The organism is Ponticaulis sp., assembly GCF_029210165.1.
Taxonomy (GTDB): domain Bacteria; phylum Pseudomonadota; class Alphaproteobacteria; order Caulobacterales; family Hyphomonadaceae; genus Ponticaulis.
The window spans coordinates 596,401-706,822 of record NZ_JARGNT010000001.1; the positions used below are offsets into that span (position 1 = coordinate 596,401).

General features: G+C 55.4%; 120 protein-coding genes and 1 tRNA gene (2 of these 121 running past the window's edge). 67 read left to right on the forward strand and 54 right to left on the reverse strand.

The annotated features are described in order from the left end of the window. Window positions 1–524, forward strand: the 3' portion of a protein-coding gene (locus tag P1U45_RS02960) for an outer membrane lipoprotein carrier protein LolA (RefSeq protein ID WP_293616109.1). It extends 175 nt beyond the left edge of the window; only the last 524 of its 699 coding nucleotides appear in the window; its start codon lies beyond the left edge, outside the window; its stop codon occupies window positions 522–524. A 60-nt stretch (window positions 525–584) separates the two neighbouring features. On the opposite strand, the gene phaR is transcribed toward P1U45_RS02960, so the two are convergent. Next, window positions 585–1,193 carry a polyhydroxyalkanoate synthesis repressor PhaR gene (gene phaR, locus P1U45_RS02965; protein ID WP_293607635.1) on the reverse strand — a complete coding sequence of 203 codons (609 nt, stop codon included), beginning with the start codon at window positions 1,191–1,193 and terminating at the stop codon, window positions 585–587. A gap of 353 nt (window positions 1,194–1,546) precedes the next feature. Here phaR and phbB point away from each other — a divergent pair, with 353 nt between their 5' ends. Next, window positions 1,547–2,272 carry an acetoacetyl-CoA reductase gene (gene phbB / locus P1U45_RS02970; protein ID WP_293607634.1) on the forward strand — a complete coding sequence of 242 codons (726 nt, stop codon included), beginning with the start codon at window positions 1,547–1,549 and terminating at the stop codon, window positions 2,270–2,272. Window positions 2,273–2,369: 97 nt separating this feature from the next. Next, on the forward strand, window positions 2,370–3,116 hold the full coding sequence (locus tag P1U45_RS02975; protein ID WP_301057428.1) for a DUF4908 domain-containing protein: 747 nt from the start codon (window positions 2,370–2,372) through the stop codon (window positions 3,114–3,116). A gap of 3 nt (window positions 3,117–3,119) precedes the next feature. Here the strand turns inward: P1U45_RS02975 and P1U45_RS02980 are convergent, their stop codons facing one another. From P1U45_RS02980 to trxA, 4 genes are read right to left on the reverse strand one after another with little or no spacing between them, the layout of a single operon-like run. After that, window positions 3,120–3,461 carry a gamma-butyrobetaine hydroxylase-like domain-containing protein gene (locus P1U45_RS02980; protein ID WP_301057429.1) on the reverse strand — a complete coding sequence of 114 codons (342 nt, stop codon included), beginning with the start codon at window positions 3,459–3,461 and terminating at the stop codon, window positions 3,120–3,122. After that, complete coding sequence (locus tag P1U45_RS02985) at window positions 3,461–3,667, reverse strand: Trm112 family protein (RefSeq protein ID WP_022693453.1); 207 nt, start codon at window positions 3,665–3,667, stop codon at window positions 3,461–3,463. The genes P1U45_RS02980 and P1U45_RS02985 overlap by 1 nt, the downstream gene beginning before the upstream one ends. Next, window positions 3,655–4,311: an LON peptidase substrate-binding domain-containing protein gene (locus P1U45_RS02990; protein ID WP_301057430.1), complete on the reverse strand. Its 657-nt coding sequence runs from the start codon at window positions 4,309–4,311 to the stop codon at window positions 3,655–3,657. The genes P1U45_RS02985 and P1U45_RS02990 overlap by 13 nt, the downstream gene beginning before the upstream one ends. Window positions 4,312–4,366: 55 nt before the next feature. Next, window positions 4,367–5,266 (reverse strand): thioredoxin, encoded by a 900-nt coding sequence (trxA, locus tag P1U45_RS02995; RefSeq protein WP_301057431.1) that lies wholly within the window; start codon window positions 5,264–5,266, stop codon window positions 4,367–4,369. A 193-nt stretch (window positions 5,267–5,459) separates the two neighbouring features. On the opposite strand from trxA, the gene P1U45_RS03000 reads away from it, so the two are divergent. Next, window positions 5,460–5,771, forward strand: a complete 312-nt coding sequence (locus tag P1U45_RS03000; RefSeq protein WP_301057432.1) for a DUF1272 domain-containing protein — start codon at window positions 5,460–5,462, stop codon at window positions 5,769–5,771. On the opposite strand, the gene P1U45_RS03005 is transcribed toward P1U45_RS03000, so the two are convergent. Beyond that, window positions 5,768–6,268 carry a prolyl-tRNA synthetase associated domain-containing protein gene (locus P1U45_RS03005; RefSeq protein WP_301057433.1) on the reverse strand — a complete coding sequence of 167 codons (501 nt, stop codon included), beginning with the start codon at window positions 6,266–6,268 and terminating at the stop codon, window positions 5,768–5,770. The two genes, P1U45_RS03000 and P1U45_RS03005, sit on opposite strands and share 4 nt — an antisense overlap. Window positions 6,269–6,342: 74 nt before the next feature. On the opposite strand from P1U45_RS03005, the gene P1U45_RS03010 reads away from it, so the two are divergent. Next, on the forward strand, window positions 6,343–7,089 hold the full coding sequence (locus P1U45_RS03010) for a DUF6065 family protein (RefSeq protein WP_363258440.1): 747 nt from the start codon (window positions 6,343–6,345) through the stop codon (window positions 7,087–7,089). Beyond that, window positions 7,086–7,829 (forward strand): thermonuclease family protein, encoded by a 744-nt coding sequence (locus P1U45_RS03015; protein ID WP_301057434.1) that lies wholly within the window; start codon window positions 7,086–7,088, stop codon window positions 7,827–7,829. Before P1U45_RS03010 ends, P1U45_RS03015 begins: the two co-directional genes overlap by 4 nt. On the opposite strand, the gene P1U45_RS03020 is transcribed toward P1U45_RS03015, so the two are convergent. The 6 genes from P1U45_RS03020 to P1U45_RS03045 form a co-directional block, all read right to left on the reverse strand. Next, window positions 7,826–8,716 carry an RNA polymerase factor sigma-32 gene (locus tag P1U45_RS03020; RefSeq protein ID WP_301057435.1) on the reverse strand — a complete coding sequence of 297 codons (891 nt, stop codon included), beginning with the start codon at window positions 8,714–8,716 and terminating at the stop codon, window positions 7,826–7,828. The two genes, P1U45_RS03015 and P1U45_RS03020, sit on opposite strands and share 4 nt — an antisense overlap. 65 nt (window positions 8,717–8,781) lie before the next feature. Further along, window positions 8,782–9,300 (reverse strand): CarD family transcriptional regulator, encoded by a 519-nt coding sequence (locus P1U45_RS03025; protein WP_293607624.1) that lies wholly within the window; start codon window positions 9,298–9,300, stop codon window positions 8,782–8,784. A gap of 208 nt (window positions 9,301–9,508) precedes the next feature. After that, complete coding sequence (gene fdxA, locus P1U45_RS03030; RefSeq protein ID WP_301057436.1) at window positions 9,509–9,850, reverse strand: ferredoxin FdxA; 342 nt, start codon at window positions 9,848–9,850, stop codon at window positions 9,509–9,511. A gap of 63 nt (window positions 9,851–9,913) precedes the next feature. Next, on the reverse strand, window positions 9,914–10,366 hold the full coding sequence (locus tag P1U45_RS03035; protein WP_301057437.1) for a TerB family tellurite resistance protein: 453 nt from the start codon (window positions 10,364–10,366) through the stop codon (window positions 9,914–9,916). Window positions 10,367–10,424: 58 nt separating this feature from the next. Beyond that, window positions 10,425–10,715, reverse strand: coding sequence for a S4 domain-containing protein (locus P1U45_RS03040; RefSeq protein WP_022693464.1), 291 nt, complete (start codon window positions 10,713–10,715; stop codon window positions 10,425–10,427). An 8-nt stretch (window positions 10,716–10,723) separates the two neighbouring features. Beyond that, window positions 10,724–13,564 carry a helicase-related protein gene (locus P1U45_RS03045; RefSeq protein ID WP_301057438.1) on the reverse strand — a complete coding sequence of 947 codons (2,841 nt, stop codon included), beginning with the start codon at window positions 13,562–13,564 and terminating at the stop codon, window positions 10,724–10,726. 218 nt (window positions 13,565–13,782) lie between these two features. Here P1U45_RS03045 and P1U45_RS03050 point away from each other — a divergent pair, with 218 nt between their 5' ends. After that, the gene (locus tag P1U45_RS03050; RefSeq protein ID WP_301057439.1) at window positions 13,783–14,829 is read left to right on the forward strand and encodes a type I restriction endonuclease; all 1,047 of its coding nucleotides are present in this window, start codon (window positions 13,783–13,785) and stop codon (window positions 14,827–14,829) included. A gap of 26 nt (window positions 14,830–14,855) precedes the next feature. Here the strand turns inward: P1U45_RS03050 and P1U45_RS03055 are convergent, their stop codons facing one another. Then, window positions 14,856–15,302, reverse strand: a complete 447-nt coding sequence (locus tag P1U45_RS03055; protein WP_301057440.1) for a PH domain-containing protein — start codon at window positions 15,300–15,302, stop codon at window positions 14,856–14,858. Window positions 15,303–15,469: 167 nt separating this feature from the next. Between P1U45_RS03055 and P1U45_RS03060 the strand changes: the two genes are divergently transcribed. Beyond that, window positions 15,470–16,189 (forward strand): dienelactone hydrolase family protein, encoded by a 720-nt coding sequence (locus P1U45_RS03060; RefSeq protein WP_301057441.1) that lies wholly within the window; start codon window positions 15,470–15,472, stop codon window positions 16,187–16,189. A 175-nt stretch (window positions 16,190–16,364) separates the two neighbouring features. After that, window positions 16,365–18,179: a translational GTPase TypA gene (gene typA, locus P1U45_RS03065; protein WP_293607617.1), complete on the forward strand. Its 1,815-nt coding sequence runs from the start codon at window positions 16,365–16,367 to the stop codon at window positions 18,177–18,179. Between the two features lie 55 nt (window positions 18,180–18,234). Here the strand turns inward: typA and P1U45_RS03070 are convergent, their stop codons facing one another. Continuing rightward, window positions 18,235–19,158, reverse strand: a complete 924-nt coding sequence (locus P1U45_RS03070; protein ID WP_301057442.1) for an HNH endonuclease — start codon at window positions 19,156–19,158, stop codon at window positions 18,235–18,237. 117 nt (window positions 19,159–19,275) lie between these two features. On the opposite strand from P1U45_RS03070, the gene P1U45_RS03075 reads away from it, so the two are divergent. Further along, window positions 19,276–19,992, forward strand: a complete 717-nt coding sequence (locus tag P1U45_RS03075; RefSeq protein ID WP_301057443.1) for a hypothetical protein — start codon at window positions 19,276–19,278, stop codon at window positions 19,990–19,992. Here the strand turns inward: P1U45_RS03075 and P1U45_RS03080 are convergent. Next, window positions 19,989–20,321, reverse strand: a complete 333-nt coding sequence (locus P1U45_RS03080) for a hypothetical protein (protein WP_301057444.1) — start codon at window positions 20,319–20,321, stop codon at window positions 19,989–19,991. The two genes, P1U45_RS03075 and P1U45_RS03080, sit on opposite strands and share 4 nt — an antisense overlap. A gap of 107 nt (window positions 20,322–20,428) precedes the next feature. On the opposite strand from P1U45_RS03080, the gene P1U45_RS03085 reads away from it, so the two are divergent. Together P1U45_RS03085 and P1U45_RS03090 are read left to right on the forward strand one after the other, a co-directional pair. After that, window positions 20,429–20,878: a GNAT family N-acetyltransferase gene (locus P1U45_RS03085; RefSeq protein ID WP_301057445.1), complete on the forward strand. Its 450-nt coding sequence runs from the start codon at window positions 20,429–20,431 to the stop codon at window positions 20,876–20,878. Between the two features lie 106 nt (window positions 20,879–20,984). Then, on the forward strand, window positions 20,985–21,266 hold the full coding sequence (locus P1U45_RS03090) for a hypothetical protein (protein WP_301057446.1): 282 nt from the start codon (window positions 20,985–20,987) through the stop codon (window positions 21,264–21,266). A gap of 3 nt (window positions 21,267–21,269) precedes the next feature. Here the strand turns inward: P1U45_RS03090 and P1U45_RS03095 are convergent, their stop codons facing one another. Then, entirely contained in the window at window positions 21,270–21,932 is a 663-nt protein-coding gene (locus P1U45_RS03095) for a YggS family pyridoxal phosphate-dependent enzyme (RefSeq protein ID WP_301057447.1), read from the reverse strand. A gap of 41 nt (window positions 21,933–21,973) precedes the next feature. Here P1U45_RS03095 and P1U45_RS03100 point away from each other — a divergent pair, with 41 nt between their 5' ends. Together P1U45_RS03100 and P1U45_RS03105 are read left to right on the forward strand one after the other, a co-directional pair. After that, the gene (locus P1U45_RS03100) at window positions 21,974–22,543 is read left to right on the forward strand and encodes a thiamine phosphate synthase (RefSeq protein ID WP_301057448.1); all 570 of its coding nucleotides are present in this window, start codon (window positions 21,974–21,976) and stop codon (window positions 22,541–22,543) included. 61 nt (window positions 22,544–22,604) lie between these two features. Continuing rightward, window positions 22,605–22,790 (forward strand): hypothetical protein, encoded by a 186-nt coding sequence (locus P1U45_RS03105; protein WP_022693480.1) that lies wholly within the window; start codon window positions 22,605–22,607, stop codon window positions 22,788–22,790. 9 nt (window positions 22,791–22,799) lie between these two features. Here P1U45_RS03105 and P1U45_RS03110 read toward each other — a convergent pair whose 3' ends face one another. The 6 genes from P1U45_RS03110 to P1U45_RS03135 all read right to left on the reverse strand — a co-directional run bounded on the left by P1U45_RS03110 (window position 22,800) and on the right by P1U45_RS03135 (window position 26,561). Then, complete coding sequence (locus P1U45_RS03110) at window positions 22,800–23,213, reverse strand: GFA family protein (protein ID WP_301057449.1); 414 nt, start codon at window positions 23,211–23,213, stop codon at window positions 22,800–22,802. A 2-nt stretch (window positions 23,214–23,215) separates the two neighbouring features. Then, window positions 23,216–24,028, reverse strand: a complete 813-nt coding sequence (locus tag P1U45_RS03115; RefSeq protein ID WP_301057450.1) for an enoyl-ACP reductase — start codon at window positions 24,026–24,028, stop codon at window positions 23,216–23,218. 77 nt (window positions 24,029–24,105) lie between these two features. Further along, on the reverse strand, window positions 24,106–24,576 hold the full coding sequence (locus P1U45_RS03120) for a GNAT family N-acetyltransferase (protein ID WP_301057451.1): 471 nt from the start codon (window positions 24,574–24,576) through the stop codon (window positions 24,106–24,108). After that, complete coding sequence (locus P1U45_RS03125; RefSeq protein ID WP_301057452.1) at window positions 24,566–25,321, reverse strand: 7-carboxy-7-deazaguanine synthase QueE; 756 nt, start codon at window positions 25,319–25,321, stop codon at window positions 24,566–24,568. The genes P1U45_RS03120 and P1U45_RS03125 overlap by 11 nt, the downstream gene beginning before the upstream one ends. 8 nt (window positions 25,322–25,329) lie before the next feature. Further along, window positions 25,330–25,854, reverse strand: a complete 525-nt coding sequence (gene fabA, locus P1U45_RS03130; RefSeq protein ID WP_293607604.1) for a bifunctional 3-hydroxydecanoyl-ACP dehydratase/trans-2-decenoyl-ACP isomerase — start codon at window positions 25,852–25,854, stop codon at window positions 25,330–25,332. A gap of 101 nt (window positions 25,855–25,955) precedes the next feature. Then, window positions 25,956–26,561 carry an SH3 domain-containing protein gene (locus P1U45_RS03135; RefSeq protein ID WP_301057453.1) on the reverse strand — a complete coding sequence of 202 codons (606 nt, stop codon included), beginning with the start codon at window positions 26,559–26,561 and terminating at the stop codon, window positions 25,956–25,958. A gap of 156 nt (window positions 26,562–26,717) precedes the next feature. Between P1U45_RS03135 and P1U45_RS03140 the strand changes: the two genes are divergently transcribed. Next, window positions 26,718–27,704, forward strand: a complete 987-nt coding sequence (locus P1U45_RS03140) for a D-glycerate dehydrogenase (RefSeq protein WP_366144961.1) — start codon at window positions 26,718–26,720, stop codon at window positions 27,702–27,704. Here the strand turns inward: P1U45_RS03140 and P1U45_RS03145 are convergent, their stop codons facing one another. Further along, complete coding sequence (locus tag P1U45_RS03145) at window positions 27,705–28,730, reverse strand: alpha/beta hydrolase (RefSeq protein WP_301057455.1); 1,026 nt, start codon at window positions 28,728–28,730, stop codon at window positions 27,705–27,707. Then, window positions 28,727–29,467, reverse strand: coding sequence for a HesA/MoeB/ThiF family protein (locus P1U45_RS03150; protein WP_301057456.1), 741 nt, complete (start codon window positions 29,465–29,467; stop codon window positions 28,727–28,729). The genes P1U45_RS03145 and P1U45_RS03150 overlap by 4 nt, the downstream gene beginning before the upstream one ends. 70 nt (window positions 29,468–29,537) lie before the next feature. Between P1U45_RS03150 and P1U45_RS03155 the strand changes: the two genes are divergently transcribed. Then, entirely contained in the window at window positions 29,538–30,866 is a 1,329-nt protein-coding gene (locus tag P1U45_RS03155; protein WP_301057457.1) for an AAA family ATPase, read from the forward strand. A gap of 318 nt (window positions 30,867–31,184) precedes the next feature. Here P1U45_RS03155 and P1U45_RS03160 read toward each other — a convergent pair whose 3' ends face one another. Next, window positions 31,185–31,769, reverse strand: coding sequence for a TetR/AcrR family transcriptional regulator (locus tag P1U45_RS03160; protein ID WP_301057458.1), 585 nt, complete (start codon window positions 31,767–31,769; stop codon window positions 31,185–31,187). 61 nt (window positions 31,770–31,830) lie between these two features. On the opposite strand from P1U45_RS03160, the gene P1U45_RS03165 reads away from it, so the two are divergent. The 5 genes from P1U45_RS03165 to P1U45_RS03185 all read left to right on the forward strand — a co-directional run bounded on the left by P1U45_RS03165 (window position 31,831) and on the right by P1U45_RS03185 (window position 35,371). Beyond that, entirely contained in the window at window positions 31,831–32,829 is a 999-nt protein-coding gene (locus tag P1U45_RS03165; protein ID WP_293607598.1) for an NAD(P)H-dependent glycerol-3-phosphate dehydrogenase, read from the forward strand. Next, window positions 32,826–33,272: an MmcB family DNA repair protein gene (locus P1U45_RS03170; protein WP_301057459.1), complete on the forward strand. Its 447-nt coding sequence runs from the start codon at window positions 32,826–32,828 to the stop codon at window positions 33,270–33,272. Before P1U45_RS03165 ends, P1U45_RS03170 begins: the two co-directional genes overlap by 4 nt. 60 nt (window positions 33,273–33,332) lie before the next feature. Further along, the gene (locus tag P1U45_RS03175) at window positions 33,333–34,547 is read left to right on the forward strand and encodes a DUF418 domain-containing protein (RefSeq protein WP_301057460.1); all 1,215 of its coding nucleotides are present in this window, start codon (window positions 33,333–33,335) and stop codon (window positions 34,545–34,547) included. Then, window positions 34,544–34,729 carry a hypothetical protein gene (locus tag P1U45_RS03180; RefSeq protein WP_301057461.1) on the forward strand — a complete coding sequence of 62 codons (186 nt, stop codon included), beginning with the start codon at window positions 34,544–34,546 and terminating at the stop codon, window positions 34,727–34,729. The genes P1U45_RS03175 and P1U45_RS03180 overlap by 4 nt, the downstream gene beginning before the upstream one ends. 90 nt (window positions 34,730–34,819) lie before the next feature. Beyond that, the gene (locus tag P1U45_RS03185) at window positions 34,820–35,371 is read left to right on the forward strand and encodes a hypothetical protein (RefSeq protein ID WP_301057462.1); all 552 of its coding nucleotides are present in this window, start codon (window positions 34,820–34,822) and stop codon (window positions 35,369–35,371) included. A gap of 22 nt (window positions 35,372–35,393) precedes the next feature. Here P1U45_RS03185 and P1U45_RS03190 read toward each other — a convergent pair whose 3' ends face one another. Further along, entirely contained in the window at window positions 35,394–36,521 is a 1,128-nt protein-coding gene (locus P1U45_RS03190; RefSeq protein ID WP_301057463.1) for an iron-containing alcohol dehydrogenase, read from the reverse strand. Between the two features lie 121 nt (window positions 36,522–36,642). On the opposite strand from P1U45_RS03190, the gene P1U45_RS03195 reads away from it, so the two are divergent. Then, a complete protein-coding gene (locus P1U45_RS03195; protein ID WP_301057464.1) occupies window positions 36,643–38,496 on the forward strand; it encodes an ABC transporter ATP-binding protein in 1,854 nt (617 codons plus the stop codon). A gap of 4 nt (window positions 38,497–38,500) precedes the next feature. Here P1U45_RS03195 and P1U45_RS03200 read toward each other — a convergent pair whose 3' ends face one another. Then, the gene (locus tag P1U45_RS03200; RefSeq protein ID WP_301057465.1) at window positions 38,501–39,310 is read right to left on the reverse strand and encodes a class I SAM-dependent methyltransferase; all 810 of its coding nucleotides are present in this window, start codon (window positions 39,308–39,310) and stop codon (window positions 38,501–38,503) included. A gap of 101 nt (window positions 39,311–39,411) precedes the next feature. Here P1U45_RS03200 and P1U45_RS03205 point away from each other — a divergent pair, with 101 nt between their 5' ends. Genes P1U45_RS03205 through P1U45_RS03215 form a run of 3 tightly spaced genes read left to right on the forward strand, consistent with a single transcriptional unit; the run spans window position 39,412 to window position 41,629 of the window. Further along, window positions 39,412–39,807 (forward strand): nuclear transport factor 2 family protein, encoded by a 396-nt coding sequence (locus tag P1U45_RS03205; RefSeq protein ID WP_293607591.1) that lies wholly within the window; start codon window positions 39,412–39,414, stop codon window positions 39,805–39,807. A 6-nt stretch (window positions 39,808–39,813) separates the two neighbouring features. Further along, on the forward strand, window positions 39,814–41,037 hold the full coding sequence (locus tag P1U45_RS03210) for a threonine ammonia-lyase (protein ID WP_301057466.1): 1,224 nt from the start codon (window positions 39,814–39,816) through the stop codon (window positions 41,035–41,037). Window positions 41,038–41,059: 22 nt separating this feature from the next. Continuing rightward, window positions 41,060–41,629, forward strand: coding sequence for an FKBP-type peptidyl-prolyl cis-trans isomerase (locus P1U45_RS03215; protein WP_301057467.1), 570 nt, complete (start codon window positions 41,060–41,062; stop codon window positions 41,627–41,629). Between the two features lie 25 nt (window positions 41,630–41,654). Here the strand turns inward: P1U45_RS03215 and P1U45_RS03220 are convergent, their stop codons facing one another. Together P1U45_RS03220 and P1U45_RS03225 are read right to left on the reverse strand one after the other, a co-directional pair. Next, the gene (locus tag P1U45_RS03220; RefSeq protein ID WP_301057468.1) at window positions 41,655–42,410 is read right to left on the reverse strand and encodes a hypothetical protein; all 756 of its coding nucleotides are present in this window, start codon (window positions 42,408–42,410) and stop codon (window positions 41,655–41,657) included. Window positions 42,411–42,476: 66 nt separating this feature from the next. Next, window positions 42,477–43,247 carry a hypothetical protein gene (locus P1U45_RS03225; protein WP_301057469.1) on the reverse strand — a complete coding sequence of 257 codons (771 nt, stop codon included), beginning with the start codon at window positions 43,245–43,247 and terminating at the stop codon, window positions 42,477–42,479. A 161-nt stretch (window positions 43,248–43,408) separates the two neighbouring features. Here P1U45_RS03225 and P1U45_RS03230 point away from each other — a divergent pair, with 161 nt between their 5' ends. Continuing rightward, complete coding sequence (locus P1U45_RS03230; protein ID WP_301057470.1) at window positions 43,409–44,719, forward strand: cytochrome P450; 1,311 nt, start codon at window positions 43,409–43,411, stop codon at window positions 44,717–44,719. Between the two features lie 191 nt (window positions 44,720–44,910). Further along, window positions 44,911–46,224: a cell envelope integrity protein CreD gene (creD, locus tag P1U45_RS03235; protein ID WP_301057471.1), complete on the forward strand. Its 1,314-nt coding sequence runs from the start codon at window positions 44,911–44,913 to the stop codon at window positions 46,222–46,224. 7 nt (window positions 46,225–46,231) lie between these two features. Here creD and P1U45_RS03240 read toward each other — a convergent pair whose 3' ends face one another. Beyond that, window positions 46,232–47,155: a 1-acyl-sn-glycerol-3-phosphate acyltransferase gene (locus P1U45_RS03240; protein WP_301057472.1), complete on the reverse strand. Its 924-nt coding sequence runs from the start codon at window positions 47,153–47,155 to the stop codon at window positions 46,232–46,234. A 456-nt stretch (window positions 47,156–47,611) separates the two neighbouring features. Here P1U45_RS03240 and P1U45_RS03245 point away from each other — a divergent pair, with 456 nt between their 5' ends. From P1U45_RS03245 to zapE, 3 genes are all read left to right on the forward strand, one after another. Then, on the forward strand, window positions 47,612–48,037 hold the full coding sequence (locus P1U45_RS03245; RefSeq protein WP_293607584.1) for a response regulator: 426 nt from the start codon (window positions 47,612–47,614) through the stop codon (window positions 48,035–48,037). Between the two features lie 203 nt (window positions 48,038–48,240). Then, window positions 48,241–48,858 (forward strand): rhomboid family intramembrane serine protease, encoded by a 618-nt coding sequence (locus P1U45_RS03250; RefSeq protein ID WP_301057473.1) that lies wholly within the window; start codon window positions 48,241–48,243, stop codon window positions 48,856–48,858. Beyond that, complete coding sequence (gene zapE, locus P1U45_RS03255) at window positions 48,858–49,988, forward strand: cell division protein ZapE (protein ID WP_301057474.1); 1,131 nt, start codon at window positions 48,858–48,860, stop codon at window positions 49,986–49,988. Before P1U45_RS03250 ends, zapE begins: the two co-directional genes overlap by 1 nt. On the opposite strand, the gene P1U45_RS03260 is transcribed toward zapE, so the two are convergent. Further along, on the reverse strand, window positions 49,985–50,671 hold the full coding sequence (locus P1U45_RS03260) for an arylesterase (protein WP_301057475.1): 687 nt from the start codon (window positions 50,669–50,671) through the stop codon (window positions 49,985–49,987). The two genes, zapE and P1U45_RS03260, sit on opposite strands and share 4 nt — an antisense overlap. An 84-nt stretch (window positions 50,672–50,755) precedes the next feature. Here P1U45_RS03260 and P1U45_RS03265 point away from each other — a divergent pair, with 84 nt between their 5' ends. The 5 genes from P1U45_RS03265 (at window position 50,756) to P1U45_RS03285 (ending at window position 56,825) form a co-directional block, all read left to right on the forward strand. Continuing rightward, complete coding sequence (locus P1U45_RS03265; protein WP_301057476.1) at window positions 50,756–51,424, forward strand: ABC transporter ATP-binding protein; 669 nt, start codon at window positions 50,756–50,758, stop codon at window positions 51,422–51,424. Further along, complete coding sequence (locus P1U45_RS03270; RefSeq protein WP_301057477.1) at window positions 51,421–53,940, forward strand: FtsX-like permease family protein; 2,520 nt, start codon at window positions 51,421–51,423, stop codon at window positions 53,938–53,940. The genes P1U45_RS03265 and P1U45_RS03270 overlap by 4 nt, the downstream gene beginning before the upstream one ends. Before the next feature lie 143 nt (window positions 53,941–54,083). Further along, on the forward strand, window positions 54,084–54,734 hold the full coding sequence (locus tag P1U45_RS03275; protein WP_301057478.1) for a hypothetical protein: 651 nt from the start codon (window positions 54,084–54,086) through the stop codon (window positions 54,732–54,734). Between the two features lie 148 nt (window positions 54,735–54,882). After that, window positions 54,883–55,227 (forward strand): metalloregulator ArsR/SmtB family transcription factor, encoded by a 345-nt coding sequence (locus P1U45_RS03280; protein WP_301057479.1) that lies wholly within the window; start codon window positions 54,883–54,885, stop codon window positions 55,225–55,227. 311 nt (window positions 55,228–55,538) lie between these two features. Further along, window positions 55,539–56,825, forward strand: coding sequence for a TAXI family TRAP transporter solute-binding subunit (locus P1U45_RS03285; RefSeq protein ID WP_301057480.1), 1,287 nt, complete (start codon window positions 55,539–55,541; stop codon window positions 56,823–56,825). 187 nt (window positions 56,826–57,012) lie between these two features. Here P1U45_RS03285 and P1U45_RS03290 read toward each other — a convergent pair whose 3' ends face one another. Then, on the reverse strand, window positions 57,013–57,774 hold the full coding sequence (locus P1U45_RS03290) for a LytTR family DNA-binding domain-containing protein (protein WP_301057481.1): 762 nt from the start codon (window positions 57,772–57,774) through the stop codon (window positions 57,013–57,015). A gap of 179 nt (window positions 57,775–57,953) precedes the next feature. Between P1U45_RS03290 and P1U45_RS03295 the strand changes: the two genes are divergently transcribed. The 14 genes from P1U45_RS03295 to sucD all read left to right on the forward strand — a co-directional run bounded on the left by P1U45_RS03295 (window position 57,954) and on the right by sucD (window position 69,915). Continuing rightward, window positions 57,954–58,508, forward strand: a complete 555-nt coding sequence (locus P1U45_RS03295) for a DUF2306 domain-containing protein (RefSeq protein ID WP_301057482.1) — start codon at window positions 57,954–57,956, stop codon at window positions 58,506–58,508. A 141-nt stretch (window positions 58,509–58,649) separates the two neighbouring features. Next, on the forward strand, window positions 58,650–59,267 hold the full coding sequence (locus tag P1U45_RS03300) for an outer membrane beta-barrel protein (protein WP_301057483.1): 618 nt from the start codon (window positions 58,650–58,652) through the stop codon (window positions 59,265–59,267). A 78-nt stretch (window positions 59,268–59,345) separates the two neighbouring features. Continuing rightward, complete coding sequence (locus P1U45_RS03305; RefSeq protein WP_301057484.1) at window positions 59,346–60,524, forward strand: alkaline phosphatase D family protein; 1,179 nt, start codon at window positions 59,346–59,348, stop codon at window positions 60,522–60,524. 3 nt (window positions 60,525–60,527) lie between these two features. After that, entirely contained in the window at window positions 60,528–61,778 is a 1,251-nt protein-coding gene (locus P1U45_RS03310) for an MFS transporter (RefSeq protein WP_301057485.1), read from the forward strand. Between the two features lie 214 nt (window positions 61,779–61,992). Continuing rightward, window positions 61,993–63,186, forward strand: a complete 1,194-nt coding sequence (gene sucC, locus P1U45_RS03315; RefSeq protein WP_301057486.1) for an ADP-forming succinate--CoA ligase subunit beta — start codon at window positions 61,993–61,995, stop codon at window positions 63,184–63,186. Between the two features lie 69 nt (window positions 63,187–63,255). Further along, window positions 63,256–63,588, forward strand: a complete 333-nt coding sequence (locus P1U45_RS03320; protein ID WP_301057487.1) for a DUF952 domain-containing protein — start codon at window positions 63,256–63,258, stop codon at window positions 63,586–63,588. Window positions 63,589–63,719: 131 nt separating this feature from the next. Then, on the forward strand, window positions 63,720–64,073 hold the full coding sequence (locus P1U45_RS03325) for a hypothetical protein (protein WP_301057488.1): 354 nt from the start codon (window positions 63,720–63,722) through the stop codon (window positions 64,071–64,073). 99 nt (window positions 64,074–64,172) lie between these two features. After that, window positions 64,173–64,739 carry a hypothetical protein gene (locus P1U45_RS03330; RefSeq protein ID WP_301057489.1) on the forward strand — a complete coding sequence of 189 codons (567 nt, stop codon included), beginning with the start codon at window positions 64,173–64,175 and terminating at the stop codon, window positions 64,737–64,739. Beyond that, entirely contained in the window at window positions 64,740–65,303 is a 564-nt protein-coding gene (locus tag P1U45_RS03335) for a hypothetical protein (protein WP_301057490.1), read from the forward strand. It abuts the gene before it with no gap. Window positions 65,304–65,494: 191 nt separating this feature from the next. Further along, entirely contained in the window at window positions 65,495–67,570 is a 2,076-nt protein-coding gene (locus tag P1U45_RS03340) for a redoxin domain-containing protein (protein WP_301057491.1), read from the forward strand. A gap of 104 nt (window positions 67,571–67,674) precedes the next feature. After that, a complete protein-coding gene (locus P1U45_RS03345; RefSeq protein WP_301057492.1) occupies window positions 67,675–68,274 on the forward strand; it encodes a hypothetical protein in 600 nt (199 codons plus the stop codon). A gap of 63 nt (window positions 68,275–68,337) precedes the next feature. Continuing rightward, window positions 68,338–68,565 carry a ribbon-helix-helix protein, CopG family gene (locus tag P1U45_RS03350; RefSeq protein WP_301057493.1) on the forward strand — a complete coding sequence of 76 codons (228 nt, stop codon included), beginning with the start codon at window positions 68,338–68,340 and terminating at the stop codon, window positions 68,563–68,565. Continuing rightward, window positions 68,562–68,981, forward strand: a complete 420-nt coding sequence (locus P1U45_RS03355; protein ID WP_301057494.1) for a PIN domain-containing protein — start codon at window positions 68,562–68,564, stop codon at window positions 68,979–68,981. Before P1U45_RS03350 ends, P1U45_RS03355 begins: the two co-directional genes overlap by 4 nt. A gap of 31 nt (window positions 68,982–69,012) precedes the next feature. After that, window positions 69,013–69,915, forward strand: a complete 903-nt coding sequence (gene sucD, locus P1U45_RS03360; RefSeq protein WP_301057496.1) for a succinate--CoA ligase subunit alpha — start codon at window positions 69,013–69,015, stop codon at window positions 69,913–69,915. Between the two features lie 60 nt (window positions 69,916–69,975). On the opposite strand, the gene P1U45_RS03365 is transcribed toward sucD, so the two are convergent. Further along, on the reverse strand, window positions 69,976–70,293 hold the full coding sequence (locus tag P1U45_RS03365; protein WP_301057497.1) for a hypothetical protein: 318 nt from the start codon (window positions 70,291–70,293) through the stop codon (window positions 69,976–69,978). A 432-nt stretch (window positions 70,294–70,725) separates the two neighbouring features. On the opposite strand from P1U45_RS03365, the gene P1U45_RS03370 reads away from it, so the two are divergent. From P1U45_RS03370 to odhB, 3 genes are all read left to right on the forward strand, one after another. Continuing rightward, entirely contained in the window at window positions 70,726–71,139 is a 414-nt protein-coding gene (locus tag P1U45_RS03370; RefSeq protein ID WP_301057498.1) for a globin, read from the forward strand. A gap of 366 nt (window positions 71,140–71,505) precedes the next feature. Continuing rightward, the gene (locus tag P1U45_RS03375) at window positions 71,506–74,517 is read left to right on the forward strand and encodes a 2-oxoglutarate dehydrogenase E1 component (protein ID WP_293607092.1); all 3,012 of its coding nucleotides are present in this window, start codon (window positions 71,506–71,508) and stop codon (window positions 74,515–74,517) included. 32 nt (window positions 74,518–74,549) lie between these two features. Beyond that, window positions 74,550–76,082 (forward strand): 2-oxoglutarate dehydrogenase complex dihydrolipoyllysine-residue succinyltransferase, encoded by a 1,533-nt coding sequence (gene odhB / locus P1U45_RS03380; RefSeq protein ID WP_293607199.1) that lies wholly within the window; start codon window positions 74,550–74,552, stop codon window positions 76,080–76,082. Between the two features lie 42 nt (window positions 76,083–76,124). Here the strand turns inward: odhB and P1U45_RS03385 are convergent, their stop codons facing one another. Then, window positions 76,125–76,799, reverse strand: coding sequence for a Fe2+-dependent dioxygenase (locus P1U45_RS03385; protein ID WP_301057499.1), 675 nt, complete (start codon window positions 76,797–76,799; stop codon window positions 76,125–76,127). Between the two features lie 98 nt (window positions 76,800–76,897). On the opposite strand from P1U45_RS03385, the gene P1U45_RS03390 reads away from it, so the two are divergent. Both P1U45_RS03390 and P1U45_RS03395 read left to right on the forward strand, forming a co-directional pair. Next, window positions 76,898–77,812, forward strand: coding sequence for a hypothetical protein (locus P1U45_RS03390; protein ID WP_301057500.1), 915 nt, complete (start codon window positions 76,898–76,900; stop codon window positions 77,810–77,812). A 93-nt stretch (window positions 77,813–77,905) separates the two neighbouring features. Next, the gene (locus tag P1U45_RS03395; RefSeq protein ID WP_301057501.1) at window positions 77,906–78,502 is read left to right on the forward strand and encodes a VTT domain-containing protein; all 597 of its coding nucleotides are present in this window, start codon (window positions 77,906–77,908) and stop codon (window positions 78,500–78,502) included. Here P1U45_RS03395 and P1U45_RS03400 read toward each other — a convergent pair. The 9 genes from P1U45_RS03400 to P1U45_RS03440 all read right to left on the reverse strand — a co-directional run bounded on the left by P1U45_RS03400 (window position 78,459) and on the right by P1U45_RS03440 (window position 87,867). Then, on the reverse strand, window positions 78,459–79,730 hold the full coding sequence (locus P1U45_RS03400) for a glycosyltransferase (RefSeq protein ID WP_301057502.1): 1,272 nt from the start codon (window positions 79,728–79,730) through the stop codon (window positions 78,459–78,461). The two genes, P1U45_RS03395 and P1U45_RS03400, sit on opposite strands and share 44 nt — an antisense overlap. Then, the gene (locus tag P1U45_RS03405; protein WP_301057503.1) at window positions 79,727–81,004 is read right to left on the reverse strand and encodes a F390 synthetase-related protein; all 1,278 of its coding nucleotides are present in this window, start codon (window positions 81,002–81,004) and stop codon (window positions 79,727–79,729) included. Before P1U45_RS03405 ends, P1U45_RS03400 begins: the two co-directional genes overlap by 4 nt. Beyond that, window positions 81,004–81,777, reverse strand: a complete 774-nt coding sequence (locus tag P1U45_RS03410; RefSeq protein WP_301057504.1) for an MBL fold metallo-hydrolase — start codon at window positions 81,775–81,777, stop codon at window positions 81,004–81,006. The genes P1U45_RS03405 and P1U45_RS03410 overlap by 1 nt, the downstream gene beginning before the upstream one ends. Continuing rightward, window positions 81,774–82,748 carry an NAD(P)-dependent oxidoreductase gene (locus tag P1U45_RS03415; RefSeq protein WP_301057505.1) on the reverse strand — a complete coding sequence of 325 codons (975 nt, stop codon included), beginning with the start codon at window positions 82,746–82,748 and terminating at the stop codon, window positions 81,774–81,776. Before P1U45_RS03415 ends, P1U45_RS03410 begins: the two co-directional genes overlap by 4 nt. Continuing rightward, window positions 82,745–83,737, reverse strand: a complete 993-nt coding sequence (locus P1U45_RS03420) for a ketoacyl-ACP synthase III (RefSeq protein WP_301057506.1) — start codon at window positions 83,735–83,737, stop codon at window positions 82,745–82,747. The genes P1U45_RS03415 and P1U45_RS03420 overlap by 4 nt, the downstream gene beginning before the upstream one ends. A 209-nt stretch (window positions 83,738–83,946) precedes the next feature. After that, window positions 83,947–85,242: a dihydrolipoamide acetyltransferase family protein gene (locus P1U45_RS03425; protein WP_301057507.1), complete on the reverse strand. Its 1,296-nt coding sequence runs from the start codon at window positions 85,240–85,242 to the stop codon at window positions 83,947–83,949. A gap of 1 nt (window position 85,243) precedes the next feature. After that, window positions 85,244–86,257: an alpha-ketoacid dehydrogenase subunit beta gene (locus tag P1U45_RS03430; RefSeq protein ID WP_301057508.1), complete on the reverse strand. Its 1,014-nt coding sequence runs from the start codon at window positions 86,255–86,257 to the stop codon at window positions 85,244–85,246. A gap of 1 nt (window position 86,258) precedes the next feature. Further along, window positions 86,259–87,506 carry a thiamine pyrophosphate-dependent enzyme gene (locus P1U45_RS03435; RefSeq protein ID WP_301057509.1) on the reverse strand — a complete coding sequence of 416 codons (1,248 nt, stop codon included), beginning with the start codon at window positions 87,504–87,506 and terminating at the stop codon, window positions 86,259–86,261. A 284-nt stretch (window positions 87,507–87,790) separates the two neighbouring features. Next, window positions 87,791–87,867 (reverse strand) — tRNA-Arg (locus tag P1U45_RS03440). A 64-nt stretch (window positions 87,868–87,931) separates the two neighbouring features. Here P1U45_RS03440 and P1U45_RS03445 point away from each other — a divergent pair. Continuing rightward, window positions 87,932–88,864, forward strand: coding sequence for a TraB/GumN family protein (locus P1U45_RS03445; protein ID WP_301057510.1), 933 nt, complete (start codon window positions 87,932–87,934; stop codon window positions 88,862–88,864). A gap of 9 nt (window positions 88,865–88,873) precedes the next feature. Here P1U45_RS03445 and P1U45_RS03450 read toward each other — a convergent pair whose 3' ends face one another. Further along, complete coding sequence (locus P1U45_RS03450) at window positions 88,874–89,836, reverse strand: ABC transporter ATP-binding protein (protein ID WP_293609307.1); 963 nt, start codon at window positions 89,834–89,836, stop codon at window positions 88,874–88,876. Window positions 89,837–89,925: 89 nt separating this feature from the next. Between P1U45_RS03450 and P1U45_RS03455 the strand changes: the two genes are divergently transcribed. Further along, on the forward strand, window positions 89,926–90,123 hold the full coding sequence (locus P1U45_RS03455; RefSeq protein ID WP_022693550.1) for a zinc-finger domain-containing protein: 198 nt from the start codon (window positions 89,926–89,928) through the stop codon (window positions 90,121–90,123). Between the two features lie 23 nt (window positions 90,124–90,146). Continuing rightward, window positions 90,147–91,604 (forward strand): SLC13 family permease, encoded by a 1,458-nt coding sequence (locus P1U45_RS03460; RefSeq protein ID WP_293609308.1) that lies wholly within the window; start codon window positions 90,147–90,149, stop codon window positions 91,602–91,604. Here P1U45_RS03460 and P1U45_RS03465 read toward each other — a convergent pair. Together P1U45_RS03465 and P1U45_RS03470 are read right to left on the reverse strand one after the other, a co-directional pair. Continuing rightward, window positions 91,601–92,011 carry a hypothetical protein gene (locus P1U45_RS03465; RefSeq protein WP_301057511.1) on the reverse strand — a complete coding sequence of 137 codons (411 nt, stop codon included), beginning with the start codon at window positions 92,009–92,011 and terminating at the stop codon, window positions 91,601–91,603. The two genes, P1U45_RS03460 and P1U45_RS03465, sit on opposite strands and share 4 nt — an antisense overlap. Before the next feature lie 138 nt (window positions 92,012–92,149). Beyond that, the gene (locus tag P1U45_RS03470) at window positions 92,150–92,425 is read right to left on the reverse strand and encodes a hypothetical protein (RefSeq protein WP_293609310.1); all 276 of its coding nucleotides are present in this window, start codon (window positions 92,423–92,425) and stop codon (window positions 92,150–92,152) included. A gap of 159 nt (window positions 92,426–92,584) precedes the next feature. Between P1U45_RS03470 and polA the strand changes: the two genes are divergently transcribed. Both polA and P1U45_RS03480 read left to right on the forward strand, forming a co-directional pair. After that, window positions 92,585–95,377: a DNA polymerase I gene (polA, locus tag P1U45_RS03475; protein WP_301057512.1), complete on the forward strand. Its 2,793-nt coding sequence runs from the start codon at window positions 92,585–92,587 to the stop codon at window positions 95,375–95,377. Window positions 95,378–95,465: 88 nt separating this feature from the next. Further along, window positions 95,466–96,896, forward strand: a complete 1,431-nt coding sequence (locus tag P1U45_RS03480; protein WP_301057513.1) for a PAS domain S-box protein — start codon at window positions 95,466–95,468, stop codon at window positions 96,894–96,896. Here the strand turns inward: P1U45_RS03480 and P1U45_RS03485 are convergent. Both P1U45_RS03485 and P1U45_RS03490 read right to left on the reverse strand, forming a co-directional pair. Further along, a complete protein-coding gene (locus P1U45_RS03485) occupies window positions 96,893–97,366 on the reverse strand; it encodes a GNAT family N-acetyltransferase (protein WP_301057514.1) in 474 nt (157 codons plus the stop codon). The genes P1U45_RS03480 and P1U45_RS03485 overlap by 4 nt on opposite strands. Beyond that, the gene (locus P1U45_RS03490; RefSeq protein ID WP_301057515.1) at window positions 97,363–98,166 is read right to left on the reverse strand and encodes an SDR family oxidoreductase; all 804 of its coding nucleotides are present in this window, start codon (window positions 98,164–98,166) and stop codon (window positions 97,363–97,365) included. Before P1U45_RS03490 ends, P1U45_RS03485 begins: the two co-directional genes overlap by 4 nt. Window positions 98,167–98,248: 82 nt before the next feature. Here P1U45_RS03490 and P1U45_RS03495 point away from each other — a divergent pair, with 82 nt between their 5' ends. After that, window positions 98,249–98,695 (forward strand): iron-sulfur cluster assembly scaffold protein, encoded by a 447-nt coding sequence (locus P1U45_RS03495; RefSeq protein WP_301057516.1) that lies wholly within the window; start codon window positions 98,249–98,251, stop codon window positions 98,693–98,695. On the opposite strand, the gene P1U45_RS03500 is transcribed toward P1U45_RS03495, so the two are convergent. Further along, a complete protein-coding gene (locus P1U45_RS03500) occupies window positions 98,692–99,600 on the reverse strand; it encodes a hypothetical protein (RefSeq protein WP_301057517.1) in 909 nt (302 codons plus the stop codon). The two genes, P1U45_RS03495 and P1U45_RS03500, sit on opposite strands and share 4 nt — an antisense overlap. 73 nt (window positions 99,601–99,673) lie before the next feature. Here P1U45_RS03500 and yidD point away from each other — a divergent pair, with 73 nt between their 5' ends. From yidD to P1U45_RS03520, 4 genes are all read left to right on the forward strand, one after another. Continuing rightward, a complete protein-coding gene (yidD, locus tag P1U45_RS03505; RefSeq protein WP_051134738.1) occupies window positions 99,674–99,967 on the forward strand; it encodes a membrane protein insertion efficiency factor YidD in 294 nt (97 codons plus the stop codon). 138 nt (window positions 99,968–100,105) lie between these two features. Then, complete coding sequence (gene thrS, locus P1U45_RS03510) at window positions 100,106–102,034, forward strand: threonine--tRNA ligase (RefSeq protein WP_301057518.1); 1,929 nt, start codon at window positions 100,106–100,108, stop codon at window positions 102,032–102,034. Window positions 102,035–102,112: 78 nt separating this feature from the next. Continuing rightward, window positions 102,113–103,354, forward strand: coding sequence for an O-antigen ligase family protein (locus P1U45_RS03515; RefSeq protein ID WP_301057519.1), 1,242 nt, complete (start codon window positions 102,113–102,115; stop codon window positions 103,352–103,354). After that, window positions 103,354–104,277, forward strand: a complete 924-nt coding sequence (locus P1U45_RS03520; RefSeq protein WP_301057520.1) for a glycosyltransferase family 2 protein — start codon at window positions 103,354–103,356, stop codon at window positions 104,275–104,277. The genes P1U45_RS03515 and P1U45_RS03520 overlap by 1 nt, the downstream gene beginning before the upstream one ends. On the opposite strand, the gene P1U45_RS03525 is transcribed toward P1U45_RS03520, so the two are convergent. Continuing rightward, window positions 104,267–105,166 (reverse strand): hydroxymethylglutaryl-CoA lyase, encoded by a 900-nt coding sequence (locus P1U45_RS03525; protein WP_301057521.1) that lies wholly within the window; start codon window positions 105,164–105,166, stop codon window positions 104,267–104,269. The two genes, P1U45_RS03520 and P1U45_RS03525, sit on opposite strands and share 11 nt — an antisense overlap. Beyond that, complete coding sequence (locus tag P1U45_RS03530) at window positions 105,163–107,109, reverse strand: glycosyltransferase family 39 protein (protein ID WP_301057522.1); 1,947 nt, start codon at window positions 107,107–107,109, stop codon at window positions 105,163–105,165. The genes P1U45_RS03525 and P1U45_RS03530 overlap by 4 nt, the downstream gene beginning before the upstream one ends. 120 nt (window positions 107,110–107,229) lie before the next feature. Here P1U45_RS03530 and P1U45_RS03535 point away from each other — a divergent pair, with 120 nt between their 5' ends. Together P1U45_RS03535 and P1U45_RS03540 are read left to right on the forward strand one after the other, a co-directional pair. Next, the gene (locus P1U45_RS03535; protein WP_301057523.1) at window positions 107,230–107,961 is read left to right on the forward strand and encodes a glycosyltransferase family 2 protein; all 732 of its coding nucleotides are present in this window, start codon (window positions 107,230–107,232) and stop codon (window positions 107,959–107,961) included. Between the two features lie 136 nt (window positions 107,962–108,097). After that, window positions 108,098–108,553 carry a hypothetical protein gene (locus tag P1U45_RS03540; protein WP_293616281.1) on the forward strand — a complete coding sequence of 152 codons (456 nt, stop codon included), beginning with the start codon at window positions 108,098–108,100 and terminating at the stop codon, window positions 108,551–108,553. A 54-nt stretch (window positions 108,554–108,607) separates the two neighbouring features. Here P1U45_RS03540 and P1U45_RS03545 read toward each other — a convergent pair whose 3' ends face one another. Both P1U45_RS03545 and P1U45_RS03550 read right to left on the reverse strand, forming a co-directional pair. After that, window positions 108,608–108,745, reverse strand: coding sequence for a hypothetical protein (locus P1U45_RS03545; RefSeq protein WP_022693567.1), 138 nt, complete (start codon window positions 108,743–108,745; stop codon window positions 108,608–108,610). Further along, window positions 108,745–109,089, reverse strand: coding sequence for a hypothetical protein (locus P1U45_RS03550; protein WP_301057524.1), 345 nt, complete (start codon window positions 109,087–109,089; stop codon window positions 108,745–108,747). The genes P1U45_RS03545 and P1U45_RS03550 overlap by 1 nt, the downstream gene beginning before the upstream one ends. A 291-nt stretch (window positions 109,090–109,380) precedes the next feature. On the opposite strand from P1U45_RS03550, the gene xth reads away from it, so the two are divergent. Then, window positions 109,381–110,181 (forward strand): exodeoxyribonuclease III, encoded by an 801-nt coding sequence (gene xth, locus P1U45_RS03555; protein ID WP_301057525.1) that lies wholly within the window; start codon window positions 109,381–109,383, stop codon window positions 110,179–110,181. Here the strand turns inward: xth and P1U45_RS03560 are convergent, their stop codons facing one another. Further along, window positions 110,182–110,422, reverse strand: the final stretch of a protein-coding gene (locus P1U45_RS03560) for a DUF4287 domain-containing protein (RefSeq protein ID WP_301057526.1). Its footprint extends 320 nt past the window's final position; 241 of the gene's 561 nt are visible here — the last part of the coding sequence; its start codon lies off the right edge, out of view; the stop codon is at window positions 110,182–110,184. It lies immediately after the preceding gene.

Genomic DNA, 110,422 nt, shown 5'->3' on the forward strand with positions numbered 1-110,422 from the left:
CGCGCGCGAACGCCTCTCTCAACGCGATTGATACCGCGCGTGGGCAGTTCTCTCAGCTCGACCCGAACAATCATTTCTCGACCGGTACATTCTATCTGAACCGTCCAGGCCGTCTGCGCTTTGAATACGATGCGCCTGTGCCTCTGCTTATCGTGTCAGATGGTACAACGCTCGCGATTGAAGACACCGATCTGGAAACAGTAGACCGCGTGCCGCTGGTCTCTACCCCGCTGAACCTCATTCTGCGCCGGAATACAGATCTCGCAGAGCACGCTGATATCATTTCGATCGAGCGCAAAGCCGGTTATGTCGCCATCCGTGTCGCGGATAAATCCGGCGAAGCCGAAGGCGAGCTGGAGCTGTTCTTCGACCCTGAAGACTATACGCTGGCCCGTTGGGAAGCGATCGACATGATGGGCGGCATCACAACTGTTCAGCTGAATGACATTGAGCTGGGTGTATCCGTTGACCCGCGCCTCTTCCGGATTGAAGACCCTGAAGACGAGGATGACCGTCGCCGCTAACTCCGGAAGATGGCTCAACCACCAGAATCAAAAAAGCCGCTCTGATCGAGCGGCTTTTCTTTATTTCTTGGAGAGCTTGGAAAGCTGGGCCTGCATTTCCGCCATCTGGCGCTGCAGGGCATCAATCGTATCCGCCTCTTCATCCTTGTCCGCGCGCTGCGCCTTTTTCGGCGGCGCTTCATCCTCGGCCTCTGGCCGCGAACGGGCCGGCGTTCCAGCCGTGAACAGGTTCATAGAGCGCTCGAACATTTCGAAATTGCGACGCGCCTGCTCTTCAAACAAACCCATCGGGTTTGGGCCGACAGACCCACCGGCCATCATATCGCGCCAGCGTTCCTGATTCTTCGTGAAGTTGTTCATCGCCATGTCGAGATAGGTCGGCAGCGCAGAAGACACGCTGTCACCATAGAAGCGGATGACCTGGCGCAGGAAGTTTAGCGGCAGCGCATTGCCGCCCTTATTTTCCTGTTCGAAAATGATCTGCGCCAGAACCGATCGTGTCAGGTCTTCGCCTGACTTCGCGTCCTGAACGACAAAATCCTTACCTTCGCGAACCAGCGTGCTCAGATGTTCCAGCGTCACATAAGAGCTGGACGATGTGTCATAGAGACGACGGTTCGCATATTTTTTGATGATGATCACGTCGTTGAGACCTGATGTATCAGCCATCGATTTACCTTCCCTCACCTTGGGGCGGAATAAATTCCGTTGGGCAATGCACGCCCATTATACGTTTCCTACCACAGACTCTTTAAACCAGAGTTTCGCGTTTGCAGCAAAAAACCACTCAAACGGGGCGTATGGCAAGGATAAATATCGCATTATACATATTAGGAATAGCTGAAATTCGCACATGCCACACCGTTGACAACCCCGACTTTCCTCGGTCTTTGCTTACTTAGGCGAGACATTTAGTCCTAATTCTAAAACCAGTCTGGTCGGTCTAAGAATATGCTGCAGCCGCTTACAGACCCGAAAAGGGCATAGGGGTTCAGGATATAGTTCAGCTCGGGGAGAATAGCATGAGCAAAGTAGCAGTCGTAACGGGTGGCACCCGTGGTATTGGTCGTTCAATCAGCGAACGCCTCGTCAAAGACGGATACAAGGTCGCTGCGACCTATGCCGGTAATGACGAAGCAGCGCAGGCCTGCGCAAAGGAAATCGGCGTTTCCGTTTTCAAGTTTGACGTTGGCGATTTTGATGCCTGTGCAGAAGGCATCGCAAAAATCGAAGCAGAAGTCGGCCCTGTCGAAGTTCTGGTCAACAATGCCGGCATCACGTGGGATGCGCCATTCCATAAAATGTCCAAGGAAGCCTGGCAGAAAGTCATCAATGTTGACCTCGATTCCGCGTTCAACATGACGCGCAATGTTTGGGAAGGCATGCGTGACCGCGGCTTTGGTCGCGTGATCAACATTTCTTCCATCAACGGTCAGAAAGGCCAGTTCACGCAGGCAAACTATTCTGCCGCAAAAGCAGGTCTGATCGGCTTCACCAAAGCTCTGGCGTATGAAGGCGCGAAAAAAGGCATCACGTCTAACGTCGTCGCACCGGGCTATATCGACACGGAAATGCTGCAGGCTGTGAAGCCTGAGATTCTGCAGGGTATTATTGCGACAATTCCAAACGGCCGCCTCGGCAAGCCGGAAGAGATTGCAAGCATGGTCGCATACCTTGCGAGCGAAGAAGCAGCCTTCATCAATGGCGCGACCATGACGGTCAACGGCGCGCAATACATTGCCGGTTAAGCCCTCTTAAAGGGAAAACACGGTTTTATTACAGGCGGTAATGGGATGGTCAGATAGACGCCCCATTGCCGCCTTTTTTGTTAGTCATAACATCAGCATGAACACATCCCTCACCAGCAAACTCAAAACAGGACTTTTTTGTCTCGCCGCTGCCACAAGCAGCGCGATGGCGATGCCGGCGTTTGCGCAGGATGCGTCAGACGAGGTGAGCTTCCCGCATCTGTTTGCAGGTAACCCGATCTTCCGGGATGGCCTGACCGGGTTTCAGACGCTGGACGGGCGTGGCTTCAGCATGGAACGTCAGGGAAATGTCACCCTATTTCATATGAGCGGACAGACAGAGGTCTGGGCCTTGGAATCCGTTCCCGGCCCGCGCGGTGATGAGTTCCTGAAAAATGATAATGGCCGCGTGTTTGTACGCCTCACCGATCTGGGCGGCGTGATTCTGTATCTGCCATCGAATCCGCATGGCATGCCCGTGGACCCGATTGTGGAGCCAGAGCCAATCCCCGAGCCGCAATACATCGATAATCTGGAAGACAGCCTTCTTCTGTATCTGTCGCTGCGTGCCGGGCACCGGATGAATGTTTCCATCGAAGATATCGACGATAGCCGTGAACGCTGGCTGCATGATGCTGCGCGTATCGCAGCCGAAACACTGGTCGGCACACCAGAAGAAACCAGCGCGCTCAGCACGCTACGCATTGTCAGCGGTGAACGCGCCGACGTGAACATGACGGGTGATGGTGAGCTGACTGTTTTCGTGAACCCTGACGACGAGTTTCAAGGTCGTCCGTCCTCGGACAGCCTGACCGTTTTCATCAAACAGCGGATTGCGAGCTAAGGCTTAGCGCCCTTCAAAATCGGCGACGCGTGCGCGGTATTCGGCCATACGCTCGTCGAGGTTTTCACCCAGCTCTTTTAAAAACTCCCAGGTAAACAAGCCGGAATCATGGCCATCATCGAAGATGATACGGATTGCGTAATGGCCCACAGGTTCTGCACGAACGACACCGACATTCTGCTTGCGGCGCACAGGCGGTGGACGCTCGCCGCCATGGCCCTGCACCTCGGCAGACGGGCTTTCTACGCGCAATAGCTCGAACGGAATGGCGAGCGGCTCACCGCTCTCATATTCTAGTACCAGCTGTTTGGATTCTTTCTGAAAACGTAGCTTTTTCGGCGCCATTAGTCTGTGACTTCAGACGGGTCCAGCTCGCGGGCTTCATCTGCCAGCATGATCGGTACACCGTCACGGATCGGGTAAGCCACGCCCGCCTTTTGAGATACCAGCTCAGACGCTTCCGGGTCATAAATCAGCGGACCGCGCGAAATCGGGCACACCAGAACTTCAAGAAGTTTCGGGTCGAGACCATCAGTGTTCAGTTCTGCCATTTCGGGGCTCCATTACCGGATGCGTCGGTTCTGAATAATGCTATCAGACATTCCATCCGGGCTTTCAAGTCTCGCGCTTCAAGCAACGCCTGCTTCTCGATCGGCGCAAACGGGCAGCCCATAGCCAGCGCATTCACCAGCGCATCGAGCGGGGCATCTTCTACCGATGTGCGGTCAACAGAGAGATCATTACGCGCGAGATATTCATCCATCTCCGCGATGAAAAGCTCGAGCGGCTCAACTGCCAAAGAGCGATCCGGCTGCAGGTCTTTTTCGTAGACGTCCCAGCTCACTTCCGCAGTCCGGTAAGGCAGCTCCAGAGGCGGCTCCTGAACCACTTCAAAACGAGACACACCGCGAAGCGTAATGAGATAGCGCCCATCTTCGGTTTCCGAGTGAGAGACAATCTCGCCGAGCGTGCCGACAGCCGCGATTTCGGGGTGATGCTTTGGACCGCCACCCAGCGCCTGAACCATGCCGATCAAACGGTCACCCGCCATAACGTCATCAATCATATTGAGATAGCGTGGCTCGAAAATGTTCAGCGGCAGCAGGCCGCCGGGGAACAGTAATGCCCCCGGCAGCGGGAACACCGCTATCGTGTCTGGCAGATCACCTATGGTTTCAAACCGGCGCCGGGTCATATCGCCCCCTCATTCAAGGCATTGCTCTTCATGAGGGGCGACAGATAGGTCATGATTATGAGAAGACCAGCGCTGAGAGGCGACGACGGCCTTTCTTGGTGACGTCAGCCTTCGGACCGGCAGCCTCGAATAGCTTGAGGAGCAATTCCTTGGCTTTGCCATCTTCCCAGGCGAGATCCTTCTCCAGAATCATGAAGATCGTATCGCTGGCCTGCTCATGGCGGTTAGCTGCAATTTCAGCTTCTGCAAGCTCATAGCGAAGCTGGAAGTTGTCCGGCTCGGCGTCAGCCTTACCGCGCAACTCCGCAAGCTCTTCGCTCTTGGTTGGCGTCGACATGAGGTCGAGCGCCGTCTGAACGCCTTTTACATCGGGATGCGAACGCTCGTCCTCTGTCACCATTTCCAGTACCTGACGCGCTCGGTCATAGTCTTCGTTTGCGAGGTAACAGCGCGCCAGACCTGCAATCGCAGGAATGTGAGACTGATCAGCCTGCAAGATTTGAGAATAAAGCTGCGCTGCACCACCGACGTCGCCGTTCTGGAACATTTGCGCTGCCTGCTCAGCCGCTTCTTCAAGCTGCTGTGCGCCCGAGGTATTCGACATGAGGCGGTCAACAAACTGCTGCACCTGTGCTTCAGGCTGCGCACCCATGAACGCATCAACCGGACGGCCATCAACAAAACCGAAAACAGCAGGGATAGACCGCACACCCAGTTGGGTAGCGACGCCCTGGTTCTCATCCATATTGATTTTAACGAGCTTTACCTTGCCGCCCGCACCGTTCACTACGCGCTCGATAGTCGGGGTCAGCTGTTTACAAGGTCCGCACCATGGCGCCCAGAAGTCTACCAGAACGACCGCATCCTTGGATGCTTCGACAACGTCCTGCATGAAGGTCTGGTCTGTGCCTTCCTTGATCACGTCAGGGGTAGCCCCTTGAGTGCTGAAATCCATATTTCTCTCCGTCGGTCCGCGTGGCAGACAATGTTTCCTCTCAGATGGGATGTCTCATGCGCAGTGCAAGCATGTCATCAGCCCCTTCTGTGCTGAATTTTGCGTCAGCTAACAGCCGAAAGACACTATCGGCAATACCTGACCCCCAATACATGATAAACACTCTGCGGCGTCTGACAGGGGGATATACGAAATGGCACTTGAGCTGCGCCCTAACTGCGAAGGTTGCGACAAGGATCTACCGCCGGATGCGATAGATGCCTGCATCTGCACTTACGAATGCACGTTCTGCGCGGACTGCGTGGAAAACCTTCTTCACAATGTGTGCCCGAATTGCGGCGGCGGCTTCATGCCTCGTCCGATACGGCCTAAAACAGCGTGGCGCGAACGTGTGTCCCTGTCTCATCAGCCTGCATCGACCAAACGCCGTGCACTAAAATATGACATGTCAGATATTAAGGCGCACATTGACCGGATCAAAAACATTCCGCCGGAAGAGCGCTAGTCGAGACCGGAGAAGTCCACCACGTCGCAGCTATGCCCCGTATGGGCGAGGAAACGATCAAAGTCCGCGCGCGAGATTGCCGTTGTCATGTCATTCCGCAGCGGATGGAGGTTCATCGGATCGCTGTCTGAGAGCGTTTTCTCAAGGATGAAACGCACGTGATGGCCCGTATCGTTTGCGAGCGCGAACGCCGTCACACTCCCCGGCTGAACGCCAAGATGTTCCACCATCAGTTCAGGCGACGCAAATGAAAGGCGCCCCGTTCCGATAACGTTATGAAGGCGGTTCAGCTTTAATTTCGTCTGGGCTTCGGCAGAGATCAGCACCAGCTGGCGAGCCTTGTCTTTCATGAACAAATTCTTCGAGTGTCCTCCCGGCATGCTCGCCTTCAGTTCGCGCCCCTCTTCGACCGTAAAGGTCGGTTCATGCTGGTAGGTGCGAACCGGAATATCCAGCGTTTCGAACAATCGAAACAAGTCATCAGACGTCATTGCCATGGGAGCCCCTTGCGTCGCTACGCACCTTCCTGTTCAACTCATCAGGATATGTAATGGCAAGTCCAGAGGGCCTGATGCAACTCGATTGTTACCGGATTTATGACACAGCACCGAAAATCATTCCCGGCCGTTCGCGCCGCGAATGGATGGACGCTTTTGTAGACCGTCACCCGTATCGCTGCCTGCCTCTGACAATGGCGAATTCTACGGGCTGGGAAATCCTCTGCCCGATTGATCTGGAGATTGAGTGGAATGGCGGCGAGATGGAAGATGCCATCACCTTCCGCAGCTCTGCCGGTCCGCAAGCCATCGCCTCGTTCGCAGCAAGTCACTTCCGTCGCGGCATCGTGACCATGCACACGGGCCATTTATTCCGGACGCCTCCGGGCTGGGGGCTGTGGTGCAATGGTGCGCCGAACTGGCCGAAAGACGGCATAATGCCTCTGTCCGGCCTCGTTGAAACCGACTGGCTGCCTTTCCCATTCACGATGAACTGGCAGATGACGCGCCCGGGCGTAGTGCGTTTTGAAAAGGATGAACCGTTCTGCTTCTTCACGCTGATGGAGCATGAAAAGCTGGAAGAGATTACGCCGCAGCTGCGCCAGCTTGATGATAATGAAGAGCTGAAAGCCGAATTCAAGGCATGGTCTGAAAGCCGCGCTGACTTCAACAAACGCCTTGAAGAAGGCGAAGAAGGCGCTCTGCGCGATAAATGGCAACGCCATTATATGCGCGGAACGAAAACGAGCGGCCAGAAGGTGGAAAGCCACAAAACCAAGCGCCAGCTTCAGGCCCCGGTTGAGGCAAAAGACAAGGCTTGATCCGTGCTGCGGCCTTCCTTCTCATCGTTTTAAGCCTTGCGTCGTGCTCGGCTGACGACCCGTCATCGAATTGGGCACATGGACAAACAGGAACCGTCTCACGCGTTATCGACGGCGACTCTTTCGTATTAGATGACGGGCTCGTCGTGCGCCTCGTCAGCATAGAGGCGCCATCCTTCGGCTATCGCGGCGACGAGGACGATCCGCATGCGGAAGAGTCAAAACGTGCTTTGGAAAGACTGGTTCTGGGACGACGGGTTGAGTTGTTCTATCCAGGCCTCACGCAGGATCGATATGAACGCGCACTGGCGCAGGTCTATGGCTTCAATGAAGCCGGCAGTCGGTTCTGGGTCAACGAGGAAATGGCGAGTTCGGGCAATGCCTGGGTCAGGCTCTATCCGGACACTTCGGCAGGGAGTGATGTGCTCTGGAATTCAGAAGCCGATGCGCGCGCAAACAGCATTGGCCTTTGGGGTGATGCCTCACCAGAAAGCTCGGTGATCGATGCAGAAAGCGCCGATGGCGACTTTGTAATCCTGACAGGCCGTTTACTGGACGGCACGGAATATGAAACCGACTGCGTGCACCGGCTCGTCGGGTCAGACATCTCAGTGCGTTACCGCGCGCTCGCCGGATGCGACGTCATTCCGGAAGGCGAAGTAGAGATCCGAGGTTGGGCCAGAAACGGAACAGTCAGCGCTGGATATCACGCCAACATCCGCCCCCTGCCCGAGACTTAAATCTGATCTGGCAGAAGCCCTGACTCTTCTGGATTGCCCGCGATATCGATCAGGATTTTCTTCAGCTTACCCATCGCCGCCTGTTCGATCTGGCGAACGCGCTCCTTAGAGACACCAAGCTCGTGACCCAGCGCTTCGAGCGTGACGTTCTCTTCCGTGAGCCGGCGACGCATGATGATGAATTTCTCACGCTCATTCAGATGCTCAAGCGCCTGGCTGATCCAGCCCGACCGTTTCGCATCATCATGTTGACTCATATAAGATTGCTCAGGCGTAGCGCCCTCATCTGGCAGAAGATCCTGAAACTCCGCGCCAGTGTCATCAGCTACAGGCACATTGAGCGACCGGTCCGACGAGAAAAGCCGCGCTGACATTCGTTCGACGTCGCGCTCCGGCACGCCGAGCTCTTTAGCGATATAGGCTTTGACCTCCGGAGACGGGCTCGCATCCTGCACATCATCGATCTTCGCGCGCAGGCGCTTCAGATTAAAGAAGAGAGATTTCTGTGCGGCAGTTGTCCCGGTACGGACGATCGACCAGTTGCGCAGAACATAGTCCTGGATCGCAGCGCGGATCCACCATGTCGCGTAGGTCGAAAAACGAACATCACGCTCAGGGTCAAAACGGGCAGCAGCCTGCATCAGGCCGATATTCCCTTCCTGAATGAGATCATTCAGTGGAAGGCCGTAATTTCGGAATCGATTCGCAATGGAGATTACGAGGCGCACATAAGCCATAGTCAGCTCATGCAGTGCTTCTTCATCTTCCTCTTCACGCCAACGGCGTGCGAGTTCTCGTTCGTGCCCCTGCTCAAGCAGCGGCGCATCCATTGCGGTTTTGACAAACTTCCGGTCAGCACCCGGGTTTGACACGTCGCTAACGGCCATGCGTATCTCCTGTGCTACAAAGAGATACGCAGCGTGGCCGTTATCGGATCAAAAACTTGAGAAAGTTAGGCTGCTTTTTTAGCAAGAGAAGAGGTGAGACGCTCAATCGCTTCGTCACGTTCAATGTTTTCTACAGCAGCAAGCTCGCGAGCCATACGGTCCAGAGCGGATTCGTAAAGCTGACGTTCTGAGTAAGATTGCTCAGGCTGGTCTTCAGCGCGGTGAAGGTCACGGACGACTTCCGCGATAGAGATCAGATCACCAGAGTTGATCTTCGCTTCGTATTCCTGAGCGCGGCGGCTCCACATGGTGCGCTTGATGCGTGCACGACCTGTAAGCGTGTGCAGCGCATCGTCAACGAGTTTAGAACCCGCAAGAGCGCGCATGCCGGACGCAACTGCACGCGCAGTTGGAACGCGAAGGATCATTTTGTCCTGGTCGAAAGCAACGACATAAACTTCAAGATCGATTCCAGCGACAGACTCTTTTTCGACGCCGGTGATGATGCCTACACCGTGAGCTGGATACACGACGTGCTGGCCGACTTCGAAACCTGATTTTTTATCTTGAGCCCGTTTTGCCATTTTTTGTTTTACCTCTCAACGCAAACAAATCGACGCTCAATAACTCTCCGTGCTAATCAAAAACACAGGATTAGCAGAAATTAACCATTGGTTAAGAATTATGAGCGCGGGAACGCCTTATAACACACTATTGCTTATAAGAATAGTGCCCTGTCACACTTGTTTCACGTAAGGCATAACTAGGCTTAAGAAGTTATCAGCGGTCTGCCTAACTTCCAGCCCCTGGCTTTTCAGAGAAATACTTCTCAAATTTACCTTTTTCTTCGGCAAACTGGTCACGATCCACAGGTGGCGTGCCCATGACTGTAATATTCGGCCAGACTTCAGCGAATTTAGAGTTGACCTTCAGCCACTTGCCATCCGGCTCGTCTTCCGTATCCGGAACAATAGCTTCTACCGGGCACTCAGGCTCGCAGACGCCGCAATCGATACACTCGTCCGGATGAATTACGAGGAAGTTTTCACCCTCGTAAAAACAGTCCACCGGACACACTTCGACACAATCCATGTATTTGCATTTAATACAGGCATCCGTGACGATATAAGTCATTCAATCATTCTCCGACCAGTTTCGGCGATCACATGCGGCGCGAATAGCAGAAAGTCAATTAAGCTAAGCTAAAGACTGCTGTTCAGCGCGTTTTCTGGCCTCTGCCCGATCACGATCTTCAATGTGAAGCAAGGAGGCGACATGACGCACAAACGCGTCTTCAAACGGGCATTTCTCGCCATCGGCCAGCGTCACATAGTAGAGCCCTTCAATGAAGGCGATGCGATTGGCTTCCGGCAGGGTTTTGACCAGCGTCGTATACTGGTGCGCGCCCGTCGCATGTTCAGCAACATCCTCAGCTTCGTTCAGAATGGTCGAAGCCTCATCCGTTGAGATGTCGAAAGTCTTCGTCAGAACCTCAACAATGCGCGTGCTTTCAATGTCAGCATAAATGCCGTCAGAGAGCGCTGTCTCGACGAGAAGCGCTGCAGCCGCAACTTTCGGATCGTCTGTACGACCCGCTTCGATTTCCTGAGGCTCTTCAGAGCCGAAGATAGATTTCAACCAGTTCATCATGGCAGTATTCCTGAGTTCCCCGTGAGACCGGACCGTGTTTGCCCGGCGACGTCAAGCCTTAACCCTCACTCTCCTCGCTCACGCTTTCATAAAAGCCCTGAGCTTCGGCAGCAGGCCCACGCCGGAGCGGCAGACCAAGCACACGTACAGTCAGCACCTGACCGCGCGCCCTGAATGTGAGGATATCGCCTTCACACACGGTTGCGCCGGGTTTCTGTGATTTGCGGATCATACCCGTACGATCGATCCGAACACCCTTTTGCGACACAGCTTTGGCGGCATCGGCGCGCATTTTGAAAAAGCGCGCCCGCCACAGCCATATATCAAGGCGTTGTTCGGTTTCAGCCAAGGGCTTGCCTATTCAGCAGGTTTATCGGCCGACTCGCTGGATTGAGCGCTCTCAGCGGCTTTATCGGCAGCCTCTTGCGGCACAACTTCCGGAGACGGGTTTTCGGTCACCTCAGGCTGAACGCTCTGCGTCTGATCCTTAGCCTCCTCAGAAACAGCCTCAGGCTTTTCAGCCTTCGGTTTTTTCTTCTTTTTTGGCTTAGGCTTTGGCGCCGGAGGAGGCGGCAGAAGCGATGCAAGCGCTGCGAACGGGTTATCCGGATCCTGCTTACGCGCTTCGGCGCGTTCCTGCGCACGAGCCTTAGCCTGACCCCGGTTGTCGCCGCCACGTTGCGGACGATTACCGCCCTTGCCTTCAGCACCTTTCGCACGCGCCGGACGCTTACCACCACCCTGTTGCGGCGGACCATTACGACGACCCTGCGGACGATCAGTTCGCGCACGAGCCATAAAGCGCCAGTTTTTCACTGCGCCGGTTTCAGCGTCATGCTCAGCTGGTGAGAGGCCATACGCCTTCAGGACTTCAACAAAGGCATCACCCGGCGAAGAGACCACAGAGGCAAGCTCTGGCGGAATTTCAAACTGGTTCTTGCCCGCTTCCTTGCGGCGCTTGTCGATTTCCCATGCAAGGCGTTCTGCAAGGTCTGCACGGATCGCGCGCGGACCAAACCGCAGATAGCCTTGGGAGAGTAGCGCTTCATCGCTCCAGCCCTCATCGACCGGGAACGAGCCTGCACCGGTCGGCGCGATCATAACGTCAGTGTCGTTAAAGACAGAGAAGAGACGCGCAATCAGCGCCTGTTGAGCGGGCTTAGTTGTTTCTGGTGCGTAAGCTGCGACACGGCCGGCACGAATGCCCCAGCCTTTCAGCGCTTCACGTTCTTCAGCGGACAGGCGCAGCGGTGGATCATCCTTGCGCACATCAATCGCAGCGCCGGATTCCAGAACGCGGTACGCAATACCGCGCGCCATGCCTGGCATTTCAGCTTCGTTGAGCTGGGCTTTCAGCGCCATCAGAGCCGGAAGCAGTTTCTGCGCATAATCTGTGACATAGCGTTCTGCGCGGGCACGGGTCAGCTCACGTTCCTCAGGGGCAGCATCTTCTGCGCCAATGAGTTCAGCACGCGGGCTCAGCCAGTCATTACCCTTCGTGAGGCGCGCAATCGGTTTGTCCGCATACAGCACCTGACCATAATCATTGATAGAGAACGCGATCTGCTCAGCCTTAGCGATCTCGCCGAGACGCTGTGAAAGGATCGGTTTCAACGCTTGAATGGCCGCGCTTCGAATGGCTTTGCCTTCCAGCTTGGACGCATCATCCACCGGACGGAACACAAGCCCCTCCAGATGACCGACCACATGGCCTTCAATCGTAATTTCACCGTTATCGCCAAATCCGGCTTCCATTGCACCCTCACGGCTTAGTCCACGCATTAATGCGGTGGTTCTCTTGTCTACAAAGCGAAGAGTCAAACACTCATGCAAAGCATCTGACAGAAGATCCTCAATTTCGCGCGTTTCATTGCGCCAGATTTCAGCCTTCTCGACCCAATCAGATCGGTTTGCTGCATACGTCCAAGTACGGATGGCAGCAAGTCGTGTCTGCAAAACGCCCAGATCGCCTTCTGTAGAACGCAAACGTGAAAGAGCGGTTTCCATAAAACTGCATGACAGACGGGCATCCGGATCGGCCAGATTATTCCAGAGCGTCTGAACGACGCGATGATGCCCGTCCACGCCTGTCCGGCGAAAATCCGGCAGGCAGCACAAATCCCAGAGCCGCTTCACATATTTGCCGGATGTGCAGCGCTCTTTGACGTCATGATCCATCGCCATACGGCGGAGCGTTGCCTCGTCCAGCGCGTCAGGCGTCTGACGCAGGATCGGATCGCCACTATTTTTCGTCAGCGTACGGAGAAGGTCATCAATCGTGCGATAGCTGAGATCATAGTTTCGCCATTGCAGGAACGGGACCGGTTCGAAATGGTGTTCCTCAATACGGGCCACCATGTCCTCTTCAAACGGCATGCAATCGCCCGTCTCACCGAATGTACCATCGGTACGAAAGCGCCCTGCCCGCCCGGCGATCTGCCCGGCTTCGGCGGCGTTCAGTTCCCTGCGGCGTCGACCGTCAAACTTAGACCGCGAGGCAAAGGCGATATGCTCCACATCAAGGTTGAGGCCCATGCCGATGGCATCCGTTGCGACGAGATAATCCACCTCGCCCGACTGATACATATCTACCTGCGCGTTACGCGTACGCGGGCTGAGCGCGCCCATCACGACAGCAGACCCGCCGCGCTGGCGCTTTAACAGCTCGGCAATGGCGTAGACCTCATCAGCCGAGAAAGCGACAATCGCAGAACGCTTCGGCAGCTTGGTGATCTTACGCGGGCCAATATAGGTGAGCTCTGAAAACCGCTCTCTATGCGTCGTATCCACATCAAGACCGAGCCTGCGCAGCGGTTCGCGCATGATCTCAGAGCCAAGCAGAACCGTCTCATGATTACCGCGCGCATTCAGAATGCGATGGGTAAACACGTGCCCGCGATCAGGATCAGAAGCGAGCTGGATCTCATCTATGGCCATGAAGTCGACGCGCTGTGACAGCGGCATCGCCTCAACCGTACAGATGAAATAACGCGCATTTTCCGGCCAGATACGCTCTTCGCCTGTCACCAGAGCCACCGAGCCATAGCCCTTTTGAGCGACAACCTTGTCGTAGATCTCACGCGCAAGCAGGCGCAAAGGCAGGCCGATCATGCCAGAGCCATAGGCCAGCATGCGTTCCAGTGCGTAGTGAGTTTTGCCGGTATTGGTAGGGCCAAGGACGGCCACGAGCTTGCTCATGGTCGAGAGCGCTTTTCTGCTTTTACGTTACGCTATCAGCCCTAGTGGCATGGAGGTTTGAGAGCAAGAGGGGAGTAATTAGTCAGGAGGCTCACAGGCCTTCTACAAGAGTGGCACAAACTGCCACTAAATTGATATGATTTAGAATAATTCAAATATTAGTTGATTTAAAACTCAACCTGCGGGAACGTCTGCATACCAACTTTAAGGGGAATGCGATGAGTTTTGAAGCCAAAGTCGAAGAGCTCTCAAAGCTGTCAGTAGAACAGCGCGGACACTTGAAGACCGAAGAGGCGGTTAAAACAGCGATCATTCTTCGGATGTTTCACGCTTTAGAATTCGACCCCTTCAATCCCCTGGAAATTATTCCGGAGTTCACTGCTGACCACGGAATAAAAAAGGGAGAAAAAGTAGACTACGCGATCAAGCTGAATGGCCAAGTGGCTATCCTTATTGAGTGTAAGTCACCAGACCAAAAACTCGACCTCAAACACGCATCACAACTTTATCGCTATTTCTCAGTAACAAATGCTCGGTTTGCGGTGCTTACCAATGGTTTCGACTGGCAGTTTTACACCGACTTAGACGAACCGAACAAAATGGACGGAAAGCCGTTTCTTTCGTTCAAATTAAATGACTTGGAAGCAAACTCGGTCTCAGAACTGTCGAAATTTCGAAAGAGCGTGTTCGATGTCGATAAAATCCTTAGCACCGCCTCGGACCTAAAATACATATCTGCCTTAAAATCACAGATTAGAAACGAATTCGAACAACCGAGTGACGAACTCGTTTCTTTGATCGGACGGCGAGTTTACGAAGGGCGCTTTACTGCGCAAGTCCATGAACAATTCTCCAGCCTGATAAAGCGCAGCATAACCGAAGTAATCCGAGATCGCGTCAACGCACGCCTCTCCAGCGCAATACAGCATAGCTTCGACGACACTGAGAGCGATGAACCAACACGCGAGTCAGAAATTGAAACCACCGAAGACGAGTGGGATGGCTTCAGAATCGTCACAGCAATTGTCGCACAGGATGTAGATCCTTCCCGAGTTCATATTCGAGATACGAAAACATATTGCGGTGTTTTGCTGGATAACAACAACCGCAAGCCGCTGGCACGTTTATGGTTCAACAGCAAAACCACCAGATACCTCGGCTTATTCGACGGCGAGAACGAAGAACGAGTCCAAATTTCGAATGTGAGCGATATATACAAATATTCCGACCGCATTCGCGCGGCGGCTGCTAAGTACTCCAATTAAATTAGGCAGCGACGCATTTCGCGCTTTTAAGACTTCATCTCTTCTGCCAGATGTTCCACCGGTGCGGCCTGTGCATTCATGCGGGCTTCCTCAATAGCGGCAACAAACGCGCCGGGCTTTGACATTGTCGGAAAATCAATATCGCTCTCGCCGCGGCCCCGCACCTCAACCGTGCCATAGCCGAAGATACGCCCGAAGAAGGTCTGGCGCACATGCGCACCCTCAATCGCATCGAGCTCGAGCTCATACATATTGGCGGTGAAGAAGCCTTTCTTGAGCACGATGCGCCGCGAGGTGACGCAGAATTCGGTCGTGCGGAAATGCACCATCATGCCAATGAAGATGAAAATACCGATGACAATGATGCCGAGAAACAGAAGCGCGACCCAGGCCCAGAATTTATGAATGCCGGGAAAGTCGCCGCAATAGACGATCTCTTCTCCGTCGAACAAACGCTTCTCAATATATGTCATGGGTCATCATCCTTCCCACTACCAACACATTATATCACCAAGCGTTCCGCAAAGCCCTGCGGCATAACCGGCGACAAGCTTGCGAACTCGCCTTAGCCCATTGCGCCACCCCGCCTCACGGCCTACCTGTTTCTGCGTGAGGAAACATCAATTTAGGAGAGTGGGTCATGGTCACCAAAACTGTCGATTATTCTGATGCAGAGCTAACCTATGAAGGCTATCTGGCGCTTCCGGGTGATGCTTCACCAATCGGCCTAGTGGTTGTTGGCCATGCCTGGGGCGGCCAGTCCGATCATGAGCGCGACGTTTGCGACCGTCTCTCTCAGATGGGCTATGCGGCATTTGCCTATGACATTTACGGCAAGGGCAATCGCGCCTCTGAACCGGCAGAGTGCGAAGCGCTGATGAACCCGCTGGTGGGCGACCGCGCCAAGCTGCAATCTCGCCTCGCGCTTTCAATTGCGACCGCGCAGAAAGAAACCGGTCTCGGCGCGGATAAAACTGTCGGCATCGGCTATTGCTTCGGCGGCCTGTGCGCACTGGATGAAGCGCGCGCAGGCATGGATGTCGCGGGCGTTGTCTCGTTCCACGGTCTGTTCTTCCCAGCGGATAATCTGGCCGCTGACAAAGCCATCTCCGCTAAAGTGCTGATCCTGCACGGATATGATGACCCGATGGCAACGCCGGATCAGATGAAGGGCGTTCTGGACGAGATGACGGCCAAAGGCGCAGACACCCAGCTGATTGCCTACACAGACACGGGCCATGCTTTCACGAACAAAGCGGCAAACGACAAAGAAGGCGGCATGTTCTACCGCGCTGATGTTGATGCGCGTTCATGGACAGCGATGACCAACTTCCTGGAAGAAGTCATCGCAGAGGCATAACGCTCTCTCACCGACAACGAGAAAGGCGCCTCACCGGGCGCCTTTTTTAATTTCAGCCCGATCTGCTGAGCGGGCATAAACGCACAATCCCGCCATTCGCATCACAGCTATAGCCATATGCGGCATTTTCGCTTATGTGCGGCGCAACACTTCCTCCCTTCCAAGGCTCTATTCTATGTCCATGCGAAATATCGCAATCATTGCGCACGTCGACCACGGTAAGACGACCCTCGTCGACGAACTCCTGAAACAGTCCGGTACGTTCCGTGAAAACGAGAGCACATCCGACCGGATGATGGACTCCAATGACCTGGAAAAAGAGCGCGGCATTACCATTCTTGCGAAGGCGACATCTATTGAGTGGAACGGTCACCGCATCAACATCGTAGACACCCCGGGCCACGCCGACTTCGGTGGCGAGGTTGAGCGTATTCTGCACATGGTGGACGGCTGTATCGTTCTCGTTGACGCGGCTGAAGGCCCGATGCCACAAACCAAATTCGTGGTTTCCAAAGCCCTGAAAGTCGGCCTGCGCCCGATCGTTGCTGTCAACAAAATCGATAAGCCGGAGCGCCGTCCGGACGAAGTCATCAACGAAGTTTTCGACCTGTTCGCAAACCTCGACGCGGACGACGACCAGCTGGACTTCCCGATCCTCTACGGGTCTGCAAAGAATGGCTGGATGTCTACGGACTACGAAAATCCGACAGACAATATGGACGCCCTGTTTGAACTCGTCATGAGCCACGTGCCTGAGCCACGCGTGTCTGAAGGCTCGTTCAAGCTGCTGGCAACCACTCTCGCATCTGACAACTTCCTCGGCCGCATTCTGACAGGCCGCGTTGAAGCTGGCACAGTGAAGCCGAACATGGCTGTTAAAGCGCTGAACCGTAACGGCGAAATCGTCGAGCAGGGCCGCGTTTCTAAAGTTCTCGCATTCCGCGGTCTTGAGCGCTCTCCGATCGACGAAGGCGTTGCAGGCGACATTGTATCTATCGCGGGCCTTACCAAAGCGACGGTTGCGGACACAATCTGCGCGCTCGACGTGACAGAGCCGATGCAGGCACAGCCGATTGACCCGCCGACTATCGCCATGACCTTCCGCGTGAACGATTCACCGCTGGCCGGTACCGAAGGCTCCAAAGTGACCTCCCGAATGATCTGGGACCGTCTCCTGAAAGAAGCTGAAGGTAACGTCGCGCTGAAAGTGACCCGCTCTACCGAAGCCGAGGCGTTCGAAGTTGCAGGCCGAGGCGAGCTTCAACTTTCCGTTCTCATCGAGACGATGCGCCGAGAAGGCTTTGAGCTTGGCGTGTCCCGTCCGAAAGTTGTCTTCAAAGAAGATGATAACGGCGACAAGCTGGAACCAATCGAAGAAGTCGTGATCGACGTTGATGACGAGCACTCCGGTGCGGTCGTTCAGAAACTCTCTGAACGCAAAGCTGAAATGGTTGAGATGAAGCCATCCGGCGTTGGCCGTACACGTCTTGTTTTCCACGCGCCAACACGTGGCCTGATCGGCTATCAGGGAGAGCTCCTCTCTGATACGCGCGGCACAGCCATCATGAACCGCGTCTTCCTTGAATACCAACCGCATAAAGGTAAGATTCAGGGCCGTCACACAGGCGTTCTCATCGCTATGGAAAAAGGCGAGGCGGTTGCGTTCGCCCTATGGAACCTGGAAGACCGCGGCAAGATCATGATCGAACCGCAGGAAAAGGTTTATGGCGGCATGATTGTCGGCGAGCACTCTCGCGATAACGACCTTGAAGTGAACGTCCTCAAAGGCAAGAAACTCACTAACGTCCGCGCATCCGGTACGGATGAAGCCGTACGCCTGACGCCTCCTATGAAGCTCACACTCGAGCGTGCACTGGCCTATATTCAGGATGACGAGCTGGTGGAAGTGACACCGGAATCCATCCGCCTGCGTAAGGTCTATCTCGACCCGCACGAGCGCAAGCGCATGAAAAAGGTTGAGGCTGTCTAACGACCGCGCCTCTAATCAAAACGCAAAAGGCGGGCCTCACGGTCCGCCTTTTTTGTTAGGCCGCAAAATCAAAATGCTGCCTGTGCCACTCTATGAATGCCGGATGTGGCTGGTGCTCAGGACGTCTCGGACGAATGAGTTTGCCGGTTGGGTTGATAATCCGCTTGATCTCATCCGGATTATTCACCTTGCGCGAGATCAGAATGTCATCGTTCGCCGCAATGGAAATGAGTCCCCGATCAAACATCCAATGAACCGTACCGGATAGCGCCAGACCGTTATCAATTGTGTCAGGGCCTTTGTGGGCCACGGGCTTGATGTGCGCGCCTTCAACCTCAGCGCGGCCACCACCATTGATAAACTGCCAGCCAGTTACTGCGCAGCGTTTCTCATAAGCCATCAACACGGAACCGCGGAAACGTGTGTCTCTAATCGTTCGGTTTTTAAGCTCAGCGACGACCTGCCGATCAAAATCAAACTCAAACGGCTCAGCGCTCTCGGCGACACCGCGCTTTTCCATCTCAACATTATCGACTCGAGGTAGTTCGACCTCAATCTGCTTCCAACCAAGCGCAACGATCTCTTGGAAGGCTTCGAAAGGAAGGTGACGCACCGCTTGCAATGCGACGCCTACGTTGGCTTTGCCATCTTTTCCCTGCATAGCGGGCTCTAAGAATCGACCGGTAAGGTCTCTCGGCACTGGGCTTGCGAAGCTTGCATATGTGTTCGGCACATACACCGCATAGAAATGATCCTCTATGCTGGGATCGGGCACAATTTGCTCAATCTGAGCCACTGCGAAATATGCCCCACGCGCCTCTTTGCTGACGCCTGTGTCTTTGACCGGAGAAAAGAAAGTCACCCAATCGCCGACACATTCCTCCATACGTTTCAAATACCGCTTTGGGAAATGATACGAGATGCCGGGCTGATCATCGTATTCTGAGTGCGAACCTTGCACCAATACCGCGTTGACCATGTCCCCTCACTACGTCTGCAACTTGGAAGACACTACTGCTTTGAACTCGCCGGTAAACAAAAACTTATCCCGCTCGCCAGAGACCACGCCATACTGGCTGGCATGTACGAAGCGCCGATGAATCTGTCTGAAAATACGCCCAGCGACCTGCTGGCGCGGATCATGACGTATATTGGCGCGGCCTTTCGTTTTCAGAGCAGCTGGGCCCTGCCCGCGTCCGCCGGTGAACCGCCTCGCCTTCTGGCATTTGAACGCCGCGCACTCTCGCGAATGGTGAGCCGGGCCGAGCATATGATCCGGTGCTGGATTATTCTTCTTGCCTTTGCGCACATTCGTGACGACACAGCACCCACGCGCCAATGGACGCTGCCCTTGTCTATTCAGGCCGGCAAACGTCGGCCGATCAGCTTTGCGGAGCGCGAAATTCTCGCAAGACGCAAACCTGAACCACCTGCATTCCGCGTCTCACTTCCGCCGATCAATGAAACGAGCAGATGGGCTTTCGAGCGACAACGCACGGGCCACCCGAAACGCCGGTCAGAGCAGATTGAAGCGGCTCTCGATATGCGGCTGAAACGCTTGTTCACCCTGCTTGATGAGGCAGACGACAGAGCCCGCAACATCGCCTCGATCTGGAAAGGACGCATACGGAGCATTCGGAAAGCTCCACCCATTCGCAGGCCTCACTTTGATCCACTCAGAGGAGCTGGAGCGCCGGGCACGCTGTTAGAGACCGCCGAGGAGGATGAGGCCCGAACCGTCAGACAGTTCCACCTGATCGCACACACTGCCGTGCAGGGCGTTTATGCCCTGTGCGGGCGCCAGTGCAGCTAAGGCGACAGCGTGACCGTGAATTCATGGTCCGCGTGCTCAAGAACATAGTCCCGCAGCAGCTTTAGAGATGTGAGCACCTTGTCTACATCTCCCTCGCCCAGCTCTTCTGGCGGCAAGGTTGGAAGATCTCTTATGGCATCGCTCACCAGTTTTAAGAGTTCAGCCCCCGCTATTTTCGGCGCGACATCATCGCTGTCCATACAGAGAAACGGCTCGGTCAGATCATCGCGCCAGCCAAGCGTTTCACGAAGCGCATGCAGAAAGCGTTTGCCGCCAGACATAACCTCGCAGCCTGCCGTTTCGTCCGTCACCGAATAATATAAACCCATGCCTCACCTCTGCGTTTCAGGCTGGCCTCTCGTAGCGAGTTGCGCAAGTTCGAACCCGGCTCACACGTGATTTTGGAATTTCAAAAAACTGAGCTAGATTATCGGGTATGGCACTTAAGACCCATCACGCTGCCGGATGGGAAATCCGGCCTCACGCGCGCGAAGATCGCGACGCCATCAAAGCTGTTTTGCAAACTTGCCTGCAAGAATTCCCGTGGCATGTCACAACCCGGTTTGACCCTGACGCACTGGAGCACGCACTCAGCTACACCACAGCAATTGTCGCGACGGAGAAGAAAGCCGGCATTGTCGGCTTCATGATCGTGAACACAGAGAGCGGATATGTGAGCCATATTTTCGTGCTGCCCGAATGGCGTCTCTGCGGCATTGGATCCGGCCTGTTAGAGGTCGGCCGCGTTCTGAGCGGCAAACGCCTGTTTCAGGAGCTGGACGTGCGGAACAAGTATGGCCGCGCCGCCTGCGCTGCGATGGGCTGGTCCGAAATGGTGCCGGAAGGAAACACCGGCAGCTGGCAGGTCCGCCTGATTTCAGAATAGGCCCAGCCGCCTTCTGCGCAAAATCTGGTCGCCGGCTGGTTTCGCGGCCCGTCACGCTTGTCGTCTCACATAGTTTGCGTTTCATTGCCGTTCGGGAGGTGCCCTCATGGCATTTTATGAAGTTGATCTTCGCGGCGAGTTTTTCCCTCTGCATGACAGGGGACGATGGAAACTATTCGGTTTCGAGACGACCTGCCATGTCGAGGCTGAAAGTGCACAGGACGCTGAGATGGAAGCGGTCAAACTCATCCATATCGACCCGGTCTGGCAACATATTCGTCCGCGTCCAGGCTTCCCGACGCCGCGCCTCTATCCTGAAGGCACAGTGAGCGCCGATCCGGCAGAGTTCTCTCTGCCAGAGTATGATCTCTATCGGATGGTGAAATAAAGCTTAGCTGTCTCGTTCGCCGAAGAGGGCCGAGCCAACCCGGATATGGGTCGCGCCGTAAAGAATAGCGGTTTCGAAATCACCGCTCATGCCCATGGAGAGCTCTTTCAGGTCATAACGGTTTGCGAGCTTGGCCAGCAGCGCAAAGTGAGGACCAGCCGGTTCGTCCGCAGGCGGAATACACATCAGGCCCTTTGGGGTGATCCCGAATTCCGGGCAGGTTTTCGTGATAAAGGCTTCAAGGTCTGCTGGTAGAACACCTGCTTTTTGCGGCTCCTCGCCTGTGTTCACCTGCACCAGAATGTCTGGCGTTTTACCGAGCTTCTGGATCGCTTCTGCCAGAGTGCGCGCGAGCTTTGGCCGGTCCAGCACGTCAATCGCGTCAAACAGGGCGACAGCATCTTCTGACTTGTTCGACTGGAGAGGCCCGATAAGGCGAAGCTTCAGATCAGGGTATTGAGAGCGGCGCTCACCCCAGCGCTCCTGCGCCTCCTGAACGCGGTTCTCACCGAATACGCGCACGCCCGCCGCGAGCGCTGCTTCAATACGGTCATCCGTCTGACGCTTAGAGACGGCAACCAGTTCCGGCGCGGTTTCACGCTCCGCCTTTTGACAGGCTTTGGAAATGCGGGCTTCTATCTCGGCAAGGTTTTCTGAAAAGCTCATAAGGCGGTTTTCCGGGCATGATGCATCGAACAGGACGAAGAATGGTGTCTGCCGTGCGAGAGGCAAGCCGTCAAATACCTTATCCCCTGCCCGGCGCATTTTTCCTGACCGATCCGCAACGTACACCGGACCCGGTCAGCGTTGTGAACACACTGCCAAACGGTACAGGCGTCATCTACCGCCACTTCGGCGCCGCCGATCGGAATGAAGTCGCCAAAGCACTAAGGGCGGCTACGTGTCGCAAAGGGATCGCCCTGCTCATTGCGAATGACCCAGACCTTGCCATCGCCACAAAAGCCGATGGCGTCCACTGGCCAGAAGCCCGCGCGCAGCTTGCCCGCAAATGGCAGGGACGCTTTCTGATCCAGACACAATCTGCACATTCCAGACGCGCCATCGTCGCCGCTGTTTGCGATGCCGTTCTGGTCTCCACCGTATTTCCATCCAACAGCGCGAGCGCGGGGGCTAGTATGGGGCCAGTGAAGTTTCGGAGACTGGTTATGAGAACGGAGAAGACGGTTTACGCACTGGGCGGCGTCAACGCTGAGACGGCAGGACGCGTGAGCGGGTTCGCAGGACTCGCCGCGATTGAGGGGTTCACCTGCACGTAAAACTTGTCTTGCGAGCGCCCCACGCTTAGAAATTATGGCAGTCAACTCAAGGGGACGTAGTATGAAAAAGAAAGCCAGCCCGATTAAATCCGACTTCGAAGCGATGAAGCTCAGCGATGAGAAATGGGCAGAATACAAAGCCGGCAAGAAGCAGATGGCGAAGAAGCGCATGGGCGCAAAAGGCGCTAAGAACTTCTCCCGCAAACTGGAAGCCAAGCGCAAAAAGTTTCTGGGCGGCGGCGCGTAAGCGCTTTGATTATCTGATCTGTTCAGAGTCCCGGCCTTTTCTGAAGGTCGGGATTTTTAATGGCTCAACCCAGGCGCAGCGATCGTCATCAAAGACGGAACGTACCGGCGCCATATCCGGTAGGTGATCGAACGCTCCCACGGCAATACCGATACCGGACGGATGGCGCTCTGTCGTCCAGTAGAGGGTCGTTGCACAATTGGGGCAAAAGAACTGGATAAAGTCAGCCCCTGATGCCGCCTTGCGGATATAGCGCTGGGATACGCCGGTTATGGTGACGGCTTCACCCTGATAATAGGCACCAAGGCCGAACGCACTGCCCGACCGTTTTTTACAGTCGGCGCAGTGACATTGAACAATACTGTCAGGCGCCCTGTCGCAGCGGGCTTTCAACTGGCCACAGCCGCAGGACGCCTGAAACATGTCTATTCCTCGGAAGGTTCAGGCACGCCTACAACGTGGAAGCCTGCATCAACGTGCAGAACTTCGCCCGTGATAGACTGGCCGATGTCAGACAGAAGATAAAGCGCGCAGCCGGCTACGCCTTCCATCTTCGTGTCTTCTTTCAGGAGCGACCATTCACGGCCTGTACCCATGAGGGATTTGCCGCCGCGAATACCAGCCAGAGACAGCGTACGCATTGCGCCTGCAGAGATCGCGTTGACGCGAATGCCCTGATTACCAAGGTCACGTGCGGCGTAACGCGTAGACGCCTCAAGCGCAGCTTTGGCAACGCCCATCACGTTGTAAGATGGCACAACGCGCTCGGCACCAAGATAGGTCATGCAGATGATAGAGCCGCCCGGATCCATCATTTCAGACGCACGGCGGGAGCAATCAATGAAGGAATAAACCGAGATATCCATAGCGCGGCGGAACCCCTCACGAGAGGTGTTTGCAACCATGGAGCCCATCAGCTCGTCTTTGCCAGCAAATGCGATGGAGTGAACGAGGAAGTCGATCTTGCCCCATTTTTCTTTCACTGCCGCAAAGGCCGCATCCATGCTTTCGTCGTCAGTCACGTCTGCCGGAATCATGAAATCCATGCCGATAGATTCGACGAGCGGACGCACGCGGCGCTCAAGGCCCTCGCCCTGATAAGTGAAGGCGATTTCAGCGCCCTGTGCAGCGAGCTGCTTTGAGATACCCCAGGCGATGGAGTTCTGGTTTGCGACACCCATAACGATGCCGCGCTTGCCAGCCATCAGATTGCCTTCCGGCATGTTCCAGTCAGACATGTGTCCTCCAAGACGAAATGTTGAACTCGTTGGCTATGCGCGGACGCCCATCACGTCAAGTAAGGCGAGGCCTGCACTCAGGCGAATTCAAGGTGATAATAGCTGTTAAAGTCGGAGACGACATAATCGCCGAACACATCGCCCGGCTGGAAACCAAAACTTCGATAGAGGGCATTAGCTGGCGCGTAGACCTCAGTTCTACCAGTCTCGAGGCTTACGGTCTGATAGCCGCGCTCTTTCGCCATAGAGATGAGCGTTTCAAGCACAATGCGAGCCACGCCTTTGCGCAAATGGTCTGGATGAGTGCGCATGGATTTGATCTCGCACCGGGCATCTGACAAATGCTTCAGCGCGCCCATACCGACCAGCTGTTCGCCCTGCCAGACCGTGATCAAATCAATTTCCGGCACTTTAAGCTTTGAAAGGTCCAGCACAAACGCAAGCTCTGGCGGAGAATTGGCAAAAGCCTCACGGACGTGAAACTCCAGAAGTGAGACCACTTGCGGATCATCAAAATCACCGGCGCGGATTTCAAACTCAGGTGCCACGCGTATCCCCGTAAAGATGGATATGCAGACGGTCCGTAAAGTTCATGCCGTATCGCAGGCATTCTTCGGTGAGCCATTTGCTACGCGTGCGCACTTCATCCGACAACCGGCCGAGCGGCATAAGATAGACGCGCTCATGCGGGATACAGAATTTCCGGGTCAGCGCGAGAACCTCTTCAAGGTCTTCAGGTGAGCCGATAACGAACTTAAACCAGCTTTGCGGCAGCGCGGCATAGGCAGAAAGCGAGGCCTCATTCAGCGCAATCGCTGCGTCATTGCCAGAATGGGCGAGCTTTGGAGAGACGTTGAACTGATTGACTAGCGGGATAAGACCTGCGGGAGGCGCGATAGAACCATTGGTTTCAATCTCAACCCAAACCGGTCCGCACGCGTTCTTGATTGCGGTGATCAGCCCTTCAAGCTTGCCCTTCTGGAGCATAGGCTCGCCGCCTGTAATCACGATGCCCGATGGTTCTGATTTTACGACTTCAGCCGCCACGGCATCAAAGCTGCGCGAAAGCCGTTCCGCATCCGGAACGAACTTTACATTGTCTTCGTGAGAGAAAGGTGTGCCTTCGAAATTCCAGGTGTAGGCGGTATCGCACCATTTACAGTGCAGGTTACACCCTGAAAGGCGGATAAAGGTGCGGGGCGCGCCAAGGCTCGCCCCTTCACCCTGGATAGAAGAGAAGATTTCCGGATTGCCGTGATCGTCAACCGCAAGCCAGAGCGTTTCCTGGCTCATGGCTTTGATCAGCTTTTTTCCGGTTGGAACAGTCCAACGCGCATGTCGTCAGCTGTATAAATCAGCTTGTCATCAGCATACAGACGGCCGTCCGCAATACCCAGAACAAGGCGACCACGCTTCACGCGCTTCAGTTCCATTTCGTAACGGACGAGTTTCACATCAGGTGTGACCTGACCGGTAAATTTCACATTGCCAACGCCAAGCGCGCGGCCTTTGCCCGGAGAGCCGCTCCAGCCAAGCCAGAAGCCGACATTCTGCCAGAGCGCATCAAGACCAAGACAGCCTGGCATAACCGGGTCGCCGATAAAGTGACACTGGAAGAACCAGAGTGACGGATCGATATCCAGCTCGGCAACCATATTGCCCTTGCCGTGCGGACCACCATCCATAGTGATCTCAGTGATGCGGTCCATCATCAGCATTGGCGGCGCCGGCAGCTGAGCATTACCTTCACCGAACAGGCTGCTCTTGCCGCTCTCGATCAGCTCTTCCTTCGTGTAGGAAGATTTTCTTTCAAATAACTCAGACAATTGGGAATCCTTACCGTCGTGCTGTCCGCTGAAAGTCTGCCAGAAACGGTATGTTTCCCTTGAGGTCAACCCACACACGCATAGCGAGTACGGGCTTTGCCCTAATTTACGGCAGCAACCTGCAGAGCCATGTCAGCGTTTGTATCGCCGAGGTCGTCCTCGTCATCAAAAGCGACAACAGATGGCGCGGTACCCGGCGCGCCCCAGAGATAGGTTTTGTCAGCCCAGCCACGACGATGATTGATATAGACCTCGCACATGGTCTCTTCACAGCCGATGAGCGTGGCGATCGCGCCGGACTCCATACGCGCCACAACGCGGGATTCAGAGTTGGAAGACCGATGAAGATCAACGAGGTCTGAACCATGGATCATAACGCTTGGCTGGCCACCGAGTGTACGCTCATGCATCCAGACTTCATCACCGGACGGGTCGCGCACCATGCGCCAGTCGCGTGTTTCGCGAACAACCATAACGGGCAGGCCGCGACGCTCGTATCGCCATGCTACGGGATATTCGAGGCTCGGGCCTGTGCGACCATGCACAGCGGAATACTTCAGCGATTCAAATCGCGGCACCGGCAATCCGGAGAAGGCGCTGATTCGCACAGCCTGACCGGTCACGGGGCCCTGGCTCGCGGATTGCGCGACCGATGGCAGTGAAATCATGAGGCTGGCGAGAAAAAGGCTTTTCAGCTTCGCAAACATGCTTAATTTCCCGAGGTCTGTTCCATGGGAAATTTTTGCCTGTTATGGTGAATAAGGCGTAAACAGGTTCTGAAAATTTATCTGGGACTTCTGAACGCATTGGCCACGCCGCACTTGTTTGCTATGGCACGATAAAAGAAGCAGGATAGGGACGCGATGTCTTCGCAAAAATTGAAAGTTATAGTGACCCGTCGACTTCCGAGCGTGGTGGAACTTCGCCTCAAGGAATTGTTCGACACGACACTGAATGAATCTGACCACCCTATGTCACAGGGCGAGCTGTCAGACGCAGTGGCGGAGGCAGATGTACTTGTCCCGACCGTGACAGATAAAATCGACGGACGTGTTCTGGCGCATGCTGGCGAAAATCTTCGCCTTATTGCGCAGTTCGGCGCGGGCGTAGACAATATTGACGTACAGAGCGCAACTCAGCGTGGCATCACCGTCACGAACACGCCGGGTGTTCTGACTGAAGACACAGCTGACATGACTATGGCGCTGCTGCTGTCCGTGCCGCGCCGCATGATCGAAGGCGTCAAAGCCATCGAGAATGACGAGTTTAAAGGCTGGACACCAACCTGGATGATGGGCCGCCGGATTTCTGGCAAGCGGCTTGGTATTATCGGCATGGGCCGTATCGGTCAGGCTGTTGCACGCCGCGCAAAAGCCTTCGGCATGCAGATCCACTACCATAATCGCACTCAGGTCAGCCCGCAGATCGAAGAATCTCTCGGCGCGACTTATTGGGATAGCCTCGATCAGATGCTGGCGCGTATGGACTATGTGTCCATCAACTGCCCGCACACGCCGGCCACCTACCACCTTCTGAACTCACGCCGTCTTGAGCTGATGCAGCCTCACGCCTTCATCGTGAACACATCCCGCGGTGAAGTGATTGACGAAGCCGCACTCGCACGTGCGCTTGAAGAAGGCAAAATCGCAGGCGCTGGGCTCGACGTGTTTGAGCACGAACCAGCGGTGAACCCAAAGCTCAAAGAAATGCCGAATGTCGTGCTTCTGCCTCACCTTGGCTCTGCGACAGAAGAAGGCCGCACAGAAATGGGCGAGAAGGTTCTGATCAACATCAAAACCTTTGCTGACGGTCACAAGCCACCGGATCGCATAATTCCGGCTATGCTGTAATCAGTTTTCCGATACTGGAATTTCAGGCCCCGCAGTCTCTGGCTGCGGGGTCTCTTCATCTGGCACCAATCTATCCAAAAACGCACGCAGATCAGTCAGGGTGGCATCCGGTATCTGCTCATGCGGCAGGTGGCCGACATCGGGATATATAACGAGCTCTGCCTGCGGGACCGCTTCAACAAAATGCCTCGCATGATCGGCACGCACGATTTCATCGCCATCGCCCTGCAAAACGAGTATGGGCAGGCTCAGGCTTTGAAGTCGGTCCAGAGCGTCGTCTGACACTCCATCGGTCCGCGCAGACACACGCAGTAATGCCTCACGATGCCCAGGCGCACGGGCAAAGTCAGCATACAGACGAACGGTTTGGTAAGGCGCAGTCTCTCCGCTTGCGGCGACAAAACCGCGCCGGATCGCTATGGCCGGATCAAGCGTCACCGCGAGAGCGCTTACAACCGGATTATTCACGATGTCAGACGCAAAGGCAGCATGCTCGCGCGCTTCATCGGGAGACGACAAACCGGCTGGCGCAATAAGCACCAGCCCGCTCAGATTATCAGAATGACGGAGCGCATATTCCCAACCAATATGTCCACCGAGCGAGGCCCCCACTAATACAAACTCATCAAGATTCAGGCGCGTAGCGAAGCGGGACAGAAAGTCTACGAGGCCTGTAGTGGTGAGATCAGTCGTCTCAAGCACGCGAGTGAGACCATGCCCCGGCAGATCGACACTGATGACGCGATAATCCTCTTTCAGGTCCTCCCGCCAGGCCATCCAGCTCTGACTGGCTGAGGCAAGGCCATGCACCAGCAAAAGCACTGGCGCATCGCGCGGGCCTTCGTCAGTATAATGCACCAGAAGCCCGTTCGGCAGGCGCGCATATTCAGACACTGGCTGCTCATAGAGCGCCTCAAGGTCTTCATAGGGAATGTCCGCGCGATGAAAGGATAACCAGGTTGCGCCGGTCAGCGCGAAGACGGCGCAAAGGCCGACAGTAAGCCATTTCAGCGGCCCGCGCATCATTTAGCGCCACATGCCGGACAGGCCGGATCTTTAGGAAGCTTCACAGTGCGGAATGCGCCGGTCAGCCCTTCAATCAAAAGCAATCGGCCGAACAGGTTTTCTGTTTCGCCAATGAGATAACGCGTTGCGAGAAGCGCCTGCTGACTGGCGACCAGATGAGTGATCGCACCCACAACGCCAAGGTCTTTACAATTGCCTGCATCCGGCGGCTCAGCTGGCACAAAGCACTGATAACATGGGCAGTTTTCATCATGCAGCGCATTCACCGCCATGACCTGCCCCGTCCAGCCGGCAACAGCGCCAGAAATAAGCGGCACGCCCTCTGCGAGGCTCGAGGCGTTAAGTGCAAAGCGGGTTTCAAAATTATCAGAGCCATCCAGAACAAGGTCAGCCTCGGCCAGCGTCGCATCCGGTGTCCAGCGCTCCTGAACGACATCAATCCGGATATCCGGATTGAGCGCAGACAGGCCGCGAAACAGCGCCGCGACCTTCCAGTCGCCCACATCGCGCGATGAAAACTGGGTCTGGCGCTGCAGGTTGGACACATCAACCTTGTCATCATCGAAGATAGTCAGCCGCCCAACACCGCTCGCCGCGAGTATCCGTGCCGCAACACCGCCAAGCGCACCTGCACCAACGATCAGAACATGCGCATCCAGAAGTTTTTTCTGGCCATGTCCGCCGATTTCTTTCACGAGGAAATGGCGCTTATATCGTTCAATCTGTTCAGGTGTCATATCTGGCCCGGCAATTAGCTGGTTTCGTTTTGCGCCCTCGCGGCGCTAGCTTCAAGTGGAGGAATGAGAATTGTCGGACACTGAGAGCTCAGCTCCACTGAAATGGGTTAGCGGCGAAGAACGCTCCCCGACCGGCAATGTGTTTCTGACCGGTCGCGCGGGAACGGGGAAAACCACGCTGATCCGCAAATTCCTCGCTGATGCAGGCGAACAAGCCATCGTACTCGCGCCGACGGGTATTGCTGCCATGAATGTGGGTGGCCAGACCATCCATTCTTTCTTCAAATTTCCGCCAAGACTGCTTGATGCAACCGATATCAAACGCTTGCGAAATGCGCGCCTGATCAAGAAGCTCGATACAATTATCATCGACGAGATCTCTATGGTCCGCGCAGACATGCTGGATGCGATCGATAAGTCACTTCAGCTCAATCGCGGATCTCGCAAGCCGTTCGGCGGTGTACGGATGGTTTTGTGCGGAGACCTTCATCAGCTGCCTCCTGTCGTCTCCCGGGACGAAGAAGAAATCCTGATGGAGCGCTATGGCAATCCATATTTCTTCCGCGCTGAAGCCTTCCAGACCGGCGCGTTTGCTCTGGTCGCGCTCAAACACGTCTATCGCCAGAATGATCCCGAATTCCTGAAGCTTCTGAACGGAGTGCGGCAGGCGCGTCTGGATGAAGATGATGTAGAGGTTCTGAATAATCGCGTTACAGGTCGCCGCGCCATTGAAGCGAGCGAGACCCATATCGTCCTCACGCCGAACAATGCTGCGGCCTTCCGCATCAATCAGGCACGCCTGAAAGCGCTTGATGGCGCAACCTATGCCTTTCAGGCAAAAGTCGAAGGTCAGTTCGACGATAAAGCCGCACCGACAGAAAACATTCTGGAGCTAAAGCGCGGCGCGCGCATCATGCTGATCAAGAATGATCCTCAGGGCCGGTATGTGAACGGTTCAATCGGAACGGTTGAAGGCTTCGATGAAGACGAAGTGATTGTCAAAATTGACGGTGAAACCTGCCGGATCGAGCCTGCCGTCTGGGAAAAGTACCGCTATGAGATGGACAAGGAGAATGACAAGGTCGACCGGTCTGTCGTCGGCTCGTTCAAACAGCTGCCTATCCGCCTCGCCTATGCGGTTACGATCCATAAGTCCCAGGGCCTGACCCTGAAGAAAGTCTATATCGACTTCGACAATGGCATGTTCGCACATGGTCAGGCCTATGTTGCCTTTTCAAGGGCGACCACACTTGAAGGGCTGGAGCTTTCTCGCCCGCTTCGCCCGTCCGATCTGTCGTTTGACCGACGCGCCTTTGAATTCGGCCAGCTGGAAATCGTCGAAGATACAGACACCCACCTGATCGCAGGTTTCCAGCCGCGCGAAGACGAGCTGCTTTAGCCTCTTCCAGAAATAAAAAACCCTCCCGGCGAACCGGGAGGGCATATAGTTTACTACGTGACTGCAGGTCAGATCACGTAACCAAAACCCGCAACTGTCATCGCAATTACAGCCGACGCGAGCGGCACTGCTGCGAACATGCTGATCAGATTGCGTTGAAACTCCGTGCTCATTGTTTTTCTCCGTTCCCTTAGAGCGGCACCATGCCGTGTTCATGGGTTGTATATAGAACTAGTCTGAACCAAAAACAATGAACGAAATTAATTTTATTCAGTATTTAGGCATAAAAATTCACTGCGCCTTGTTTTTTAAGCCGTTTCAGATGAGCGATTTTTCGAGAAGTTTCATGACGCCGTCGAATTCACGGGTCAGCTCTTCGTAGGACTCGTCAGCCCAGAAGCGTGGTGACTCAAATTTCATGAGTGCTATCTGCAGCATTTCCGCCGTAAAATTCAGATTATCCAGTGGCTTGATCTCACCGGATTTCAGCCCTTGCTCCAGGATCTGAACGATATAGATCCGCTCCTGAGCCAGCTCTTCGACGTAATAAATCGGGCGCTCACGCGCCAGAACATCCGCCATTTCCAAGGCTTTCGTCTTGTTCTGCATCATATGATAGGTGCGCTCCAGCCGCGCTTTGAAGAGCTCGGTCAGGCGTGGCAAAGCCGGCTCGTCGCTCCGGCGGGCGATTTCAGCGAACAACTGGTAAAAGGCCTGATTAAAGCCGCGCACAATCGCTTCGGCGATATCCAGCTTAGATTTGAAAAACCTGTAAATATTGCCCGCAGACATATCGCAGTCTTTTGCAATCTCGGCCATTGTGGTCTTTGCATATCCATAGTGTAGGATACGGGTCATGGCCGCTCGGAGGATCTGTTCGCGGGTGTCTGTAGTCTCGGTCATGGTTTGAGCATAGATGATAAGAATGAATCATCAATGATTTATTCAGCCGATAGGACATTTAATGAGTTTTGATCGAATTGGCGTTCTTGGCGCTGGCGCATGGGGCACAGCACTGGCGTATTCCACGCAGGCAGCCGGACGAGATGTGCTTATCTGGTCACGAGAAACCGAGGTCGCTGAGGCCCTCTCTTCCGGTCAGGGCAATCCGCTATTCCTGCCCGGTGTCGACCTTCCCGCTATCCCTTCCACGTCATCCCTTTCCGATCTTGCAAACGTCGATGCGATCCTCGCGGTCGTGCCTGCGCAATTTGCACGCTCCGTCTTCGAACAGCTGAATGGCCTGATACCAGACGACACACCGTTCGCGCTCTGCGCCAAGGGGGTTGAGCACGGCTCACTGAAACTTATGGCTGATGTTCTGCATGAAACGCGACCGTCTGCTCCGGTTGCTGTTCTCTCCGGCCCCTCTTTTGCCATCGACGTCGCCAAGGGTCTTCCCACAGCCGTCACGCTGGCCTGCGAAGATCAGGCTCTTGGCGCGCGCTGGATGGAAAGCATTGGACGCCCGGAGTTTCGCCCGTACTGGAGCAACGATATTGTCGGCGCCGAGATTGGCGGCGCGGTTAAGAACGTACTCGCCATCGCCTGCGGCGCGGTTGAGGGGCTTCAGCTTGGCAAGTCTGCGCATGCTGCGCTCATCTCCCGCGGGTTCGCTGAAATGGTGCGCCTTGGCAGCGCTATGGGTGCCCAGCCGGAAACACTGGCCGGTCTTTGCGGGCTTGGTGATCTGGTGCTCACCTGCTCGTCACCGCAATCGCGCAATATGAGCTTTGGCAAAGCGCTGGGCGAAGGCCGCTCCCCGGCTGACATTCTGGCAGAACGCAAAGCCGTCACCGAAGGCGTCGCCACCGCACCCGGTGTCGTTGCGCTTGCGAAACGGTATGATATCGAAATGCCGATCTGTGAGGCCGTCGCCAATATTCTGGCTGGCAACATTACACTGCGTGAGGCCATGAAGGGTCTGATCGAACGCCCGTTTAAGGCCGAAAACGTTCTATGAGCTTTACCACGCCGGACATAACCCGCGCGGTGACGCAGGGCGCAGTCCGGCTGCTCGAACAAATGTCTCTTGCCTGCGTGACAGAGCTGGTGCTCGCCAATGGCAGACGCGCCGATATCATGGCGCTAAGCGAGAAGGGCGAGATTTGGATCGTCGAAGTCAAATCCGGAAAGCCGGATTTTGAGTCAGACGGCAAATGGCATGAGTATCGCCCCTATTGCGATAAGTTCTTCTTTGCCGTGCATGAGAGCTTCCCGACCGAGCTTCTGCCGCTTGATACCGGGCTAATTATTGCCGACCAGTTTGGCGGCGCGCTTATTCGCCCAGCGCCGGAACACAAACTGCCCGCGGCACGCCGCAAAGCCGTCACTCTGAAGCTGGCACGCACAGCCGCCCAACGCTTTTCCGCGCAACAATTCGCGGCCGGTTTCACTCCAGAATAAAACCTTCACTGACAAACCGAAACAATTCTGTATATCCTGCCCTCAACTGGGAGGGACACCATGCTGAAAACAACCGTCGGACACCGCGACCTGATGCCGGACCTGATACGCGCCTGGGCGATTATCGGGATTGTGCTTGTAAACGTCGAAATGTTTTCAGCCGGACTGAATATCGGCTACCCATCCACCGGAGAGGCAGGCGATCACTGGGCCAAACTACTGGTGAACGGGCTTTTCACCCTGAAATCCTATTCTCTCTTTTCTATGATGTTCGGCGCTGGTCTGGGCTATCAGCTCGCATCGGCTGCACGCACGGAAACCAATGCCACCGGGCGTTATTATCGCCGTATGATAGGCCTGCTGGCCTTGGGCCTTATCCATGTCGTCTTCCTGTTTCTGGGCGATATTCTGGTGACCTACGCCATTCTGGGCAGCCTCCTTTATTTCTGCCGGAACGGGAAACCCAAAACGCTCATAATCTGGGGCCTCGTGCTGATAGGCATTCAGACTGCCCTAATGATGATTGGCGCGGGCGCTATGGCGATGATGGAAGGCATTACCGACCCTGCAGCCCGCCGCATGATGGACGATCAGATGGCTGAACAGCGTGAAGCCTTTCTGGCCATTGATGCCATCTTCGCAGACGGCAGCTTCCTGCAGATCGCTGCTGCCAGAGCGTCTCTGATCCCAACGCTGATCCCCACAGTCATCATGGTACAGGGCATCAGCGCATTTGGGTTTTTCCTGATCGGCCTCGGGTTTTTCAAATTGGGTCTGCTCAGTCAGCCAGACCATAAATTCTGGAAGACGTCGCTCTTCGTCCTTCTGCCAATCGGGCTCATTTTGAGCTTTTACGGCTCAAATGTTTATGTTGAAGCGCCGCAGCGTGAAAGCGCGCAGGGCCTGTTTGGCATGGCCATCATGATCTTAGGCTCGCCCTTCTCCACATTTGGCTATATCGGCGTGATCGCCCTCATCGCACGCATGGGAACAGGGCCGGTTCTTCAATTTCTGGCGCGAGGCGGCTCAGCTACGCTGTCAGCTTATCTGCTGCAATCAGTCATAATGTGCATCGTAACCCTGCCGATCGGCTTTGGCCTCTTTGGACAGCTAGGCGCGTTGCCAGCCGTTCTGATTGCGCTGGCGACCGGCATCTTCACGCTTTGCTTTGTGAGCCTCTGGCTGACCAAGTTTAAACGGGGACCGATGGAAATTCTCCTTCGCCGCTGGACCTATCTCGGTTACCGCCAGCCACTACAGAGAAACAACGCATGACACATTTATGCGCAGCGCTGGTGATGCCCGCGCTCCTTCTATTGGCTGCGTGTGACCAACAGGAAGAACGCCTCGCACGTGCTGAAACACTGGCGAGCGCAGTTCAGGATCAGGTTGTAGAGACTGTGACGGGCGAAACAGAACCTGCCGATCCATTCCCCGAGGCCGCGAACGACGACTAGACCTCGCCCCGATGGTGAAACCCGTTTCGTAAACCACTGTCGGGCGCTTAGTTTGTATTATGAAGCGCGACATCGGATTGGGGCAAAGCCGTGCGTAAACCCGTAACGCCAGCAAACGTATTTATTCTGGAGATTGGCATCGCCTCGGCGATCGCCATGGTCGGCGCTATGGCTGTGCTTCTGACCATGGTTCCGCCCGCAGACCGCCAAAGTGCGCCTATAATTATGGATGCGGCTGAACGCTTTGATGGCCTGTCGCGGCCTGCCGAAATCATTCGGGCCAGCACCCGCGCAGGCATCATCAGCGAGACAGAAGCAACGCGCACATCAGGTGCCGCGCAGCCACCCCGCTTCATTGTCAGCCTTAGCTCGCACTCCGAAGCGGCACACTTTCTTAGAACCTTCCGCGAAAATCGCGGCGCCGCCCGCGCGCAATTTGCTGATTGGACTAAAGCCAATCCGACATTCCGGGGTTTCTATCTGGAAGGGATTACAACGTCAGGCGAGGCAATCCTCACCTATCGTCTGGCGGGAGACCCGCGTCCCGCAGGTGAGCTGGAAGTTGCACTCACACGCCAGCTGAATGCGTCGGGTGATGTTCGCCACATCACTTCAGTGGCAGGCAGACGGGCGGCGCGATAGCCGCCCGGCAAGATCATCAAACTTAGAGCGCGAGCTCGAAGATTTTCTCATAGTCAGCCTGCGTAACAGGCTTAGCATTGCCGTAGTGCGCAAGGTCTTTCAGCGCGTACTCGACGATTGACGGGCCGTGATCGGCTGTAACGCCGATATCTGAAAGCTTAGCCGGAATACCGATATCTTCGTTCAGCCTGGCAATCGCATCGCCTACACATGCACCTTCTTTGAGGTTCATCATCTGACGGATGCGCTGGAATTTACGCTCGTCAGCATCTGCGTGGAAGCGCATGAAGTGCGGCAGGAAGATCGCGTTCAGCGTACCGTGGTGAAGCTTGAGGTCATGCAGGCGACCCGCAGCGTGAGACATAGCGTGTACGCCGCCAAGACCTTTCACGAAGGCGAGCGCGCCTTCAAATGACGCGACCATCATGTTCCAGCGGGCATCTGTGTCTGAACCATCCTGAACAGCGCGCTTCAGCCAGCCATCACCAACCGCGCGGCCAAGGCCTTCATAGCCAATGCCTTCAGCTGGCGGGTTCACTGTCGGTGTCAGGATCGCTTCGATACAGTGCGTAACAGCGTCCATACCTGTGGCAGCCGTCAGCAGCGGCGGCAGGCCGAGTGTCAGATCAGGGTCACAGATTGCAGTCGCTGGAACGAGGTGCGGAGACGCATAAGTCTGCTTGTGACCGTCATTCTGGATGATGATCATGCCGACACTGACTTCAGACCCGGTACCAGCCGTTGTCGGGATCGCGATCAGCGGCGGGATTTTGCCAATTTTCTTGCTGCCGCCGACAGTCGCGCCATAATCAGCGAGATTTCCGCCATGGCTCGCCATGAGGCCAACAGCCTTTGCAAGGTCCATGGAAGACCCGCCACCAAGCGCGATAATACCGTCACAGCCGGACTCTTTGTACATCTCAGTGACTTCCGTCACCTGCTTTTCGGTTGGGTTCGGCTCGGTTCCGGCGAACACTTCGTGCGCACCGCTGATATTTTCTGTGACTTTGTCCAGCAGACCGACTTGTTTAATGCCCGGGTCAGTGACTACAAATCCCTTTGTGATATTAAGACCGGCCATGGTCTTGCCAAGCTTTGTGATGGCGCCATGATCGAGAATGCACGGTGTTACGAAATTGATGACAGGCATTATGTTTCTCTCCCCTGAGATGCTAGTTGCAAAAAAGCCTAAGGCGCGCCTGTAAGCAATGAAAAATCGGCAGAAAGTGATAGTTAGCTATCTCTTTTTGACGTAGGTCCGGAGTAAAGAGTTGGAAAATCAGGCTAAAACCCCACTTCTCAGCATAGAAAATCTCGCTGTGGAATTCGATACGCCGGATGGCGTTGTGAACGCAGTGAAGGGGGTCAGCTTTGAAGTCTTCCCGGGCGAATGCGTCGGCGTTGTCGGCGAATCGGGATCAGGCAAAAGCCAGTCCGCCCTCGCGGCGATGGGCCTTCTTGCAGCAAACGGGCGCACTAAAGGTCAGGTGAAGTTTGAGGGCAAAAGCCTGCTCGGCATGAGCCAGAGCGAACGGCGCATGATGCGCGGCTCCCAAATGTCCATGATCTTTCAGGACCCGCTGACATCTCTCACCCCGCATATGACGGTCGGTGCACAGCTTCGCGAAGTGCTCGCTATTCACCGCAAGCTGCGCGGCAAGGAAGCCGATAAAGAATGTATTGAATGGCTGGAGCGTGTTCGCATTCCAGACCCTGCCCGCCGTATGGACCAGTTCCCGCACGAGCTTTCAGGCGGTATGCGCCAGCGCGTCATGATTGCGATTGCCATGCTATGTGGCCCGAAGCTTCTGTTCGCAGACGAACCGACAACCGCACTCGACGTAACCGTTCAGGCGCAGGTTCTGGCGCTGATGAACGACCTGAAATCAACGACCGACACCGGCATCGTTCTCATTACCCACGATATGGGCGTTGTTGCACGTATGTGCGACCGCGTCGTGGTGATGAAGCAAGGCGAGATCGTAGAGACTGGTACGGTTGACCAGATTTTCTACGAGGCGCGCCATGACTATACAAAAAAGTTGTTGGAGGCAGTGCCGAGAATTGACCAGCCGGATCGTCCGGGTCGCACTAGCCTCACGCCGCCGCCCCCTGCAGACGTAAAGCCGGTTCTGGTGGCTGACGATGTACGCGTCAGCTTCCCGATCAAAACCGAAGGCGGCTTTTTTGGTACGACCAAACAGCTTCGCGCCGTTGATGGCGTAAGCTTTGATCTGCGTCCGGGCGAAACGCTTGGCGTGGTTGGCGAGTCCGGTTGCGGCAAGTCTACGCTTGCCCGCGCTGTTCTGCAGCTTGTCGAGCCAACAGGTGGATCTGTCTCATGGATCGGCAAGGATATCACCAAAGCCGGCCAGGACGGGCTGAAAGAAGTCCGCCGCGATCTGCAAATCGTTTTCCAGGACCCGTTTGCGAGCCTCGATCCGCGCATGACTGTCGGCCAGTCGATGGCAGAGCCGCTGACCGTGTTCGAGCCTTCGCTCTCGCGTAAAGACCGTGAACTCCGCGTTCGGGAAATCATGCCGCGCGTTGGCCTCGATCCGGCACTGATCAACCGGTATCCGCACGAACTGTCAGGCGGCCAGAACCAGCGTGTCGGTATTGCCCGCGCGATGATCATGAAGCCGAAACTGGTCATCTGCGACGAGGCCGTTTCCGCCCTCGACGTTTCGGTTCAGGCGCAGATTATCGACCTGCTGATCGAGCTGCAGGCGGAATTTGATCTGGCGATGATCTTTATCAGCCACGACCTTGCTGTTGTGCGTGAAATCTCACATCGCATCATGGTGCTATATCTTGGCCGCGTGGTTGAGATTGCAGGGCGTGACGCAATCTACGAAGACCCGCGTCACCCGTACACCAAGTCTCTCATTGCGGCCGTCCCTAATCCGGACCCACGCGCTGAGAAGGACCGTGATATTGTGAAGCTTCAGGGCGACCTGCCGTCACCTCTGGATCGCCGCGCAACGCTGCGATTCATGAAGTCCAAGCTGGTTGATGATGCCGATACCGAACAGTATCGACCGCAACTTATCGAAGTTGGCCCGGGTCACGTCGTGGCTGAGCATGACCCATCAGAGCTGAGCAACGGTCTGCTGGCGAGCTAAGCTCTCAGACCTTGCGGGCGATGATTGTGTCCTGATAGCCAAACTGGCTGTGGGGGTTAGCCCAGTTTCCATACTCAATGGCCTCGATAGCGAGGCCATTTTTCAGATACGCCTCACGTACCCAATTCTCCGAAAATGCAATTGCCGCTTCGGGGTTATCTTCAAGCGTCGTCTTTGAAACCTCATCCACCGGAAACCTGAACGTTAGGCGCGGGGCTTTGCAGGCTTCCGTCTGCGGGTTCAGCAAAAACCACGTAATCAGGCAACGACCGCCCGGCTTCAGCGAGCGCGTAATCTCAGACAGGTAACGCTCCACATCCTTCTGGAACATGTGCGTAAAGACAGATGTCAGGAACGCAAAATCATAGGCATCGCTGTCGGATGGAAACGTGTAGGCAGATGCTTCGGTCTTGCCGTCCGCGTTATAGCGGGCGTTGAACACATCGGCGTGGACGAATGTGAAATTCGGCAGATCATCATAGTGCGTCTGGCACCATTCGACGCCTGCTTTCACTATATCGAACCCAAGATAGCGCCCTTCCGGCGACAGAAACTCCGTAAGCGGACGCGCCATACGTCCCTGCCCGCACCCCACATCAAGAATGGCCATATCCGGCGTCACACCATGGCGCTTGAGCGTCTTCAGGAAGTCGTCGCCAACGGCCACAAAATCACCGCCACCCACAAACGTGTCACGACGGTTTGGCACACGCGGATCCTTCACCGGATCAATAATGTCTTTCACCGCATAGCCCGCCCATTTCAGGCGTGTGCGGACATTTACCGGCAGGATGGATTTGATCGCGTCTTTCATGATCGCCGCGCTCCGATAGCAGATTTACTCGACACATAGTTGCCGGATGCGAAGTTAAGGCTACACATGTGGGATAACTATACGGGAAAGGAAGCACAATAATGGCAAGTCCAAATCTTCAACGCTGGTATGACCATATGCAGAGCCATGATCATCAGGAGCTGCGCGATATGCTGGCAGATGATGTGGTTTTCCACTCGCCGGTCGTTCACACACCCCAGCGTGGCAAAGAGATTACCTTCCAATACCTTGCTTCTGCAGAGAAAGTTCTGGGCGGCGAAGATTTTGTCTATGTGCGCGAATTCGATCTGGGCGACCGCGCCGTTCTTGAGTTCGAGACCAAAATCGACGGCATCTATATCGATGGTATCGACATGATTTCATGGAATGAGGCTGGACAAATTACTGATTTCAAAGTGATGGTCCGCCCGTTGCAGGCTATCAATATGCTGCACGCCAAAATGAAAGAAATGCTCGAAAGGCTGAAAGCTCAGTAAGGACTGATGTTAAACGTGACCGAAAACACCCTAAAGCTCGAAGATGTTCAGGCCGCTGCGGACGTAATCGCAGGACAGGTGGAGCATACCCCTATGCGTCATTCGCGGACGCTATCGGAGATTACGGGTGCGGAAGTCTGGATTAAGTTCGAGAACTTCCAGTTCACAGCGGCCTTCAAAGAACGCGGTGCGCTGAACCGCCTTATGGGTCTGACCGATGAGGAGAAACAGCGCGGCGTGATCGCTATGTCTGCGGGCAACCACGCCCAGGGTGTCGCTTATCACGGACAGCGCCTTGGTATTCCGGTGACCATCGTCATGCCGGAAAATACGCCTTTCGTGAAAGTGCAGCATACGCGCAACTATGGCGCGCGCGTGATCCTGAAAGGCAGCACGCTGATCGAAGCCAATGAGCATGCCCAGATGTTGTGCGAGAAGGAAAATCTCGTCTTCCTTCATCCGTTCGACGACAAGCTCGTCATGGCCGGTCAGGGCACGATCGCGCTTGAAATGCTTGATGACGTCTCAAAGCCGCTGGATTGCCTTGTCATTCCGGTCGGTGGCGGCGGCCTGATCAGTGGCATCGCGACGGCGGCCAAAGCGCTGCAGCCTGACATTGAAATCATTGGTGTTGAAGTCGAACAATTCCCTGCACTCTTCAACGAACTTAAAGGCGAACCACCGAAAGCGGGCGGTACAACGATTGCTGAAGGCATTGCGGTTAAGACCGTAGGGCGCCGCAATTTTGAAATCTGCCAACGCCTTGTCGATGACGTGGTGCTTGTCGATGAAGACACGATTGAGCGCGCCATCACGCTCTATGCAACGGTCGAGAAAACCATTTCGGAGGGCGCAGGTGCAGCTGGCCTAGCCGCGCTTCTGGCTCACCCGACGAGATTTTCTGGCAAACGTGTCGGGCTCGTCCTGTGCGGCGGCAATATCGACACGCGCCTGCTGGCGTCAGTTCTGACACGCAGCCTTGTGCGGGACCAACGCCTCGTGAACATCCGAATTCTCGGCGATGACCGTCCGGGCCTGCTGGCCCTCGTCTCTAAAGTGATCGGCGATTCCGGCGCGAACATTATCGAAGTCGCCCATAACCGTCTTGCGCTGGACGTTCCGGCCAAAGGCGCAGAATTTGATATCCTCGTAGAAACACGCGATGCGCAGCACACTCAGGAAGTGATCGAAGCCCTGACGGCTGCCGGCTATCCGCCACGCAAGCTCTGATCTCAGATACAAGGAAACAGTAATGCTGAAACCTACTCTCCTCGCGCTTTCCATGAGCGCTGCTTTCGGACTGGCTGCCTGCGAACAGGGCGCGTCCACAACGAGCCCAGCGCCGCGCATGGAAGCCACACCCGCGGCCGATCCATCCGATCCGTGGGCGACTTACGCGAATGACGGCTGGGACCATGAAGGTGAAGCCGTCAATGTCATGGAATCAGGCCTCGAATACATCGTTCTCACAGCTGGCCCGGAATGCGAATCCAACGTCAACAATGACGACATTGCGCTCGCTCACTATGAAGGTCGCCTCGTAGACGGCACGGTGTTTGACTCGTCTTTCGCGCGCAACCAGCCGTCTCAGTTTCCAGCAAACCGCGTCATTCGTGGCTGGACTGAAGCTCTCGGCATGATGTGTCCGGGCGATGACTGGCTTCTTTATATTCCGTCCGAGATGGCATACGGCCAGAACCCGCGCCCAGGCGGCCCGATCAGCCCGGGTGACGACCTGATCTTCCGCATCGTGCTGCTCGACGAAATGAACATGACCTCCAGCTATGAAGCTGACATCTGGTCAGGCGAAGCGTTCAACTAAATTGCTATCATTCGCCGGCAGCGCCTTACCGGACGGCGAATGAATTACCCCCATAATAACTCAAAGCGGGTGGTTGTCTGTCCCAACAGGCTTCCACCCGATTTGCATTCAGGCGGCGCGAGTCGCTCTCCAGCTGGTCATCCCGCTCTAGCATGTAGAGTATATAGACCTGCTCGCGATACTCACTGACCGCAGGTGCGGGCGTAAAATCGCGTCGGCGTTCGGGGAAACGCTCAATGCCCGGCACCACCTCAGGGAAGCCCGCAACCGAGCCAGCATTGCGCTGATCCAGTTCCGCAAATGCGGTGTAGAGCCAGTATTTGGAATTATACGTCGACTCATATGGCGAGATGATTTCGCGGCGCCCCTGAACATCAATACCGGCAGCGCAGGTCATTGAATAGAGAAGTGATGGCAGAGTGAGCGACAGGCCCAACCCCTCCAGGCTTTCCTGCGTCAATGCTTCATAGCGTTCGCGAACGCCCGGCTCGTCGCGAACCGCCTCATAAATTTCATCATAGGCCGCGCGCTGTTCGGGCAGATACAGGCCACGAAACGGGGAAATGCTTTCGCGGGACGTATCCTGTTGCGACATATCAAGTTCACGCGGCTCATCGGAACTTGCCATGGCGCGGATGGAAGACAAAGACGACACGGCTGCACTTGGTTCGGCAGGCTCGCTTGTCGCAGTTTCAACAGGCGCTGGCGCAGGCTCTTCAGCTGCGCATGAAACCATACCGGCGCAGATTGCAGCCGCACATAAAGCTCTAAAACCTGACACTCCAGCCCTCCCCGATTAGGCTGGAACTTTATGTGTGATTTTGCGCAGGTGCAATCTAAACGGGCGCTATCCGTTTTCTTCGGCTTCAGCCTGCTCACGGGCAATAATCAGGGCCGCAATGTCAGCTTCATAGGTTTCAAGGCAGCTGTTCAGCTCTTCCTGAAGGGCGTCACGGTCAGCGCTTTCAAGCAATGCGTCGCGCATGAGGAAATAGTTCAGATAATGCCGTGTCCGCAGACGGTTTTCTTCAGCTTCAAGCGCGCGGCGATGGTTGAAACGGTCAAGCGCTGTTCCGTTCTCCTGCAAACCGACCATCTGCGCTTCGAACGCCTGAAAGCCTTCGCTTTCCATATCGTCTGCGGTGATAGTGATCGAAAGCTCTGTAAAATCAATCGCATGATCAAGCGCCACATGCGGGACAAGCACGCCCAGACGTCCCAGAACGTCAGCCGATACCGCGCATGACATCATCGTCTGATAAGACTCAAAGCTTTTGCCCGGGCGCACAACCGGCAGGCTCTCGCGCGTCGCAGCAAGCGAACGGGAAAGATAATCATCCTCAGCACGCGCATCAGCCAGCAAGCCGTTCAACAGGTCGCGCTCATATATCGTGTAATCGAGCCCATATTTGAACGGGTCGATATTTTGCGCTGCGGCTTCTACAGCATTCGGATCAACAACATCCACGCGCTCTTCATTCAGACTGTCCCGCAGCCCTGATAAAGTGCGGATATTTTCGACGCCCGCACCTTCGGCTTCGGTTGGAACATCCGAACCACCACAGGCGTTCAGCACCAGAAGGGAAGCAATAAAAAGAGGGATGGCGGTACGCGTCATTCTGAATTCCTGATTTGATACTTAGTTACATAATGCCGGGCGTGGATTTCTTCCAGAAAGAACTACACATCGCCCAAATCAAAAAAATGACGCCTGCGTCATAGTTTTTAGCATAGAGCTGTGATATAACCCTCTCAAAGACCTATTCGGGGAGAAGAAAAATGGCAGATACCGCCTCTGAAGTTGCTGATACTCAGGAAGAACGCGATTGGCGTCTGGATCGTAAATACGTGATCCCTGGCGGCCCTGTCCGCCCTGCAAGCTCGCTCGACCTTTCTGATCTTGATATCTCGGATCCTGAACTCTGGCGCCGCGAATCCTACTGGGACCGTTTCGCCCGTCTTCGCGATGAAGAGCCGGTCCACTACTGCTCAGAGAGCGCGGTTGGCCCATACTGGTCCGTTACACGCTATGAAGACATTATGGCTGTCGACACAGACCATAAGCGTTTCTCTTCTGCGGGCGGCATTACGCTGGTTGACCTGGACGAAGACTTTTCGCTTCCGATGTTCATCGCGATGGACCAGCCAAAGCACGACGTTCAGCGTAAGACAGTTCAGCCAATCGTGGCACCGGACAATCTGCGCAACTTCGAAAGCCTGATCCGCGAGCGCACAGCTAAAGTGCTCGACAGCCTGCCAGTTGGCGAGCCGTTCGACTGGGTCGACACCGTTTCTATCGAGCTGACAACTATGATGCTCGCGACACTGTTCAACTTCCCGTTCGAAGATCGTCGCAAGCTCACACGCTGGTCTGACGTTGCGACTGGCCGTGAGAACCCTGAGATTTGCCCAGGCGGCGAAGAGCAATGGCGAGCAGAGCTGATGGAATGCCTCGGCTATTTCACAGAGCTCTGGAACCAGCGCGTCAACGCGAACGAGCCAGGCAATGACCTGATCTCCATGCTGGCAACCGGTGAGCACACCAAAAACATGGAGCCGATGGAATATCTCGGTAACGTCATTCTGCTCATCGTGGGCGGTAACGACACGACCCGTAACTCCATGACGGCGTCTGTGCTTGGCATGAACCTGTTCCCGAAGGAATTCGACAAACTGAAAGCCAATCACGATCTGATCCCGAGTATGGTCTCTGAGATCATTCGCTGGCAGACACCGCTTGCGCACATGCGTCGTACGGCTCTTGAAGACGTCGAGCTTGGCGGCAAGACGATCAAAGCCGGTGAGAAAGTTCTCATGTGGTATGTGTCCGGCAACCGTGACGAGCGTCATTTCGAGCGCCCGAACGATATCTGGATTGATCGTCCAAAAGTTCGCAGCCACCTGTCCTTCGGCTTCGGCATTCACCGCTGCGTGGGTAACCGCCTCGGCGAAATGCAGCTGAAAATTCTCTGGGAAGAGTTCTTCAAGCGCTTCGAAGACATCATCGTTGTTAAAGATGCTGTCCGCACACCAAGCTGCTTCGTGAAGGGCTATACGGAAATGATGGTTGAACTGGTGCCGAAGAAATAGTCGCCAGATAACCTTCAACACATCACAAAGTGACCAATCGCGGCCTCAATCGGGCCGCGATTTTTTTATGCCCTACACCCTCCATAAAATTAGCAAGAAGGACTCGGAACATGACTTCCGACGTTAATGGAGAAGGGCAAACCCTGACACCCCAAAGCGTTTTCAACGCGATACCAAAACGATCATCTGGCATGAAGCTTTTGCTTGTCTGTATGCTGGCGCTGCTAATGGCCGTGCCCGCCATGTTTATTTACCAGATCGTCTATGACCGAAGCGAGAGAGCGCAAGAAGCAATTGAACAGGTTGGACAAAGATACGGTGGCCCACAAACCCTAATGGGACCGACACTTTTTGTACCCTACTCGATCGAGACAACCGATGAAGAGGGCAACTCAGTCCAGGCTACTCGATATGCTCAAATCCACGCTGAAACGGGGTCCGCATCGGGCAATATGAGCGCGGAAACAAAGACAAGTGGGATCCACGAAATTCCTATTTACTCTGCCGATGTGAGCTTTCAGGCCGAGTTCAGCCGACAACGCGTGCTGGATGTTCTTCCCGAGGAGGCGCTACTCGACTGGAGCGAGGTCCATATGCTGATCGGCCTGACAAATCCACGCGCAACAACCGGCACAATGCAAGCAGAACTGAACGGCACGCCCCTTCTGGTCGAACCATCATTCTCTCAGTCAAGTGGCATCACCCTCAGTCGCGATCATCGATACCTGATCTCTGCATTGCCGGGCCAGTCAGAAGATCAGGACCGGTTCTGGATCAATGCACGGATTTCTTTCACTGGCGCGGAACGAATATCAATTGCTCCCTTCGCGCGTGACTCTGTGATCGAGCTACGTAGCGATTGGGACGATCCGCGCTTTGAAGGCGTTTTTCAGCAAACGCTTTATCAGCCCCATGCTGAAGGAAACGGTTTCACGGCGCGCTGGGAAGTCCCTTATCAGGCTAGAAGAATTGCAGGTTTTCGCACGGACGTGAGTAGCAGAGGCCTCATGTGGACAGATCAGGTCATTGGGGTCCGATTGGTGATGGCTATGACACCCTATCAGAGCGTAGAGCGCGCTCTGAAATATTCGGTGCTTTTTATCGGCTTTGTTTTCCTTGCGTATTTCCTCATGGAGATCACCAGCAATAAAAGAGCGCACGCGGCGCAGTATATTCTGGTCGGACTCGCACAATGTATGTTTTTCCTGCTGCTTCTCGCACTGTCAGAAAAGATCGGCTTCGATCTCGCATTCCTGTTTGCCGCAATGATGACAGTTTTAATGACCGCGTTTTACGCCATGAGCGTCTTCAAAAGCCGCCTATATGGGCTTCGGGCAGTAGGGATATTCACTCTGGTCTATACAACCATATTCGTTCTGATGCGGATGGAAGACTTTGCGATGCTGGCGGGAGCCTTCTCCGGCTTCCTCGCAATCGGCGCGACAATGTACTTCACCCGCGATATTGACTGGTATGGCTTAACCGAACCAGCTGAAGCGGGATAATCGGTTCTTAGTTATCGGGCTGTGTCATGTGCGCAGCCCGATACTCTGCAAAGGACTGATCCGGATTATCCCCCAGCTCATAAGCGACATAGTTCTTCAGCTCTTCAGTCACGAGCTGAACGTCTCCGGCCAGATCTTCAGGCTGGATGGGTTCGCCAGCCGTCATTTCAAAGCGGGAGCCTTTCTTGTTAAGCAGCTCATAGAACAGCGTAATATCGCGCAGCTCTCCGGAGACCTTCGACAGGAAGTAAAACAGCCAGGAATTTCTGGCATTCACATGAACAGGGATGATCGGGCATTTCTGCTTGCGAGCAAGCGTCGCCACGGTCTGAAACCATGGACGCTCTGTCAGGCCATCTTCTTCCATGGCAGCCAGACGCCCTGAAGGGAAAATAACAACGCATTTTTCGGCTTCGAAGGCTTCTTTTGCGCGGCGCAGTGTTTCTTTCGCTTTGGCGGGAGAGCGTTTCTCGGCCACCCATTCCACCGGAATAATGACGTCGACCATGCGCGGGCTGACGCGGATCGCATCAGCATTCGCAAAGAAGAGAATATCGCTGCGAATACGCTTCAGCGCCTCCCACATGGCGACACCATCGGCGAGCCCTGTCGGATGGTTTGCCGCGATGATTACGCGCCCCGTTGCCGGTATCCGGTCGAATTGATGCAAATCGAGGCCGATATCGAGGTCTTCCACCAGAAAATCGAAGGAATCCCGCCCACGTAGTTTTTCAATATAGTCTGCCATTTTCACGGCGCGCCGATAGCCCAGCATGCCAAACAGGATCGGACGCAGAAACGGCCAGCTCCAATGGCCAGCAAAACTCGGACAGCGCTCTTCAATAAGCACATCCACGATGTGAACATCGTCACGCTCGGCGTCAGGAAGAAAGAGGGCCGTATTGTCTGTCGTCTTTTCGCTGGATGTCATTGCCGGGCGCCTGAATGAAACTAACTGGGCTATCAAGAGCCTGTAATTATTTCAAATTGTCTGAATCGCGTCTGAAAAACGTTAACGCGAATCGTGATCCTCATTAAGTGTTAACGCGCCCCAGCGCCGAACCGGTAACAATTTATTGCTGATGCGCTAACGAGTAGGCTCCATCGGGTTTCCACGAAAACTATTCATTTCGCTGTCGTAATAATACCCAAGAACCCGAAATGACGGGCATTTCGCGACTGTTTTGTCATCTACCGACCGCTGAAGCGACATTTTTATTCCGGCACCGCAACGGTTTATCCTTAATCATTTAACCAAAAAAATTAACCTGGCTCGCATAAACTTTAACGCGAGGAGAGCGTTAAATTTACTTTCCGGAAAGGGTCTTGAGGCAAACTCTCCGTGTTATTGAGGATTTGACCTGTTTGTCAGGTGTAGGGGTTGAAAATGAAAGTGTTATGGGTCGAAGACCATCATCGCGCTCAGGAAATGCTTATGGTTGCCGCAACAAAAGCAGTCCGTAAGCGTATTCAACTTGATCTCGTTATTGCCGCGAACCTGATGGAAGCGGAACGCCGTATCCGTTACGAACAGTTCGATCTGGTCGTTCTGGATCTTCGCCTTCCGGACAGCTTCGACGAAAGCATGACGCTGACGCGCGTTGCCTCTATGGGCAATTTCCGCATGGCCGTCGTCTCTGCCAGCGAGAACCGTGAAACAGTCGCACAAGCAGCTATTGCTGCAGGCTGCGATTGCGCACCAAACGCCGTTGCGAAAGAAGACCTTCCGTTCAACCGCTTTATCCAGCGTCCGGAAGAGTTCTACGAATTCCTGCAAAGCCTTATGCCACAGGCAGAGCCGCAAGCCGCCTGAAAGCAAGGTGACGGCTCGTCAGACAGCTAAACCTGTCAGGACCCCGGGGACGCGAAACCTCCGGGGTTTTTTGTGTCTTGATTTCGGGCAAAGGCGCAAAACAGCCTGACCGCAAACAAACTTTTTTGATTCCCGCGGGTTTAACCACTAAGTGAGGTGCAACGACCTGCCGCACTGCTCAAATCTGCCGGAGACGCCCTAGCGTGGAAGACTTACTTACATCGCGCGCAACCCTGATTTTTCTAGTTGCGAACATCGCCTTGAGCGTCATGGCCTTCTCAAACGACGGATTGATGCGCTGGGGCATTCTGAACACGCGCGCTGTTCTACAAGGTAAGGACTATCACCGCCTTCTGACATCGGGCTTTCTGCATGCTGACCCGACGCACTTATTCGTCAACATGCTCACGCTTTTCTTCTTCGGCCCCGTAGTTGAACGCGTGCTTGGAAGCCAGAGTTTCTTCCTGATCTATCTGGGTGCCCTACTCGGCGGCAATCTGTTTGCGCTCTGGCGGCATAGAAGCGACCCGAACTATATGGCGCTGGGCGCTTCCGGGGCTGTGTCTGGCATCATCTTCACCTTCTGCCTCTTCGCGCCATTTCAGCTGCTTTATGTGTTTTTCTTTCTCCCGCTTCCGGCAGTTGTATTCGCATTGCTCTACGTGGCTTACAGCATTTACGGCATGCGCGCCGCGCGGGATAATATCGGCCATGATGCGCATCTCGGCGGCGCTTTGATTGGTATCGCAATCGCTATCCTGCTTCATCCAGAGCTCTTAAGCATCTTCATCGGCCAGATCACGCAGGCGCTGGAGGCTTAATGGGCACTCTGTATACAGAATACGAGGCTAAAACGGCCAGCGGCGCCATAGAGTTTGACGCCGCACAGGCCGAGGTCGCCCGCCTTCTGGATGACCTTCAGGACCGTATTGAAAATCGCGGCAAGAAGGGCTGGTTCTCAAAGCCGAAGAAAGTTCGCGGGCTATATCTCTGGGGCGGCGTCGGGCGTGGCAAATCCATGCTGATGGACCTCTTCTTTTCGACCACGAATGTCGAACACAAACGCCGCGTCCACTTTCATGATTTCATGCAGGAAGCCCACGCTTTCATCAATGACTGGAAAAAGCTCACACCGTCAGAGCGCCGCGCTTCGGGCTGGGCAGTTAAGGGCGGCGTAGACGACCCGATCCCGCCAGCCGCCAAAAAGTTTGCTGCCAGCGCCGAACTCCTCTGCTTTGACGAGTTTCAGGTCAAAGACATCGCCGATGCCACGTTGATCGGTCGCCTGTTCGAGCACCTTCTCGCCCGTGATGTGGTCGTCGTCGCGACCTCTAATCGTCCGCCCGATGATCTCTATAAGAACGGACTAAACCGCCAGCGCTTCCTGCCTTTCATCGAACTTTTGAAAGACACGCATGACGTTCATGAAATCCGTTCCGACCGTGACTATCGCCTTGAGCGCCTGACAGCGGCGCCTGTCTATTACTCTCCGCTGGGCCCTGAAGCAGATGCGAGCATTGATGCCGCCTGGGAACGCCTCACCTCAGGTGCAGAGCCACACGAAACACATCTGACGGTGCATGGCCGTGAATGGCGCATCCCCGCGCAGGCAGCTGGTGTTGCCCGTATGAGCTTTGAGGAGCTGTGTGACAGGCCGCTCGGCGCCGCCGACTATCTGTCACTTGCCCGCCATTTCGACACCGTACTCATTGAGCACGTGCCGATCCTCAGCCCGGAAAACCGGAACGCCGCTACGCGCTTTATTACTTTGATTGATGCGCTCTATGAAGCGCGCGCCAAGGTGATTATTTCTGCAGAAGCCGAACCGAATGAGCTTTACGTCTCAGGCGATAGCGCGTTCGAATTCGAGCGGACTTCATCGCGCCTGTTTGAAATGCGCAGCGCTGATTACCTCGCCGCTGAGCGCATCACCGAGCCGGAAGAGAGCTAGTCAGCCTCGATCACGCTGATGATCACCGGCAACAGGCCCGTTGCCATAACCTCTACACCTTCGGCAGTCGGGTGAAGTCCGTCCCCCAGCAAGAGAGACGGCGTATTCCAGACACCGGCCATCAGGTCTGGATATAGAGGTACGTCATAGGCTGCAGCAAGCGCCGGATAAATCGCCGCATATTCAGCCTCAAGGCTATCATCCGCGCCTTCAAATCGCGGCGACAGGCCAGCCAGGATGACTTCAATCCCGTCTTGCTGAGACTGTTCGATAAGGGCTGAGAGATTATCCCGCGCAAGGCTGGACGGCAGGCTGGAGAGAAAATCATTCGCTCCGAGCGCAATCACCACGATATCCGGATCAGCCGATGTCACGCTCCAGTTATAGCGGGCGCGTCCCATTGAAGTGGTATCACCGGAAACACCCGCATTGATCACTTCGACCTCATAGCCGGCCTCGGTGAGCTTTCGCTCGACAACGGACGGCAAGGCGGCCGCATCGGGCAGACCAAAGCCTGCGGTCAGGCTGTCGCCGAGCATGACAATCACCTGCTCATCATCTGGGGCGACGTCCGCAACCGTAGCGGCCTCAGTAGCTGAAGCTGGCGGCTCCGCAGGAGGCTCATTCTGGGCAGAACAGCCTACCAGTAGCAAAACAGACATCACGAAAGCTTGAAAACCCATTTGCTTCACCATCTTCCCTGACTTTCCTGCCATTCGTATGCTCCATATAGGTCATTCCAACCAAACCGTGATCGGAGCGCTCCATTGGCTGAATCTCTGAACCTGCATGATGTAAGGCTGACGCTGCCTGCGCAATCCGGTCCGGTCGAAATTCTCAAAGGTGTGAGCCTGAAAGTCGAGCCCGGCGAGTGCGTAGCAGTGATTGGTCCATCAGGATCTGGCAAATCTTCGCTTATCTCCATTGCGGCAGGGCTTGAGCGCGTCACATCCGGCAAAGTCGAACTTCTGGGAACCGACATAACAGGAATGAGCGAGGATGCATTGGCTCGCCTGCGAAGGGGACGCGTCAGCCTGATCTTCCAGTCCTACCATTTGCTGCCGACAATGACCGCGCTCGACAATGTGCGCGTGCCACTCGAGATCTCCGGCATTGACGGCGTGAAAGAGAAAGCAACGAAGCTGCTTCAGGAAGTCGGGCTTGGCGACCGGCTTGATCACTACCCCGGCCAGATGTCCGGCGGGGAGCGTCAACGCGTTGCCGTCGCCCGAGCCCTCGCCAGTGATCCCGAAATCGTTTTCGCCGATGAACCGACGGGCAATCTCGATGGCGATACCGGTGCAGGCGTCGCGGACATGCTGTTCGATATCGTGCAAAAGCGGAAAACAGCGATGGTTCTCGTCACCCATGACCGGGAACTTGCCAAGCGCGCTGACCGCATCGTCACCATGCGCAATGGAAACCTCGAAGCATGAGTGCAGCCTGGCGCATCGCGATACGTGAGCTGTCCGGCGGGCTGAAAGGCTTCTGGATTTATCTTGCTTGCATCACGCTTGGCGTTGCAGCCATTTCATCTGCCGGTTCGGTGACGGAAGTCTTCACACGCGGCCTTGCGGGTGAAGCCCGTATGCTACTCGGCGGTGACGCCATGTTTGCCGTCAACCAGCGCAGGCTGACAGACGAAGAACGCGCCTACGCGGAAAACCTTGGCGACGTCTCTGAAAAGATCACACTGACGGTGATGGGCACTGCCGGCGATCTACGCCGCCAGGTCGATCTGACCGGTATAGATGATGCCTTCCCGCTGGTCGGGGAGATGGAACTGTCCGGCGATACCAATACGACATTCGGCCAACGGGGCGAACTATGGGGCGCGGCTGTCAGCCAGAGTTTTCTGGACCAGTTTAATGCTGCCATCGGTGACGAAATAAATCTTGGCCCGGTACGCGCGGAAATTCGCGCCCGCCTTGACCGCTTGCCCGACCAGATCGGAACGCCCGGCTCGTTCGGGCCTGAAGCGGTGGTCAGCATTCGCGCGCTCGAAGCGGCAGACAGGCTTGGTGTCGGTCAACTCTTCCGGACACGTCTGATCGTCAGTGCCGATGCTGAACTGCCCATTCGGGAATTGCGCGAAGATTTTGATGAATCCTTCCCCGAAGCCAATGTGCGCATTCGCGGACCTGAGAATGCCGTTGATGGCTTGCAGGACCTGCTTCAGACATTGAATGATTTTCTGTCGATCATCGGGATCGCAGCCCTGATCGCGGGCGGTATTGGCGTCGAACAGGCAACAACCTCCTTTTTGCAGTCACGTACCTCCGCCATTGCGGCCTTAAAAGCGCTCGGCGCTGAAAGTGGCCTTATCCGTACTGCCTACACCATTCAACTTGGAGCGCTCGCCCTCCTCGGTGGTGCGCTGGGGCTCATCATAGGTGCTGCAGCACCTTATATCATGGTGAGCTTTGCGGGTGATCAGATTGCCCTCCCCCAAGCGCTGGCCATCTATCCGATACCTTTAATCACGGCGCTTGCGCTTGGCCTTCTGAGTGCTGGCTTCTTTGCAATTCCTGCGATTGGCCGTGCACGTGCGACACCGCCATCCGCGCTTTTCCGAAACCTCTCTGAAGAAAACCGCACACGAACGCCGCTGCTGGAGCGCAGCCTGTCGCTCGCCTGTCTTGCCGGATTTGTCTTGCTATCCACGCTTAGCAGCTCTCGCCCGATGATCACGCTCGCGCTTCTGGCAGGTACGGCGATTATCTGGGGCGCTTTCCTGCTCACGGCGTGGCTGATCAAACGCGCCGCAAAGCCCGTGGCAGACAAATCGCGCGGCCTGACGCGGCTCGCCTTTTCCAATATTTCAGGGCCCGGCTCTCTTGCCAGCGCGATCGTTCCGTCTCTCGGAATTGGGCTCGCGCTATTGTCTCTGGTCGTCGCTGTACAGGCCAATCTGCTCCGCCAAATTCAGGAAACAGCGCCCGCCAACGCGCCGTCTCTGGTCTTCACCCAGATTCCGGGCGATCGCGCGGAAGATTTTGACCAACTCATATCAGGCTTCGGCGTGGATATTGACGATAGCGATGCCTATCGCCGTGCGCCCTTCCTGCTCGTCCGCATTACCGAGCTCAACGGCGTTACAACTGCCGACGCAAACATTGCAGAGAGTGAGAGATGGGCGGTTCGCGGTGAAACCAATGTAACCTTCCTCGGCCCCGAACCCGAAGGCGGGGAAACAGTCGAAGGTGAATGGTGGGCGGAAGACTATTCCGGGCCCCTTCTGGTTTCAGTCGAAGAGGGCGCGGCGCGCGGTCTCGGCCTCTCTCCCGGATCGACCCTTGGCCTTCGGGTATTCGGCCGTGATCTCACCGCAGAAGTCGCCGCGATCCGCCGCGTGGAATGGGGCACGTTTGATATTGGGTCGAACACAGCTTTCATCTTCTCGCCCGGCACCCTGGAAGCTGCAAACCCGTCCCATGTCGCCATTGCGCGAACAGAAGGCAGCGAGGACCGCGCCCTGATAGCAGCGCTGAAAGATGATTTTGCTGGCGTCGTCGTATTCGAAACACGTCCTGCGCTGGAAGCGGCATCCAAAATCTTCGACGATATTGCCCTCGCCGTGAACGCGGCTGCCAGCGTCGTCACGATTGCGGGCCTTCTCGTACTGATGGGGACGCTTGGCGTGATGACGCAGAAACGCGCGGTAGAAGCAGCATTATTGAAAACCTTTGGCGCCGCACGATCTCAGATATTTCAGCTTTATGCCTTAGAGTTCAGTATAGCCGGCGGCATTGCAGCGATACTTGGTGCACTCATCGGCATTGCGGCGGCTTACCCGATTATCGTAAGTGTATTCGAAGCGCGCTGGTCCATACCTTACGGGCCGGTTGGCGTCATTCTTATCGCGGCGCTTGGTATCTCAGTTCTGGGTGGCCTGTTCGTCGCGCGTAGTGTTCTGGCCAAGCCTGCAGCTCGCGTTCTGCGCGACGCGTGACCCTGAGGTTTTGTGAACAAGTCCTTACGCCGACACATCAACTTCCGTTAACAGGCCTGCCAGTTTTTTAAACGCATTTATGAGAGTATACTCGCTGACAGGAAACCGGCTGAACATATAGAACAAGGCCGTGCGAGGGATTTATGACAGGCATGAAGATGTGGCGCACAGGATTAGCGGGCGGTTTGGCGCTCCTACTTGCAGCATGTGGCGGCTCGGTTTCCGAGGGCGTTATGGAAACGTATTCCGGCTATGCCGCTGCGGTCAGTTCAGGTCGCGGCTATGACGCAACCGAATACGTGTCCGAAGCGACAATCGACCGTTTTGAAACAATGCGCCAGATTGCACTCTATGGCCCGGAAAGTCAGCCATCGCTTGGAATCCATGACGAAATCGCGGTCTACTATCTTCGCAGCGAATTCGACGCCTCACACCTTCAGCGCCTTACCGGCCGCGATATCATGAACATTCTGGTGTCCGCCGATCTCATCGGAGAAAACGGCTTCCGCAATATTGAAGCTGGTGAGGTTGTTGAAGCCGGTGATAATCGCGCTTCACTTCCACTGCGTGACACACGCTCTGGCGCTAACTATTCACTCGATTTTGTACGAGAGAATGGGGAATGGCTGGCGGATCCCCGCGGCTTCCGGAATCAGCGCGACCAGCGCCTTGAAGGACGTATTCGCGAGTTCAACGGCAATCGCAGCGAAGTTATCAATGAACTGCTCATCGTGCACGGCGCGTCTGACGGTTTGACGGCAGAATTATCAAACCCGCTGCTTCGGCAGAACTAAAAATTCAGATCAATCTGAAGCGTTTAACCCATTTCAGCTCCCGGCTGCAAAAAGTTCAGTTTTTTACAGCTGGGTGTATGGATTAATATGCCGCATTTCGTCTAACACACCGCAACCCTATTTTGTGTGTGTAATTGGGCGAAGAAAAATGACCGCGATAGATAAATATACAATTGAGCTTGAGAAGACCCTCAAAGGATTCAGCGCGCTGGCACAAGACACGCGCCTTCGAACTTTCTGTCTACTTATGAAAGCAGGTCCGGACGGTCTGCCGGCTGGTAAAATCGCGAACACCCTGGACGTCACCCCGAACAAGCTGACTGCACATCTTAATGTGCTGACAGACGCTAATCTTCTGAACGTTGAACGTCAGGGTCGGCACATGATCTATTCAGTTAATCGGGATGAGATCGCGACTTTGATGCGTCGCTTTACCGAGAATTGCTGCGAAGGCGCACCAGAATGCGCGGGCGAACTCGTCAGCGAGGCCTGAGCCCCGCCCTCAATATCAAAAGAGTGAATGGTTCTGCTGCAGCACCAGCCACAGGCTTGTGCCCAGCATGGTTGTCAGCAGAGTCATTGAGACGGAGCGTTTCAGCCAGTTTACCTGTCCCATTTTGAGTGACTCCTTTTGCCGTTCCTGAAATACAAACCCGCTTGCAGCAGGCTGGTTCCCCGAAATTCAGAACATGCAAGCGCTGCGCCAGTTTAAAGATGATCTTTCAGGCAGAGAGCGCCTTCTGAAGCTCTGCATCTTGCAACCGCCACCGGAAGCGCTAAGGATTTTTCCGAAGGGGATGCAGCATGTCGATATCAAAATCAGCGCTCACATATGTCGGGATCACGCTTGTCGCGATTATCGTCTCATTCCTTCTGTTCCGCTTTATTGCCCCGCCGCCACCGAAAGAGATGAGCTTTGCATCAGGTAGCGCTGGCGGTGCCTATTCGCAGACGGCTCTCGACTATCAGGCCTTTTTTGCAGAAGAAGATGTCACGCTGAATGTCGTGAACACGACAGGATCCGGCGATAACCTCGACCTTCTGCGTGCAGGTAACGTTCAGGCGGCGATTGTGCAGGGCGGCGCGACGCTTCCAGAAGATGAAGACGAGCTACAGTCTCTTGGCACTGTGTTTTATGAGCCGCTCTGGGTGTTCTTCCGTGACGGCGCAGATGTCATGAATATTGACGATCTGGACCTTCGCAATTTCAGCAATATGCGTATCGCAGCCGGTTCGGAAACTTCAGGTACACGCCTTCTGGCAGACCGGATGCTGGCTGAAAACGAGGTCGACGCGACGTTGTTGCCACTCTCAGGCGATGCTGGCGCACAAGCACTTCTGGCTGGAGAGGTGGACGTATTGATGGCCGTGTCAGGCCCGAGCGCGCCATTTGTCTCTCAGCTTCTGGCCGATCCGGATATCGCAGTTCTGAGCTTTCCCCGCGCGCTCGCTTACGAGCGCCGGACACCTTACCTGAAGCGCGTTATCTTCCCTGAAGGCGGTCTCGATCTGGCTGATAACCTGCCATCAGACCCGATTGAACTGATTGCGCCAGTTGCCGAAATCATCGTGCGTGAAGACCTACATCCGGCCATTCAGGCCCTTTTGATCGAAGCGATGGTGGACCAGCATCGCGGTGGTACGCTGCTATCAGAGCCTGGTGTTTTCCCGAGCCCGAACCGCACAAACCTGCCTCTGTCCGAGGAAGCTGCCCGCTATTACGAAAAAGGCCCAAGCTTCCTGCGCAGCATGTTCCCGTTCGGCGTTGCCAACTTCCTTGAACGCGCCTGGGTGCTCGCGATTCCGCTTCTGACGCTTGTCTTCCCGCTCGTAAAAGCTGCGCCGCCGCTTTATCGCTGGCGCACTCGTCGCAAAATTTACATCTGGTATAAGGACCTGCGCACACTGGAAGACCGTGGCCGCGCGGCCCACACAATTCAGGAACGTGATAATGTGATCCACGAGCTGCAAGCCTTACAGGCCGAAGTTGGCAATGTGGAAGTTCCTGAATCCTACACGGACGAACTTTATCGCCTGCGGAGCCACATTCTGTTTGTCAGCCAGCTCATGCAGCGCCTGAACGATAATTAGAACGTGAGCCGCCTGCCCTTCTCTTTACGTGAATTCCTGATCGGGTTCGCTGTGTGCTCACTTTTTCTGGCTGCGCTGGTTTTTCTGTTTCTGCGCGACACACAATGGGGTGTGCTGGCGCCGCTTCTCTCCGGTGTTTCAAGCTTCTGCGTCGTTCTGATTTCGATTATAAAGCGACCGGACTAGATCACCCCAGCCAACCAGCTTCGCGAACCTTCGGGGCGAATGTCCGACTGACCGGGACCTCAACATCCGATTTGAGGGTAATGATCATTTTACCGCTGGACGTCGTCACCGACTTCACACCGGTTTCATTCACCCACCATGATCTGTGCGTCTGGAGGCCGGGCGCGCGTTCCAACTGGAGCATAGCTGTGCTCAGGCGTTCCAGAAAGAGGTGCTCTCCGGCGCTGGTGTGCACACGTAGGTAATGGTCCTCGGACGAGATCGCATAGAGATCGGCGTTTCGATAAGGGAGCGGCAAACGGGACATGAAGGTCGCAACCGAATTCCCAGTTTCGTCAGTTCCGCCTTCAGTGGTGGTATCGCCATTTGTTGCGCGATCCAGAAGATAGCCGAAAATTGTAATGCCAATCGAGATAACCAGCGCGAGACTATACACACGCGGATACTCGTCGAGCGGCACGCGTCCACCAAAGGCATGTTGCAGAATGATGAGCACCGGCGTCACGAACAGTGCGCATACAGCCGCGATCACTGCAAGGATGAGCCAGATGGGCAGTCCATCCAGCCATTTCAGTGCAAGTGTCGCCGTGCCCCAGCCGATCACTGAGCCGTAAATGACAAGTCCGGTCCAATAGCACCAGACCGCCCAGAAAGGCAGGCTGTTTCCCGCATTAAAGGGGTTCAGAATCGAGAGAAACGTGCCGATCCCGACAAGGATTGCCAGTTGGCGGCCGCGTTGTGCCCAGTCAATCGCGATACGCAAAATGCAAACTCCCCTCAAACACCATGCAACTCACGCTTCGTGAACGACATTAGCTGCGTTTCGCGAACCACGTCATCCCCTTCATGAAGATCAGCTCGCAGCAATCGCTTCCTTGGCCAGAATGGGGTCATCGGCACAATGCCAAACACATTCAACCGCGACTTACGGAGCCCGTCATCATGTCTGATACACTCGTTTCCAAACCTTCACCGCGCTTCCCGACCATCAATATTCCGGGCCTTACAAGATACCGCATCGCGGTTGGCTTTGCGTTGGCTGCTTACAGCTTTCTGGCATACCAGATCGTCAGGGGCGCAGGAGTTATACCGCAGTTTCGAGTGGACCTTACCCCCCTCCTGACGGCGCCAATAGAAATTCAGATCCACGCCTATGGCGCAATTGCGACCTTCATCATTGGTCTGGTGCTTCTGTTTGCGCCAAAAGGTTTCCGCCTTCACCGGACGCTTGGCTGGACCTGGGTTATCACCATGGCGATCACAGCAATCTCTTCCTTCTTCATCACGTCTTTTAGCCCGGTTCATTTCAGCCCGATCCATGCGCTCTCCGCCTGGACACTGATTGGCCTGCCAATGGGTATCGCCGCCATTCGCCGCCGCAAGGTTCAGGACCACCGCAAGAAAATGACCGGCATGTTTGTGGGCGGCATGATGATCGCTGGCCTGTTTTCCTTCCTTCCGGGTCGCCTGATGTTCAGCCTATTCTTCTCATTCTGATAAAGCTGACGGATATAGCGTCACCAATTGCCCAGCACGGGATCAATTCAGGCAGAACGAGAATATATCGTTCTGCCTGATATTTATCCGAGCCATGGAGTAGGTTACTCTCTCACCATGCTCACTTGCTTGAAACCTTTCGTGGCGGCATGCGCATTTTGCGCCACTGCCACCATTGCCTTCGCAGAAGGCGGCGACAACCCAGGCGATGCGACAGGCATCTACCTTGCGGTCCGTGGGTACGGATCCATTGAGGACCAGAACAACTTCCACTTCGACAATAGCCGCGAACTGGCAGGGGCTGTCGGGTATCGGTTCCACGAGGACTGGCGCGCGGAGATTGAATACTCCACGCGGTGGTCTGACATTTCCGGCCTGAACGGCGCACTCACCACGACAGGCAAAGCAAATGTGCAGACTTTAGGCGCGCACATTTTTTATGACTTCCGTTCAGGTCAGCGCATTCGTCCGTTTGTCGGAATGGGCGCCGGAGCGTCCCGCCTCGATTTCAAGTTCGAGGGCCCTGCTGACCATTTTCCATCTTTCATCGTGCGTGGCGATGACACCAATTACGGGCATTACTTTAACGTCCTCACGGGTGTGACATATAACGTATCGCCTGAGTTACGCCTCGGCCTCGGCGTAGAATATGTCACCCTTCCTGATGACGCCGTCGAATCCAACATTGGCGGGATTGAAGGCATAAATCGTTCCTATAACTACTTTCTCAGCGCACGTTGGTTCTTCCGGCACAGATAAAACTGGCAAAAATCTTGAGCCCGCGTCATGACAATGTCATCCATCCGGTCTAGCGGTCTGACGAAACGGGAGAACCTCATGAAACATATTGGTGTCAGCCTTATTGCCCTTGCTGCCCTTGGCGCATGTGCAACTCAAACAGCAACGTCACCAGCAGCTGTCTCGCCGCAATCCGCTGAAGAAGCACTGAGCGTTTATTACCGCGCCATCCCGACGAGCGAGCTTCCGTCCGGCCCCGAAATTCTGCCGCTCAGCACCTCCGAGGCGCTGACACGCGTCATCGTTGCGTCCTGCAATGATGAAGAACAGCCAAATCCGGCGCTGGCGCGGATCGCAGAAGAGGATGCCGATCTGTTCCTTTTCATCGGCGACAATGTTTATGGCGACCGCGATGGCCGCAATTACGCCAACGCTGATTTTGAACTGGCAGAGCTTCACGAAAGCTATGCCGATCTTGGCGTCAGCGAGGCTTACAAAGCGGTGGCTGCGGCCATGCCGATCCTCGCGACATGGGATGACCACGACTTCGGAATGAACGACTTCGGACGAAACTTCGCGGGCCGTATTCTGGCCGAGCGCATGTTCGAAAACTTCTTCCACATGAATGACACCGAGATCGCAGACTATCCGGGCGTTTACTATTCTCGCATGGTCGGCCCTGAAGGCCAGCGTACACAGATCATCATGCTGGACACGCGCTTCTTCCGCTCAGACCTGATGCCTACCGATGATTATGGTGCCGCAGGCCGCGAACGCTATATCCCAAGCACGGACCCGGCGCAGGATATGCTCGGTGAAGCACAATGGGCATGGCTGGAACAGGAATTGTCCAAACCGGCGGACCTTCGTCTGCTCGTTTCATCCATTCAGGTCATTCCCGATGTTCATGGCTGGGAAAGCTGGGATAAACTGCCAACTGAGCGCCAGCGTCTCTACGATATGATTGAAGAGACAGAAGCAAATGGTGTTGTCTTCGTATCCGGCGACCGCCACACATCTTTTCTCTATAAAGACGAAGAGCGCGGCGCGTATCCGTTCTATGAAATCACGGCATCATCTCTCAATGTTGCCTTCGCCAGCGAGCCCGACTCCACAGAAGTCGATCCGCGCCAGCTTGGCCTCGGCTACACATTTGGTAATTACGGCGAAATCGAAATCGACTGGGACGCAGGCCAGATCAACTTCATCATCAATGATGAAACTGGCGAAGAAGTCCGCTCAACATCGTTCTCCATGGACGAAATCAACGCTGGTTAAGCTGTGACTGCCTTTCGTAATGTAGCCTCTCTTATTCTCGCAGCCGCTTTGCTGCAGGTCGCTGGCGGCCTGCTGGGCGTTGTGGTGCCGCTCGCGCTTGGTCGCGTGGGCGTGTCAGACGCCATTGTAGGCCTCATTGCGGGCATTTATTCGGCAGGCTTCATGGCCGGGGCAGCACTCGCTCCAAAAATGATTCGTGAAATCGCGAACATTCGGGTGTTCGCATTCGCAGCCGCACTGGGTGCCAGCATGGCACTTCTGATGGCGCTATTCCGCGACCCGTTCACCTGGTCTATCGCACGATTTGCGCAAGGCATTGGTATCGCCCTGATGTTTGCGAGTGTTGAGAGCTGGATGACAGAGGCAACCCCGCAAAGCCAACGTGGTTCGGTCATCGGCATTTATCATGTGGTTGCCAAGCTTGCGCTTGTTGTAGGGCCGTTTCTGGCGATCGGGCATGCCCCGACCGATCTTGAGCCTTATATCTGGTGCGGCATCTTCCTGGCATTTTCTCTCATGCCAGTCTGCATCACGAAAAGCCTGCAACCTGCGCCGCCCGACCCGGCTCCATTTCCGTTCCGCCGTATGTATGAGGTCGCACCAGCTGCGGTTATCGGCGTGTTCATAGCCGGTTTTTCAAATACGGGATTTCTCTCGCTCCTGCCCCTCTACGCCCAGCAGTCTGGAAGCGGCGAAGGCTCCGCAGCGACAGCGGCCGCAACACTAATGGCCGCTGCCTATGCGGGCGGTATGCTGAGCCAGTGGCCGGGCGGTTATCTCTCGGATCGTGTCGACCGACGCATCGTTATTGGTGGTATGGGACTGCTCTCGGCGTTCGCTGCAGTTGCGCTCATTTTCCTGAACTCACCGGGCAGCCTCGTCACGCAGGCGCTTATCGGCCTCTGGGGTGCTGGCGCGCTGTCATTCTACGGGCTTTGCATTGCCCATGCGGCGGACCGTTGCGAGCCTTCAAAATTTGCGCGGATGTTGTCCGGTCTTCTTTTCGTCTGGGCTGGCGGCTCAGTGATCGGCCCGATGGTTTTCGGCCTCGTCATGTCGTCTCCACTCGGAACGCGTGGCCTCTTCATTCTGGAAGCCGTTATCGGATTTATCCTGTTTGTGCTGATGGTCTGGCGTCGTCAGGCGAAGGCTCCCGTTGTCGAGGAAGAGCGCGAATCTTACGAAATGGTCCAGCCGACATCTGTGGTCGGCGCGGATATCGACCCACGTACAGACGAAGAGCAGGCAGCATAACGCCAATCTCTCGTGGGAATAATTTCCCGTAAAAATCCGAGTTTTCTCGTCTGGTGGAAATAAAGTGACCATCAAACCGGTAAAAACCCATATATTTGGCCTTCAGAGGGACAATCACACCAAAGATGGAGTTGCACACCCCTAGTGCATTGTTATAACCCGGTCCTGTCTTAGGGGGCGAACCGCCTTCACAAACAAATAAGAGGCAGCATCCATGAACATTCACGAGCACCAGGCCAAGGCAGTTCTGAAGTCTTTCGGCGCACCGGTTGCAGACGGCTATGCCGTATTCTCTGTAGAAGAAGCAGCTGAAGCTGCGGCTAAACTCCCGGGTCCTCTCTGGGTCGTGAAAAGCCAGATCCACGCAGGTGGTCGCGGCAAAGGTAAGTTCAAAGAAGCTGAAGCTGGCGAAAAAGGTGGCGTTCGCCTCGCATTCTCTCCGGACGAAGTTTACGAACACGTCAAAGCTATGCTCGGCAACACTCTGGTCACGCACCAGACTGGCCCGGAAGGCAAGCAGGTCAACCGCATCTATATCGAAGATGGCGCTGACATTAAATCAGAGCTTTACTGCTCACTCCTCGTGAACCGCGAAACAGGCAAGCCGGCATTCGTCGTGTCTACCGAAGGCGGTATGGACATTGAGGAAGTTGCAGCAGAAACACCTGAGAAAATCCTCACAATCAACATCGAGCCAACAACTGGCGTGACAGATGCAGACTGCGAAGCGCTCTGCAAAGCGCTGGAGCTTGAAGGCACAGCAAAAGAAGACGGCTACAAACTGTTCCCGATCCTCTACAAAGCCTTCACTGAAAAAGACATGGCGATGCTGGAAGTGAACCCGCTGATCGTTATGGAAGACGAGCACCTGCGTGTTCTCGACGCGAAAGTGTCTTTCGACGGCAACGCTCTGTTCCGCCACCCTGACATTCAGGAACTGCGCGACAAAACAGAAGAAGACGAGAAAGAAATCGAAGCTCACGAGTGGGACCTCGCTTACATCTCTCTCGACGGCACAATCGGCTGTATGGTGAACGGTGCTGGTCTCGCTATGGCGACCATGGACATCATCAAACTCTACGGTGCTGAGCCAGCTAACTTCTGTGACGTTGGCGGCGGCGCATCTGCAGAGAAAGTTGCTGCAGCGTTCAAAATCATCATGAAAGACCCGAATGTTGAGGGCATCCTCGTCAACATCTTCGGCGGCATCATGAAGTGTGACGTCATCGCGGAAGGTGTTCTGCAGGCTGTTAAAGAAACAAACCTGTCAGTTCCGCTGGTTGTTCGCCTTGAAGGTACAAACGTAGAGCGCGGTAAAGAGATCATTGCGAACTCTGGCCTCAACGTGATCCCGGCTGACGATCTCGACGACGCAGCGAAGAAAATCACTGACGCTGTGAAGAAATAAGCTTTCTGCTGATCTTTGAATTCGAAAAGGCGGGCCATTGGTCCGCCTTTTTTGTGAAAGGGCATAACCATGATCGTCTACAAAATCTTCCGCGCCGATGAGCAGGCTGCATTCGAAGCCGCAGGCCGCACAGCGGGTGCACCGATCGACCTGCAGGATGGCTATGTTCACATGTCCACTGCCGAACAGGTGAAAGAAACAGCAGCGAAACATTTCGCGGCTGAAGACAACCTCTATCTTCTGGCGATTGAAACCGATCATCTTGGCGATGATCTGAAATGGGAAGTCTCTCGCGGCGGTGCAGAATTCCCGCACCTTTATCGCGATCTTCTCGACAGCGATATCGTCTGGGCAAAGCCGCTGAAGCTCGGCCCTAACGGGCACGAATTCCCGAACCTCTGACAGCCCAGCAAGCCGCCCCACAAACCGCGAGTTAGCTGTTTCTCAACGCCTTTGCTGCGATCAGGACTTGGCGATCTGTTCTCCTTGAGTACAAATACGCCGCTGCAAACGTTTCCTGTACGGAGTTTTCGATGAAACGTGTTCTGGTTTTTTTAAGCGTTCTTCCGCTTTTCGCTATGCCAGCGCATAGTAATGACGCATTCCACCGGCGCGCATATGAAACCTGTATAGAACATCTGGAGCACCATATTTTCCCATCCGGAGATGGTCTGGTGGTCTACCCGCATCAACAGGGTTCGGTGCAGGTTGGCAACGGTGAAGTTGTGATCAATTTCCCGCAAGGCAGCATTCTCAACGGAGAAAGCAATGACGGCATTTGGGGCTATGAACTAAGCGCTGAATGCGTTGCGCATCCGGGCTCAAATGTGATCTCCCAGATCATCGTGAATGGACGACCTGTAAATCATCGAACAATTTCGTTCTGACACTTCGCGCCAAAATTAAAGCACGACAAATTTAAATTCAGGATTGCCGACACTAATGCTTTCGCCTAGCTTTTCTCAGGGAAAAGCAGGGGGTTGGGCATGAAAGCCTTTTTCGGATTTCTGGTGATCGTCGCGCTCGTATTGGGCGGCGCTTATCTTGGCAGAGCATTCATCGTCGATAAGCTCTACCCTGATTCCGAGATTTTCTCTGATGAGATTGGCATCGTGCCACACGATATGGCCGTCAAAGAATACTCGGTAAGCCAGCCTTCTGAGATGATGATCCGCGTTACCTTTCTGGATGGAACGGAGAGCCTGGTAACCGTCTCGCAAAGCGATGATGATCGCGCCTGGGAGAACGGCGTCTCAGGTCCGCTGCCAGTCCAATTCTCTATTTCGAGCGGACGCTACACAACTGAATGGTTCCCAGCTCAGGCAGATGAGACCTTCCGTGTCGCACTCGCCAATATTGCAGCCAGCCGCCTCGCCGAAGTGGGCACGCTCTCCAGGATTACTGTTTATCGCCGCGAACCTATTCCGGATTGGATCGCCGCGCTCGTACCTGAAGCATATGACATTGAAGGCGCGCGTATTCAGCGCTTTGACCCTGACAAGGACATCGATACCGAAAACATCATGAACTTTGTCTATGAGATGGACGATTAAATGCGCGCCTCATTTCTCGCTCTCGCGACCGCTTCTGTTATCGTCGCAATCCCTGCGACAGCCCAGCATTTGCCAGCAACAGCCCCGGCAGGCATGGACCCGCTTTCTACTCTGTTCATCGAGGCGTGCGAGAGATACAGCCGTGGAGTGCACAATGATGATGGCACACTCGCAGCGGACGGCTTCCTATTTCTTGGGGGATTGGCGCTCGACGGCGATGGTGACCAGCCAGATCATAACACTCGGTTTGGGAATTTTCTTCCGGGGACTGAACGCAATCACGAACAGGCTCAGATCACTTTCATGAAGTGGTATCACGATGACGGAAGACCTCAATATTTCTGTCATCTTCTGGTGGATGAGGACACGAATGCGCAGAACCGGTTCAGCCCGAACTCCTTTCACCTTCTGACCGATTTTGACTACTACCCGCCAAGGCCCGGAGACGTAGGTTACGGCGCAACCGAAGACTGGGAAGTAGACGCCCGCGACCGTTACACGAAGATCAGCCTTGATAGCCAGGATGGCGACTGGTCTGTCACAATCACATCTTACCCGCGCTGAGGCGGCGCGAAACAATTTTCAGAAAAAATTGAATTATCGCGACGGAACACGTTCACAATCTCGTTAGATTGGTGCGGTTGTTGCCGTTTTGAGCGATAAAATGAGAGTCCACTATCATAATTTCCTCGCAAATCGCGTAGCAATCAAATATAAATAAGAAAAAATAAAACAGCGACAGGAGGACAACGCCCATGCGAAAGATTTTCGCCTTTACTGCATCTGCATTTGCCCTATCGGCACTTACCTTAAGTGCAGAGGCTTCCCCGACTTATGTGGATAACTTCCGTCTCGTAGACCACGAGCGGGTTTCTCATGAACTGTATTATTATCAGGATGCGCCAGCTATCGTCCTCATGACAGTTACAGCGGACTCCGATTTTTCCGTGAGAGCTATCGAAGCGCTTGCCGAACTGCGCGATGAATACGCCGCAGAAGGCGTCCGCTTCTATCTCATCAACCCTGATGCCACCGAAACCCGCACAGAAATGAGCGACGCGATGGCAGCGGTAGGCGTCGACATGCCTGTTCTGATGGATGCCCGTCAGCTCGTGTCTGAAAGCCTTGCGCTGGAAACGACCGGCGAAGTTCTGGTGATCAACCCACGCACAGGTTTCCAGCTCGCATATCGCGGGCCAGTCAGCGGACAAGTAGATGGTCGTGGGCGTACCCCTTACCTTGCGAACGCGCTTGATGCGCTGATTGCCGGTGACAACGTTGAAATGGCATCCGTGGACATGCGTCGCGGCGATTCAGTCGTACTTCCGCATGCGAACACGAGCCTGCACCAATCCATTTCATACGCCGAAGATGTTGCGCCAATTCTGGTTGAGCGCTGCGGCGGGTGTCACGTCGCTGGCGGTATCGCGCCATGGGAACTCGCTGACTACGAGACCATTCAGGGCTGGGCGCCTATGATCCGTGAAGTTATTCGCACGGACCGTATGCCGCCTTACTTCCCTGATTTTGACCACGCAGGCACCTTCTACAGCGAGAACGAACTCTCCCCTGAAGAAGCTCGTACCATCGTTCACTGGATTGAAGCTGGCGCGCCACGTGGCGAAGGCGAAGACCCGCTTCTTGATGCACTTGAGCCGCTTCCGGAATGGCCGCTCGGCGAGCCGGATTACATCGTGGAAGTTACACCGTTTGATATCCCGGCGACCGGTATTCTCGAATACGAATACCCGACCATTCCAAACCAGATGGAAGAAGGCCGCTGGCTGCGTGCAACTCACGTGCGTCCGGGCTCCAATCAGGGCGTTCACCACGTAACATCGGGTTACATTCAGAACCGCAATGCGGCCGTCGATGAGATCGAAGGCAATCTGCCAAGCGGCTCAGTCGGCAGCTATACGCCGGGCCAGAACCCGCAAGAGTTCCATGAAGGCGTTGGCACTTATCTGTCACCGGGCGGCGCGTTCCGCTTCTCCATGCACTACACGACGTTTGGCCTGGAAGAGACAGACCGCACGCAAGTCGGTCTCTACTTCCATGACGAGCCACCAGAGCTCATCATGCGCTCAACTGTGATTGGCGATTCAAACTTCGTCATTCCTGCAGGCGAAGAGAACTTCCACATCACGTCTTACACGCTGTTCCCTGCGGACGCCGAGCTCTACACGCTCTATCCGCACGCGCACTATCGCGGCAAACGCGTAGAACTGTCGATTGAGTATCCGGATGGCACCAGCGAGCTGCTCTTGTCTCTGCCACGTTATGACTTCAACTGGCAGCGCGACTATGACCCGGTCGACCCAATTCAGGTTCCAGCAGGCTCCCGTCTCGTAGCTGACTGGTGGTATGACAACTCCGATCGTAACTTCGCGAACCCGGATCCGGCAGCAGATGTCTATCCGGGCGACCAGACACACGAGGAAATGATGTATTTCCGCGTGAACTATCGCTGGCTCGACGAAACCCGCGAGAACATCACGAACTACACGGAGATGATGCAACAGGACCGCCTGTTCGCGTCCCTGGATGACTCTCGTGATGACATGCTTCAGCCAGCCGAGATCGTCGGTCAGCGCAATGTCTGGCTCGCAAGCGGCTTTGACGGATACGATACAAACAATGACGGCCTTCTCGACCGTGAAGAGTATCAGGCTGCCCTGCCAGATCGTCCGGCACGTCGCCGCGGCCCGGCCGCCCAGGGCGTGAACGAGTTCGGCGATATTGATGAAAACGTCATCAACTCCGAAGAGAACACCGGTGAAGCCGACATGACCTCTCTGGACACGCCAACAACACGCGCTGGCGTTCAGTAAGTCTCTTCAGATATAAATTTCGAAAGCCCCGGCGGAAACGTCGGGGCTTTTTTATTGTCATAAAAATAGATATATTTGTATTTTTCTACCCTTAGGGTCAAATCATGAAACGTCTGACGGCATTCCCCCTGACAGCTCTGTCACTCGCTTTCTGCGCATCGGCTCAGGATATCCCAACCAGTCCACCATCTGGAATGGATCCGCTTGCGGCATTATTTGTCGAAGCCTGCGCAATCTATTCTCTGGGCACCCATGAAGAAGCCGAATTTCTGACAGAGCAGGGTTTTCTCTATTCCGGCCCTGTTCGCCTGCGTGAAGACCCGCGCCCCAGAGATCATTCCGCGGTTTATAGGAGCACTTGGGAGCCCGCGTCTGCTGAACTTGAGGACGCGCAGATTCATTTTGAATCCGATTTCGAAGACCCAAATGAACAGGCAGCGCCTATCGCCTATGCCTGTAGACTGATTGTACATGAATCCGTTGAGGTAGAAGACCGGTTCAAACCGGAATCGTTTTTTCAGCTTGAGGATTTTGAAGATTATATTCCCCCCACCGAAGACCAAGCGATTGGCATTACCGATGCCTGGGAGCTTCATCGCAACGACCGGTATACAGGCATCCAGTCCGGCTCACCCGAACCGGGTTTATGGGTCACGCTCATCTACTCCTACCCTTTGACTCGGATTACCCAGACATTCGAATAACACGTATACGTCTTGCGCCCCACACATCCTGTGTTACACGGCTTATGTGGAAACGAGGCTCGCGTGACGAAAAACATCACACTCGCTATTGATGAAGACCTTCTGGATAAGGTCCGCGTTCTGGCCGCTCTGAAGCGGACCAGCGTCAATGAGCTTGTGCGCGGATTTCTGACGAAGCTTGTCGAACAGGAACGCGCCCATGATGAAGCGCGTACCGGCCTACTCAATCTGATGGAAACCTCGCCTGCGCGCCTCGGCAAATGGCGCCCTGATAGCGAGGCAGCATCATGATTGATGAAGCTGATGTATTCCTCGACACATCTATTCTCGTCTATGCCGCGCTTGGTCGCGAGGATGCGCCAGAGCGCTATCAAATTGCGCGCCGCATCGTGCTTGAAGAAAACTACGCGACATCGGCAAGCGTGCTCGCTGAATTCCACGAAACCGTCACCACTCGCGGTGATACGCCACTGCCGCCAGAGCTTGCTTCTGAGTGGGTCCGCACGCTGGCGCTCAAGCCGTGTCAGGCCGTCGATGACAAGCTGCTTCGTGAGGGTATTGCCCTTGCTGGTGAGAATTCAATCTCGACCCGCTCCGGTATCGCCCTCGCGTCGGCGCGCCGCCTTGGCTGCAAAACGCTCTATTCCGAACATTTTTTACCCGACCAGACCTTTGAAGGGGTTTGCGTCGTCAATCCGTTCAACTAATCAGACACCGATCCAAACAGGGGAAACGTAAATGTCCATTCTGATCGACAAAAACACCAAAGTCCTCACACAGGGCATGACCGGCAAAACCGGCTCATTCCACACAAACCAGGCGCTGAACTATTTCGGCACGCAAATGGTTGGCGGCATCCACCCGAAAAAAGGTGGCGAGAAATGGCAGGCTGAAAACGGCGCAGAGCTTCCAATCTTCGCATCTGTCGAAGACGGCAAGAAAGCAACTGGCGCGACAGCATCTGTGGTTTACGTTCCACCGGCAGGCGCAGCAGCAGCTATCGAAGAAGCAATCGACGCAGGTATCGAGCTGATCGTTTGTATCACTGAGGGCGTTCCTGTCATGGACATGGTCCGCGTGAAGGACAAGCTGGTCAAGTCAAACTCCCGCCTCATCGGTCCTAACTGCCCGGGCCTTCTGACACCTGAAGAATGCAAAATCGGCATCATGCCGGGTTCTATCTTCTCTAAAGGTTCTGTCGGCGTTGTGTCCCGCTCAGGTACACTGACATACGAAGCTGTATTCCAGACATCTCAGGTTGGCCTCGGCCAGACAACAGCTGTCGGCATTGGTGGTGACCCGGTCAACGGCACAAACTTCATCGACGTGCTCGACATGTTCCTCTCTGACGACGACACACAGTCCATCATCATGATCGGTGAAATTGGTGGTTCTGCGGAAGAAGAAGCTGCTGAATTCCTCATTCAGGAAGCGAAGAAAGGCCGCAAAAAGCCAATGGTTGGCTTCATCGCGGGTCGTACAGCGCCTCCAGGCCGCACAATGGGCCACGCTGGTGCGATCGTTTCCGGCGGCAAAGGCGGCGCGGAAGACAAAATCGCTGCGATGGAAGAAGCAGGCATTGTTGTGTCTCCATCACCAGCACGTCTCGGCGTTACGCTGCAGGACGTTCTCAAAGGCTAATCCACTGCCTTTACAGACAGACTTTGAAAGGCTCTCTTCGGAGAGCCTTTTTTGTGCGCGCTAGAACGCAATTCCTTCGCACCGTAACACTTCAATATCGCGCATCTGGTCGTCGAAGTCCCGATCCTTAGACGTTGGCAGGCTGAGAACCGCATCACGTACCCGTCGGCCGACGATCTGATCAAGCGCAATCGACCAAAGCCCATGTTCCGTTAGGCCGATTGCCTGACCAAGGTGGCGTTCGCGCGTTGGGTGGCGAAGCCTTATCTGTTTTTCAGAATTGATAGTCACCCCATCCGCGCGCACACCCCATATCTGCAAATCTCCCTGATAACCTGACATATCCAGCGTGAAATCCGGATCATCTATCCGGATCATCTATCTGACGGTCCTTTTGTGTTTCACTCGACAGCCCGGCTGTATTTCAAATCTGTTTGCTTTTGCCAGCGAGCTGGCGCGGACATGTCGCATCTTGGTCCGATTATCAAACATGAACCGCCAGACTTTCAGCTTTTCGAAGTGTACATTCTCCAGCTCGTAGTCTTCGCCTAACCAGAAAGGGCCAGCTTCAACCTCGCAGCGTTCAAAATGGACATCACGAAGGCGATGCGGCCCCTTCCTTCGCAACGCACCCTGCGTGGACCTGAAAACAGTCCGGTCGAAATGCCGTTCAGCCAGAACCATCCCCTTGCGAAACGGCCCAAGACGCACCTCCGCAAAATAAGACTGTAGATCCTCAGCCACGCATCCCCCGATTGTTGCTTGCCGCAAACACTTCTAAGCATGCAACCGTATTAGCGGGAGACATTAATGCAAGCGAACGATGACGCCGCAACGGGGCAACTCACAAAGTCGCTCGAACTCCTGTCCGAAAAAGTCGGCGACCCGGGCGCACTTCTCTATGCTGAGCTTTTCCGCCGTCACCCCGAACATGAAGACCGCTTTTTCATGGACACCGATGGCAGTGTGCGCGGCGAGATGCTGGCTCAGGCGTTCGAGGTTCTTATGGGAACGGACGAGAACCGCGCCAGCGCAAAAACCATCGCAACGGCCAACCGCTTCGCGCATGACGGCTATGATGTTTCGGAAAGTGAATTCAATCAGTTCTTCTTCATCATCCACGATGTGACGCGTGCTGCACTGAAAAGTCAGTGGACAACAGAATTTGAAAATCGCTGGACGGATATACTAAATAAAGTCACCGGCGACACCACAAACCCGTGAGCTTCACTTCCTTTGTGACATTCATGCGCAGACTGCTCCGTCACCGGAGATTTCGTGCCTATATTTCACGTCTGAAGCAAAAGCCATTCACTGCCCGTACTCGCATAGCAGTTATGCTGTTCTGACCCCGGTATAAAAAATGGCCCCGTCGAATCAAATTCGATCAATGTTGCATTGCGGAGTCGGCTTTTTTGATTTAGCGGAAGGCAATTTTTTCAGGCAGGCCTGTTGCAGGAATTGCCGATGAAGCCCGATTACATATCTATGACTTAGGTTGGGTTTCTATCCGGCAGAAAATTCCCTAAATAGGATAGCAAGAAATTTGTGTGTTTTGTTTCTGCAAAACAATCATCAGGACGTATAGCAATGGCAGATGACGGCTCCCCACCAAACGGCAATCGCTCCGACGCAAATTCGGCGATGCTGGAAACCCTGTTTCTTTACGGTGGAAACGCCTCATACATTGAGCAGCTTCAGGCCAAATTCGATCGCGACCCGAATTCTGTTCCTCCTCAATGGCGTAGTTTCTTCGAAAGCCTCGGCGATGCGGGCGAACCCGTCTCAAAAGCCGCAGATGGCCCGAGCTGGACACCAGCAAGCTGGCCACTGACACAACGCGACGAAAACACAGACGCAATTGACTATTCCTGGTCCGCGAACGAGCCACAAATTGCGGCGAAGATCACAGAGCGCGCCGGCCCGAGTGCAAATCCGCAGGACGTTGCGCGCTCCATTCAGGAATCAATCAAAGCGATCATGATGATCCGCGCTTATCGCATGCGCGGTCACCTCGGAGCGGATCTGGACCCGCTGCGTCTCAATGATTTCGGCAACCAGCCGGAACTTGATCCGCAATCTTACGGCTTCACGCCGGATATGTGGGATCGCCCGATCTTCATCGATTTCTATCTGGGCATGGAATACGCCTCCATCCGTCAGATGCTCGACGTGCTCAAGCGGACTTACTGCTCGACCGTCGGTATCGAGTTCATGCACATTTCCGATCCGGAAGAGAAATCCTGGCTTCAGGAACGCATTGAAGGTCCGGACAAAGGCGTTGCCTTCACCAAGGAAGGCAAAATCGCCATCCTGAAAAAATTGATCGAAGGCGAAGCGTTCGAACAATTCCTCCATAAGCGCTATCCGGGCACAAAGCGTTTCGGTCTTGATGGCGGTGAAGCTGCCGTTCCTGCACTTGAGCAGATCATCAAACGCGGCGGCGCACTCGGCGTTGAGGAAATCGTTCTCGGCATGCCACACCGTGGCCGTCTGAACGTTCTGGCTGCCGTAATGGGCAAGCAGTACAAAATCATTTTCCACGAATTCCAGGGCGGCTCGTCTCAGGGCGCTGACGAGTTCGGTTCCGGCGACGTGAAGTATCACCTCGGTGCATCTTCCGACCGTAAATTCGACGGACACAATGTTCACCTGTCCCTGACACCGAACCCGTCTCACCTTGAAGCGGTGAACCCGGTCGTTCTGGGCAAATCCCGTGCGAAACAAAGCTTCCTGAAGCGCGAGTCTGCTAAGAACCGCCGCGCGCAGGTTATGCCGCTCCTGCTCCACGGCGATGCGGCGTTTGCTGGTCAGGGTGTTGTTTCCGAATGCTTCGCGCTTTCTGGTCTTGCCGGCTATCGCACAGGCGGCACGATCCACTTCATCGTGAACAACCAGATCGGCTTCACAACGAGCCCGAAATATTCGCGCTCTTCGCCATACCCGTCTGATGTTGCGAAAATGGTGGAAGCACCGATTTTCCACGTGAACGGTGATGACCCTGAAGCGGTAGTCTACGCGGCGAAGGTTGCGACCGAGTATCGCCAGAAGTTCGGCAAGGACGTTGTGATCGACATGTTCTGCTACCGTCGCTACGGCCACAACGAAGGCGACGAACCTATGTTCACTCAGCCTTTGATGTACAAGAAGATCAAAGGCCACCCACCGGTTCAGAAGCTTTATGCTGACCGCCTGATCGGCGAAGGCATCGTTACACGCGAAGAAGTTGATCAGTGGAATGCTGACTTCGACAAATTTCTCGACGACGAATTTGAAGCTGGCAAAACATATTCAGCTGACCGCGCTGACTGGCTTGACGGCAAATGGTCCGGCCTCGGTCTGCCTGAAGGCGACGAGCGTCGCGGCAACACAGCTGTCGAAATGGATACGCTCAAGCGAATTGGCACAGCGATCACAACGATCCCTGAAGGCATTACACCGCACAAAACGCTCGCACGCGTCATTGATGGCCGCAAGAACGCGATTGAAAGCGGCGAAGGCCTTGATTGGGCAACTGCGGAACACCTCGCATTCGGCTCACTTCTGGATGAAGGTTTCCCGATCCGTCTGTCCGGTCAGGACTCAGGTCGTGGTACATTCTCCCAGCGCCACTCCCGTGTCGTCGACCAGAAAACAGAGAAGCCGTACACGCCGCTGAATAATATCAGCGAGAATCAAGCGAAATACGAAGTCATCGACTCTCTCCTCTCCGAGGAAGCTGTTCTTGGCTATGAGTATGGCTACTCTCTGGCAGATCCAAATACGCTCACCCTCTGGGAAGCCCAGTTCGGTGACTTTGCAAACGGCGCTCAGGTCCTCTTCGACCAGTTCATCTCTTCCGGTGAACGTAAATGGCTTCGTATGTCCGGCCTCGTCTGCCTTCTGCCACACGGCTATGAAGGTCAGGGCCCAGAACACTCTTCAGCCCGTCTTGAGCGCTTCCTGCAAATGTCAGCCGAAGACAATATGCAGGTCTGCAACCTGACGACACCGGCCCAATATTTCCACGCCCTGCGCCGTCAGATTCACCGCGACTTCCGTAAGCCGCTCATCATCATGACGCCGAAATCGCTTCTGCGTCACAAGCTGGCGACCTCTGCCCTCGCAGATCTCGGTCCGGAGTCATCTTTCCACCGCGTTCTGTGGGATGATGCGGAAACACCGGGTCGCGGCGGCGAAGTGAAGCTCGTATCCGACGACAAGATCAAACGCGTCGTTCTCTGCTCCGGTAAGGTTTATTACGACCTGTTCGAAGAGCGTGAGAAGCGTGGCACCGACAATGTTTATTTGATGCGCGTCGAGCAGTTCTATCCGGTTCCTCGCAAATCTCTGATGCAGGAGCTGAAACGCTTCCCGCAGGCCGAGATGGTCTGGTGTCAGGAAGAGCCACGCAATATGGGCGGCTGGACCTTCATCCGTGACGAGATCGAATGGTGTCTCGAGCAGGTTGGTGCGAAGCATACACGTCCGCTTTACGCTGGCCGTCCGGCATCTGCGTCTACCGCAACCGGCCTCATGTCCAAACACGTCGCCGAGCGCGACTCCTTCATCGACGCTGCCCTTGGCGACAGCGGCAATTGTACAACATTTGAAACGGCCTGAGCGCCGAGAACCCCGGAAAGAGAGCAGTACGAATGACTGATATTATTGTCCCGACGCTCGGCGAATCTGTCTCCGAAGCAACTGTCGGAACATGGCTCAAAAAAGCCGGCGATGCCGTCAGCAAGGATGAAGTGATTGTCGAACTGGAAACCGATAAGGTTTCTGTCGAAGTCGCAGCCCCTGAAGACGGTGTTTTGTCTGAAATCGTTGCCGCTGAAGGCGAAACGGTCGGCATTGGCGCGCTTCTCGGTAAAGTTGGCGCAGGCGACGGCGCTGCGGCCGCACCTGCTCCTGCAGAAGAGAAGGCTGAAGCCCCAAAAGAAGAAGCGGCCGCTCCGGCCGCCTCCTCCGGCTCTGGTGACACGGTTGACGTTGAAGTTCCAGCGATGGGTGAAAGCGTCTCTGAGGGCACGCTGTCTTCATGGCTGAAACAGCCTGGCGACTCGATCTCCAAAGACGATATCCTTGTTGAAATCGAAACAGACAAAGTTGCTGTTGAAGTTCCGTCTCCCGTCGATGGCGTCCTCTCTGAGGTCCTCGTCGCTGAAGGCGAAACCGTCAGCATTGGTACTGTGATCGCACGCGTATCTGGCGGCGAAGGCGGTGCGGCAGCTCCTGCAGCAGCGCCTGCGGCATCAGCACCGGCTCCAACCGCATCTGCACCTGCGGCAGCTCCATCGGGCGGCGCGCCGGTCTCTCCATCTGTTCGCCGCATTGCAGCGGAGAACGGCGTTAACCCGGCAGAAATTCCGGGTTCAGGCAAAGGTGGCCGCGCCACAAAAGGCGACGCGCTCGCCTATCTCGAAAAGAAACCTACGGAAGCTCCTGCCATGTCATCTACGTCCGGCATTCAACGCGCAACGGGCCCACGCGAAGAACGCGTAAAAATGACCCGCCTTCGTCAGACGATTGCACGTCGTCTGAAAGAAGCGCAGGACACAGCAGCTATGCTCACCACGTTCAACGACGTGGACATGACCAACATCATGGAAATGCGCAAAGCATACAAAGACAATTTCGAGAAGCGCCACGGCGTGAAACTCGGCTTCATGTCTTTCTTCGTGAAAGCGGTTGTAAATGCCCTGCAAGAAATCCCGGCTGTTAACGCCGAGATCGATGGCACAGACGTCATCTACAAAAACTACTACGACATCGGTGTCGCGGTCGGCACAGAAAAAGGCCTCGTGGTTCCGGTTGTCCGTGACTGTGATGCGCTGTCTCTGGCTGGCATCGAAGCGTCTATCGGCGAGTATGGCCGCAAAGCACGTGATGGCCAGCTGACTATGCAAGACATGCAGGGCGGCTCATTCACCATCTCTAACGGCGGTGTTTACGGCTCTATGATGTCTACACCGATCCTGAACCCGCCTCAGTCAGGCGTTCTCGGCATGCACCGCATCGAGCAGCGTCCTGTCGCGATCAATGGCGAAGTTGTGATCCGTCCGATGATGTATCTGGCCCTATCTTACGACCACCGCATCGTTGACGGCAAAGAAGCTGTGACCTTCCTCGTTCGCGTGAAGGAAGCGCTGGAAAATCCTGAGCGTATGCTTCTCGGCGTCTAAGCGACCTGAAAAAAAAGCCCCGCTCATGCAGCGGGGCTTTTTTTATTCTCCCCACATGCGGGTGAGATTGGCGAGCGTCTTGGATAAGGTCAGAAGTTCCGGCGAATTCTTGTCATGTGACGCAAGAAGCTCCGCTTTGAGATTATCCAGATCGAATAGAATTTCCCGCTGATCACCAGACCGAATAAGGCTCTGGATCCAGCCAACACACACAATACGGCGTCCGCGCGTCACCTCTGCGACCTGATGCAGAGTTGTGGAGGGATAAATCACCAGATCCCCGCGCGCGCCTTTCACCGAATGCGTCATCCCGGCCATGTCGATATTCAGCTCACCGCCTTCATAGCTATCCGGCTCTGAGAGGAAGAGCGTGAATGAGAGATCAGTTCGCACGCGGCTGTCGCCAGCGCCCATAAAGGCGTTATCGATGTGCGTGCCATAGCCTCCGCCCTCACCCGTCTGGCTGACAATAAGCGGCGACCACTTTGCAGGTCGGGCAAAGGCCTGCACGACCGGATGCGTGCGAAGCGCAGTCTGCACAAGCTCGCGAAGCCGGGTGCCTGATCGCGTAGATAGATCAGCCTGACGATTTCTCTTCACCTCACGCGCGACAGCCCCTGCTGTTTTCGTGCCGTCTGCCCACATTAATTGCGGCAGGAGTTCAGCAACGCTGGCAAGGTCCGCCTCGTCCAGCACATTCCCGATAGTGATAGGCATCAGACCTCCTCATTTGTGATAATGAGTTGCATTATTGGATACATTAGGTTTATGTCACGACAAACGCAATTCGCCAGAGATTAGCAAGGACGATTACTGTGAAAACAGACACGAAACGTTGGACACGCCTCGGACTGACGGCTGCACTCGCAGGCACAACACTTCTCGCAGCCTGCGGAAACTCAGGTGAAGCCGGAGAGGCTGGCGAGCAAGGTGAAAACGCTGTCAGCACCACTGATGCCGGTGAAGCGGCAACAACCGCACGCGCACCATCTTACGCCGCTGCAGATGGCGGTGAAGGTGAAGGCGCCGGTGGCGAGGGTGAAGGCGCTGGTGGAGAAGGTGAAGGCGGCGAAGGCGAAGGCGGTGTTGCTGTTCAGCAAGCTGCGACGGACCCTGTCGTATTCCGTTCTGCACTGGCTATCACGGAAGCCCACGTGATCGCTGCACGCGATGCATACATTGCCGGTGAGACAAGCGCCGCTGGCGAAATGTTCGCACACCCGGTTTCAGAAGTTCTCTTTGATGTCGGCCCTTATCTGGAGCAGCGCGGCGTTGAGAACTTTGACGAACTTCTCCTGAATGCGTCTTCAGCCGTATTTGAAGGCGAAACAAACGAACAGATTTCAGAGCGCACAGACGAGATCATTGCGACGCTCCGCGCTGCAGCTGAAAAAGCACCAGACGACGGGTCATCCGAAGCACGCATTCAGGCTGGCGTGGCTGCCGACCAGATCGACCGCGCAGCCGTTATGTACACAAACGCGCTGCAGTCCGACTTCTTCGAGCCATATCTGGACGGCTACGGCTTCTATGAAGCGGCCAAAGCAGCATTCGCAGAAGAAGAAGCGGCTATTCGCAGCGAACTTCCTGAGGTTGCATCAGCAATCGATACAGCGCTGGCACAGCTGGGCGAAGCTTACGCAACCGTGGAACGTCCGGAATCAATGGACGCAAACCCTGCTGCACTCACTGCGACGTCATCTGCAGTATTGCTCGCGCTCGGTAACTAACGCCTGCTCTCGGCGGGCCATACCAACAGAGGTCATGGCCCGTCGCAGATCGCCGATAGCGCGATCCCTGAAAACTTTCTATGCTGACACAGCATGACGCTTTCGATCCTCCTCATTCTGTTTCTGGGTGCGTTTTTCGACGCCACGTTAGTGACCTGCTTCTTCGTCTTCGGAGAGGCTTTCTTCCTGATGGCCGGCGGCTTTGCCTACACCGACAATGACTGGCGGGGCGTGATTGCTGTTCTGGCCGGAGCCTATCTCGCAGATCAGACCGGCTTCTTCATCGGCCAACAAATGAAACCCTGGTTTCTACGGCTCGCAAGGTCGGGCAAACGGCGGCGAGACGCACTTCGAAAAACGCGCAGCCTCCTTCGAAAGCATGGCTGGAAAGCCGTTGCAGGCTCCCGCCTGATGGGTCCTGTCGCCTGGTTCATGCCGCCAATCTGCGGCGGTGCCGGTATGCCATGGCGCCGGTTCGCGATTGGCTCTCTCGCGGGCGTTGGTATTGGCGTGGGCATGTTTCTGGTGCTTGGTTACTTTAGCGCCTGGGGCGCGGACCAGACCAGTTTTGATGTGGACGGCTTCATCGAGCGCTATAAATGGGCGCTCCTGATTGGCGGTCAGGTTTTCTTCATTCTGACAGCGCTTATCGCACGCTTTGCGGCCCGCTTCTTATTCTCGAAAGTGTAAACTCGGCGACCTCTTTAGCCCCGTTTCGGGAGAGAAGTGGATCTGCAACTTGTTTCGCGAATGCTCTGGCTTCTTCGCTAAGCGCGAAGGCGAGCGCTGTTTCGATATCGGCGTGCGTGACTTGTCCTCGCTTTAGAGGCTTTGGCGCTACTCCGCCCCTCCAGAGCGCATCAGCATGCCAGAACTGATCAAGATGCCGTGGCATAATGATCTGCGGCACCCCCGCCCTCAGAGCCGTATCGAGTGTACCGGCGCCGCCATGATGAAGGATCGCCGCGCATTTCGGAAATATGCGATCATGCGGCACCTGGCCCACGATGACGTGTTGATCGCCTACGGGGCCATCCAGTTTTTTGGCGAGCCCTGCCGAGAGGATCGCCCTGCGGCCTCTTCCTTCAATGGCATCAAGAATAACACGTAGGTCTGCGGCGTATGCCTCAACATCCATCGAGCCAAGGCCGATGAAGACGGGCGGCGCTCCCGCTTGCAAAAAAGCTTCGATATCTGGCGGCAGAGCCGCACCGGACTCTGGCACAAGTGACGGGTATGGCTTCAACATGTCATAGGGCTGCCAATCGGACGGAGCATCAGGGATGAGAAACGGCGAAACGGTGGTTAGCCGCACCATATCAGTACGCGGCGTGCCGCGTGAGGCGCCAAGGTTATGTGGCGCGCGCAAGCCAAGCCTGCGCCTGTGCCCGCTCAGAGCTTTCTCCATGGCACGCTGCGCGCCCCAGACCATCGCATAGCCCGCTTTGTTCAGAAAGGAGGGCATGCCCGGCTTCCAAAGCATGGCGCACGGATAGTCTCGCGTAGCGCTGATCGCAGGCTGGTGTGCATTCAGGATGAAGGGAATGTCGTAATACTCGGCAACCATCTGGGCAGGTGCGCAGATGGAATTAGCCAGAATAACTTCAGCGCCTTCAGCGGCTTTCAGAGACGCTTCCACGGTTCTGTCGACATAGGGCGCGACCATTTCATCCCAGTCCCGAAAGAAGTTGAAGGGGTTCTTTAAGGTGCCCCTTTGTTCGGCCTCTTCATCCCATGCGGCGAGCGTAAAACCCTCTACCGCTTCAGCCTTGATCCCGCGCGCTTCAATCGCTCCGGAGTAGTCAGACGGCGAGAGTATGCTGACGTCTGCGCCCAGCTCTTTCAGATAATGCGCGACAGAAACGAAAGGCATGACATCGCCAAAACTTCCAAGCGTCTGGATTGAGACCTTCGTCATGTCAGGGCCTCGGGCGCGACGCTTACACGGCGAAGTTTATGACCTGATGGCGGCATAAGCGCGGCTGCCTGCGCCGTAACCTTAGGAGCGGCACCGCAGGCGGCAAAGAGCGACTGAAGCGCCTCGCAAGCTGCCGCCAGACGAGGCGCATTATCGGTCGGCAATGTCAGCTGAACTGTGCTTTTCCCGGTCTGAACGATACGAAAGTCCCTGATAGATCGATCCGTTCCTATAATAGCATTCCGGATAACATCTGGCGTAACCCTGACTATCTTGCCCTTTCCGGACACCAGCTGGAACACGTCATCACATCGCCCATGGACCGCCTTGATAACGCGATGTGGACGCCCGCAATTGCAGGGGCGTTTGGCCAGCTCCAGAACATCGTTCATGCGATACCGGACCATGATTTGCGTGGTCCGCGAGAAATCGGTGATCAAGGGTGAGACCAGAGTGTCAGAACCTTCGACGGGCACGAATTCAAAATGCACATGGTCTTCGATCAGATGAAGCGATCCCTTCTCGCAGCCGATAGCAAACAGACCTTCGGTCGCCATATAGATTTCGCGCACGATAACGCCGAACTGGCTTTGGATAATCTGCCTGTCCTCATCATCCAGAACTTCAGCGCCCGAGAAAATGCGGTCCGGAGATATATTCGTGTCGCTTTCTGCAAGCGCCCGCAGGAATTTGGGCGGAGCCACAATCACAGTCGGGCCGAAATCTTCCAAAGCGAAGAACTGCGCCTCAATACCTTGCGCCAGATCAAAGAATTGAAGTGCCAGATGCCGGCTTTCATTCGCCGCATCATAGAGGCGGCTGTTGGCTGGCAGAACGACTGCAACCCGGTGTCGGCGGGTCAGCACATCAGGCAAGGCTCGCGATAACATCACCCCGAGCCAGCGATAGCGCTCCGCTTCCGACACAACATAAAGCCCTCTATTGCCAGAGGTGCCAGTGCTCGCGCCAACGGCGTACCCTTCAGGCGCAGTGCCATTCTCAAAATGCGCCCATGCTTCTGCCGTGGTCATGCCGAGCCGGTTATAGAGCGCGAAGTCTGCCATGAGCTGCGCTTTGTCCATTGTCGGCCAGTCTTGCAGAGGCAGCCCACGACATCCGGCAAACGCAGACACTTTGCTCGCAGGACCATTGAGGAACCGCGCGAGCCGCCGCGCCTGTCTGTCCTCCAGCTCATCGCGGTACGCTACGGAGTTGAGACGCAAGCTGGCATCCACGAAAGCCGCCAAAGTGCCCAAAGATGCTTTCAGCGACATCAGCCCTCTCCCTCGGGATCATGACAGAGCTTCAGCTCGCCGCCAGCTGCGACAAAGGCACGAAGCTTTTCACGGGTGGCTTCGGCTGCCGCTTTGTCTTCAAGGATTTGCGTTGCGGGAAAGCCAGGTGCGCGACGTTCCTCTATCGCCTGCCAGAGCCACTCACTATCAGCCGCATACAGAAGCGGACGGTCTCCTGTAAACATCACACCCGTATGCCCCAACATGTGACCGGGCAAAGGTATGCCCAACACGCTTCCATCCCCGAACAGATCAAAAGCTTCGCCGAGGCCCATCGGCGCCTTGACCGTCTTACAATCCTGAAAGCGTACCAGCCGATCCGCAAAGTCGTCCGGCAAAAGTTCTTTGAAAAACCCGTGACGTATGCGCCGAAACCAACCTTTAGCGAGATAATGGTCCAGCGCTTCACCATCCAGCATAATGCGCGCCTTAGGATAGTCCCCCAAAGCGCTGATATGGTCTGCGTGCAAATGGGTTACGATGATCGTGTCCACGTCTGGCACGGCATCTGGTAGGGCATCTGACGTCAGCTTCGGTTTCAGGATGCTCGCATAAAGGCTGAGGAAAAAGCCGCGTCGGCCGCTATTTGTCCGCCTGGAATATCCGGTATCGATCAGGCATTTACCCGCATCAGGATGTTCAAACACGCCATAACGGACCGGTAAATGTCGCAGGGTTCGCGCACCATTTTTCATGATCAGCCATTCGGGCGCAGAAACAGTCGCGCTATTCTTAAACTCAGGCCTGATCATTCTGTCCGTCCCGCGAAGGTTTTTTCTAAGCCTTCATCAAAAGAGACTTTAGGCCTCCAGCCAAGAAGCTGTTCTGCCTTTTGGATATTCAAAGTCTGGCGGAAGGCAAAAAGGCCTGCAGAATAAGCCGTCACGGCAGGTTCCGGTCGCTTGGGTAGCATAGCGCAAGCGTGCTCTGAAGCAGTGGCAAACGTCTTCACCAGCGGCCATGGCACGCGGCGCCAGCGCACATCAATTCCGGCTTTTTCTCCTGCACATTCGGCGACCATTTTCACCGGCAAAGCTACCCCGCCTGAAATGTTGAACGCCTGTCCGCTAACAGATGATGGAGCCCCCATCGCGGCCAGAATGCTCTCGACGACATCATCGACAAAGGTGAGATCGGTTGCCGCCTCACCGCCTCTCATAAGGGGCAGAGGCCTTGTCTTCGCTGCCTTCAGCAATCTTGGCAGAAGCGCCGTATCTCCCGGACCATAAAGCCCGCGCGGGCGGAGCGTAACCGTTTCGAACTCGGACGCTTCGCTGACCAGATATTCCGCGCGACGTTTCGTGTCAGCATATGCATTCACCGGAGCCGGAAGCGGGTCGTCTTCCCGCAAACGGTCCTGATCGGCAAAGCGGAAATAAACGCTGGGCGAGGAAATATTGATGAACCGACGCGCGCTTACCCGTTCTGCAAGGCGCAAGGCGTTCGCCGTACCCGTTATATTCGCCCGCTCGAAATCTGCCGCCCGTCCCCAGGGCGAGGATAACGCCGCGGCATGCACGACAATATCACATGACTCGGGTCGCATATCGTCCGGAAGGTCTGCCAGATCGCATTGGAGCGTCGTCGCGCCAAGGCTTTGCAGGTCACTTAGCTTATTCTGATTGCGGCCAAGAGCGACAACTCGCACGCCATCGAGCAGCAATCGCCGTGTCAACGCTCCGCCGAGAAACCCCGTCGCACCTGTGACCAGAACAGTCGTCATGCGATTAGCGTTGCCCCGCCAAGCGAGACGCCCGCTGATGTGCCAATCAGAAGGATTTTATCCCCTGCTCCGATGCGCCCGTCACGGCGCGCCGTGTCCAGCGTCATCGGAATGGAGGCCGCTACCAAATTGCCGGTGTCTCGCACAGTCGAGACCACTTTTTCTCTATCGAAGCCGCATTTGCGGATCATATGCTCCAGTGCCAGCGGGCTCGCTTGGTGCGGGATTACGACATCGATATCGCCGCGTGACCAGCCGGACGCATCAAGCAATCTATCTATGAACTTGGGAAGCTTATTACGTGTGAGTTTAAACAAGGCGTGCCCGTCCATCCTGAAGAAGGCATTCTCTTCAAACTCATCCCGCGCCGAGTGAAAGTCATAACGTGTTCCGCCAGCACCGAGCGTACAGAACTCATACCCCTCAGACCATGTCTCCAGAATGACCTGATTGACCGCAATTCCTGATGCACCCTCGCCGACAATAAACGCCGCAGCGCCATCGCCAAACAGGCCTGCCGTCGCCGGGTCAGTGTCCCATGGCAGCGCTCTTGTTGCGACTTCGCTCGTAACCACAAGCACCCGCTTTGCACGACCTGCACTCACATAGAGAGAGGCGACATCGAGGGCAGCCACGCCAGAAAGACAGGTCGCATTGATATCAAAAGCAGGAATGGCGGTCTTGCGAAGCCCTAGCGCATCTTTAATCAGCGCCGCTGTAGCGGGAATCGGTTGCCGCCCAACAGCAGACGCAAACAAAATAAGATCGATATCGTCAGGATGAAGATCAGCGTCATCCAAAGCGGTCTGCGCAGCCTGAAGGGCGAGAGATTCCTGAGTTTCCGCTTCCGAGAGTACAGGCCGAGAGCGCACGCCACATTGCGACTCAAGCCAGCCCGACTTTCGCCCGATACGCCCGTCTATTTCTTCTGACGTAAGAAGCCGCCCGCCAGCGCGCGCGCCCGTACCAAGCAAAACAGGGCCCGTCATGATCTTCTCCACTATTTCCAATCAATAGAAAGTGATCGAACACTCACATTATTATATCTCTCAGGATATGACCAGAATTTTCTGAAATACTGCGACTGATGCTCGAAGAATGACAACGGAAAAACTAAAAAGCCCCACGGAATTAACCGTGGGGCCAAGGTAGTACGCTTGGAGAATAGCGTCCGGTGATCTGTTTGGGCCTGCCCGTGTCAGATCTCACACGCCTCGATACGTCGCTTCATCGCCGCAACGAATTTGGCAGCCGCCTGACCATCGATGATCCGGTGGTCAAAGCTGCAAGACAGGTTCATCAGCTGGCGCGGCTCAAACGCTTCGCCATTCCAGACGGGCGCCGTGCGCACCTTATTGACGCCGATGATCGCAACTTCCGGCGGATTAAGCACCGGCGTTGACGCGATACCACCCAGCGCGCCGAGAGAGGTGAGCGTCATGGTGGAGCCGACAAGCTCGTCACGAGATGCCGTGCCATCTCGCGCCGCTTCAGCAACATGACGGATGGCCGCTGCTGCTTCGTACACGTCTTTCTTCTGTGCATTGCCGATGACTGGAACCATCAGGCCTTTATCGGTCGCAACAGCGATACCAAGGCGAATTTCGTCATAGATATGCACTTCCTGACGATCGCCATTGTAAAGCGCGTTTACATAAGGCGCTTCCGGCACAGAGAGAACGAGCGCGCGCAGGATGAAAGGCAGAATGGAAAGCTTCTCACCTCCATCTGCCTTCGCATTCATCTCACGGCGCATAGCCTCAAGATCGGTGACATCGACTTCTTCAACATAGCTGAAGTGCGGCACACCGGGCTTGGCCTGATTCATCTTCTTGGAGATGGCACGGCGCATGGATGACAGGCGATTGACCTGAATTTTGCCATGACTGCTCGCGGCCACGAATGGCGCGGGCTTAGGCCCTGCCGCAGGCGCTGGGGCCGGCTTTGGCGTGGGCACAGCGGGCCCAGAGCCCGATGAAACTTCCGCTCGGATCGCAGCAATCAGGAACTGATCGAGGTCATAGTGGGTGATGCGGCCGCCAGCGCCCGTGCCGGCAACATTTCCCAGATCAATCTGCAGGGATTTTGCGCGGGCCCGAACTGCTGGAGACGTATGAACCTTAGACGATCCGGAAGACACTGCGGCTGACGCAGGCGCTGTTTGCGGAACGGACGGGGTTTGAGGCGCGGCCTGTTTCGGTGCTGACGTCTCTGCGGCTTTTGCAGGCTTCGCCGCCGCAGCAGGCGCATCGCCCTTCATATCGTCGATCTTGGCAAATTCTGCGCCGATCGCGACCTGGTCCCCCGGCTCACCGGATTTCCATGTCAGCTTGCCCGCATAAGGAGATGGCACTTCGATATTGGCTTTGTCGGTCGTGACGACAGCGATTGCCTGATCTTCGGCAATCGTATCACCAACCTCAACCAGCCATTCCACCAGTTCAGCCTCGGCAACGCCCTCGCCCACATCAGGAAGTTTGAAAATCTTTTCCATATCAGGCCTCCATGACCTGGTTCAGCGCTGCGCCAAGGCGTTTCGGTCCCGGGAAGTAGTCCCACTCCTGAGAGTGCGGATACGGGGTATCCCAGCCGGTAACGCGCTCCACTGGCGCTTCCAGCGCCCAGAAGCACAGCTCATTCACGATAGAGACAAGTTCTGCGCCATAACCGCATGTGCGGGTCGCCTCATGGACCACGACGCAGCGACCGGTCTTCTGAACCGATTGCGCAATCGTCTCAGTATCAAGCGGCACAAGCGTACGCAGATCGATCACTTCAGCATCAATGCCCTGATCTTCTGCGGTTTTCTTCGCGACATGCACCATAGTGCCGTAAGCAAGAATGGTAATATCCTTGCCTTCGCGCACGATCTTCGCCTTGCCGAGCGGTACGGTATAATGCCCGTCCGGCACTTCAGCGTCGTCATGTTTGGACCATGGCACGATGCTCTTATCGTGTTCGCCATCGAACGGCCCGTTATAAAGGCGCTTCGGCTCGAGGAAGATGACCGGGTCATTATCCTCGATAGAGGCTAGCAGCAGGCCCTTCGCATCATATGGCGTGGACGGGATGACCGTCTTCAGACCCGAGACGTGCGCGAACAAAGCTTCAGGGCTTTGAGAGTGCGTCTGGCCGCCGAAAATACCGCCGCCCGTTGGCATGCGGATCACCATCGGCGCCGTGAACTGTCCACCGGACCGGTGACGCAGGCGTGCAGCCTCGGATACGATCTGATCATAGGCCGGGTAGGCATAGTCGGCGAACTGGATTTCAATGCACGGACGCAGGCCATAAGCCGCCATTCCGATGGCCGCGCCTACAATACCGCCTTCACAGATCGGCGCATCGAAACAGCGGGCTCTGCCGAACTTTTCCTGAAGACCGGCTGTGCAGCGGAATACACCGCCGAAATAGCCAACATCCTCGCCGAAAACGACGACCTTTTCATCAGCTTCCATCGCAATGTGGTGTGCATCACGAATGGCTTCGATCATGGTTTTCTTAGCCATATCAGCCTTCTCCTGCTTCTTTGAGAGACTGGGCAAGCTGTTCACGCAGATGAGGCGGCATCTCCTCATATACGTCTTCGAACATGTCTCGCGGTCCTGGCTTATCGCCTTCGAGCAACGTACCGATGGCTTCAGATTCGCGCTGAGCCGCTGCAACTTCGTCCTCGATCTGGGACGCCATTTGCGCGTGACGATCTTCGCTCCAGACGCCTTTCGCGATCAGATAGCCTTTCAGGCGTTCGATCGGGTCACCCAGAGGCCAGCCATCAGCTTCGTCTTTCGGGCGGTAGGCGGACGGATCATCCGACGTCGAATGCGCGCCTTCACGGTAAGTCACATATTCAATTAGCGTCGGGCCAAGGCGCTTGCGTGCGCGCTCAATCGCCCATTTAGCGACCGCGTGAACCGCCAGATAGTCATTGCCATCCACGCGTAGGGACGGAAGACCGAAGGCGAGACCTTTAGAGGCAAATGTCGCCGCGTTACCGCGCGCAATGCCCTGATAGGTCGAGATCGCCCATTGGTTATTCACGATGTTGAGCACGCATGGCGGCTGGTATGTGGACGCAAAGACCAGCCCTGCATGGAAGTCACCTTCTGCAGTTGAGCCATCGCCGATCCAGCCCACGCCAACACGGTCATTGCCTTCAATCGCGGACGCCATAGCCCAGCCCACAGCCTGCACGAACTGGGTCGCCAGATTACCGGAGATGGAGAAAAAGCCGTGCTCTTTGGAGGAATAAAGATTGCCCAGCTGGCGACCCTTCATAGGGTCCTGAGAGTTGGAGAAGATCTGGTTCATCATGCTGGTCATCGGATAACCAGACGTGATGAGCAGGCCCTGCTGTCGGTAAGTCGGAAAGTTCATATCGCCAGGTTCCAGAGCTTTCTGGAACGCACATGCGACAGCTTCCTCGCCAAGCGCCTGCATATAGAATGAGGTTTTACCCTGACGCTGTGCACGCAACAAACGCGCATCCATGGTGCGCAGACGCATCATGTCTTTAAGGCCCTCAAGCGCCTCTTCGTCAGAGAGCGACGCGGCCCATTCGCCAACAGCTTCATTATCGCTGGACATCACGCGAATGATGGTGCGGGCGAGGTCCTGAATATCATCGGGGTGAACATCCACAGGCGGGCGGCGCGCCGCACCAGCCTTCGGGATAATCATTTCATCAAATGTTGGCTTATCGCCCGGCCTGAAGCTTGGTTCAGGGACGTGGAGATAAGAACGTCCTGTATCTGTCATTTTTCCTCCGGCATGCCTTATTATTTATCGGGGCTGGAAAGGTCAGAAATTGCGCTTCATCCGAAACACGAGGCATGACCGTTCGCCCGAGGCAAGCTTTGTGGAATATTTATACACCAATCAATTTATCAATGGAATACACGTTCTGCTTATTCGGAATAATAAGAGAAGAAATTGCGTATAGCGTTGAGCCGGCAGAAGGTTTTGCCAAAATCAAACACGGAAAACCAAGCGGCGGGAACAAAAATCCAGCCTGCCGTGACGGAATGCAATGAGCGAGAAATTGGCGCACCCAAGAGGATTCGAACCTCTGACCTCTGCCTTCGGAGGGCAGCGCTCTATCCAGCTGAGCTATGGGTGCTAAAATCAGCCATGATGTGCTGATATAACCGGCCCTGATTATGGCGGAAGAAGGTAAAACGCAAGTGACCAGCTGGACTTTTAGAGAAATTAGAAACGCCGTTTCAGCCTGGGTTGCAGCGCTTACGGTCTCGCTATCTTTCTCACCTGCGCAGGCTGCGCCAGCCGAATTTCTGGGTGATACCCGTTTTGAGATGAGCGGCCCCGCAATGTGGCTGATCGAGGACGAAGATACAGAACTGTATCTGTTTGGCTCGGTCCATGCGCTGCCACCGGAACTGGACTGGCGGCGCGACGAATTCATCGAAGTGATGAACACCGCTGACATCATTTTCTTCGAAACCACGACACGCGATTCCAGCGATGACTTTCTGGCCTTTTTTCGTATGGGGATCGCAGGGCCGGGCGAGTCCCTTCATGACGTGCTGGACACAGACCAGCTTGAACGTCTCGCAGAAGTTCTCGCTGACGTCGGTCTCGATCTGGAAAGCTTTCGCGGCCAGAAGCCGTGGTTTGCATCCCTGATGATCAGCTTTGCTGTCATGGACATGCAGGGCGCCGCCGCCGAGGACGGTGTCGAGGCGTGGATGGAGCGCCAGCTCTCTCTGGACCGCGATGTACGATCCCTTGAGAACGCGCTGGTCGTGGCCGAATCGTTTTCGGAGCTGACGACCGAAGAGCAGATAGACATGTTGATGGACGGACTCTCCGATGAAGAGCTTAGCGCACCAGTGGGCGAGAACATGCTGCGCGCCTGGATGAAGGGCAATCCGGACGGGCTTTATCGCGGCTCGTTCCGCGAAATGAGCGAAGAGCAGCCTGGCGTGTACGAGATCATGATTACGCGCCGGAATACCCAATGGGCAGAGACGCTTGATACGCTCATGGACGACCAGCCCGGCCGTATTCTGGTCGTTGTCGGCGCGGGCCATCTGGCTGGCCCGGAAAGTGTTATTCTGATGATGGAGGAGCTCGGCTGGGAGGCCGAGCAATTCTAAGGAAAACTGCTAAGCCGCGGCGTTTGCGCTGCTTGTCATAGAGACGAACACATCTTCAAGATCCGGTTCTTCAGTTGCGAGGTCCGCAATTGAAATGCCCGCCGCACGCACAGTTTCCATGACACGGCCAAAGCCGGTCTCGCTGGAGCGGAAGGTGATTGCCAACGTGCCATCAGGGCGCAGCTTGCACTCATAATCCTTCAGTGCCTCCGGAATGACCGTGACCGCTTCAGCTGGCTCAATGACCAGCGTCTTGTGATCCAGACGTTTCAGAAGCTGAGCCGTTGGCTCGCATGCGATGACTTCGCCATTATTGATAATGCCAATCTCGTCGCAAAGCTCTTGCGCCTCTTCCAGATAGTGCGTGGTAAGGATGATTGTTGTACCGGCCTTGTTGAGCTCCAGAACATATTCCCAGAGTGACCGGCGCAGCTCTACGTCCACGCCCGCCGTCGGCTCGTCGAGGATAAGTACTGGCGGCGCATGAACAAGCGCCTTTGCGACCATGAGACGGCGCTTCATGCCGCCAGACAGCTGACGCACATAGGCGTCGCGCTTATCAGCGAGCCCTACGGCAGCCAGAATCTCATCCGTGCGGCGCTCAGATTTTGGCACGCCGTAAAAACCCGATTGCAGCTCCACAGACTCAAACGGCGTGAAAAACGGGTCCATATTGATTTCCTGCGGCACCACACCGATGGAAGACCGCGCGGCGCGACCTTCGGTATCGATATCATGCCCCCAGATGCGAGCCGTGCCGCCAGACTTCGTTACGAGCCCGGATAGGATATTGATAAATGTCGATTTTCCGGCGCCATTCGGACCAAGCAGACCGAAGATCGAGCCCGTGCGGATTTTCAGGTCAATCCCGTTCAGCGCCCGTTTAGCAGGCAGTTTTCCGGAAGCCCGATAGGTCTTTTCAAGGCCTATAGCTTCAATTGCGTATTCAGGTTTTGAGGAAACTGAAGTCATTAGAGCTTCTTTCAAGATTGACGTAGTGAGCGCGCTCAACATACCTAGTGTGCAATATCCATTTCACAAACGCCACAGGGGCTAAAATTATGGTGAGTGAAGCAGAACTAAAGTCAGCGCCGGAAGTCCTGATCGTCGAGGACCATAAAGTGTCATGCGATGGCGGTGGTGGCGCACTCGGTCACCCGAAGGTCTGGTACGAAATGGGCGACGAGGACTATGTGACCTGCCGCTATTGCGACCGCCTGTTTATTCTGAAAGGGTCGGAGCACGATCCTAACGCGTAAAGCCAATCTGTCGGGGGGACAATTTGGAGGAAACTCAAGGTCGCAGTAAAGCGCAGACGATAGGGCTGGTTCTCGGCCCTGTTCTGGCGCTGCTCATCGGCTTGATACCACCGCCTGACGGCCTGCCGGTTGAAGGTCTGCGCGTGGGCGCCCTTTTGGTATGGATGGCCGTCTGGTGGTCTACCGAAGCCATCCCTATCCCAGCGACCTCGCTCCTCCCCCTCGTTGTCATTCCCATTATCGGAGCCGGCACTGCCGGTCAGGCTGCAGCTGGATACTCCAGCACAATCGTTCTTCTTCTGCTTGGCGGCTTCGTTGTCGCCATGGGCATTGAACGCTGGAATTTACACACGCGCATTGCGCTGAACATCGTCTCGCGTGCAGGCAGCCGACGCCGCTTTATCATTGCAGGCTTCATGATCGCGACCGCGCTTATCTCCGCGTGGATTTCCAATACAGCCACAACCATCATGATGGTACCAATTGCCATCTCCGTTGCCGCTGAAACCGGTGATGAGGAAGGCCATTTTGCGAAAGCGGTTCTACTCGGCATTTGTTATTCTGCAAGCATTGGCGGCGTTGCCACACCGATTGGCACGCCGACCAACCTGATCGCGATTGACTGGCTGCGCACCAATACCGGCGACGATATCGGCTATTTCCAGTGGATGATGTTTGGCGTGCCAGCCATGCTGCTGCTCATCCCGCTCGCCTGGTATGTCGTGACCCGCGGCCTGCCAAAACGAGCGCCGGGTTCGACTGCTAGTGACGGGCAAGCCGAAGTCAAAAAGCACCTTGATGCTCTGGGCAGTGTAACAGCGCCCGAAGCGCGGGTCGCGATCGTGTTCGGCATTGTCGCGACACTCTGGGTACTGCGCGTGCCGATGCAGGAATATCTGGCGCCCGTTCCAGGGCTTGGCTGGATTTCTGGTCTTAGCGATATGGGCATTGCTGCCTTCGGCGCTGTGATGATGTTCCTCATGCCTGCAGGTGGCGGAGAAAAGCGCACACTGCTGACATGGGATGAAGCCGTTCAACTGCCTTGGGGCGTTATCCTGCTCTTCGGGGGAGGCATTTCTCTCGGACAGGCGGTCAGCCGGACAGGGCTTTCAGAGTGGCTGGGAAATCTGCTCACCGTGCTTGAGGGCGCACCTGCGCTCGCCGTTGTGTTCGTCGTCGTGGCACTTGTGGTCTATCTGACCGAGCTGACTAGCAATGTCGCGACTATGACAACGCTTGCGCCGATTCTTGGTGCATTCGCGGTCGGGGTTGGTATTGCGCCGGAAAGCCTGCTTGGCCCGGCTGCCGTGGCTGCAAGCTGCGCCTTCATGCTACCTGTCGCGACAGCACCAAACGCCATCGTTTATGCGTCCGGCCATATGCATGTGAAAGACATGATACGGGCCGGATTCTGGATCAATATCGGTGCGGTTATCATCATCGCTCTGATCGGCACCTATCTGGCACCGCTCGCGCTTTAACGAAGCACGCGGCGCACAGCCAATGCGTTCGAGTACATCATTGCGAACAAGCAAATGATCAGCGCGCCAAGCAGTAGCGCGAGTTCGTCGAATCCGATTTCCGGCGCTCTGCGCAAACAAGCCGCGTAGTAAACATAAGCACTGCTACCAACGAGTGACGCCACAAAACCGAGAAGCGCCATCCGGCTACCCAAAATCAGAAGCACAGCTCCAGCAAAGCCTGTCCAGACGCCGAGCGCCTGCCCCGAAGACGCCCAATGCGGCATTATCGATACCAGAATAGCCTCATGAGAATTGGGCGGCGCTGAACGCGAGGCCACGAATTCAAGCGCGACATATCCAAACCAGATCAGCAGCAAGAAGCTGATCATCCAATCCTGAAACCGTGTTTCTGCGCGCGAGAGCATATCATCACACCCAAAATATGAAGCAATCGAAGGGTGAAATTATCCGCCACAGAGTTTGCGCGCGAGTTTCCGGAATCGTTAAAATCTGTGAACGAAGATTTCCGGAAGGTTAAGCATGAGGGCCCAATCGATCAGACCTCAACCGAGCACATCTTCCAGCTTGTCGCCAACATAGGAATAGATGTTCTCAATCTGCTTAGTGGACACCAGACCACCAGCCACTGAGGATGCGCCTGCAAACAAGGCGACAAAGATATAGGCCAGTGCGCCCCATATATGGTGGCCGAACCATTTCCTCTTTTCCTTCACCTCAGCCGGCTTGGGCTTCTCAGGTTCCGGCCAAAGCTGCGCCCGCAAGTCCTGCCCGCTGGCAGACCACCCTCTTAGCATTTCATTTCGGTTGAGTTGGCGCATGGGCATCACCGATAGCAGCGCAAGGTTAAGGCCGGTAAAATCCACCCCATCCAATTCGCGGCTTCAGAAAAAATCGGCAGGCGGCAAATTCAGCCGGAGGCTAGAATGGACCTTGGCGCAATTGTCGTTAATTGTGGGCGCTCTAAGGAATCACTCTGCATGACCGACAATTCTGCTCCTATCACCGAAGACAGCCATCTCTATCTGATCGATGCGTCCGGTTACATCTTCCGGGCCTTCCACGCTCTGCCGCCTCTCACCCGCCCGTCAGACGGCCTGCCGGTTGGCGCGATTCAGGGTTTTTGCAACATGCTGTGGAAGCTGCTGGAAGATCTGAAGGGTAATGAGCGACCAACCCATTTCGCATGCGTGTTTGATAAGGGCAGCTATACTTTCCGGAACGACATGTATCCGGACTATAAAGCGCAGCGTCCGCCCGCGCCGGAAGATCTCGTTCCCCAATTTCCGCTGATGCGTGATGCAGCACGCGCCTTCGGCACGCCCGCCATCGAGATGGAAGGCTATGAGGCGGACGATCTGATCGCGACCTACGCCAAACAGGCTGAAGCGGCTGGCGCGCGCGTCACAATCGTCTCGTCAGACAAAGACCTGATGCAGCTCGTCTCCGACAAAGTCTCGCTTCTCGACACGATGAAAAACAAGCGCATCAGCTTTGAAGAAGTTATGGATAAATTCGGCGTCACACCGGACAAGGTGATCGACGTTCAGTCGCTCGCGGGTGATAGCGTCGATAACGTTCCTGGTGCGCCCGGTATTGGCGTCAAAACAGCCGCGCAGCTCATCAATGAGTATGGCGACGTGCTGACCCTCCTCGAGCGCGCTGAGGAAATCAAACAACCAAAGCGCCGCCAGACGCTGATCGACCATGCCGAGAAAATCAAAATCTCCAGAGATCTCGTCACGCTGAAAACAGATGTGCCGCTCGAAACACCGGTTGAAGCGCTCAAGGTCAACGATCCCGACCCGAAAACGCTCATCGACTTTCTCGAGACGATGGAATTTCGCACCATCACGCGCCGCGTGAAGGAACAGTTCGAAGCCGACGGCGAGATCGAGCCTGCCGCTGAACGCGAAGGCATAGATACCTCGAACTATGACACGGTTATAACCGAAGAGGCGCTTCAGGGCTGGATTGAGAAAGCCTTCAAAGCAGGCGTTATCGCCGTTGATACCGAAACAGATGCGCTGAACGCCGTCTCCGCCAATCTCGTTGGCATTTCACTCGCAACCGGCCCCAATGAGGCCTGCTACATCCCTGTTGGCCATGTGAGTGTACCTGAAGGTCAGCTCGATTTCGGCGATACGGAGCGTCCGGAACAGCTTAAGCTTGAGCGCGCGATTGAGCTGTTAAAGCCATTGCTCGAGGCGCCTGAAATCCTGAAAGTCGGTCAGAACTTTAAGTATGACCTGGCTGTCCTGAGCCGGTATGGCGTTACCGTTGCCCCATATGACGACACCATGCTGCAGTCATTCGTGCTGCACGCAGGCATGCACGGGCATGGCATGGACGAGCTCTCTGAGCGCTTCCTCGGCCATACGCCCATCACCTTCAAAGACGTTTGCGGCACGGGCAAAAAACAAATCACCTTCGATCAGGTGCCGCTGGATAAAGCCACACCATACGCAGCTGAAGATGCTGACGTTACACTGCGCCTATGGCGAATATTCCGACCACTGATCATTCAGCGTCAGGTTACCCGCGTTTACCAGCGCATTGAGCGCCCGCTACCTGCCGTAATCTCCCACATGGAGCTTGAAGGCGTCAAAGTTGACCGCGACGCCCTCTCACGCATGTCATCTGATTTCTCCCAGCGCATGGCTGGGCTTGAGGCTGAAGCGCATGAGACTGCAGGCCGTGAGTTCAATCTCGGCTCTCCTAAACAGCTTGGTGAAATCCTGTTTGACGAAATGGGCCTGCCCGGCGGCAAGAAAACAAAGTCCGGCGGCTGGTCTACGGACGCCGACAAGCTGGAAGAACTGGCCGCTGCAGGCCATGAACTGCCGACAACCCTGCTAAAATGGCGCACGCTCTCTAAACTGAAGAGCACCTATGCCGACGCCTTGCAGCAGGCGATCAACCCGAAAACAGGGCGCGTTCACACGTCATTCTCTCTTGCCGTTGCGCAAACCGGGCGCCTGTCTTCAACCGACCCGAACCTTCAGAACATTCCAATCCGGACCGAAGAGGGACGTAAAATCCGTGAAGCCTTCATTCCAGAAGATGGCAATGTTCTGGTCGCGGCCGACTACTCACAGATCGAGCTGCGTCTGCTTGCGCATATCGCCGATATCGATGCGCTGAAATCAGCCTTCCGCGATGGTCTCGATATTCACGCCATGACTGCGAGCGAGATGTTTGATGTACCGATCAAAGGCATGGACCCGATGGTTCGCCGTCAGGCTAAGGCGATCAATTTCGGCATCATCTACGGTATCTCTGCATACGGACTGTCCAACCAGCTAGGCATCCCGCAGGCTGAAGCACGCGACTATATCAAAGCCTATTTCGAGAAGTTTCCCGGCATCCGCAAATACATGGATGCGACGAAGGAATTCGCCAAGGACAACAACTTCGTCCAGACAGTTTATGGCCGCAAATGCTGGGTACAGGGCATTAATGCCAAAAATCCGGCGCAGCGCGGCTTCGCAGAGCGCCAGGCGATCAATGCGCCAATTCAGGGTTCAGCCGCTGACATTATCAAACGGGCTATGATCGCTATGCCATCGGCTCTCGAAAAAGCAGGCCTGAAAGGCCGGATGCTACTGCAGGTGCATGACGAACTTCTGTTCGAATGCCCGGAAGCGGAAGCTGACAAGCTGATCGAAACGGCGGTAAAAGTGATGGAGAATGCAACATTCCCGTCTCTGCAATTGTCTGTCCCGCTTGAGGTCGAAGCGCGCGCAGCCGGCAATTGGGCTGCCGCACACTAATTTTTGGGAACTCTCTGGAATTCCAAGCGTTACAGCCCTAAGGGCTGCATCACATGGTGTCTCAGCCGAGTGCCGTGTTGGGTAGGTTATGGATAAAAAAATTCGCTTTCCAGGCGCTGATGGTCTGTTCAGTTTTCTGACAGCCGGCGCACATAACGCCTGGCTCGCAGCTATTATCCGATCCTCAAATGACGCCATCATTAGTAAGAAAATCGACGGCTCCATAACCAGCTGGAATCCTGCCGCTGAACGCATGCTTGGCTATACCGAAGAGGAGATGCTGGGCGAGTCTATCCGGAAGATTATTCCCGACCATCTTCAGAAAGAAGAAGACGAGATTGTCGCGTCTATCAAAGCAGGCAATCCGGTCGAGCATTTCGAGACAGAGCGCATTCACAAGAATGGAAAATCCGTCGCGATCTCAGTCTATGTCTCACCCATTCTGGACGAACACGAAAAAGTAGTGGGCGCATCTACCATTGCGCGCGACCTGTCTAAAGAGATTGAGAACCGCCGCCGTATCGAGGAAAGCGAATTTCGCTTCCGGATGCTGGCTGACAACATCTCCCAATTTTGCTGGGTGGCTGACAGTACCGGCCATATTTTCTGGTATAATAAACGGTGGTTCGATTACACCGGCACAACACCGGAAGAGATGGATGGCTGGGGCTGGAAATCCGTACACCATCCCGACCATGTCGACCGCGTTGTCGAAAAAATTCAGCATAGCTGGGATACCGGCGAAGACTGGGAAGACACGTTTCCACTTCGTAGCAAGGATGGCGAGTACCGCTGGTTCCTATCCCGAGCCAAACCGATCTATGACACGGACGGCAATATTGTCCGCTGGTTTGGCACCAATACCGACATCACAGAAGAGCGCGAGCGTCAGGAGCAAATTCGCTTCCTGATGCGTGAGGTCAATCACCGGTCCAAAAACATGCTCGCGCTAATACAGGGCATTGCCCGCCAGACAGGCAAGAAAGAACACCCTGAATTTATACGCAAATTCGAGCAGCGCCTTCAGGCTCTGGCTGCCAGTCAGGACCTTCTGACCAATATGGGCTGGCGGGGTATGACAATCGATGACCTGCTCGATTCCCAGCTCGGGCATCTGGCGGATTTAAAGGATATCCAGATTTTCTCCGAGGGCGAAGAGATACGCATTAACGCCCATTGCGCCCAGAACCTCGGCATGGCGCTACACGAATTGTCGACCAACGCCTCCAAATACGGCGCTCTGTCTACCGACGAAGGCAAGGTGTATGTGAACTGGTCGCTGGAACATCGCGACGGTGAAGACGCGCCGCGGCTTCGTATCAACTGGCACGAAGAGGGCGGCCCGCCCGTGACCGAGCCTGACCATAAAGGCTTCGGCACTACAGTGATAAACCAGATGTGCCGGAGCGCCTTTTCAGGTGAAGTAACGCTGGACTATCGCCCTGAAGGGCTGTTCTGGGAGTTAGTCGGCTCACCGGGACGCGGGCTCGATCTCACCTACGAGGAAGATCAGGCCTAAAGTACTATGTACATGCCGAGACGTTTGTAAAACTGCAGCGCCCCATTCGGATTATCCTTACGCGCACGCAGATCAACTTTCGGAATTTTGCGGCGTTCGAATTCGTGAAAGATGCGCTCCATCAGACAGCGGCCAATCCCCAGCCTGCGGTGCTCCGGATGAACGGCCAGATCCTTTACAAAGCCCGTCACCCAGCATTGGGCAAAGGCAATGACTTCGCCGGTTTCTATCGTTTCGATAACGAAACAAAGATCGGGGTCATACTCATCATCTTCGATGAGCATGTCCCACCATTCCTCGAAGGCGAGCACTTCGCCGCCGCCATCACGGAATGACACATTAAGAAGCTCTCGGCCCGCTCGCGCATGACGGGACGCGGTGAAGGGCGCAAACTGCATGCCTTTAGGCAACCGCAACACAGTGTTCTCGCGTTCGTTAATCAGCATGCGGAAGTGTATTGCATCGCTCATGCACCACCCTCCCCTTTACTGTCTGCCGATTGCGCCTTCATTAGGCTGCGGGCAATGCCACCCGGCAAAACCTGTCCGAGAACCGCAAGGCACTTGTTTACAAAGCCGGTCACAATCACGGCGCGGTTATTTTCAACTGCTCGCACACCGAGCTCAACGACGCGGTCAGCTGTCTGCCACATTAAGCCCGGTGTTTTGGACACCCGTGCACGCTGACCATTTACATCATGAAACTCGCTGAGCGTCAGACCCGGGCACAATGCAGTCACATGCACGCCGGTCCCTTCGGTTTCAGCGTTCAGAGACTCAGAGAACCGCATCAAACCGGACTTCACCGGCCCATAAAGCGTGTGACCCACGCCTCCCGGCAGAAAGCTCACCAGTGATGCGACATTGATAATCCGGCCATATCCGCGCTCGATCATGCCCGGCAGCAAGCGATGGCAGAACTCCAACGGCGCGGTGAACATAAGCTGGATGAAATTGCGCTGATCTTCCCAGCGGGTTTCGGCGAAAACGCCAGGCAAACCGAACCCGGCATTATTGATGAGAACATCAACATGTCGTCCCGCGCCCGACAGCTCTTCAAGAATACGTTCTGGCGCGTCCGGGTCAGACAGATCGCTCACAACTATCAGAGTCTCGATAGTAAACCGGGATTTCAAATCCGCAGCAATGTCAGCGAGACGGTCACTCCGACGTGCAACAAGCGCCACGTCAAAGCCTTCTGCTGCATAGCGTTCCGCAAATGCACGGCCAATGCCCGCCGAGGCACCTGTAATCAATGCAAGTTTACGCAAGCCGCTCGTCCCCCCTGCCAGCGTGTTCGCATATGCGCACAAAACACTTGTCGAACGTGATTTGCAATGCCAACTGAAGGGTATGTCTGGTGATCTGTATCACAATCGCGTTCTTGAGCTTGCAGCCGATATTCCGAATATCGGTGAACTTCATGCGCCTGATGGGAAGGCGCATAAGGTGAGCCGTGTGTGCGGGTCGGAAATCTGGATCGAGCTCGATCTCTCAGATGACGGCGAAATGATCGCAGGCATTGCCGTTAAATCGAAGGCCTGCGCGCTTGGCGCGGCAACGCTCAGCGTGCTCTCCGAACATGCCGTTGGGGCATCCGTCGAGGAAGTTTACGAAGCCCGCGATAAAATGCGCGCCATGTTGAAAGAAGGCGGACCACCGCCTGAAGGGCGCTTCTGGGAGCTCCGCCATCTGGAAGGCGTGCGCGATTATCCGCAGCGTCATATGTCGACGCTTCTGGCCCTTGATGCAGCGGTTGCGGCTATCGAAGACGCGCTGGCAAAACGTGAAGCCGCCTAGAAAGTATCGGGCCGTTCATCCACAACTGTTTTCACAGTCCAGCCTCTGATCATCCAGAAAATGTAGCCCGCCAGTATCAGACCCAACAATACGAACTCGGACACGCTCTTGATGAACATAAAATGTCTGAAGCCGTATGCATAATCGGCGTATCCAAGCGGCATACCGTTCAAGCCAAGCACAGCCGAAACGTACAACCAGCTCCCTCCAACGACCAGGATAAACAGAGCATGCACGCAGGCAATCGCTGTTTCGACGGCATTTGAAGGACGTTCGGACAATCCCGAAAGAACCGAGAACATCAGCAAGAGCAACGCGAGGAATGCGGAATGTTCCGCGGCTGACAAATAGACGGTATCAAGCAGCGCTGCGTCAGGGCCACTGTTTTGCAAGACGACCGAATGCAACCCGGCAGCCGCCAGAAACAAAAGAGCCACGGCGGCATATATAACCGAAACGGTACAAACCTTTCGCCGGATAAGCAGACAAACGCATGCGATGAAGACGCTCGCCGACAGAGCAGCGAGACAGACCAGCATCAGGTCCTCGTTCAGATATGCTCGACCTCCGATCACGGTCACACCAAGAATGCCGGGCGCGAAAATCAGGAGCAACGACACCAGCGACATACCGATCGAGACAGCGGGCGCAACGCGCATTTTCAGCTGAGAGATACAAACGCCGGCCAATATCGCCAATGGCATTGCCGCCATCAACGCACTGTAATGCGCCGAAATAAAATGGATCCAGGTATCAGTACCGAGCCGAGAACTTTCCGCATAATCTGTCGTAAACAGCTGAAGTCCGGGAAACAGCAACTCATAAGACATCACGCTCATAGCAATGATACCAACCAAAAGGCTGATCAGACCGACAATCAACGCAAGACGTCTCGCAAGTATCATTCAGATGTCCCCAGCCCCGTTCACTCGTGTATGTCATGACATGTTCATCCGTTTCTGTTAAGCAGCCCGCTCCATGGCTCACAAATACGCCCATATCGCCCCGGCGCCGCGCGCGCTTCTGGTCGGCTATAAAGCAACGCTCTCTGCAGCTTTGTTTGCCTTTGGCGTACGCTGTCGTCATGAGCCAACCTGTTCGGAATATGCTGCCGAAGCCTGGACAAAACACGGCTTCCTTCAGGGCGCACGCCTTGGTGCCGGCCGCCTTCTGCGCTGCCGCCCAGGCGGCACAAGCGGCTATGATCCGGTACCGGACGAATTGCCCGCTTTCGGCACGACACCAACAACAACCACAACCACGCGAACTTAACGCGCGTCCCGGTGCCATGTCTGCTGCACGCCGGGGCGCGTTAGCCCCTGCTATGTAGCCGAAAAATACCGGTCTAAGGGGGTGGTTTTGCAGCCAAGTTCAGTTAAACAGCCTTGATACTAATCAGAGAGCAAACTCATGCTTGAAGTTACGCTGCCAGATGGCGCGAAAAAAGAATTCGAAGACGGCGCATCCCCAATGGATGTGGCTGAGTCCATTTCCAAATCCCTCGCTAAAAAGGCGCTTGCTGCCAAGGTAAATGGCGAGCTGTGGGATTTGAAGCGCCCTCTGCCGGGCAATGCGGAAGTGGCAATCGTCACAGAGCGTGATCCAGAAGCACTGGAGCTGGTGCGCCACGATGCAGCACACGTTCTGGCACAAGCCGTTCAGGAACTTTATCCCGGCACTCAGGTCACAATCGGCCCCGTGATCGAAGACGGATTCTATTACGACTTCGCCCGCGACGAACCATTCTCGACTGACGACTTTGAAAAGATCGAAGCCAAAATGGCAGAGATCGTTGATCGTAATCTGCCGATCGAACGTGAAGTCTGGCAAAAAGAAGCTGCGATCAAGCACTTCAACGAGATCGGCGAGAAATACAAAGCACAGATCATCGACGACATCATTCCGCCGGGCGAAGAGATCACGCTCTACGGACATGCTGATCAGTGGTCAGACCTTTGCCGTGGCCCGCACCTGCCTTCCACGGGCAAACTGCCAAAAGCCTTCAAGCTGATGAAACTCGCGGGCGCTTACTGGCGCGGCGACAGCAATAACGAGATGCTTCAGCGCGTTTACGGCACGGCGTGGACAAACGAGAAAGAGCTGAAAGCCTATCTCACACGCCTTGAAGAAGCGGAAAAACGTGACCACCGAAAACTCGGCCGCGAACTCGATCTCTTCCACATGCAGGAAGAAGGTCGCGGCATGGTGTTCTGGCACAAGAAAGGTCTCACGCTCTGGCATGAGGTCGAGAACTATGTCCGCCGTCGCCTCGACGCAGCAGATTATGAAGAAGTGCGCACACCGCAGGTTCTGGATCGCAAGTTCTGGGAACAGTCCGGTCACTGGGACAAGTACCGCGAGAACATGTTCGTTGCGGAAACAGCCGAAGAAGAAGTGCTGTCTCTTAAGCCGATGAACTGCCCGGGCCACGTACAAATCTTCAAACAGGGCCAGAAATCCTATCGCGACCTGCCACTTCGCATGGCCGAATTCGGCGCATGTCACCGGTATGAGCCATCCGGTGCGCTGCACGGCCTGATGCGCGTTCGCGCTTTCACTCAGGATGACGCTCACATTTTCTGCCGCGAAGACCAGATTGAAGACGAGACAGCGAAATTCATCACGCTGGCGAAGTCCATTCACTCAGACTTCGGCCTCGAGACGCACCACATCAATCTGGCGACCCGTCCTGAGACGCGCGCCGGGTCTGACGAGTTCTGGGACAAGGCCGAAACACAAATGCTGAACGCTGCGCGTAAAGCAGGTGTTGAACCGGTGATCGCAGAAGGTGACGGCGCGTTCTACGCACCAAAGCTCGACTTCATTGTCAAAGACGCAATCGGTCGTGAATGGACATGCGGCACGATCCAGCTGGACTATGTTCTGCCGGACCGTCTGAATGCGGAGTATGTCGGTGAGGACGGCGCCAAGCACAAGCCGGTCATGCTGCACCGCGCGATCCTTGGTTCGCTCGAACGCTTCATCGGTATCCTGATCGAGAACTGCGCGGGTGCGTTCCCGATGTGGCTCGCGCCGACACATGTGGTTGTTGCGACGATTTCCGAAGAGTCCAACGACTATGCGGAAGAAGTTGCTGAAGAGTTCCGCAAAGCGGGGCTTCGCGTCGAGACGGACATGCGGAACGAGAAGATCAACTACAAGATCCGCGAGCATTCTCACCAGAAAATCCCTTACATCGCAGTGGTCGGTCGCAAGGAAGCTGAAGAGCGCAAAGTGGCCCTTCGTCAGTTTGGCACCAAGAATCAGGAAGTTCTGAGCCTTGATGAAGCATTGGTCAGATTGCCTGCTGAAGCGACCCCACCCGATCTGCGCGAATAAAATACATAATAAAACCTGAAATCTGTTGGTCGCGGCGCGCCGCGGCCATACAGTTTCAGCAGTGTAGGGAGTATAGGCATGCTGGTAGCTGTCTGGTTCTGGCTATTTGCCTGGGTGATGTGGTGGGTCAATGTGGCGCTCGGCGTCCAAGGCGCCTCCCCGATACTCGCCATTATCGCAATCCTTTCACTCCTCGTCTTACTCAGAAAACGCCCTGCGTTGTCTCGCGATGTTATCGCCTTTGGCGTTTTCATTATCTGGTGCGTTGCTTCCACTTTCTGGTCTCCGGGCGCTTCCAGCGGACTGTTCATCTTTGATCCTGAAAATTCCAATTATGCGATCTCTTCGCCGGGGCTTCGTATTGCACTCACAAGCCTGATCTGCGCCTTTGCTTACTGGGCGCTTCACCAGCTCAGTGACAAACAATATCAGCATGGCGCGCGCGCTGTGCGTATCGGGCTCAGTATTCAGGTCGTGCTCACGGCACTTTGGGCGCTAACATTCCAGCTGGTTTTTCGGGTCGCGGGCGAGATGACAGATATTCCGTCAGCCTTTCAGAACATGATCCGAGTTGTGAATATCTCTGTTCTCATGGTGCCACTCGCCGCGATATATCTTCCGGTAAAGAGTGTAGCGATCAAATGGGCGGCCGGCACAGTAATGATGCTAGGCCTCGCCACCCTCACATCTCGCGACGGTTTTGATGCGGGTGCAGCTTTGCTCGCAATTGGTGCCGTGGCCGCGACGGTTATCGCAACTGCATTCTTTGGGCGCCAGATTTTCCGTCTTCTGGGCCTTGCAACGGCGGTCGCGGTTATGGCCATGCCTTTTGCTGTGCAATTGCTTTTGAACGCCGTCTCTCACGGCTCGAATATGTCCTCCCAATCCCGCCTGGATAGCTGGAGCTATGTGCTGGAGAAGATCAAAGAGCGACCGATTACCGGCTGGGGAGTTGAAGCCTCCAAAACCTGGGATGAAACCATTCGGATCATCGGTGCGAACGGGCTCGAGGTAGATTACCGTATTGTGCCGGGACATCCGCATAATGGCGCCCTTCAAATCTGGGCAGAGACAGGCCTGATTGGCGCGCTCCTTATTTCTGCTTTCGCGCTGTTGCTCGGCGACCGCCTCGCGCGCACGTCGTCTCCATCGAAACAGATCATGGCTGCAGGTGCTGCGCTCTGGGGCGGCGGGCTTGTCTATTCTGCGATTTCCTACAGCGTGTGGAATGATGCCTATTGGGCAACCTTCCTCTTCCTCGGTACAGGCATTTATGCGCTGTCCCGTACACTTCCGAGGACGCCGGAGGCTACGGCCTAGTGAATTCAGAAGGCTTCCCATCGGTTTCAGCAGTTGTCGTGACCTTTTTATCAGGTCCCGCGCTGAAAGAGTGCATCAACGCGCTCTGTGTGGAGACGGAAGTCACTGAAATCATTGTTGTAAACAACGGCAACAAGGAAGCAGACAACAAGTGGCTGGCGCAGTTCAAGCCGCCTTCGCATTGCCGATATGAAGTCGTAGGCGGTCATGGCAATATCGGCTTTGCCGCTGCCGTAAATCTCGGCGCGCGACATGCCACCGGTGAGCGCTATCTGATCATCAATCCAGATGCAGTCATTCGCGTACACTCTCTGCCCGCGCTGGAAGAAGCTCGCCAGATGGGCGCAAAACCCTGCCTTGTAGGCGGCAAGCTGATCTATCCGTCCGGGCAGGAACAACGTGGCGCGCGGCGCGATATGCTGACACCTTCGCGCGCGCTCGCGACCTTTACCGGCCTGCACAAATTCCAGCGCATTATCCCGCAACTGCGCAACATGCACAAAGAGCATGAACCAGAACCGGAAACACCTGTGCCAATGCCGGTCGTCTCAGGCGCGCTTATGTACATTTCTGCAGACGACTATGACCGTATAAACGGCTTTGACGAAGGTTATTTCCTGCATGTCGAGGATGTCGATTTCTGCCGGCGCATCGCAGAAGCCGGCGGACAGGTCATGTACACGCCTTTTGCTGTGGCCATGCACTACGGCTCGACCTCTCAGGTATCGGCGACCTTCGTTGAGTATAACAAAGCCAAAGGCCTGACGCGATATTTCCATAAGAACGCAGATACAGCGTTCGGGCGACTAATGGCGAAAGCGAGCTTTTACGGCTTTGCGCCTCTGCTCGTTGTACGTTCGGCCGTCATCCGGTCCCTGATGCAGGCGCGGCAAGCTCTGCGCGATCTGAGAGTTAAGCGCTAGGGAAGCTTCCAGCTTTTAGCAGCGCAGATGGCACGCTGTGTCCGAGCACGCCTTCCAGCCATTTCGATACCGAAATGAGTTTAGAAAGATCGATGCCTGTTTCAAACCCTGCTCGCTCCAGCATGTAGACGACATCTTCCGTCGCAACATTTCCTGTTGCACCCGGCGCAAACGGACAGCCACCAATTCCGCCACAACTTGCATCAATCGAGTCGACCTCGGCCTCGATCGCTGCGAACACATTCGCAAGCCCCGTGCCCCGCGTATCGTGAAAGTGAGCCCTCAGATACACATCTGGCGCATACATGCGCACTTCCTCAATCCGTGCACGAACGAGCCAGGGATCAGCGACACCAATCGTATCAGCGATTCCAACCTCAGCGACACCAGCGCGTTGAGCCTGAGCCGCCAGTCCGCCAACAACGCCGTCACGAATATCGCCGTCGAACGGATCACCAAACGCGACAGCAATGGTGGCCGATAGCGGGATGTTAGCCTCATGCACGATGGGCGCGCAGGCTGCGAGCTTGTCAGCACTTTCCTGCGGGCTCATGCCCTGATTACGACGCCCAAAGCCCTCACCGGCGACGAGCACAAAGTTAATTTCGTCAGCTTCTGCCTCAATCGCGCGTCGCACACCCGTCTCATTCATGGCGAGCGCGATATGACGAACGCCAGTCTTTCGGTCGACGCCCGCAAAAACATCGTCACTGTCCGCCATTTTCGGCACAGCCTTCGGCGAAACAAAGCTACCTGCCTCCATGCGGCGAACACCGCATTCGGCAAGTCGCTCGATAAATTCCAGCTTCTGCGATGTTGTAAGGTCTGACGGGTCATTCTGCAGCCCGTCACGCGGGCCCACTTCAACAATGTCGATACGGCGCGTCATGGTTGGCAAGCCTCCGGTCCCACGAGCAAGGCCTGGAATGTCGCCGCACTTCCATTTGAATAATTCAGCGCGTGATGCAGCTCACTCTGATAGACGCAGCGCCCCTCGGCATCTGCTGCTGCCATAATAGCTGGCGCGACGGCGCGGGCGGCCTCGCTATCCTCAAGATTGATGATGAAGGCTGAATAGTTCGCCTCGCTCAAAGGGCGTAATTCACGGCTTGAATGCGGTTCGATCTGAACATCCGTGCCGTTCGCGAACACAAAGCTCGGTTCTGCAAAACCGATGATCTGAATATCCGATGCGCTAAGCCCGGCACATTCTTCCATGCCCGCAGATGCGCAAGCCTCTTCAAGGGAAGCGCGTGCGGTAACGCTCGCCTGCAGCCAGTTTTGCTCCGGCAGGAAGGTTGTGCGGATATGCCAGCCAAGAAACAGACTAGCGGCCACCGCGCACACCACAGCAAACTGATAGCGCCGCACGACAAAATAAAATGCCGAGAGCAACAGACCCGCAACAATGAAAATAAGCGGCCAAATGATGACGTTCGTCGTCTCCCAGCTCTCCAGCACCAGCGCGGCGTCCGAGAAACGATAGTCACCCGCCCCTTCGGACATAAAGATATCGACACCAACAGGCGAGGCAATAAGCGCCAGAAGACCGCCGCCGAGCAGGAACATCACTAGCGACGCATAACGCGCGATTGGTGCGCGCGCCCCGTCGATGAGCTTGAGAATGCCATATCCACACAGAAGGCCGAGCGCCGGATAGACCGGCATCTCATAGTGGCTGAGCTTGGTCGGCAGCACCTCAAACATGAGCCATGTCGGCAAGAGCCACGCCCAAAGGAAGCTCACCCCATTGGCCTCTGGTGCGCCCTCTTTAGAAGCCTTTGCACCAATGAAGAGCGCCGGAATGAGGAACAGCGTCGCTGGGAAGAAATGCGTGAGCAGATAAAGAAGATGATATCCTGGCGGGCCGGAATGGCCTTCTGATGCGCCGCCAACCTTATCGCCAAGATCCTTGCCCAGAGCTTCTGCGAGGAATTGGCCATCGGTCGCCATCTGGATCGCGACCAACCATGGCAACACCATCAGCACAAATAGAACAGGCCCCGGCCACCATGCCAGCGCGCGGACATAATCCTTGCGCCATTCGCTTCGCACGACCTGAACGAGGCTAAAGCCAATCAGCCCTGCTGCGATGACCTTAAAGAGAATACCACCTGCGGCGCTTAACGGACCGAGCGGTACATAAGCATCGAGAAACACAAAGACGAGCCCCGCGCAGAACATTGCGGGCGCCTTCCAGCCCCGGTCTGAAAGCGCTGAGAACACCAGCGCGAACAGAGCGACCATAGGCGTCACAGGCCCTTTGATCAGGAACCCAAAACCGATCGCAAACCAGAATATAAGGGCAAGCCGTTTTGGTTTGTCCGCCCCCATTTTCAGGTGCGCCAACGCGCCCAGCGCCAGCGTCGTGGCGAGCAACAGCGTCGCATCGGTTTTAGCGATGTGAGCCTCAGTGGTTACGAGCAGCCCAGCTCCGAACAAAGCTGCACCCAGAAATGCTGCACGCCGCCCGACAAGCGGCATACCGGCCCAGAACACCAGAGACGTCGTAAGAGCCGCTGCAATCCATGACGGGATGCGATAGCTCCAGATTTCCTGCGCCTCCGCCGATGAAAACACAGCGGTCGAAGCGGCCTGCAACCAGTAGATACCAGCCGGCTTTTTATTGCGCTGCTCATCCTGATTCCGAATGATCAGATAGTCGCTCGTTTCCAGCATCTGTTTTGATGCCTGCGCAAAGCGCGATTCATCGCGATCTAACGGCGCGAGATTAAAAACACCCGGCGCTGCTGCGATAAAGGTCAGCAGAAACAGAAGGACATAGCCGCGAACACCCCGGCTAATCTGGTCCAGAACGGAAAAACGATCCATAATTCAGGGCCCCGACAAACAAGTTTTCTCACTTAACGCCTTTTCTCTGCATTGTCGCCTCTCGCTTCTTGTAAAATGAACAGGTATGAGGGGCGCTGTAGGCAGACTGAGGAGAACGAAGTGTCTGACGCCGTTGAACTGAGTGTGGTGGTTCCCGTCCATAACGAAGCGGGCAACGCAGCCAATCTGGTCCGAGAGATCGCCAGTGCGCTTGAAGGCCGCGCTTATGAAATGCTGTTTGTGAATGATGCGTCGACCGATTCCACTCTCGATGAGCTGATCGAGGTTCGCAAAGAAGTGCCGCAGCTTCGTATCCTTACCCACCGCAAAAATGCCGGTCAGAGCCGCGCGATCCGCACTGGCGTCATGCATGCACGCGCGCCAATCGTTGGCACGCTGGATGGTGACGGACAGAATGATCCCGCTGACCTGCCAGAGCTTTACCGCACGCTGACGCGTCCTGATGCACCGGAAAAGCTGGCCATGGTGATGGGCCGACGCGCAAAGCGTCAGGATACGGCCTGGAAACGCTTCGGCTCCCGCTTTGCAAACAAGATTCGCCAGAAAATCCTGAAAGACGGATGCGACGACTCCGGTTGCGGCATCAAAGTCGTCAAACGCGACGTGTTCCTGCGGCTTCCATACTTCGACCATATCCACCGCTATATGCCAGCAATCATCCGCGCTGAAGGCTTCACGGCTGAGTTCGTCGATGTGAACCATCGCGGCCGTGTACATGGTGCATCCAAATACACCAATTTCGGTCGTCTTTGGGCAGCATTCTCCGATCTTCGCGGCGTCACATGGCTGATGACACGCCGTAGACTTCCTGAAGGCGTTGATGAAGTGTAAGAATTACACTTAACGAAACCTTGCAGGAGCGCTAACAATGGCAGGTATGTTCGGGCCCATGTTTGCTGCGGCCCGCATGGAAGAACGGCGAGCTGCCGCCGGGGGCGGCAATAATCGGAACCGGAGGGGTGGTCCTATGATGACACTATTCAGCATTTTCCCGCTGCTCACCATACCCGTGGTGATTTACAACATTATGGCCTTTGCCTTCACCGGCAGCGGCCCGATCGACGCGGGCGCAGCGGCGCCAATCCTGGCAAATCTCGAAGCACCTATGCTGAGCCTGCCAATGGTGTCCGGCGCAGTCTGGACGATGACGGGTGGGGACCTGCTCATTCTGATCAGCCTTGTCTTCCTGTTTGTTGAGATCCTGAAATCCACAAGCACAGGCACAGCGACGATCATGAACCATGCGGTGTCCATGATCCTGTTCATTGTGTGCCTTGTCGAATTCCTGCTGTTCGAGAATTTCGCAACATCCATCTTCTTCATCCTGACGATGACGACGCTTCTCGATGTGCTCGCAGGTGTGGTTGTGACGATTGTCTCTGCGCGACGCGACTTTGCGGTCGGCGAAGGGTTTGGCGGCTAAGCCATCATTTCGCTTTAAGAATTTAAAAGGCGCCTCAACAGGGCGCCTTTTTTGTTATGCGAAGAAGAGGATGATCAGCGCAAACACTGCAAGATCGAAGCAGAACCAGGCCAGTCCGTTTCCCTTGAGAATGGCTGGCTCTGCTTTTCGATCAATCCGATGCGTAAGTAGAAGTGGGTCCTGGACACGCATCAGATCAGCCCTCCACGACGGGACTGAACGGGTTTCATTGAGTTTGTATACGCGCTCGCGGCACGCTTTGCATCGGCAGGTGCTTCATAGGCCTGACCGATCAGGTGCGCACTGAAGTCTGCTGTCAGCCAGACCTGCGCGTCGGTACGCGCCATACGGTCTGTTGCACGACGGCCGTGCGCACGGCGATCAGTCTGACGACGGTCACCCATGCGACGATTGCCATGATGACGACGGCTCTCAGTCGTTTCCGCACTCTCTTTAGTACGGTTATACTGATCCTGCCTTGGCTGGCGTGTGAAATGTGCCAGATTGGCACCATATGTCGGTAGAATGCGCGTCATAGGCGAACAGATGCAATTCATTCGCCAATCGAGCTGAACACAGAAATGGTGTCAAAAATGACACTCCTGTGATGTTACTCATTTTTCATTTGAAATTTTTCTTTTATGTGGCACATTGAACACATAAGCGATTGACTGAATTTTGCGTTGTCCCCCCGCTAGTCAGTCGTAAGCCGGTCTTTCCCCTGCCGGCCGCGTTTGAAGCGCAATCACCCGGACCCTCCCCCAAGGTCCGGGTGATTTCTTATCTGCCATCTTGTTTTCATACCGGACTCGTGGCCAAACGAAGTCATGAGCGATTTGTCGATTGTCACCTGGAATATCAATTCCGTCCGCCTGCGCGCGCCGCGCGTTTCTGCATTCCTTGAGCAACACAAACCTGACGTGCTCTGCCTGCAGGAAATCAAATGCCGCGAAAGCCAGTTCCCGACCAAAGTGTTTGAAGACCTTGGCTATAAGCACATGCACATTGCGGGGCAAAAAGGCCTCCATGGCGTTGCGACAGTCTCCAAACTGCCAATCGAACAATTAGAACCGCCGGAATTCTGTAATCTCGGCCATGCCCGCATTGTCGCCTCACGAATTGCGGGCTTTGACATTCACAATATCTACCTGCCCGCTGGCGGTGATGAAGCCGACCCGGTGATCAATGAAAAATTCGCGCACAAGCTCGAATTCCTCGACCGGATGGAACGTATTTATGGCGAGTTCGATACGAATACGCCGCTTATCGTGGTTGGCGACCTTAATATCGCGCCACATCAAAATGACGTCTGGTCACACAAACAACTTCTGAAGGTCGTCAGCCACACGCCGGTTGAGACCGACGCTATGGCCCGCATCATCAAAGCAGGCAGCTTTACCGACCTTGCCCGCCGCGAGCATGGCGATAATGAAAAGCTCTATAGCTGGTGGAGCTATCGCGCTAAGGATTGGGCGACCTCAAATCGCGGTCGCCGCCTGGACCACATCTGGGCGAACGCTGCAGCTGAACCAAAAGCCGTGACCGGCACATATCGCATCCACGCAGACGAGCGTGGCGGCGAGAAGCCATCGGACCACGCCCCTGTCGAGATGCACTTCAACGTCTGATCAGGCAGCTGAATAGGCCTCCTTCAGCCAGCCCTTCACCTCATCGTCGAGCTCGCCCGCCGCGGCGAGCTTCACAACATGTGTGCACATGGCGCTCTTTGAGGCCTCAAGGCGCCCCTCCGGCGCTTTGCCTTTAATGTTGATACCAAGATCAACCCGCGTCTTAGTTGCAGGTGTCACGAGCGCAAACTGCTTTGAACGCCGCAGAGACACGCTCGCCTTCTTGGGCGCGATCTCGACA

What these genes read in the sequence shown, in the direction of transcription:
- P1U45_RS03230 (WP_301057470.1), top strand. Translation starts at nt 43,409, where the DNA reads ATGGCAGATACCGCCTCTGAAGTTGCTGATACTCAGGAAGAACGCGAT.
- typA (WP_293607617.1), top strand. Translation starts at nt 16,365, where the DNA reads ATGTCCATGCGAAATATCGCAATCATTGCGCACGTCGACCACGGTAAG.
- P1U45_RS03295 (WP_301057482.1), top strand. Translation starts at nt 57,954, where the DNA reads ATGTCTGATACACTCGTTTCCAAACCTTCACCGCGCTTCCCGACCATC.
- P1U45_RS03495 (WP_301057516.1), top strand. Translation starts at nt 98,249, where the DNA reads ATGTCTGGTGATCTGTATCACAATCGCGTTCTTGAGCTTGCAGCCGAT.
- P1U45_RS03025 (WP_293607624.1), bottom strand. Translation starts at nt 9,300, where the DNA reads ATGGCAAAACGGGCTCAAGATAAAAAATCAGGTTTCGAAGTCGGCCAG.
- P1U45_RS03100 (WP_301057448.1), top strand. Translation starts at nt 21,974, where the DNA reads ATGGTGTCTGCCGTGCGAGAGGCAAGCCGTCAAATACCTTATCCCCTG.
- sucD (WP_301057496.1), top strand. Translation starts at nt 69,013, where the DNA reads ATGTCCATTCTGATCGACAAAAACACCAAAGTCCTCACACAGGGCATG.
- P1U45_RS03435 (WP_301057509.1), bottom strand. Translation starts at nt 87,506, where the DNA reads ATGACAGATACAGGACGTTCTTATCTCCACGTCCCTGAACCAAGCTTC.
- phaR (WP_293607635.1), bottom strand. Translation starts at nt 1,193, where the DNA reads ATGGCTGATACATCAGGTCTCAACGACGTGATCATCATCAAAAAATAT.
- P1U45_RS03400 (WP_301057502.1), bottom strand. Translation starts at nt 79,730, where the DNA reads ATGACGAAGGTCTCAATCCAGACGCTTGGAAGTTTTGGCGATGTCATG.
- P1U45_RS03005 (WP_301057433.1), bottom strand. Translation starts at nt 6,268, where the DNA reads ATGGCAATGACGTCTGATGACTTGTTTCGATTGTTCGAAACGCTGGAT.
- xth (WP_301057525.1), top strand. Translation starts at nt 109,381, where the DNA reads ATGAGCGATTTGTCGATTGTCACCTGGAATATCAATTCCGTCCGCCTG.
- P1U45_RS03140 (WP_366144961.1), top strand. Translation starts at nt 26,718, where the DNA reads ATGTCTTCGCAAAAATTGAAAGTTATAGTGACCCGTCGACTTCCGAGC.
- P1U45_RS03415 (WP_301057505.1), bottom strand. Translation starts at nt 82,748, where the DNA reads ATGACGACTGTTCTGGTCACAGGTGCGACGGGGTTTCTCGGCGGAGCG.
- P1U45_RS03305 (WP_301057484.1), top strand. Translation starts at nt 59,346, where the DNA reads ATGAAACATATTGGTGTCAGCCTTATTGCCCTTGCTGCCCTTGGCGCA.
- P1U45_RS03045 (WP_301057438.1), bottom strand. Translation starts at nt 13,564, where the DNA reads ATGAGCAAGCTCGTGGCCGTCCTTGGCCCTACCAATACCGGCAAAACT.
- creD (WP_301057471.1), top strand. Translation starts at nt 44,911, where the DNA reads ATGAAGCTTTTGCTTGTCTGTATGCTGGCGCTGCTAATGGCCGTGCCC.
- P1U45_RS03055 (WP_301057440.1), bottom strand. Translation starts at nt 15,302, where the DNA reads ATGACATATATTGAGAAGCGTTTGTTCGACGGAGAAGAGATCGTCTAT.
- P1U45_RS03105 (WP_022693480.1), top strand. Translation starts at nt 22,605, where the DNA reads ATGAAAAAGAAAGCCAGCCCGATTAAATCCGACTTCGAAGCGATGAAG.
- P1U45_RS03095 (WP_301057447.1), bottom strand. Translation starts at nt 21,932, where the DNA reads ATGAGCTTTTCAGAAAACCTTGCCGAGATAGAAGCCCGCATTTCCAAA.
- P1U45_RS03240 (WP_301057472.1), bottom strand. Translation starts at nt 47,155, where the DNA reads ATGACATCCAGCGAAAAGACGACAGACAATACGGCCCTCTTTCTTCCT.
- P1U45_RS03370 (WP_301057498.1), top strand. Translation starts at nt 70,726, where the DNA reads ATGCAAGCGAACGATGACGCCGCAACGGGGCAACTCACAAAGTCGCTC.
- P1U45_RS03285 (WP_301057480.1), top strand. Translation starts at nt 55,539, where the DNA reads ATGTCGATATCAAAATCAGCGCTCACATATGTCGGGATCACGCTTGTC.
- P1U45_RS03160 (WP_301057458.1), bottom strand. Translation starts at nt 31,769, where the DNA reads ATGACCGAGACTACAGACACCCGCGAACAGATCCTCCGAGCGGCCATG.
- P1U45_RS03355 (WP_301057494.1), top strand. Translation starts at nt 68,562, where the DNA reads ATGATTGATGAAGCTGATGTATTCCTCGACACATCTATTCTCGTCTAT.
- P1U45_RS03340 (WP_301057491.1), top strand. Translation starts at nt 65,495, where the DNA reads ATGCGAAAGATTTTCGCCTTTACTGCATCTGCATTTGCCCTATCGGCA.
- P1U45_RS03320 (WP_301057487.1), top strand. Translation starts at nt 63,256, where the DNA reads ATGATCGTCTACAAAATCTTCCGCGCCGATGAGCAGGCTGCATTCGAA.
- P1U45_RS02975 (WP_301057428.1), top strand. Translation starts at nt 2,370, where the DNA reads ATGAACACATCCCTCACCAGCAAACTCAAAACAGGACTTTTTTGTCTC.
- P1U45_RS03075 (WP_301057443.1), top strand. Translation starts at nt 19,276, where the DNA reads ATGAATCTGTCTGAAAATACGCCCAGCGACCTGCTGGCGCGGATCATG.
- P1U45_RS03115 (WP_301057450.1), bottom strand. Translation starts at nt 24,028, where the DNA reads ATGTCTGACTGGAACATGCCGGAAGGCAATCTGATGGCTGGCAAGCGC.
- fdxA (WP_301057436.1), bottom strand. Translation starts at nt 9,850, where the DNA reads ATGACTTATATCGTCACGGATGCCTGTATTAAATGCAAATACATGGAT.
- P1U45_RS03525 (WP_301057521.1), bottom strand. Translation starts at nt 105,166, where the DNA reads ATGACGCGCCGTATCGACATTGTTGAAGTGGGCCCGCGTGACGGGCTG.
- P1U45_RS03420 (WP_301057506.1), bottom strand. Translation starts at nt 83,737, where the DNA reads ATGACGGGCCCTGTTTTGCTTGGTACGGGCGCGCGCGCTGGCGGGCGG.
- P1U45_RS03385 (WP_301057499.1), bottom strand. Translation starts at nt 76,799, where the DNA reads ATGCCTATCACTATCGGGAATGTGCTGGACGAGGCGGACCTTGCCAGC.
- P1U45_RS02990 (WP_301057430.1), bottom strand. Translation starts at nt 4,311, where the DNA reads ATGACCCGGCGCCGGTTTGAAACCATAGGTGATCTGCCAGACACGATA.
- P1U45_RS03375 (WP_293607092.1), top strand. Translation starts at nt 71,506, where the DNA reads ATGGCAGATGACGGCTCCCCACCAAACGGCAATCGCTCCGACGCAAAT.
- P1U45_RS03455 (WP_022693550.1), top strand. Translation starts at nt 89,926, where the DNA reads ATGGTGAGTGAAGCAGAACTAAAGTCAGCGCCGGAAGTCCTGATCGTC.
- P1U45_RS03330 (WP_301057489.1), top strand. Translation starts at nt 64,173, where the DNA reads ATGAAAGCCTTTTTCGGATTTCTGGTGATCGTCGCGCTCGTATTGGGC.
- P1U45_RS03485 (WP_301057514.1), bottom strand. Translation starts at nt 97,366, where the DNA reads ATGAGCGATGCAATACACTTCCGCATGCTGATTAACGAACGCGAGAAC.
- P1U45_RS03345 (WP_301057492.1), top strand. Translation starts at nt 67,675, where the DNA reads ATGAAACGTCTGACGGCATTCCCCCTGACAGCTCTGTCACTCGCTTTC.
- zapE (WP_301057474.1), top strand. Translation starts at nt 48,858, where the DNA reads ATGGGCACTCTGTATACAGAATACGAGGCTAAAACGGCCAGCGGCGCC.
- P1U45_RS03165 (WP_293607598.1), top strand. Translation starts at nt 31,831, where the DNA reads ATGAGTTTTGATCGAATTGGCGTTCTTGGCGCTGGCGCATGGGGCACA.
- P1U45_RS03550 (WP_301057524.1), bottom strand. Translation starts at nt 109,089, where the DNA reads ATGACGCGCATTCTACCGACATATGGTGCCAATCTGGCACATTTCACA.
- P1U45_RS03275 (WP_301057478.1), top strand. Translation starts at nt 54,084, where the DNA reads ATGACAGGCATGAAGATGTGGCGCACAGGATTAGCGGGCGGTTTGGCG.
- P1U45_RS03395 (WP_301057501.1), top strand. Translation starts at nt 77,906, where the DNA reads ATGACGCTTTCGATCCTCCTCATTCTGTTTCTGGGTGCGTTTTTCGAC.
- P1U45_RS03270 (WP_301057477.1), top strand. Translation starts at nt 51,421, where the DNA reads ATGAGTGCAGCCTGGCGCATCGCGATACGTGAGCTGTCCGGCGGGCTG.
- P1U45_RS03480 (WP_301057513.1), top strand. Translation starts at nt 95,466, where the DNA reads ATGGATAAAAAAATTCGCTTTCCAGGCGCTGATGGTCTGTTCAGTTTT.
- P1U45_RS03500 (WP_301057517.1), bottom strand. Translation starts at nt 99,600, where the DNA reads ATGATACTTGCGAGACGTCTTGCGTTGATTGTCGGTCTGATCAGCCTT.
- P1U45_RS03470 (WP_293609310.1), bottom strand. Translation starts at nt 92,425, where the DNA reads ATGCGCCAACTCAACCGAAATGAAATGCTAAGAGGGTGGTCTGCCAGC.
- P1U45_RS03175 (WP_301057460.1), top strand. Translation starts at nt 33,333, where the DNA reads ATGCTGAAAACAACCGTCGGACACCGCGACCTGATGCCGGACCTGATA.
- yidD (WP_051134738.1), top strand. Translation starts at nt 99,674, where the DNA reads ATGGCTCACAAATACGCCCATATCGCCCCGGCGCCGCGCGCGCTTCTG.
- P1U45_RS03430 (WP_301057508.1), bottom strand. Translation starts at nt 86,257, where the DNA reads ATGGCTAAGAAAACCATGATCGAAGCCATTCGTGATGCACACCACATT.
- P1U45_RS03145 (WP_301057455.1), bottom strand. Translation starts at nt 28,730, where the DNA reads ATGATGCGCGGGCCGCTGAAATGGCTTACTGTCGGCCTTTGCGCCGTC.
- P1U45_RS02985 (WP_022693453.1), bottom strand. Translation starts at nt 3,667, where the DNA reads ATGGCAGAACTGAACACTGATGGTCTCGACCCGAAACTTCTTGAAGTT.
- P1U45_RS03050 (WP_301057439.1), top strand. Translation starts at nt 13,783, where the DNA reads ATGAGTTTTGAAGCCAAAGTCGAAGAGCTCTCAAAGCTGTCAGTAGAA.
- P1U45_RS03010 (WP_363258440.1), top strand. Translation starts at nt 6,343, where the DNA reads ATGCAACTCGATTGTTACCGGATTTATGACACAGCACCGAAAATCATT.
- odhB (WP_293607199.1), top strand. Translation starts at nt 74,550, where the DNA reads ATGACTGATATTATTGTCCCGACGCTCGGCGAATCTGTCTCCGAAGCA.
- P1U45_RS03335 (WP_301057490.1), top strand. Translation starts at nt 64,740, where the DNA reads ATGCGCGCCTCATTTCTCGCTCTCGCGACCGCTTCTGTTATCGTCGCA.
- P1U45_RS03365 (WP_301057497.1), bottom strand. Translation starts at nt 70,293, where the DNA reads ATGATCCGGATAGATGATCCGGATTTCACGCTGGATATGTCAGGTTAT.
- P1U45_RS03090 (WP_301057446.1), top strand. Translation starts at nt 20,985, where the DNA reads ATGGCATTTTATGAAGTTGATCTTCGCGGCGAGTTTTTCCCTCTGCAT.
- P1U45_RS03405 (WP_301057503.1), bottom strand. Translation starts at nt 81,004, where the DNA reads ATGTCGCTGAAAGCATCTTTGGGCACTTTGGCGGCTTTCGTGGATGCC.
- P1U45_RS03085 (WP_301057445.1), top strand. Translation starts at nt 20,429, where the DNA reads ATGGCACTTAAGACCCATCACGCTGCCGGATGGGAAATCCGGCCTCAC.
- P1U45_RS03125 (WP_301057452.1), bottom strand. Translation starts at nt 25,321, where the DNA reads ATGAGCCAGGAAACGCTCTGGCTTGCGGTTGACGATCACGGCAATCCG.
- P1U45_RS03020 (WP_301057435.1), bottom strand. Translation starts at nt 8,716, where the DNA reads ATGGCCGTTAGCGACGTGTCAAACCCGGGTGCTGACCGGAAGTTTGTC.
- P1U45_RS03000 (WP_301057432.1), top strand. Translation starts at nt 5,460, where the DNA reads ATGGCACTTGAGCTGCGCCCTAACTGCGAAGGTTGCGACAAGGATCTA.
- P1U45_RS03110 (WP_301057449.1), bottom strand. Translation starts at nt 23,213, where the DNA reads ATGTTTCAGGCGTCCTGCGGCTGTGGCCAGTTGAAAGCCCGCTGCGAC.
- phbB (WP_293607634.1), top strand. Translation starts at nt 1,547, where the DNA reads ATGAGCAAAGTAGCAGTCGTAACGGGTGGCACCCGTGGTATTGGTCGT.
- P1U45_RS03410 (WP_301057504.1), bottom strand. Translation starts at nt 81,777, where the DNA reads ATGATCAGGCCTGAGTTTAAGAATAGCGCGACTGTTTCTGCGCCCGAA.
- P1U45_RS03205 (WP_293607591.1), top strand. Translation starts at nt 39,412, where the DNA reads ATGGCAAGTCCAAATCTTCAACGCTGGTATGACCATATGCAGAGCCAT.
- P1U45_RS03210 (WP_301057466.1), top strand. Translation starts at nt 39,814, where the DNA reads ATGTTAAACGTGACCGAAAACACCCTAAAGCTCGAAGATGTTCAGGCC.
- P1U45_RS03150 (WP_301057456.1), bottom strand. Translation starts at nt 29,467, where the DNA reads ATGACACCTGAACAGATTGAACGATATAAGCGCCATTTCCTCGTGAAA.
- P1U45_RS03425 (WP_301057507.1), bottom strand. Translation starts at nt 85,242, where the DNA reads ATGGAAAAGATTTTCAAACTTCCTGATGTGGGCGAGGGCGTTGCCGAG.
- P1U45_RS03080 (WP_301057444.1), bottom strand. Translation starts at nt 20,321, where the DNA reads ATGGGTTTATATTATTCGGTGACGGACGAAACGGCAGGCTGCGAGGTT.
- sucC (WP_301057486.1), top strand. Translation starts at nt 61,993, where the DNA reads ATGAACATTCACGAGCACCAGGCCAAGGCAGTTCTGAAGTCTTTCGGC.
- P1U45_RS03200 (WP_301057465.1), bottom strand. Translation starts at nt 39,310, where the DNA reads ATGAAAGACGCGATCAAATCCATCCTGCCGGTAAATGTCCGCACACGC.
- polA (WP_301057512.1), top strand. Translation starts at nt 92,585, where the DNA reads ATGACCGACAATTCTGCTCCTATCACCGAAGACAGCCATCTCTATCTG.
- P1U45_RS03170 (WP_301057459.1), top strand. Translation starts at nt 32,826, where the DNA reads ATGAGCTTTACCACGCCGGACATAACCCGCGCGGTGACGCAGGGCGCA.
- P1U45_RS03540 (WP_293616281.1), top strand. Translation starts at nt 108,098, where the DNA reads ATGATGACACTATTCAGCATTTTCCCGCTGCTCACCATACCCGTGGTG.
- P1U45_RS03515 (WP_301057519.1), top strand. Translation starts at nt 102,113, where the DNA reads ATGCTGGTAGCTGTCTGGTTCTGGCTATTTGCCTGGGTGATGTGGTGG.
- P1U45_RS03260 (WP_301057475.1), bottom strand. Translation starts at nt 50,671, where the DNA reads ATGGGTTTTCAAGCTTTCGTGATGTCTGTTTTGCTACTGGTAGGCTGT.
- P1U45_RS03450 (WP_293609307.1), bottom strand. Translation starts at nt 89,836, where the DNA reads ATGACTTCAGTTTCCTCAAAACCTGAATACGCAATTGAAGCTATAGGC.
- thrS (WP_301057518.1), top strand. Translation starts at nt 100,106, where the DNA reads ATGCTTGAAGTTACGCTGCCAGATGGCGCGAAAAAAGAATTCGAAGAC.
- P1U45_RS03035 (WP_301057437.1), bottom strand. Translation starts at nt 10,366, where the DNA reads ATGATGAACTGGTTGAAATCTATCTTCGGCTCTGAAGAGCCTCAGGAA.
- P1U45_RS03215 (WP_301057467.1), top strand. Translation starts at nt 41,060, where the DNA reads ATGCTGAAACCTACTCTCCTCGCGCTTTCCATGAGCGCTGCTTTCGGA.
- P1U45_RS03325 (WP_301057488.1), top strand. Translation starts at nt 63,720, where the DNA reads ATGAAACGTGTTCTGGTTTTTTTAAGCGTTCTTCCGCTTTTCGCTATG.
- P1U45_RS03280 (WP_301057479.1), top strand. Translation starts at nt 54,883, where the DNA reads ATGACCGCGATAGATAAATATACAATTGAGCTTGAGAAGACCCTCAAA.
- P1U45_RS03545 (WP_022693567.1), bottom strand. Translation starts at nt 108,745, where the DNA reads ATGCGTGTCCAGGACCCACTTCTACTTACGCATCGGATTGATCGAAAA.
- P1U45_RS03530 (WP_301057522.1), bottom strand. Translation starts at nt 107,109, where the DNA reads ATGGATCGTTTTTCCGTTCTGGACCAGATTAGCCGGGGTGTTCGCGGC.
- trxA (WP_301057431.1), bottom strand. Translation starts at nt 5,266, where the DNA reads ATGGATTTCAGCACTCAAGGGGCTACCCCTGACGTGATCAAGGAAGGC.
- P1U45_RS03135 (WP_301057453.1), bottom strand. Translation starts at nt 26,561, where the DNA reads ATGTTTGCGAAGCTGAAAAGCCTTTTTCTCGCCAGCCTCATGATTTCA.
- P1U45_RS03180 (WP_301057461.1), top strand. Translation starts at nt 34,544, where the DNA reads ATGACACATTTATGCGCAGCGCTGGTGATGCCCGCGCTCCTTCTATTG.
- P1U45_RS03465 (WP_301057511.1), bottom strand. Translation starts at nt 92,011, where the DNA reads ATGCTCTCGCGCGCAGAAACACGGTTTCAGGATTGGATGATCAGCTTC.
- P1U45_RS03190 (WP_301057463.1), bottom strand. Translation starts at nt 36,521, where the DNA reads ATGCCTGTCATCAATTTCGTAACACCGTGCATTCTCGATCATGGCGCC.
- P1U45_RS03060 (WP_301057441.1), top strand. Translation starts at nt 15,470, where the DNA reads ATGGTCACCAAAACTGTCGATTATTCTGATGCAGAGCTAACCTATGAA.
- P1U45_RS03245 (WP_293607584.1), top strand. Translation starts at nt 47,612, where the DNA reads ATGAAAGTGTTATGGGTCGAAGACCATCATCGCGCTCAGGAAATGCTT.
- P1U45_RS03070 (WP_301057442.1), bottom strand. Translation starts at nt 19,158, where the DNA reads ATGGTCAACGCGGTATTGGTGCAAGGTTCGCACTCAGAATACGATGAT.
- P1U45_RS02980 (WP_301057429.1), bottom strand. Translation starts at nt 3,461, where the DNA reads ATGGCGCCGAAAAAGCTACGTTTTCAGAAAGAATCCAAACAGCTGGTA.
- P1U45_RS03225 (WP_301057469.1), bottom strand. Translation starts at nt 43,247, where the DNA reads ATGACGCGTACCGCCATCCCTCTTTTTATTGCTTCCCTTCTGGTGCTG.